The following is an 83,009-nucleotide window of genomic DNA, read 5'->3' on the forward strand; positions in this document are numbered from 1 at the left end:
ACCACCGACCCTCCCGAGAACACGGGGGGCGGCCGCGGGCCCGGCTTGGAGGGCGGCCGACGCGAACCCGCGCCCCCGGCGGCAAAGTGGCGGGCGAATCCAACAGTCCGCCCAACGGGCGAAGGGGCCCCTTCGTCATCGGAGCCTTCCACGCGTCGCGTCCGTACGACCGGCGGCCCCGGGCCGAGGCCGGGCGGGAACGGCGAACGACCGGCCGGTCCCGGAACAAGGCAGGTCAACGCCGAATAGAGCGTGCGGCGGCGAGCGGCGCGGCGGGCGTGGCCTCCGTCGGGGCGGCGTTGGCCGGCGTCGCTCCCCGCCACGGCACCGAGGCTCCCCGCACTGCGGCCCGTAACCCTCCGAGCGTCCGGGCAGGTCAAAGGTGTGACAGGCGGGCTTACCCGCGAGTAGGGAATTCCGGCCCGCTGGAATCGGCGGATTATCCGAGGCGTCTAGACAATATCTAGACGGAAGATGGCATATTTGATGCTCTGCCGGAACAGGCCCGACGGCGTGCCTGATGACCGGCGAACACGGGGATGCCACGCGAAGCCGCAGTTTTGGGGGAACCGCCGGGGTGCAGTCGCGACGAGTGCAGCGGCGACTCATGGCGTGTACCGGGCGCGGGAGCGGCATTTCGCCCGATCACGGTGATCCACAGATTGCATCTACGCCGTTACCAGGTGGAGTTCAGACGTATGGATAGCGCGAATCAGCGTAAAACGTCCGTGTACTCACCCTGCCGCCTGCGGATGCTCGGCCCCCTGGCCGCATGGCGCGACGGACGGAGCGTCGACCTCGGACCTCCTCTGCAGCGCGCGGCCCTGTGCGTGCTCGCCGCGCAGACGGGACAGGTCGTGACCAAGGAGGCCCTGATCGGCGGGCTCTGGGGGGAACGCCCGCCGAACACCGCCGAGCAGAGCGTCTACACCTACATCGCCGGACTGCGGCGGATCCTGGAACCCAAAAGCAGCCGGCGGGGCTCCTACTCGGTCCTGCTGTCCCGGTCGGGCGGCTACGTCCTGGCCCACGGGCCGATCGAGGTGGACGTCGAGGACTTCGAGCGCCATCTGGCCGAGGCCCGCCGGCTGGACGTCGACGGCGACCCGCGCGGCTGCCTCCGGGCACTGGACGCCGCCGTGGGGTCCTGGTCGGGCCCCGCCCTGTGCGGCGTCCCGGGGCCGTTCGCCGAGGCGGAGCGGGCCCGCCTCGAGGAGTTGCGCTTGTCGGCTCGGGAGGACCGCGCCGACGTGCTGCTCCACCTGAATCTGCACCAGGAGGCGGCGTCCGCCCTGACCGAACTGGTCGGCGAGGCCCCCCTGCGGGAGCGCGCCCGCGCCCTGCTCATGCTCGCGCTCTACCGGTGCGGCAGACAGGCCGACGCCCTGCACACGTACATGGACGTCAAACGGCTCCTGGCGGAGCGGCTCGGGGTCGATCCCGGCAGGACGCTGCGGGAACGGTACGAGCTGATACTGCGGGCCGATCCCTCGCTCACGCCGACGGGCGAGAGGGCGGCCGGTCCCGATGCCCGGTCTCCGCGCACTCCGCGCCAGTTGCCCCGCGCGGTGAACTGCTTCGTCGGCCGGGCCGAGGAGATGGTCCGCCTGCGATCGCTGCTCGCCCCCTGGGACGGCGCGCCCCCGCAGGCGGTGGTCGCCATCACCGGCGCCCCCGGAGCGGGAAAGTCCGCCCTGGCGGTCCACGCCGCCCACGCCGCCGTCCACGCGTTCCCGGACGGGCAGCTCTATGTGAATCTCCTGGGAGCGACCCCGGGCGTGGAGTGGCTCAAGCCGATCGATGTGCTCGGCAGGCTCCTGCGCGCCCTGGGACTGCCCGGCGAGGCCGTGCCCGCCGATGCGGACGAGGCCGCCGCCATGCTGCGCGACCGGTTGGAGGGCCGCAGGACCCTCATCCTGCTCGACGACGCGGCGGGGCCCGAGCAGGTACGCCCTCTCCTGGGCCTGCCGGCCGGCACCAGCGTGCTGATCACGAGCCGGGAGTCGTTCGCCGTGATCGACGACTGCGTCCAGTTCGTCCTCGGCAGCATGCTGCGGTCGGAGGCCGTCACCGTACTCGCGAAGCTCGTGGGGGCCGAGCGGATCGCGGCCGACCCGGCGGCGGGCCGGCTGGCGGACCTGTGCGGCGGGCTGCCGCTGGCTCTCCGCCTGGCCGCCGCACGGCTTCTGGACCGGCCGCAGTGGACGCCCACGGAGCTGGTCGACCGGCTGGAGGACCGGCGGCGCACACTGCACGAACTGGAGGCGGGCCAGACCGCCGTGCGTTCCAGCCTCGAGCTCAGCTACGAGAGCCTCGCCCGCGGCGCATCCGCCCTCGACCGGTCGGCGGCCCGAGTCCTGTGCCATCTCGGCCTTCTCCATGTGGCGGATGTGACGGCGCACGTCGTGGCCGCCCTCGTGGACGAGCCCGCCGACGCCGCGGAGCGCGCGCTCGACCGCCTCGTACGCGCGCACCTGCTGGAGCCCGCGAGCACCGGCCGGTTCCGCATGCACGACCTCGTACGCCTCTACACGATCGAGCTTGCGGACACCCGCCTCGCGCCCGAGGCCCGCGCGGGCGCCCTCCTGCGAGCGCTCGGGTTCTACGGCGCGACGGCACGGCGGGCCAGCTCCGTGCTGGATCCGCACCGCGTGCAGCTCCCCTGGCCCGCCGTGCCGCAACGCCCCCTCGCACTCACCTCTCCCGCCGAGGCCAGGAACTGGCTGGAGGACGAGCTGGCGAACGTGGTGGCGGCCGCCTCGCAGGCGCTGGTGAGCGAGGACGAAGAGATCGCACGCATGGGAGTTCGCGTGGGGTTCGCCCTGTACTGGCAGCTGTCGAGGGGCGCGCACCGCCGCGAGCACCTCCGCCTGAGCAGGCAGGCGCTGGCTGTGGGCGAGCGGGCCGGCGACCTGGAGTTGATGTCCCTGGCACACGGTCAGCTCGCCACCGCCCTGCTTCAAATCGGCCGGGCCGCCGACGCGATGCCGCACCAGCGGGCCGAGCTGGAACTCAGACGTGAGCTGAAGGACCGGTTCGGCGAGATGCGGGCGCTGGGCAACCTGGCCGCCACTCACGTGACTCTCAAGCAGTACGCGCGGGCGCGCGAGTGCACCGAGACACAGCGGACGATCGCCAGGGAGATCGGTTCCGACGTCGGTGAGCGTCATTCGCTGCTGATCGGGGGAAGGGCCTGCGAAGGGCTGGGTGACGTCGCCGAGGCCATCAGCCTGATGAGCGAAGGGCTCGCGCTCGCCCAGGCCGCGGAGGATCGCTACCAGGAGAGCGCGGCTCTGGTGATGCTCGCCAAGCTGCACCTGGACCGCGACGACGCACTCACGGCGAAAACCCACCTGGAGCGCGGCCTGCGATGCGCGATCGAGATCGGCCACCGGGCCTACGAGTGCCGGTCCCTCACCCTGCTCGCCAGAGCCCACCGCCTCCTCGGTGATCCGGAGCAGGCCCTGGCCTGTGCCCGGAGGGCGCTGCCGATCGCACAGTCGTACGGGGACGAGGAACTCCGTGAGGTGGAGGCGGAGCTGCGGGCCATCCAGCCGGTTTTCCCCTGTGCGGACTCCGCCCGGCCCTTTCCGGCTCACCTCACGTTGGTCCGCTGACGCCACGCCACGAAAGGAGGGACACCCATGGCCAGCGAGGGATCCGGTGCGAGGCAGGCCGGTATCCGCCTCCGGGTCCTCGGACCGGTGACCGCGTCGCTCGACGACCGGCAGCTGAACCTGGGACCTCCGCTGCAGCGGGCCACCCTGTGCGTGCTCGCCGCCAGGGCCGGGCAGATCGTTTCGAAGGAACAACTCATCGACGACCTGTGGGGTGGCGCCGCCCCGAAGACGGCCGAGCAGAGCGTCTACACCTACGTGGCCGGGCTGAGGCGCCTACTCGAACCGGATCGAGGCAGGCGTGGGCCGTTCAGGCTGCTCACCCACTCCGCGAGCGGATACAGCCTGGCACGGTCCGCGTGCCGCACGGACGCCGAGGAGTTCGAGCAGCGCGTCGCCGAGGCTCGCCGCTTCCAGGCCAAGGAGGACCTCGGCGCTTGGCTGCGCGAGCTGGAGGCCGCGCTGGGACTGTGGGCGGGCACCGCCCTGGGCGGCCTTCCCGGCCCTTTCTGCGAGACGGAACGGGCCCGGCTGGAGGGCATGCGCCTCACCGTGCGGGAGGACCAGGCCGACGCGCTGCTGCGGCTGGGCCGGCGCCAGGAGTCGCTCGAGGTGCTCGTCGGGCTGACCACGGAGGCTCCACTGCGGGAGCGGGCCAGGGAACTGCAGATGCTCGCGCTCTACCGCTGCGGACGGCAGGCAGAGGCACTGGAGGTCTTCCACGACGCCAGGCGTCTGCTCGCCGAACGGCTCGGCGTCGATCCGGGCGAGTCCCTGCGGCGGGCGTACGAGCTCATCCTGCGCGCGGACCCCTCTCTCGGGGTGTCGCCGTCCCCCGCGACCGCCGCCGCTCCCGCGGAGGTCGTCCGGCCGCGTCAGCTCCCGCGCGATCCGCAGGTCTTCGTGGGGCGGACGGACACGGTGGTGCGCCTGCGCGCGCTGCTCGCGCCCTGGGACGGAAGCGAGCCGCAGGCGGTGGTGGCCGTCACCGGCACGGCGGGAGCGGGGAAGTCGACCCTCGCCGTACGCGCCGCCCACATGGTGAGCGATCACTATCCGGACGGCCAGCTGTACCTGAACATGTTGGGGGCGACGCCCGGAGTCGGGCGGCTCAACCCCCTCGACCTGCTCGGGAGGCTGCTGCGGAGCCTGGGGGTGCGCCCGGAGGCGGTCCCGTCCGATCAGGACGAGGCCACGGCGATGCTCAGGGACCGCCTGGCGGGCCGGCGCACGCTGATCGTGCTCGACGACGCGGCCGGCCCGGAACAGGTCCGCCCTCTGCTGGGTCTGCCGGCCGGGAACGCCCTGCTCGTGACGAGCCGGGAGTCGTTCGCGGCGGCCGACGACTGCGTCCAGCTCGTCCTCGGCAGGATGCAGCGGTCGGAGTCGGTCGCCATGCTCGCGAAACTGATCGGCGCCGAGCGGGTCGCCGCCGATCCGGCCGCCGCCGCCGAACTGGCCGGCCTGTGCGGGGGGCTGCCCCTCGCCCTGCGCCTCGCGGCGGCGCGTCTGGCGGAGAACCGCCACACGCCCCTGGCCGAGCTGAACGCCCGGCTGCGCGACGAACGGCGGGCGCTGCACGAGCTGGAGTCGGGCGACCTCGCGGTCCGGGCGAGCCTGCAGCTCAGTTACGACCTGCTCGCGACCAGCCCGCACGATCTCGACCGCACGGCGGCCGCGGCCCTGTGCCATCTGGGCGTCCTGCGCACGCCGGACGCGACCCCCGAGGTCGTGGCGGCCCTCCTCGACGTGCCGCTGGCCGCGGCGGACAGAGCGGTGGCCCGGCTGGTGCGCGCCCATCTGGCCGAGCCCGACGACCACGCGCGTTTCCGTCTGCACGACCTGGTCCGGCTGTTCGCGATGGAACTGGCCGAGCGGCACCTTGGCCCAGAGGCCCGCGACGAGGCGCTCGACCGCGTTCTCGGCCTGTACGGGTCGAGCGTCCGTCTGGCCATGCGGCTGCTCGACCCGCACCGGGTGCACCCGCCGCACGAGTTCGCCGAGCGCGAGCCGTTCACCCTGACGGACGGCGACGGCGCGTCCGTGTGGCTGGAGCGGGAACGCCCGAACCTCCTCGCCACGGCCGCGCAGGGAATGGTCTCGCCGGACCCGTCGCTCGCGCGCTCCGGTGCCTACCTCTGCTTCTCCTTCCACTGGCCGCTCACGTTCATGAGCCACCACGCCGACCTGCTGATCCTCAACGGCCGGGCACTCGAGGTGGGCGAGCGGCTGGCGGACCAGGAGATCTCGGCTCTCGCGCACGGATACATCGCCATGAGCCTGGGGAATGCGGGGCGCTACGACGAAGCCCTCGTCCACCAGCGTGCCGAGGTGGAGCTACGGCGCACGGTCGGCGACCCCTTCTCGCGGATGAGGGCCCTGGGCAACCTCTCCGTCGTGCTCAACTCGTTGCACCGGTACGAGGAAGCCCTGCCGTCGGCGCGCGAGCAGTTGCGGCTCGCCAGGGAGATCGGGACGGAGGTGGGCGAGCGTCACGCTCTCATGGTCGTCGGCGCCGCCCAGCTCGGCCTGGGGGACGTGGCGGCCGCGAGGGCCGCGTACGCCGAGATGGGAGCCCTCGCGAGAGAGGCCGGAGACGCCATGCACGAAGGAGAGGCGCTCATAGGCATGGCCAAGGTGCACATGCACCGCGGCGACCCCTGGTCCGCCGCGATCCTTCTCGAGAAGGTCCTCCTGTCGGTCCGCGAGAGCCGTCATCGCGCCATGGAGGTGAGGTGCCTCGGCCACCTGGGCCGCGCCGCACGGCTCATGGGCAGATACGGAAAGGCTCGCGCGTACCTGCTGGAGACCCTGGACGTCGCGGAGAAGTACGGCGCGGGTTACTGGGTGGGCTTCGCGCGCGAGGAGCTGGCCCTGCTCGACCGCGGGCACGCCGCCGCGGGCGACTGACCGCAGCGGCCGGCCGGTGGGAGTGGCCGGCCGGCGCGGAAGTGGCTAGCCGGCGCGGAGGGCGAGGAACAGGTCGACCCGGTCGGCCATGGACGACAGGTCCTTGCCCGTCAGCTCCTCGACCCTTCTGATCCGGTAGCGCACCGTGTTGACGTGGACGTGCAGCCGTTCGGCGCAGGCGTTCCACGACCCGGTGCAGTCGAGGAAGGCGCCGAGCGTGCGCACCAGCTCGGCGCCGTGCCGCCGGTCGTAGTCGAACAGCGGTCCCAGCAGCCGCCCGGCGAACGAGGAGCGCACGTCGCCGGGCACGGTCGCCAGCAGCAGCGCGTGCGTGTAGATCTCGTCGCTGGTGACCACTCCCCCGCCGCGCGCCTCGGCCATCCGCCGGGCGTGGCCGGCCTCGTCCACGCCGCCCCGGATGGCCTGCGGCCCGGTCAGCGCGCCGCTCACCCCGGCCGAGACCCGGATTCCCGGCAGCCCTGCGGCGAGCACCGCCGTACGGGCGCGCAGCAGCGCCGCGAGCGCGTCGCGGTCGCCCCAGAGGGTGCCGTCGCGCAGCGGGACCAGCGCCACGGACGCGTCGGCGCCCGCCGCGGCCACCACCCGGCGGTCCAGCAGCTCCTCCGTCACCTGCCCGCCCAGCAGGGCGGGGTCGGGACCGTCCGTCGCCCCGGGCCTGCTCGCCGTGACGGTCACCACGGCGTACGGCTCGGCCGGGTCGATGCCGCAGGTCCGCAGCCGGGCCGACAACTCGGCGAGGTCGCCGCCCGCGCAGGCCAGCGCGATGAGCTGCTCGGCCAGCCGGCGCTCCACCCGGCGGCCCTCCTCCGCCCGGGTCCGCTCCATGGCGACGCACGCCGCCAGCTCGTAGCCGATCTCCGCGTCGACCTCGCCCCGGCAGACCAGGGCCCAGCCGGCGGCCCGGTGCGAACGGTCCACGGCGAACAGCGTGAACGGCCCGCCGCGGTCCACGACGACGGGCAGGCGGACGGCGGCGAGGTAGTCGCGCGCCAGCCGTACGGCCCGCTCCTCGGGCAGGGCGCCCGCGACGACCGTGCCGCAGGCGGAGACGACGGCGGCCGTGACGCCGAGCTCGGCCTCGACCAGGGCGAACAGCTCGCCGAGCCCGGCCCCTTCGGCCACGGCCGCGACGATCCTGCGGTGCCGCCCGAGCGCGCCCCGCAGGTCGCCCGCCTGGGCGGCGGCGGCGCGCCTGGCGACGAGCTCGGTGACCGCCCCGAACGACACCTCGACCGGCACCTCGAACAGCGGCAGCCCGTGCGCGCGGCAGGCGTCCACCAGGTCGTCCGGCACCATGCCGAGCCGCGCGTCGCCGGCGCCGAGCGCGGCCACGCCTGCCTCGGCCAGGGCCTGCACGAACCGGGCGGAGTCGGCGGGCGACTGGCGCCACATCAGGCCGGTCAGCACCAGCTCGCCGCCCGACAGGTACCGCCGGGGATCGGGCAGGTCGGTGATGAGCACGCCCTCGATCTCGCGGTCCAGCCGCTCGTCGCCCGTGAGCAGGGCGAGCCGCAGTTCCGGGGAGGCGAGCAGATCTTGCAACAGCACGACAGAAGCGTATTTGGAGATATATACAAGCATCGACCCCGGCCGTCGCCGGGTTTCATGGCCGCGCCGATAGGCCCCGCCCGTGCCCGGTTGCTGTACTACGACGGTGGAGCGGCGCACGACGACTGAGACGGCGGCGGGGAGCGGGCGGCTTTCGGGCCTCGGCGAGAGCGCGCGGCGCCCCGACGGCACGCTGAAGGTGACCGGGGAGTTCGCCTACTCCTCGGACCTGTGGCTGGAGGGCATGCTCTGGGGCGCCACGCTGCGCAGCCCGCACCCGTCCGCGTGGATCCGCTCGATCGACACCGGCCCCGCGCTCGCGATGCCCGGCGTCTTCGCCGTGCTGACCCACGAGGACGTGCCCGGCGAGAAGTTCTACGGACTGGACATCCGCGACCAGCCGGTGCTCGCCGTCGACCAGGTCCGCCACCAGGGCGAGCCCGTGGCGATCGTGGCCGCCGACCATCCGGAGACCGCCCGCCGCGCCGCCGCCGCGATCGTCGTGGACTACGAGGAGCGCGAAGCGGTGACCGACCCGCGCCGGGCCGCCTTCGACCCCTCCTGCCCCGCCGTCCATCCGCGGGGGAACCTCGTACGGCACCAGCCGGTCAGGGTGGGGAGCACCTTCGAGGCCGACGTGGTCGTCACCGGCGAGTACGAGGTCGGCATGCAGGACCAGGCGTTCCTCGGGCCCGAGTCGGGCCTCGCCGTGCCCGCCGAGGACGGCGGGGTGGACCTGTTCGTCGCCACCCAGTGGCTGCACGTCGACCAGGACCAGGTGGCGCCGTGCCTGGGCCTGCCGAAGGACAAGGTGCGGCTGACGCTCGCCGGGGTCGGCGGCGCCTTCGGCGCCAGGGAGGACCTGTCGATGCAGGTCCACGCCTCGATGCTGGCGCTGCGGACGGGCCGCCCGGTCAAGATGGTGTACGGCCGCGAGGAGTCGTTCTTCGGCCACGTCCACCGGCATCCCGCCCGGATGCGCTACGAGCACGGCGCGACGGCCGACGGGCGGCTCGTCTACGTGAAGGCCGAGATCCTGCTCGACGGCGGCGCCTACTGCTCCTCCACCCCCGCCGTGGTCGGCAACGCCGCGTCGCTGGGCGTCGGGCCGTACGAGGTGGGCAACGTGTGGATCGACGCGTACGGCGTCTACACCAACAACCCGCCCTGCGGGGCGATGCGCGGGTTCGGGGCGGTGCAGGCCTGCTACGCCTACGAGTCCCAGATGGACCGCCTGGCCGCGGCCTGCGGGCTGTCGCCGGTCGAGATCCGCGTCCGCAACGCGGTGTCACAGGGGTCGCGCCTGGCCACCGGGCAGGTGATCGACACCCCCGCGCCGCTGGCGGACATGCTCGCGGAACTGGCCGCGATGCCGCTGCCGCCGCCCGCCTCCCCGGACCTGCGGGCGCTGCCGGGCGGCGTCGCGCAGACGACGCACGGCGAGGGCGTGCGGCGCGGCGTGGGCTACGGCGTCGGCATCAAGAACATCTGCTTCTCCGAGGGCTTCGACGACTACTCGACGGCACGGGTGCGCGTCGAGCTCGCCGGGGACGAACCGCACGTGCTCGTCCACACCGCCGCCGCCGAGGTGGGCCAGGGGCTCGTGACCGTCCAGGCCCAGATCGCGCGTACGGAGCTCGGGATCGGCAGGGTCACGGTCGCCCCGGCCGACACCGCGGTCGGCTCCGCCGGGTCCTCCTCGGCGTCCCGCCAGTCGTACGTCACCGGCGGGGCGGTCAAGACGGCGTGCGAGGCGGTGCGGGCGCGGCTCGACGCGCTGCGGGCGGCCCATCCGGACCTGTCCCTGGAGGAGGTGCTCGAGCGGTTCGGGCCGGTCGAGGAGACACGGGAGTACCGCCACCGGCCCACGTTCCCGATGGACCCCGTCACGGGCCAGGGCGACTCCCACACGCAGCTCGCGTTGTGCGTGCACCGGGCGGTCGTCGACGTCGACGCCGACCTGGGCCTGGTCAAGGTGGTCGAGCTGGCCGCCGTGCAGGACGTCGGGAAGATCCTCAACCCCCTGGCCCTGGAGGGGCAGATCCACGGCGGCTCCGCGCAGGGCCTGGGCCTGGCGCTGATGGAGGAGATCCAGGTCAGGGACGGCCGGGTGCTCAACCCCTCGTTCACCGACTACCTGATCCCCACCATCCTCGACATGCCGCCGATGCGGCTGTCCATCCTGGAGAACCCCGACCCCCACGCGCCGTACGGCCTGCGGGGCGCGGGCGAGCCGCCCACGCTCTCGTCGACCCCCGCGGTGGCCGCGGCGGTCAGGGCCGCGACCGGGCTGGATCTCCCCCGGGTCCCGATCCGGCCCGAGGACATCGCGCTGGCGCCCGCTCCCGCGGCCGGCGCTCAGTCGGCGATGTAGCCGATGGAGGTCACCTCGTAGCCGCGGCTCTTCGAGCCGCGGACGTGCATGAACATGGCGCCGCCCTCGTAGGAGTAGGCGCATCCGTAGCCCTTGGGCTCCGGGTTGCAGCCCTGGAAGAAGTACTTGACGCCCTTCGGGTCGTGCTTCGTCCGGAACAGCGTCTTGACCGCCGTGGCCGAGGCGATCTCCAGGCCGCGGTTGCGGTCGCCCTTGCGCCAGGCCTCGAACAGGTGCTTTGCCGCGGCGGACGGCGTGACAAGGTGGCGGGACTCGTACACCTTCGTGACCTTCGCTCCGGACACGACCATCAGGAGGCCGTCGAGCCCGCCCGGTACGCGCACGCTGGTGTGGACGAACCGGCAGGAGTTGCCCGAGCAGCCCGCGAACTCGTCCGGAGCCCGGTAGGGGTAGGAGAAGAGCGTGGAGACCGCGCCGGCGGTGGCGACCCGGGAGGCCGCGTGGCGATCGCCGCGCAGCCAGGCGCGGAACAGCTTCTTGGCGACCGTCGCCGGTGCGGGCTCGGCCCTCACGACGGACTGGGCGCCGGACTGTGTGGTGGCCTGCGCGGTGGCCTGGGCGGTGGCCTGAGCCGGGGCCTGGGCCGCGTGCGCGAGCGCCGGACCCGCGGCGAGCAGGGAGGCGGGGAGCAGGAACGCGGCGGTCACGGCCGTGGCGGCCGCGCCTCGCAACGATGGTGCTGACACACGCCGTACGTTAGAGGAATCCCCTTGCACCCGGATTGCCCCCGGCTTGCACGCCGGCCTCCGGTCCGGCCGGTCTCCCGGCACCGGACCGGCTCCCCGCGCCGCCCCGGGGGAAACCGCTCCCCCGGGGACGAACTCACTGGAACTGCTCGATCGTGGGCTGGCCGCCGCCGGGCTGCGTCCCACCCTGCTGAGTCCCACCCTGCTGCGTCCCGCCGGGCTGGGTCCCGCCCTGCTGCGTGCCGTCCGGCTGGGTGCCCCCTTGCTGCGTCCCGCCGGGCTGCGTCCCGCCCTGCTGGGTGCCGTCCGGCTGGGTGCCACCGCCACCGGGCTGCCCGGCGTCGGCGGCGGAGGGCGAGGCGGCCGGGTTCGGCTGCTGTCCCGCGGGGGCGGAGCCGGTCAGCAGGGCCATGATCGCGTCGGCCTGCGCCTTGTCGAAGCCCGCGATGCCGAGGCTGTCCTGGGTGATCTCCTGGGCGACCCGCGGGGCGGCCACCACCTTCTCCCCCACCACGACGGCGAGTTGCTGCTTGACCGTCTCGCGGGTGAGCGCGGCGATCTGCTCCTGGCTGGAGGGGGACAGCACGAGCCGGATCGAATAGGTGCCGTCGCTCTCCGGCACCTCCTCGATCTTCTGCACCGTGGTGACCGTGACCCCCGGATCGAGCTGGTAGCAGGAAGTGCCCTTGTCGTCGGGGATCGCGTCCGTCCCCGTGCACGGCGCCGGTCCCACCCCGGTGACCGGAGCGAAGTGCACCGGCGTCAGCAGGGTGCGTACGGATGTCTGCTTGAGCGGCGGGGCGTCCGGGTTGCGGGTCATGATCACGGCGACGGCGCCGAGGACGCCGGACATGACGACCACCAGCACGAGGGCGACGACGAGGGCGATCGTGGTCCCCCTGGCCGCCCTCGGCTCCGAGGGGCCGGCGGGGGCGGGCGGCCCGTCGCCCGGACCGTCCGCTCCGCCCTCGGCCGGGCCGCCGGGCACCGCGGGCAGGTCGGGCGGGACCGGCTCCACCGGCTCGTCGAGCGGGGCGAGCGGGGCGCCGGGAACCTCACCGGGTACGGTCACGCCCAGCGGGTCGTCGAACCGGCCCGCGCCACCGGGCTCGCCCGGCACACCGCCGGGCCCCAGCAGCGGGTCACGGAGCGGGTCACCGGGCACGCCGAGGGGGTCGACAGGCTCGTGGGGCGCAGGAGGCACGCCGAGCGGGTCGCCGAGCGGGTCGTCGAACCGGCCCGCGCCACCGGGCCCGGGCAGCGGGTCACGGAGCGGGTCGTCGAACCGGCCCGCGGCACTGGGCTCGCCCGGCACACCGCCGGGCCCGGGCAGCGGGTCACGGAGGGGGTCGCCGGGCACGCGGACCGGCCCGGTCAGCGTGTCGTCCCGCCCCCCACCGCCGGCGGCGGGCAGAACGGACGTCTCTCCCTCGGCCCCGGGGCCAGCGAACCAGTCGTACTCGCCGGGCGCGCCGCCGCGGCCCTCGGAGCCGACCGGCTTCGGCATGGGCGCCGTCTCGGCTCCCGATGTCAGGCCGCCGGGCCACGGACCGGGCTCCTCGTTCCCCGGCACGGGCGCGTTGTGCATTCCCACCTCGATCCCTTACACCGCTCGCAGAGCCTACCGAGGTCTGCCAACCGCGGGTAACCGGGCGACCATGGAACGCTCAACCCGCTCTCTTGCTGACAATTTGTCATGAATACCCGCCAAATGGTTGCCCGTTGCCCGATGCCATGCGGAAGGCCGAGAGCAGACAGTGAAGACATGAAGGTGGGAGTTCCCCGAGAGATCAAGACGCACGAATACCGGGTCGCGCTCACACCCGCGGGGGTCAACGAGTTCGTCCGCAAGGGTCACCGGGTCCTCGTCGAGAAGGGCGCGGGACAGGGGTCGGCGATCCCCGACGAGGACTTCGCCGCCGCCGGGGCCGTCATCCTCGGCACGGCGGACGAGGTGTGGGGCGAGGGCGACCTGATCCTGAAGGTCAAGGAACCGGTGCCGGACGAGTATCACCGGATGCGCAAGGGCCAGGTGCTGTTCACCTATCTCCACCTGGCCGCTTCGGAGCCGTGCACCCGGGCCATGCTGGAGTCGGGCGTGACGGGCATCGCGTACGAGACCGTGCAGAAACCCGACCGCACGCTGCCGCTGCTCGCTCCCATGTCGGAGGTCGCCGGACGGCTGGCGCCGCAGGTGGGCGCCTACCATCTCATGCGCCAGGGCGGCGGCCGCGGAGTGCTGATGAGCGGCGTCCCCGGCACCTACCCGGCCAAGGTGGCGGTGATCGGCGCGGGTGTGTCGGGCATGAACGCCGCCGCGGTCGCCATGGGCATGCGGGCCCAGGTGCTGCTGCTGGACCGCGACGTCGACCGGCTGCGCCACGCCGACCTCGTCTACCGGGGAGGCTGCCAGACCGTGGCGTCCAACGCGTACGAGATCGAGCGGGCGGTGGTGGACGCGGACATGGTGATCGGCGCGGTGCTCGTGCCGGGCGCCAAGGCGCCGACCCTGGTGAGCAACGACCTCGTCTCCCGGATGAAGCCGGGGTCGGTGCTCGTGGACATCTCCATCGACCAGGGCGGCTGCTTCGAGGACTCACGGCCGACCACGCACGCCGACCCGGTCTACCGCGTGCACGGGTCGGTGTTCTACTGCGTGGCCAACATGCCGGGGGCGGTGCCGCACACCTCGACGTACGCGCTGACCAACGTCACCCTGCCGTACGCGCTGGCGATCGCGGACATGGGCTGGCGCGAGGCGCTGACCGCCGACCCCGCGCTCGCCCTCGGTCTGAGCACCCACCAGGGGCATCTCACGAGCCGCCCGGTGGCCGAGGCCCACGGGCTGGAAGCCGTGCCCGTGGACCGCGTGCTGGTTTCCTGACGTCCGCCGGGAAACCTCAGTTGGACGGCGCCGTGCTCGCCATCGGCTCCTGCGGGTTGCCCGACGCCGACGGCTCCGGCGGGAGCGGCTGCTCCGAGGTGGTGCCGATGCCGCCCGTGCAGGACGCGCCGTACTCGGGGGTGGTGGTCGGGTTCTGCTTGTACTTCTTCACGAACTGCGTCAGCCGGGGGTCGTCCGCGGAGTTCAGCGTGACCTGGTGGTTCCAGGAGCTGGCCACGATCTTGGTGGGCAGGCCCGGGTAGGGGCTCAGCAGCATGTAGTCCGCGGAGGCGATGGTCTTCAGCTTGTCCACCTCGGCCTTGGGCAGGTCGGGGCTGTAGGTGATCCACACCGCGCCGTGCTCAAGGGAGTGGACACCATGCTCGTTGTGGATCGGCTTGTCGTAGATGCCGCAGTTCTGCCAGTAGTAGTTGTGCGGGCCGCCGACGGGCGGGTTCTCCTTGTAGGAGACCTTGGTCCACGAGTGGTCGGAACCCTTGTACGTGTAGGTCTTCACCGCGTCGAGCGACTTGGCCGAGCGGTCCTTGACCACCCACACCGCGACGAGGGCGACAAGGACGACGATCACGAGGCCGCCTATACCCCACATGAGAAGCGCGGCGCGCCGCTCCTTGCGCTTCTGCTCGGCGCGCATGCGAGCGAGGTGCTCACGCCTCGCCTGCGTCTTCTCCTTGGTCATCGCTCCTCCATCCGCAGATCACTTACACCCCCGCTGCGTATGGAGAATAGTGGCTAAAGGTATCGCTTCGGGCAGGGCGCGGGCGGCGGCGAGTAGCCTGTTGGCGATGAGCACTGACATCGACGCTCCTGTGGAGACCGCTCGCCCGGCCCGGCGCTCCCTTTCCGCCCTCGGACTGGTCGCCGTCCTCCTCGCGGTGGCGGCGCTCGTGGTGTTCTTCACCAGGTCCGGGACGCCGGGGGACGCCTCCCCCGAGGCCGGTTTCGCCAGGGACATGGGAGTCCACCACGCCCAGGCGGTGGAGATGTCCTTCGTCCTCAGGGACAAGACCTCCGACGAGCCGCTGCGCAGCCTGGCGTACGACATCATCACGACGCAGAGCACGCAGCGTGGAATTTTCATGGGCTGGCTCCAGCAGTGGGGCCTGGACCAGAGCTCCGGCCGTCCCGCGATGGCCTGGATGTCCGGGCACGGGCACGGCGGGCCGGCCTCCTCCGCCACCACGCCGGCCGCGGCGATGCCCGGCATGGCGACGGAGGAGGAGATGAACCGGCTCCGCCAGGCCACGGGCAGGGACGCCGAGGTGCTCTTCCTCCAGCTCATGATCCGCCATCACCAGGGCGGCGTGGAGATGGCCGAGGGCCTGCTCAAGTTGTCGGACCGCGACGAGGTGCGCGCGCTCGCCCAGCACATCGTGGACGGCCAGAACGCCGAGATCCGCATGATGAAGGACCTGCTGGCCAAGCGGGGAGCCCAGCCGCTCCCCGCACCGTAGCGACCCCCGCTCACGGCCCGTCCGGCCGGGGCACGGGCCGGGAGGTCCGGGCGGGCGCGACCGGGGCCGTCCGCGCCACGGCCCGCGTGATTGCGGTGTCTACGTCGCCGGTCGCGGGTCCTGCGCACGCTCGTGGTTCCGGGCGCGCTCGCGCAGCGCCGTGACCGGGCCCATCCGGACGGCGTGGTCGAGCACGCCGTGGTCGTACGCGGTCTCCGCATGCAGTGCCAGATCGACACCGGACATCTCGTCCTCCTCGCTCACCCGGAAACCCATCAGCCGGTGGATCAGCCTGCCGATCGCATAGGTGACCGCGAAGGCGTACACCGCGACCACCACGATCGCCACGGCCTGCTTGCCCAGCTGGGCGAGCCCGCCCCCGTACAGCAGGCCCCGCGGGCCGTCGGCGCCGGTGAGCGACCGGGTGGCCAGCAGCCCGATCAGCAGGGTGCCGACGATGCCGCCGACCAGATGGACCCCGACCACGTCCAGAGAGTCGTCGTAGCCGTGCCGGAACTTCCAGCCGACCGCCTGCGAACAGATCATCCCGGCGGCCAGACCGATCACCAGGGCGCCCAGCACGTCGACGGAGCCGCACGACGGCGTGATCGCGACCAGTCCGGCCACGATGCCCGAGGCGACCCCGAACGTGGTGGGACGGCCGTCGCGGCGCCGCTCCACCAGCAGCCAGCCCAGCAGTCCGGTGCAGCCCGCGGCCAGGGTGTTGAGGAAGACGGCGGCGGCGGTGCCGTCGGCCGCGAGCGCCGAACCCGCGTTGAAGCCGAACCACCCGAACCACAGCAGCCCCGCGCCGAGCAGCACCAGGGGCAGGTTGTGCGGTCGCATGGCCTCGGCCTTGAACCCGATGCGGGGCCCGAGCACCAGCGCCATGGCCAGCCCGGAGGCGCCCGAGGCGATCTCCACGACCAGGCCGCCCGCGTAGTCGAGGGTGCCCATGCCGTGGATCCAGCCTCCGGGACCCCACACCCAGTGCGCGATGGGGGCGTAGACCACGAGCGCCCATACAGGGACGAAGACCATCCAGGCGGAGAAGTTCGCGCGGTCGGCGATGGCACCGCTGATCAGCGCGGCGGTGATGACGGCGAAGGTGAGCTGGAAGGTGGCGAACAGAAGCGTCGGCACCTGCCCGGTGACCGATCTCGTGGTGATGCCGTGCAGCCCGAGATGGTCGAGGCCGCCGATCAGTCCCAGGCCGCCGAGGTCGTCGCCGAACACCAGGCTGTAGCCGGCGGCGAGCCACGCGATGGTGACCAGGGCGATCGAGACGAAGCTCATCATGATCATGTTGAGCACGCTCTTCGTCCGGACCATGCCGCCGTAGAAGAAGGCCAGGCCCGGCGTCATCAGCAGGACGAGCGCGGTACAGGCCAGGAGCCATGCGGTCGCACCGCTGTCCGTGTTCACCGGCATGTCATCGCCTCGCACTTCTCCACACCTGTGGTGATCGCACCCGGGAGCATCACGAGACTCGCCAATGGCCGTTTCACGGCGTATTCGCGCGAGTTACCGCTGTGTTTCGTATTGCTCACCTCTCGGCGAGCCGTTCAGTCCGCTCGCCGGCGCCCCCGGTGAGAGGGGCGCCCGGCGGCAGCGCATGACGGGGATGCGAACGTGAAGACGAGAACCCTCGTAAGGGTGGGAGCGGTCAGGCGCGCAGTTCCTCGGCCAGCGCCGCGGCGAACGCGTCCACGTCGGCCTCGGTGGTGTCGAAGGCGCACATCCACCGCACCTCGACCATGCCCCCGCCGACCTGCTCGTTCCAGTTGTAGAACCGGAACCGCTTGCGCAGCCGGTCGGCCACGTCGGCCGGCAGGACCGCGAAGACCGCGTTGGCCTCGACCGGGCGCGGCACGCTCACCCCGGGCAGGCCGCGTACGGCGTCCGCGAGCCGCCGGGCCATGGCGTTGGCCTGGCGGGCGTTGCGCAGCCACAGGTCGCCCCCGAGCAGCGCCTCGAACTGCACCGAGACGAAGCGCATCTTCGAGGCGAGCTGCATGCTCGTCTTGCGCAGGTACGGCAGGCCCCGCGACGCCGCCGGATTCAGCACGACGACGGCCTCGCCCAGCAGCAGGCCGATCTTGGTGCCGCCGAAGGACAGGACGTCGACCCCCGCGTCCGTGGTCAGGGCGCGCAGCGGCACGTCGAGCGCGGCGGCGGCGTTGGTGATCCGCGACCCGTCGAGGTGGACGAACATCCCCAGCTCGTGGGCGTGGTCGCAGATCGCCCTGATCTCGGCCGGCGTGTACAGCGTGCCCAGCTCGGTCGCGTTGGAGATCGACACCACCCGCGGCTGCGCGCGGTGCACGTCGCCGAAGCCCCAGGCCTGCCGGTCGATCAGGTCCGGCGTGAGCTTGCCGTCCGGGGTGGCGACCGGCAGCAGCTTCAGGCCGCCGGTGACCTCGGGGGCGCCGCCCTCGTCGGTGTTGATGTGCGCGGTCTCGGGGCAGACCACGGCCTCCCAGCGCGCGCACATCGAGCGCAGCGACACGACGTTCGCCGCCGTGCCGTTGAACACGGGGAAGATCTCGGCCTGCTCGCCGAAGTGCCCGCGGAAGACGCCGCGGACCGCCTCGGTGTAGGCGTCGTCGCCGTAGGAGACCTGGTGGCCCCCGTTGGCGAGGGCGATCGCCTCCAGGATCTCGGGGTGCACCCCCGCGTAGTTGTCGCTGGCGAACGTCCGGCTCGCCGGGTCATGCCGCCGTACGGCATCGGTTGTCACGAGATGTCTCCCCAGTCGCGGTTCGGACCCGCGGCCGGCTCTCCAGAGCCGGCCGCGGGTCCGGATCAGCAGCGTAGATCAGGGGGTGAGGTCGATCCTGCGGCCGTTGACCGCCGCCGGCTCCTCATCCCACAGGCCCGCGACCGCCGCCGCCAGGTCCTTCACATCGGTGAAGGTCCGGTACGGCTTGTCCGGGTTCGCGGCCCTCATCTCATCGTGCACCAGTGCGTTGACCACCAGGACCACCGCGGCGGCGGAGGTGTCCTTCAGCGCGTCGGCCAGCGACAGCGTCCACGCCTCGGCGGCGGCCTTGGCGGCGGCGTACGCCGCGCCGCCCTGGGTCGGCTTCTGGGCGGCCCGGGCCGACACGATCGCGAACCGGCCGTTGCCGCTCGCCCGCAGCAGCGGCTCGAACTCCAGCGACACGTTCTGCAGGGTCCTGATCAGCAGGTCGTGCAGCAGGTCCCAGTCGTCCAGCGAGGTGTCGGCGAAGGTCTTCGACCCGCGCCAGCCGCCGACCAGGTGGACGACGCCGTCCACCCGGCCGTGCTCGGCCCGCAGCCGCTCGGCCAGGCCGCGTACGGCGTCCCGGTCGAGCAGGTCGACGGCCAGGCAGCCCTCGGCACCGGACTTGTCCACGCCGATGACCGTGTCGCCGAGCTCGGCGAACTTCCCGGCGACGGCCCGGCCTGCCGGGCCGCCCGCTCCCGTGACCACGATCACCCTGCTCATCGCACGCTCCTCCAGATCTCGCCCACGCCGTCCGTGCTCACGCCCGGATGCCTCGGGTCGACTCCACCACGTCGGTGAGCTTACGGCGCAGGGCCTCGTAGAACATGCTCAGGGGGAACTCGTCGGGCAGGACGGCGTCGACCATGGCCTTCTGCTCCGTGGGCAGCGCCTGGACGCCCTGCTTCCACACCGAGGCCGGGTCGGGCTCGACGTACGCCGCGACCAGCTCGTGCGCGGCGAGCCAGTGCGCGCGCTTGGACCGGTCGATGCCGTCGCGGTAGAGCTTCTCCACCTCGCCGCGCAGGTCGGCGACGCCGTCGGCGACCCGCGACCAGTCGATGGTGAGCCGGTTGTCGGTCCACCGCACGATGCCCTGCCGGTGCAGGTAGGCGAACAGCAGCTGGCCGCCGAGCCCGTCGTAGTTGCGCACCCGGTCACCGGTGATCGGGAAGCGGAACAGCCGGTCGAACAGGATGGCGTACTGGACGTACCGCGCGTGCGGCACGCCCGCCGCCTCCAGCTTCACGGCCTCGCCGTACGCCGTGAGGTCGCAGCGCAGCTCCTCCAGGCTGTAGAGCCAGTACGGCATGCGCTGCTTGATCATGAACGGGTCGAACGGCAGGTCGCCGTGGCTGTGCGTGCGGTCGTGGACGAGGTCCCACAGCACGAACGTGTCCTGGGCGAGGTCCTGGGACGCCAGCAGCCGGGCGGCGTCCGGCGGAAGCTCCAGCTTCAGCGTGGCCGCGGCGGCCTCGCTGACCCGGCGGAACCGGGCCGCCTCGCGGTCGCAGAAGATGCCGCCCCAGGTGAACTTCGGCGGGGTCTGGCGCACGACCACGGTCTCGGGGAACAGCACGGCCGAGTTGGTGTCGTAGCCGGAGGTGAAGTCGACGAACGTGATCGGCACGAACATGGGGTTGTCGTAGCCGCCCGCCTCCAGCTCGGCGAGCCACTGGGGCCACACCACCCGGATCCAGACCGCCTCGACGTTGCGGTTGGGATTGCCGTTCTGCGTGTACATCGGGAAGACGACCAGGTGCTCCAGGCCGTCGACCCGCTGGGCGTCGGGATGGAAGACGTTCAGCGAGTCGAGGAAGTCGGGCTTGCCGAGCCCGGCCGCCACCCACGCGCGGAAGTCCTTCATGACCGCGTCGAGGTACTCGGCGTCGTGCGGGAAGTGCGGCGCGAGCCGGGCAATGCCGTCGACGATCTCACTGATGCACGCCACGGCCTCGTCGTGGTCGCCGGTGACGGAGCCGTCCTTGGCCTGGAGCGGGCGCAGCCGCTCCACGGCGGCCTTCAGCCGGGCGAACTCCTCCGCCACCTCGGGACGGGACGTCTGTGCGGCGCCGGACGCCTCGGGCACGCGGGCGGCCCAGGTGACCAGGTTGCCCCACAGCTTCTCGTGGTCGTAGTCGCGGATCGAGTCGTCGCCGAACAGGTCGGAGTCGGCCAGGACGACCACGCGCCCCCTGCCGTGCCGTACGGCGGCCACCAGCGGGGCGGACGCGGGGTCGGCGGACGCGGAGGTCTCGAACAGCACGCTCGACCCGGCCGGCACGCCGAGCGTGCCCGCGCGGTAGAAGCAGGCCCGGCGCACCTCCGCCAGCAGGTCCTGGGCCACGCCGCCCTGCCCGGGCACGGCCTGCGCCGAGGGGACGCCGAGGACCCAGGTGGCCACCGTGTTGTGGCAGTGCCCGGGGTCCTGCACGGTCGTGTGCTCCACCGTGACCCCGAACCGGGCGAGCAGGCCGGCCAGGTTGCTGCCGTACTTCTCCTGCTCGTGCTCGGCCAGCACGATCAGCCCGCCGCCGTCGGCGACGTACGCCTCGATGGCGTCGATCTCCTCGGCGGTGAAGACGGGGCTGCCGACCCCGGTGGTGCGCTCCCAGCGCCCGGCCGAGGGGTGGGCGACCACGAAGACGTCACACCCGGCCAGCACGTCCGGGGTGACCGGGCCCTCGGTGTGGGCGCGCACCGTGTGACCGAGCCGCCGCAGCGCGCCGGCGGCCTCCGCGTAGCTGTTGTCGTCGGGATGGGCGGGATTCATGGCCTCGGCGACCTCTCGCCGGATCGTCCACGCCTCGCTGTGCGCCTCGTCGAACAGGACCGCCGGGAACGCCTTCATGAAAAATCTCCCGTAGTGTGAGCCATCTTCCGGAAAATATACACATACCTCGCCATGTGGCGATAAGTCGCCCTAGCGGATGAGGAGACATCACCCGAGCGGCGGACGAGCTCCCGCGGGTCGCCCACCTACCGTCACCGGCCGTAGGAGACAGACCCGAACAAGGGGAGATCGATGTTCAAACTGTCCGACTCGGTGGCCTTCCGGCGCAGCGTCACCGGAGTTTTGCTGTTCGTCGCGCCGCTGCTGCAGTTCGTCGCGCTGCTGGTCGACCCCGGCACCTGGGGCGACGACCGCGAGATGGTCAGCTACGGCGACAACCCGGCCCTGGCCCAGCTGGAGTCCGCGCTCTACCACTGGAGCTGGCTGCTCGTCCCGATCGCGGCCTTCGGCCTGCTCCACCTGGTGCGCAAGAAGTCCGTCGTCCTCGGGCACATCGCCGGAGGCATGACGATCGTCGGCTACATCAGCGTCTCGGCGCTGCTCCTGATGGACCCCGTGGAGTGGTGGTTCGGGCAGCACTACCCGGTCGAGCAGGGCCAGAAGATGTTCGACCAGGTGTTCGAACTGCCCGGCGTGATCTTCGGCTTCACGCTGCCGTGGATCTACTTCGGCATGGTCGGACTGCCGCTGCTCCTGCTGGCCGTGTCCCGCACCGGCTTCGTCCACTGGTGGGTTCCGGCCGTCGTCGCCGCCGGCTACCTCGGCGCGGCCGCCGTGCCCTACAGCCCGGCCACGATCCCGTTCTGGGGCGCCCCCGTCATCGCCATGGGCTACCTCGGCCTCAAGGTGCTCAGGATGACCGACGCCCAGTGGGCGTCGTACTACCCGAGCGCCGACCCCGGCGTCACCACGCCCGACTCGTACGCGAACACGACCGCCTGAGCGCGGTCGCGCAGGTTCAGCTTCATGAGCACACGGGCGACGTGGGTCTTGACCGTGGCCTCGCCGACGAAGAGCTCCTTGGCGATCTCGGCGTTGGTGAGGCCCCGGGCGAGCATCCGCAGCACCTCGAGCTCGCGCGGGGTGAGCTCGGCGAGCTGCGGCGGCCGCACCGGCTCGTGCCGGCCGGCGAAGGAGGCGATCACCCGCGTGGTCACGGCGGGGTCGAGCAGGCCGTCACCCGCGGCGACGACCCTGATCGCCTCCACGAGCTGCTCGGGCGGCGACACCTTCAGCAGGAAGCCGCTGGTCCCCGCGCGCAGCGCGGCGTACAGGTTCTCGTCGGTGTCGAACGTCGTCAGCATGACGACCTTGGGCGGATGCGGCGCGTCGAGGAGCTGCCGGGCCGCGGTGAGGCCGTCCATGCGCGGCATCGAGATGTCCATCAGCACCACGTCGGGCTGGACCCTGCGGGCCAGGGCGACCGCCTCCACGCCGTCGGCGGCCTCGCCCACGATCTCCATGCCGGGCTCGCTCTCGACCACCATGCGCAGACCGGCCCGGATCATCGCCTGGTCGTCCGCGAGGACGATGCGGATCGTCAATTCGTGGCCTCGCTCATCGGCACTCCCTGGGAGATCGGCAGCGTCGCGCGGACGCGGAAGCCGCCCTCCGGCAGCGGCCCCGCGTCGAGGGTGCCGCCGAACAGCTCGGCCCGCTCACGCATGCCGATGAGCCCGTTGCCGGTGGACAGCGCCGGTCCTGCGCCCCCGCCATTATCGGCGACCTCGAGCTCCAGGTGATCACGGCGGTAGGCGAGCCGGATCCGCACATCGGCCTCCCCGGCGTACTTCACCGCGTTGGTGAGGGCCTCCTGCACGATCCGGTAGGCCGACAGGTCGAGACCCGGCGCGAGGTGAACGGGCTCGCCCTCCGTCTCCAGCGTGACGCGAAGCCCCGAGGACCCGACGGTGGAGATGAGGTTGGGCACCATGTCGAGGCCCGGCTGGGGCAGCGCCTCGTCCTGCGGCATCCGCAGCGCGCCGAGCATGATCCGCAGCTCCTCGACCGCCTCCCGGCCCGCCTGCTCGATGCCGGACAGGATCGCGGTCTCCGACGAGTGCTCGCCCTCCTGCGCCGTGCCCATCCGGCGGCGCAGCGCGCCGGCCTGCATGACCATCATGCTGACGCTGTGGGCCACCACGTCGTGCAGTTCCCTGGCGATCCGGCTCCGCTCAGCCGCGACGGCCTCGACGGCCCGGCGTTCCCGCTCGATCTCCAGCCGCGCCGCCCGCTCGCTCATCCGGTGCGCGCGCAGCAGGTAGCCGCGCAGCGCCAGGCCCGTGGCGTACGCCGAGCCGAACATCACCGTCAGGTAGATGACCTCCTCGAACGGCAGGAACCGGTGGTCGACGGCCCCCGAGTCGAAGATCAGGATGCCCGCGAGCGCCCAGGCGCCGCCGTGCTTCAGGGGCAGGTGGGCGCCGATCGTGTGGAAGACGATGAGCAGCGCGGCGAGCTGCCAGACCGGGCACTGCTCGTTGCCCTGCCGGTGCCAGAGGTACTGCGCGAGGATCATCAGGATGAACACCGCCACCGGCGCCCTGCGGCGGTACCAGACCAGGACTCCGGTGGCCAGCGCCTGCCCGACCCACCACAGCTCGGGGTTCTGGGCCGCGCCGTACTCGGTGGCGACCGTGAACGCCTCGAGGGTGCCCAGCGCCATGATGGCCAGGCCGATCAGGAGGTCGACGCGGGGAACCGAACGGAGGGGGGACAAGCGCATGACGCGCAGAGTAACCCCTATCCGGCATAGCGCGCAGCAGGGAACAGACGTCCCGCAATTGGCCTGCAAGTCATCGTCAAGTGACCGCGCGATCATCAGCCTGTATCAAGTGGGTGTCGGTCACGATACTCATCTTGTCGAGCACTGTCCGCGCTGAGACGCTTGAAGCGATCCGAACACGCCTAGGAGACGCAGATGCCCCGCCTGCACTCCCTCATCGCGGGGCTGGGCGCGTTCGCCGCGTTCGCGGCCCCCATGCTCCACCCGCACCCCAGCGGTTCCACCGACCGCGTCACCCCGGGCGCCGTACGCGTGGAGTCCTCCTCGCACGTCCGCATCACGCTGCTGGACGACCGCGGCGTGATCAAGCAGATGGTCCGCGACTACGACGTCGACCTCGCCAAGGGCAGCGGCTTCACGGTCACGCCCGACGGGGTGGTCGTCACCGCGACCCAGGTCGTGCAGGCCGCCGACGACCCCCGGGTGTACGCCGCCAACCGGGTCTTCGCCGAGTACTTCAAGGTGAAGATCCCGGCCGACTTCAAGCGGCACTCGCTGGACGACCCCGACCTCGACCGGCGGCTCAAGGCGTGCTACCCGCCGCAGCAGACCGACTCGACCTGCCTCGCGGACGTCACGACGAACGTCACCGTGCACCCCTACCTCGACCCGCCGCCGCCCGGGGGCCTGCCCGCGCAGATCCTGACCACCGGCGCGGGTCCCGCGGCCCCGGCGGTGCTCAAGGTCACCAAGGGCGGCGAGAAGCAGACGCTGCCCACGGTCCCGCTGGGCACCGCGATCGGCGGCGCGGTCGAGTCGCTCGACGTGATGACGCTGACCGGCAGGCCCTCGGCGAAGCTGGGGCCCAAGCTCGACACCGCGCACCTCGACCCCCCGGGCAGCCGGACCTTCAAGGAGCGCGACAAGGTCCGCAAGCTGCTCGACGACGGCGCGTCCGGCGCGGCCCTCATCGACGACGGCAAGAGCGAGGTGATCGGGTTCATCTCCGGCGGCGGCGACCAGCCCATGACCATCACCCCCGCCGACGAGATCCGCAGTGCGCTGGTCGCCGCCGGCGTCACCCCGCGCCGCGGCCCGGTCGACGTCGTGTACGAGAACGCGCTCGCCTCCTACCACAACAAGCTCTACACCGGCGCGATCCCCGCGCTGCAGCAGGTGCTCAACCTGCGGCCCGACCACGTGGTCGCGGCCGGCCACCTGCGGGACTCCCGGGCCAAGGCCGGCACGGCCGTGGACGCCGGCAGCCGGCCGGTGGCCCGCCCCGCGCGCGCGGAGCAGCCCAAGTCCTCGTCGGTGCCGCCGTACGTGTGGGTGGCCGGGGGCGTGGTGGTCCTCGCCCTGCTGGCGGGCGGCGTCGTGCTGCTGCGCCGCAGGAGCGCGGCGGGACCGCGGGACGGCGAGGGCACCCCGGCCGGCGACGCCTACCTCGGCGGCGTCCAGGCGGACCCGGGCGCGGCCGAGGCCGGGGCGAACCACTCCGGGGAGACCTCCTGGCCGCCGTACGCCGTGACGCGGGTGTTCGGGGCCGAGGCCGCCCGGTCTCCGGAGGTCATGCGGCCGGCTCCGGCGCCGCCGGGTCCCGGGCCCGCGGATCCGTCCCCGCCGGGCGGGCAGTCGTACCCCGCGGATCTGTCGCCCCCGCACGGGCACTCGTATCCGGGCGACCCCGCACCGCCGCGCGGGCCCTCGTACCCGCCGAACCCGTCGTCGCCTCCGCAGGGACAGGCACAGCTGAAGTTCTGCACGCAGTGCGGCATGCGTCTGGGCCAGGGACACCGTTTCTGCGGCTTCTGCGGGAATCCAGTCGATTCGTGAGCGATGTGCTCATAACCAATAGAACGTTCAAGGGGGATGCCGCATGACAGAGGGGCCCGTGATGCCGCCGCTCGTCGGGCGGCGGCTCGGCGACTACACCATCGAGGCGGTCGTCGGGCGGGGCGGCATGGCGACGGTCTACCGGGCGCGCGACCAGCGGCTCGGCCGGGCCGTGGCGCTGAAGGTGCTCGCGCCGCAGCTCGCGCACGACGACCGCTTCCGCGACCGGTTCGTGCGCGAGTCGCGGATGGTGGCGAGCATCGACCACCCCAACATCATCCCGGTGTACGAGGCCGGCGAGCGCGACGAGCTGCTGTTCATCGCCATGCGCTACGTCGAGGGCAGCGACATGCGCAAGCTCGTGCAGTCGGAGGGCCCGCTGCCCGCCGGGCGGGCCAACCTGCTGTTCGCGCAGATCGCCTCCGCCCTGGACTCGGCGCACGCGCACGGCCTGGTGCACCGCGACGTCAAGCCGGCCAACATCCTGGTCACCCAGTCCGACCACATCTACCTGACCGACTTCGGGCTGACCAAGAGCTCCGCGGCCGAGGCCGGGCTGACCAGCCACGGCCACTTCATGGGCACCCCGCGCTACGTCGCCCCCGAGCAGATCCGGGGCCTGCCGGTCGACGGCCGCAGCGACCTGTACGCCTTCGCCTGCGTGGTGTACGAGGCGCTCGCCGGGCAGCCGCCGTTCCAGCGGGACACCGAACTCGCGCTGCTCTACGCCCACGTCTCCCACGAACCGCCGCCGCTCACGCCGTACCGGCCGGACCTGCCGCACGCGGTGAACGCGGTCCTGCTGCGGGCGCTGGCCAAGGCGCCGGACGACCGGTTCCCGACCGGCCAGGCGTTCGTGTCGGCCCTGCGCGACGCGATCAGCGGCGGCGTGGGCGACCCGGCGGGGCCGGTCTCCCCGTCCTATCCCCCGGGCCCCCAGGCGTCCTCCGGGCCTACCGTGATCCCGGCACCCCCCGTGTCCGCCGGGTCCTACCCGCAAGGCTCCTACCCGCGGGAGCCCCATACGCAGGGGTCCTATCCGCAGGAACCCCATGCGCAGGGGTCCTATCCGCGGGCCGCGCCCTCCTCGTTCCCGCCCGGCACCCGGCCGCCCGTCTCCCCCGCCCCGGGCTCGGTGCCGCCGCAGTCGGTGCCCTCGGCGTCCCGCCCGCCCGTGAGCCACCCGCCGGGCGCCGGGACCTCCGGTCACGGGCAGGCCCAGGGGCACGGCTCGTACCCTCCCGAGTCGCCGCGCACGCAGGCGACGGTCGCGTCGGCCGCCTCGCGGGGCCGCCGGCGTGGACTGCCGCTCGGGCCGCTGATCGGCGGTCTGGCGGTCCTGGTGTCCATCGCCGTCGCCGCCGCGCTGCTGCTCACCCGTGGCGGCGACACCGCCGCCACGTGGAACACCTATCCCGGCAGCACCGCGGCGCCGTTCACCATGGCCTACCCCGCGAGCTGGGGCGAGGCCAGGACCAACGCCGACCAGTGGATGATCGCCTCACCCGCCGTCGGCGAGTTCGACGCGTTGTTCGCGGTGCCGGGCAACACCGACTGGTCGAAGGTGAACCCCATCATCACGGCCCACCCGGACCGGGCGACGGGGGTGTTCGCCCAGGTCAGCAACACTCTGAGCACCTCGGACTCGCCGTTGGAGCTGCAGGAGAGCCTGGGCCCCGCGCTCCCCGGCGTGACCACCTACTACGGCGTGCCGGCTCCCACGACCGTCGGGGCCAAGCCGGCGTTCCGGATCGAGGGCGTGCTCAGCGACCCCCAGCAGACCGGGCGCCTGGACTTCTCCGCCTACGTCGTCCGTCAGGGCGACGCCGGCACGACCGTCCTGATCACGTTCTTCTGCCCGGCCGGCCGGTGCGACCGCGCGCTCATCGACCACATGGTGAACACGATCACCTTCAAGTAGCCCGGCGGGCCCGCCAGTCCCGCGCGCCGTCGAGGACGGCCCGGTGGACCGCACGGGCGATCCGCGCGCCCCACAGCGAGCGCGGGCCGCCGAACGCCTCCGCCGGGCCCTCCTCCCGTACGGCGACGCAGACGGCGTCCGACGCGGTCCCCGTACAGGGAAAGCCCGCCTCCAGCAGCGCCTGCGTCTTCGCCTCGGTCACCGTCATCACGGCGTTGACCAGCGCAGGGTCGGAGAACGCGACGGGCACGGCCACCAGGATGTTGATCGTCCCCGGGCGCGGCACGCCCGCCCCCGCGTCGCCCCCGCCGACCGCCTCCCGCGCGGGTTCGGGGACGTACGGCACGCCGGGGTCGGGCACGCCCTCGGGCGAGGCCGCCCAGGTCGGCACGCCGAGTCCCACCGTGGCGACGGCCTCCGCTCCCCCGTCCGCCGCGGCGGCGTAGCGCTCCACCAGCGCCGCCGTCATCATGCCGACCCCGGGACCGCCGGGGCCGAGCGCGTCCATGTGCTCCACCGGATCCATGCGTGCGTAACCGGCCGCCACCTGCGCGTTCAGCACCCACTCGCGGCGGCCGACGCCGCCGCCCAGCATCGCGGAGGAGATCATCCGCCAGCCGGGCCCGAACCGCCACAGCAGCGCGCCGAGCCGCAGGCCGTCCTCCTCGCGGTAGGTCAGGGACGGCCGCGGCAGGCCCGTCACGCTCCCTCCGCGGGGGCCATCCGGGAGGCCGGCGGCCGGACCAGGTGGACGAGCGGGCGGCCGTCGGCGCCCGGCTCCACCCGCACGCTGGCGCCGAAGTGCTCGGTCAGCAGGGGCTCGGCCAGCACCCGCTCGGGTGGCCCGGCCGCGACCGCGCGACCGGCGGCGAGCAGCACGAGCGCGTCGGCGTACTGCCCGGCGAGGCTGAGGTCGTGCAGCGTCGTGACGACGGTGAGGCCGTCGGCCAGGCGCAGCCGGTCGACGAGTTCGAGCACCTGCTGCTGATGGCCGAGGTCGAGCGCCGTCGTCGGCTCGTCCAGCAGGAGCACCGGCGCCTGCTGCGCCAGCGCCCGGGCGAGCACGACCCGCTGCCGTTCGCCCCCGGACAGGTGCCCGAGCGGCCGGGACGCGAAGCCGTCCAGGTCGAGCCGTTCCAGCACCGACCGCGTCACCTCGCGGTCCCGCGGGCTCTCGCTGCCGAGGTAGGGGATGTACGGCGTGCGGCCCAGCAGCGCGTAGTCGTACACCTTCATGTCGGGCGGCAGCGCGGGACTCTGCGGGGCGTAGGCGATCAGCCGGGCCCGCCGGCGCGGGCGCAGGTCGTCCACGGCCGTCCCGTCGACGAGCACCTCGCCCTCTCTCGGGACCAGCCCGGCGACGGCCCGCAGCAGCGTGGACTTGCCCGCGCCGTTCGGCCCGATGACCGCCAGCCACCGGCCGCGCTCGGCCGACAGCGTGACGTCCGTGAGCACCCGCCGTCCGCCGAGCGTGACGCCCACGCCGCGCGCCTCGATCGCCGGGTGCCCGTCGCCGCTCACGTCTCCACCCGCCGGGTCACGCGCAGCACGGTGACGAAGAAGGGCGCGCCGACGAACGCCGTCACCACCCCGATCGGCAGCTCGGCCGGCGCGAGCACGGTGCGCGCGATCGTGTCGGCCAGCACGAGGAACGCCGCGCCGCCGAGGAACGACAGCGGCAGCACGATCCGGTACGACCAGCCGGCGAGCCGCCTGACCACGTGCGGCACGACGATCCCGACGAACGCGATCAGCCCGCTGACCGCGACCGCGGCCGCGGTGGCGAGCGAGGCGGCCAGCACCACGGCGAATCGCACACGCGCCGCGTGCAGGCCGAGGCTGACGGCCTCCTCGTCGCCGACCGACAGCACGTCGAGCAGCCGCCCGTGCAGCAGCATGACGACGGTCGACACCACGGCGTACGGCGCGATCATGCGGACCTGGTCCCAGCCGCCGCCGACGTCGCCGAGGATCCAGGCGTAGATCCGCTGCAGCTCCTCCACCTTGAGCTGCTGCACGAAGGTCTGGATCGCGGTGAGGAACGAGGTGACCGCGACCCCGGCGAGCACGAGCGTCGCGGTGCCGCCGCCCCGGCCCGCCGTGTGGCCCAGCGCGTACGCGAGGAACACCCCGCCGACGGCCCCGGCGAAGGCGGCGACCGGCACCGCGGTGACCCCGGCGTCGCCGCCCAGGAAGACCACGACGAGCGTGACCGTGAGACCGGCCCCGGCCGCCGCGCCGAGCAGGTACGGATCGGCCAGCGGGTTGCGGAACACCCCTTGGTAGCCCGCCCCGGCGGTGGCGAGCAGCCCGCCCACGACGGCGGCGAGCAGCACCCGCGGCACCCGGAGCTGGAACAGCAGGTTCTCCTCGACCGGCGCGAGCCCCGAGTGCAGGGACACCAGCGGCAGCCGGTCGAGCAGCGCGAGCGCGATGCCGCGGGGCGAGATGCCCGCCGCGCCCGCCACCAGGCCGACGGCGAGGCTGGCCGCCAGCACGACGGACGCGACGAGCAGCGCCCGCCCGCGCCGGGCCGGGATCACGGCGTCACCACGCATTCACCGGCCACGCGTTCACACCGCCACGAGCTCAGTTCGCCGCCTTCTGGACGGCGTCGCCGACGGCCTGGGCGAGATCGGCGACCCGCGGCCCCCAGCGGGAGGCGATGTCGTCGTCCAGCTCGACCACGCGGCCCTTCTTCACCGCGGACAGACCGGACCAGCCGGGCCGCTTGGCCAGCGTGGCGGCGTTCTGGCCGCAGCACTTGGTGTCGCCCAGGAAGATCAGGTCGGGGTCGGCCTTGGCGATGAACTCCGCCGACAGCTTGGGGTATCCGCCCGCCGCGTCGGGCGCCTCGTCGGCGATGTTCTTCAGCCCGAACAGGTTGTAGACCTGCCCGATGAAGGTGCTGGACGTCGCCGCGTAGGGCGTGCTGTCCAACTCGTGGTAATAGGTCAGGCTCTTGCCCTTCGGCGCCGCCGCCGCGAGGGCGTCGATCTTCTGCTTGACGCCGTCGGCCACCTCCTCGGCCTTGGCCGTGTTGCCGGTGGCCGCGCCGAGGTCCCTGATCTGGTCGTAGGTCTCGTCCAGCTTGGTCGCGGCGGGTTCGAGCAGCACCGGCACGCCGACCTTCCCCAGACCGGCCACGACGCCTTCGAGGTCGTTGGCGAGCACGACGAGGTCGGGCTTGGCGGCCACGATCGCCTCGACGTTGGGCTTGAACCCCGACAACGAGGTCTTCGGCGCCTCCGGCGGGTAGTTCGACTGGTCGTCCACCGCCGACACCTGCGCGCCCGCGCCGATCGCGAACAGGATCTCGGTGGCCGTGGGCGACAGCGACACGATGTGCTCGGGGCGCTTGGCGATGGTCACCGCGCCGTTTCCGGCCTGCACGGTGACGGGGAAGGCGCCCTGTCCCGTGCCGTTCGAGGCGGCGGTGTCCGAGACTGCGGGGGTGGGGGGCGCGGACGTGGCGGCGCCGTCGGTCTGGCCGCAGCCGGCCAGTCCGAGCACGCCCAGCACCACACCCGCGACGGCCGTGCGTACGGGCCTCACGAGGGTCCTCCATCAGGGGGAATGCCGGGAATCGAGAGACCCGCTGGAAGCGACGGATCACCCTTTTCCACGAGGGTCGATGGCGTCGGCGCGCAGCGCAGGCGACCTGGCTCGTCCCCGGGGGCGGGGAACCACAGTTGCGGGACAGCGCCGGATTCTCACCGGACTTCGCTGCGCGGCGCGCGTCGGACGCAACGGTACCAATCCCCTTGCCGGCGTCCACCCCCGCCCCGCTCTCGCCGGGCCGTGCCCAGGCCCCCGTGCCGCCCCCGGTGGCGGCGGCCGCTCGTCAGGACGGCGACGGCCGCAGGCCGCACCAGGCGTCGGCGCAGGTGAGGACGTGATAGGTGGGGGTTGTCCTGCCGTCGCGCGTGCCGTACCACACGACGCGCGGGCGCCGGTCGGGACCGATGGCGACGTCCGCCTCGCCCACGTGGGACGTGGGGACCAGGCGGGTGACGCCTCTCCCCACGCAGTCGTCGTCGCGGCAGAACAGGACGGCTACCGGTGGGCCGGCCGCGTCGTACCCGGCCAGAACGGGCCGGCCGGCCGGATCCAGGGCCAGGCCGGGGGCGCTCAGCGCGACCAGCTCGGAGGCCGGCACCGTCCGCGGGGTCCCGGAGCAGGACGGATCGCGGCAGAGCAGGATCGTCGTGTCCCCGGTGCCACCACCGTTGTGGACGATCACCGGTCTGCCGTCCGGCCTGACGGCGACCTGGAGCCGCAGGTCGTCGAAGGACCTCCGGGGGTCGTACCGTGGCGAGGACCTGTCGGGCATGTCGAACGCGCGCATGGCCGGATGCCCGCACGCCACGGTGTCGCAGATCGCGATGGTGACCTTCCGGGTGATCGGGTCCGCGTACGCGATCACCGGGCGCCTGTCCGGAGACGCCGCTACGGCGAGGGCGCGGGGCTTTCGGTCTCCGACGAAGTCCGCGACGGTGAGGTCTCCCACCGTGATCGTCCGGGGGTGGACGCAGGCGAGGTCCGGGCACCGCGTGAGCGTCACGCGTGCGGGAGCCGGGTATCGGTCCGCGGAGACGGGCGCGATCGAGGCGACGGCGATGCCGTCTCGCGTCGCGACCGCCGTGGCGTTCACCGGGGCCACGTCCAGCCGGAACGCGTCGCCGGGCGCTGTCCGCAACGGCGGGCCGGGACGCCACGTGCAGCCGCCGGGCCGGCAGGAGAACAGCTGGAGCTTCCGCCGTCCGGCCTCATCGGGCCCTCTCACCCAGCCCGCGAACACCACCGAGCCGTCGGGGGTGACCGCCGCCCCGGCCTGCCCCTCGAAGGAGGCGTCCAGGATGACGGTGGTCTGCGTGCCGCAGGTGCCGTCGCCGCAGAACGTCACCTCCTGGAACCCCCGGTCGCGGATGACGATCGGAACCCCGCGAGGGCCGAAGACGATCCGGACCGGTCCCGGGCCGTTCTCGCGGAGATCCCAGCCGAGGTCCTCGCCCGCGATCTCGTTGTCGGTCACGCCGGCGAGCGGACCGGCCACCGCGTAGCCGCCGTACAGCAGGCCGGGCAGAAGCACCAGCCCGACCGGCCACCAGCGCGTACGCCACCCGCCGCGCGCGCCGCCGGGCGCGGTCGCGGAGCATCCGCGCCCGCCCTTGTCTCCCCGGATCACCAGGGCTCCCCAGCGCGCCTCGTTCTTCTTATGAAGCCGCGCGTAGCAGCAGCCGAGCACCGCGGCCTGGAACGGCACCAGCAGGACGCCCGCCGTCATCCGCAGGGCGTCACCGAACTGCACACCGGCCGGGACGGGGAGGGCCGCGCAGAGGAGGTGCAGACCGAGCTGCGCCAGGCCCGGAACGACGGCGAAGGCCACCACGATCGTCCGGATCGTCCACCAGTAGTCGTAGGCCGCCAGGTGATACGCCGCCGTCAGCGGGGGAATCCGTTCGGGCAGCGCCGTCCAGGCGAGTACGGCCGGGAGCGCCAGGAGGACGAGCAGCACGCCCAGGATCACCGCCGCGACGATCGATCCCGTCGCATGGGCCACCACGGCCGTGACGCCGGCCTGCACGGCGAGAATCACCACGAGATTGACGGTGAGCAGCAGCACGGCGTGCGGGCGCCGGAGAACGGCCAGAACGGCACGCCCCGCCGACAGGGGGCGGCCCTCGATGTGGCCCACCACGAGGTGGCTGCCCGCGGCCAGGCAGGCGAAGCCCGCCACGACGGTCGTCAGCACGAGCCCGACGACGATCCATAGGACGGCCGGTGAGGGCACGAGGAGCACAGGAGCTCCGTTGACGAAGGAGACCCGGTGGCCCAGGGCCACCAGCACGGCCACCAGCGCCACGAACGGCGGGACGAGGACCAGGGCGCACACCGCCAGCAGATGCCGGTAGAGACGGACGGCCGTGCCGTACATAATGCGCAGGCCGCGAAAGCCTCTCAACTGGTCGAACGCGTCATCCGGCCAGGCGGCGGGCGATCCCGCCTCGCTCACCGGCGTGCCGAGGCTCATGTCCCTCCTCCGTGTGTCCGGGCGCTTCGTTCAGGACTTCAGGCAGTACGGGTCGGCGCAGGTGAGGACGTGATAAGCGGGCGTCCCCCCGCGATCGGGCGTGCCGTACCAGACGATGCGCGGGCGGCGGTCGGGGCCGATGACGAGGTCGAGGGGACCGAACGCGTTCGCGGGAATGAGGGGGGTGAGCCGGCGGCGGGCGCAGCCGGTGTCCTCGCACGCCAGGACGGTCACCCAGAGGTTCTCCGTGTCGTAGCCGGCCAGGATCGGACGGCCGGCGGCGTCAAGGGCCAGGCCGGGGGCGCTCCTGGTGGCGATCTCGGACACGGTCACGGACCGCGGGGCCCCGGAACACTCCCGGTCGGGACAGAAAAGGATCTTCGAGACCTCGCGCTCCGGGTCATTCTCGACGATCACCGGCCTGCCGTCCGGCCCGATCGCCATCTGGATCCGCAGTGAACCGGTGAGCCACCCCCACAGGACCGGCTCGGGCGACTCGGACGCCGTGAAGGCATGGCTCCGCGGATGCGGGCACGCGGGAGAGTCGCAGCTCACCACGGTCGTCCTCCGCGAGACCCGGTCGACGAAGGCGATCACCGGGCGCCCGTCCGGGGACACGGCGACGGCGACCGTGCGGTTGTCCACGCTGACGGCGGCCCTGTCGCGGAGGCGGCCGACAGTGACGGTCCGCGGAGCGGTGCACGCGGCGTCCCGGCAGAGCGTGAGCTCGACGCGCGCGAAAACGCCGCCGGAGCCGGGCTCCGGGGCGATCGACGCGATGGCGACGCCGTCCGGTGTCGCGGCCGCCGCGACGTTCACGTGCAGCCACCCTTTCCGCGCCAGCCTCAACGGACTTCCGGGCCGTCGCGCACAGCCGCCGGGGCGGCAGGAGAACAGGTGGAGCTCGACGTCGTCGCTCGGCGACGGCTCGTACACCCATCCGGGGATCAGCACCGAGTCGTCGGGCATGGAGGTGGCGACGGACTGCCCGTCCAGGTAGGCCCCCAGGGGGACGGCGGCCTGCCGCGCGCAGGCGCCGTCGCCGCAGAAGGCCGGCTTCGGCATGCCGCGGTCGGTGATGACGACCGGTCGGCCGCCGGAGCCGGTGACGATCTGGGCGCCGATCGGCTGGTCCGGGTACCGCTCCTTCGCGATGAGCTCGTTGTCGACCACCTCGGCCCGCCCGAGCGGGTTGGCGGCGGCGAACACCCCGTACAGCAGGCCGGGGAGCAGCGCGGCCACGACAGGCCAGGACCCGGTCCGCCGCCTGGCGGGTTCGCCGGTCGTCGTGGGCTCCGGCGTGTCCCACTTCCTGAGGTAGGCGTAGCAGCATCCCAGCGTGGCCGCCTGAAACGGTGCGAGCAGGACTCCCGCCGTCACCCGTACGGCGTCGGCGATCGCCACGCCGGTGGGAACCGGGAGCAGGAAGCGCAGGCCGTACAGGGCCGCCTGGGCCAGACCGGGGATGACGAGGCACGCCAGCGCCACCCTCCAGGCCGTCCCCGTGTAGTCGCGGGCGGCCAGGCGGAACGCCGTTCTCAGCGGAGGAAGGCGCCCCGAAGACACGGTCAGCGCGGTCAGGGCGAGCAGGGCGGGCAGCGTGAAGAGGCCGGCCACCGCGACCAGGACCAGCGCCAGAACGATCGACTCCAGCAGCTCCGCCACGACGACGACCAGGACGAGCAGCGCTCCGGCCACCAGCGTCAGCTCGGCGGCGAGCAGCAGGAAGGCGTGCGGACGGCGCAGGACGGCCAGGACGGCACGCGCCGGCGACGACGGGCGACCGTCGATGTGATCGACGACGAGGCGGCTGCCCGCGGCCGAACAGGCGAGTCCGGCGGCGATCATGATGAGCAGCACCCCGGCGTACGCCCACAGGACGCCCGGCGACGAGGTCAGGAGCAGCGGGGTCCCGTTGACGATGACGATCCGATCGTCCAGGGCCACGACCACGGCCGCCGTCGCCACGAGGGCCGGGACGATCGTCATGGCGCACACGGCCAGCAGCGGCCGGTAGAGGCGGCCGGCGGTGCCGTACACGATCTCGAGGTTGCGTCCGCCCCACACCTCGGCGAGCGTCTCCTGCGACCACCCCTCCGATCGGGCCGCGGGGCTGGTGGACGATTCGATACTCATTTCCCCCCCCCTCGTGGCCGCGGGCCGGTCGTGTGAAGCCGGGCCGCGGGCAGATCGGCGCCCCGGCCCCCGTTCCTCATGGGGCGCAGTGCGGGTCGGCGCAGGTGAGCAGGTGGTACGCGTTGTCGCCGGCCGGATCGGCCGTGCCGTACCACAGAATGCGCGGCCGTTGGTCGGAGCCGATGGCGAGGTCGAACTGCCCGACCCCGCCGGCGGGCAGCAGAGGGGAGGCGGAGCGGCGGGCGCAGTCCTGGTCCCGGCACGCGACCAGGTCGATCACCATGGCGCCCTTCCGGCGGTACCCGGCCAGCAGAGGGAGGCCTTGGGCGTCCAGGGCGAGGCCGGGCGCGCTCACCGCCACGACCTCGGGCACGGGCACGAAACGAGGCGTGCCGGAACAGGCCGGATCGGAGCAGAGCAGGACCGTCGAGGTGTGACCGTCGCCGGGGTCGCTGTACACGACGACCGGCCGGCCGTCCGGCCGCACCGCCACCTGCGTGCGCAGGTTGCTGGTCAGCCAGGTGTACCTGGTCAGCGCGGGCAGGTCGAACGCGTGGATCGACGGGTGTGCGCACGCCGCGGACTCGCAGCTCGCCACGGTGAGCTTGTGGGTGCCCCTGTCGGTGTAGGCGACGACCGGCCTCCCGTCCGGGGAGGCGGCGACGGCCAGGACGCGGGCGTCCATGTCCTCCAGCGTCCAGCTGTCGACGATGTCGCCCACCGGGACGACGCGGCGCCGGGCACAGGCGACGTCGTCGCACAGCGCGAGCACGACGCGGGAGAGGGGCTTCTTGCCGCGGCCGGGAAGACGGGCGCTCCAGGCGATGGCGAGGCCGTGCGGTGTCGCCACGGCGGCGGCCCGCGCGTCCGACGTCTCCTCGGTGGCCAGCGGTTCGCCCGGCCGCCGGATGCAGCCGTCGGGCCGGCAGGAGAACATCACCAGCTCCATCCGGGAGGCGCCGATCTCATCTGTCCAGCCCGCGACGACCAGCGAGCCGTCGGGCGCGACCACCGTCGCCGGATGGGTGCGGAAGTGCTCGTCCAGCGTGACGCTGACATGGTCGCCACACGTGTCGTCACCGCAGAACACCGCCACCGGGCGGCGCTCGTCGCGGAAGACGACAGGTTTCCCGCCGGGGCCGAGCATGATCTCGGTGCGCGACGGGTAGTCCACGGCCTCTTCCTTGACGCCGATCTCGTTGTCGACCGTTCGGGCCCATGAGAGCGGCTCGGCCGCGTACCCGCCGTACAGCAGACCGGGCAGCAGGGCGACCAGCAGTACGGCCGGCCACGCGACGATCGGCCACCACCGCCGCCGCCCGACGCGCTCGTTTCCGCGGTCGTGGCCCTCCTCCCGGTCGAGGCCGTGGACAGTGGCCGGTTCCAACCGTTGCAGGCGGGCGTAGCAGCAGCCCACGGCGGCGGCCTGGAGCGGCGTCTGCAGGACGGTCGCGGCCAGTCGCGCCGCGTCGCGGAACAGCCCGTCGGTGGGGGCGGGAAGCAGCCCGCCCAGTGCGAACAGGCCCAGGTGGAGCAGGACGGGAACGGCGAGGTATCCCAGCGCCAGCGTCCAGACGGCCTCGCCGTAGCCACGGGAGATCAGCCGCCACGTCGTGCGCAGCGGAGGCACCCCGTCGGTCAGTGCGGCCCACGCGATCATCAGCGGCAGCGTGGTGACGCCGGCCGCCGTCACCACGATCACCGCCGGGACGACGGACTCCGCCGAGGCCGCGAGCGCCGCACCGATGGCCACCAGCACGGCGACGGCCGGCACGAACACGATGACGAGCATGGCGAACGCTCGCGGCCGGCGCAGGACGGCCGTCACCGCGAGCCGGGCCGACAACGGACGGCCGTCGATGTGGTCCAGCACGAGACGGGCGCCGCCGGCCAGGGCGGCGAGGCCTGACGCGATCGCGGTCACCGCGGACACGGCGAGGACCACGCCGAAGACCGGTGAGGGCTCGACGAACCGCGGGATTCCGCCGACGACCGCGACCCGGCCGCCCGCGGCGACCAGCACGGCCAACGGCGCCACAAGGCCCGGGACGAAAGTAATGGCGCATATCGTTAGCAGATGCCGATAAAGGCGGCCGGCCGTGCCGAAAATAACCGAAACGCTGCCACGGGTGGCCATTCGCGCAGAAGTATCCGCGGGCCGGCCTCCGGATCGCGTCGTCGCGCTCGCGAGCGGTTCGAGATCCATTCTCTCCTCGCGGGCGCCTGTATAGGACGAACGACCGGTCTACCTCCGGCGATGCTCGAACGGCGAAGTGCCGGAAACCAGGCCAGACTAATCCACCAATCGAGATCGCGCATCCCATAGATTTCTCGTGATATCGGAGAATTTCGACGGGCGGCCGAATTGCGCCTTCGCGGCGATCGCGCCTCCTGCCGATGCCTGGTCCCTGAACCGGGCCTGCCATTTACGACGCGAGAGGCCGGGTGTGCCGAGCACGGTGGGGAGGCCGGGCGCCGGACAGCACCTGGACGTTGCCGCCGTGGTGCTTGTGCTTGCCGCTCCACCCCTCGCCGGCGCCGTTCTGGCCGGGCCTCGGGCGCCCGCCCTTCGTCCGAACCCTCGGCGCGGTCCCGTCCCGGCCTGGTCACCGCGCCACGGGCACGGACGGCCGCCTTCCTCCCTTCCGTCACCTGGGCGTTCCCGGGGACGGTAGGGCTGGCCCTACCCCGGTGGTAGGGGGGCGCCCATGATCGGAAGTAGGGACCGCGTCGCTGTGCCGGCCGGGGCCGCGGCGGGACGCTTGACGTGCCCGGCGGGACCGGGACTCCGAGGCCGCAGAACCTCGCAGACCCGAGCCCCGAGAACCCCGAGAACCCCGAGAACCCCGAGCCTCGCAGACCCGGGCCCCGAAAACCCGAGCTCCACAGACCGCGCACCGGGGGAACCCCAGCCCCGGCCCCGCCGCCCGCAGGCTCACCAGTCCGCCGGCCGACACAGCGAAGGCGTCCCCCATGTCCCTGACCATGCTTCCCCCCGCTCCGGAAAGGGCCCCGGCCGCACCCGCGCCACGGGACCGCTTCATCGACGTCCTGCGCGTCTTCGGGATGGTCCTCGTGGTCGTCCAGCACTGGACGATGCCGGTCCTGTCGTACGCCCAGGGGCGGCTGACCACGGGAAACGCCCTGGCGGCGGTTCCGTATGTCACCTGGATCTCGCAGGTCATGCCGCTGGTCTTCTTCGCCGGGGGCGCGGCCAACGCGATCAGCTTCAGGTCCGCGGCCCGCCGGGGCGGGACGGCCCGGGAGTGGACGGCGCGGCGCGTGCGCCGCCTGGCCTGGCCGGTGGTGCCCCTCGCGGTCGTGTGGCTGCCGCTCCCCCACCTCCTGATCGCGCTCGGGGTGCCCGCGCAGCCGGTGGAGGTGGCCGCGCGAACGGTCGGCCAGCTGCTCTGGTTCCTGGCGGTCTACCTGCTGGCCGTGGTGGCCACGCCGCATCTGCTGCGGGTGCGGGCCGGGGTGGCCCTGCCGGTCCTGGCGGGCGGTGCGGTGCTTGCGGACGTGGTCCGGTTCTCCGGTCTGGAGGCCGCCGGGTATCTCAACGTCGCGTTCGTCTGGCTGGCGGTCCACCAGGTCGGGTTCCGGTACGCCGAGGGCGGCCTGGAGTGGCTGACGGGACGGCGGGCCGCCGGGCTCGCGGTGGCCGGGTTCGCGATGGTGGCGGCACTCGTGGTGACCGGGCCCTACCCCGCCAGCATGATCGGGATGCCCGGGATGATCTCGAACATGGCCCCGCCCAGCGTCTGCCTGCTGGCGCTGTTCGCCGGCCAGCTCGGCCTGGCGATGCTGCTGCGGCCCGCGCTGAACGCGCTGGCCGCCCGGCCGAGGGCCGAGGCGGTGCTCACCGCGCTCGCGCCGCGCATGATGACCGTCTATTTGTGGCACATGACCGCGCTGGTCACCGTCGCCGGTGTGGCGACCCTCGGGTTCGGGCTGGCGACCCCGCACGCCGGCTCGGCGGCCTGGTGGAGCGCCGTACCCCTGTGGCTGGCCGCCCTGGCGCTGGTCCTGGTCGCGCTGACCGCGCTGCTCGGCCGTTTCGAGGAGCCCGTGGGGGCCGCCGCCCACCGGCACGTGCCCGTGGCCGCCCCGCTCGTCGGCGGCGCGCTGCTCACCCTCACGATCACCGGCTTCGCGCCCGGCCCGGCGCCGTTGATCGCCTCCGCCGCCCTGGCCGCGGGGCTGGCCCTGGTCAGCCGGCCCGCAGCTGCCGCTCCACGTCGTCGATGACCTCCTGCAGGCGCAGGCCGTGGCGGGCGTCGAGCGGATGCCCGCCGCCGTCGCGCACCGTCCGCGCGAACTGCCCGACCACCTCCGGGAAGACGTCGCCGAGGTCGGAGCCGAGCAGCGAGGCGCTGCCGCGCCGGCCGTACACGTCGATCCGGCTGGGCGGGGTCTCGCCCTCGGCGGCCATGCACAGCGACGCCTCGCTGACCGCGCCGCCCTCGTGCTCCAGCAGCAGGCCGACCCAGCCGAGCGGATCGCCGTGCGCCCTCACCGCGACCACCCGGCCGAGCGCGGCGTCGAGCAGGTCGATCGTGTGCGGGCCCACGTCGAGCACCGCCCCGCGCTCCAGCCGCCAGGGGGTGGCGAAGGGGCCGCCGCGCAGGCTGCCGGAGATGTTGGCGGCGTGCCCGCCGAAGGGCTCGATGAGCCGGGCGCGGTCCAGGAACTCGACGGTGGCCGCCGAGTAGCGGAACGTGAAGATCATCTGGGAGGCCACCCCCGCCTCCTCGATCGCCCCGGCCAGGCGCCGGGCGCCGTCGAGGTCGGCCGCGAGCGGCTTCTCCAGCAGCAGCGCCCTGCCCGCCCGGGCCGCGAGCACACCCAGCTCGGCCTGCACGGCGGGCGGCACGCAGAAGGCGACCGCCTCGGACGCCGCGAACAGGTCCTCCAGCCGCTCGAAGGAGGGCGCGCCGTGGGCGTCCGCGAGCGCGCGCGCCGCCTCGGGCCTGCGCGCCCAGACCCCGGACAGCGTCGTGTGCGGCCCGGCCGCGAGGGCGGGCGCGTGGACCATCTCCGCCCACGGTCCCGCACCGACGAGTCCCACCCGCACCGGCTCCATAGGGCCCCCTCTCCGCGGGGACCCTACTGCAGGCCGCCGCCGCACGGTCAAGGGGGCCGCCGCGCGTGGATCCGGCCGTACGGGCAAGATGTAGCCCCTATGAACGTCATCCTGCTGAGGCACGGCGAGACCGAATGGAGCAGGGCCGGGCGGCACACGGGCCGCACCGACCTGCCGCTGACCCCGCACGGCGAACAGGAGGCGCGCGCCCTGTCCCGCCTGGTGGCGGGCCGGTCGTTCGCGCTGGTCCTCGTCAGTCCCGCGCAGCGGGCCCGCCGTACGGCCGAACTGGCCGGCGCCGGGCCGTACGAGGTGGACCCGGACCTGTGGGAGTGGGACTACGGCGGCTACGAGGGCGTCTCCACCGCCGACATCCGCAGGTCACGTCCCGGCTGGTACGTCTGGCGGGACGGGGTCGTCCCGGGAGACGAGGCGCACCCGGGTGAGACCGTCGAGCACGTGGGACAGCGGGCGGACAAGGTCCTCGCCCGGATCCGGTCGGCGGACGGCGACGTGCTGGTGGTGGCGCACGCGCACATGCTGCGCGTGCTGACGGCCCGCTGGCTCGGGCTGCCCGCCGACCACGGCAGGTACTTCCGCCTCGAGACCGGGACCTACTCCGTCCTCGGGCACGAGCACGGCGACGAGCCCGTCCTGCTGCGCTGGAACGCGCCTGCCTGAACGCACCCTCCGACGACCACGCGTAACGGTCACGCTCCGGCGATCACGCTGCGGCGATCGCCCTGTGACGGTCAAACCTGGGCGACCGGCTGGGGTTGCGGTCCTCGGCCGGTCAGCCACTCCAGGACCTTGCGGTGGCCGCGCCGGGCGTCCTCGAAGTGCCCCCACCGCCAGTACCTGGGCTGCTCCCGCACCCCGGTGACCCACGTCCGGTACGCCACCGGCCTGGGCCGCCCGTCCGCCGGGTCCACCGGCGAGGCGACGCCGTAGGTGCGGATCACCACACGGCCTCCGGGTGCGATCAGCACGTCGTCGGCCACCGGATAAAGAGTCATCTGGTCCAGCACGGGGTCCCCCTTGTGAGCTTTCCTGGGACTCACTGTGCCGCATCCGTGTTACGCCTCCCGCGTCGCGTTGTTACGCCCGTGAGAAGCGGATGAACACGGTTACACCAGAGGGCCGGTCATACCAGAAGGCCGGTCACACAAGGAGGCCGTCGAACTCGCCGTCCTTGACCCCGAGCACCAGGGCCCGTATCTCGTCGCGGGTGTAGATGAGCGCCGGCCCGTCGGGATAGCGGGAGTTGCGGACGGCCACGCTGCCGTCGGGGAGCTCGGCCAGCTCCACGCAGTTGCCGGTCGAGTTGCTGTGGGCGCTCTTCCGCCAGGTCACCCCGGCGATGTCGGTTGCGGGCATCCCGTTATATGTCTGCATTCATGTCTCTCTGAGAAGTTCGCCGAGGATCTCGGCAGTGCCGCCGGGCGTGGTGCTCTCCACGCACAGCTGCTCCATGGCCGTGAGGTAGGGATCGATGTCCTCACGTTTGTCCAGGTAGAGCGCACCCCAGAGCTGCTCGACGTAGACCACGTCCGAAAGGTCGGACTCCGGGAAGCGGAGGATGGTGAACGCGCCTCCCTCGGCCGCGTGCATCCCGTAGCGAAGGGGCATCACCTGAAGGGTGATGTTGGGCAGCGTGGACACCTCCAGCAGATGCTGGAGCTGTTCGCGCATCGTCGCACTCCCTCCGATGGGCCGCTTGAGCGCGGCCTCGTCGATGACGGCCCACAACCGGGGACCGTCCTTGCGCGTGAGCCGCTCCTGCCGCTGCATCCGCAGATGGACGCGCTGTTCGAGCTCGTCCTCGGGAGCGTCCGGATGACCGAGCCGGATCACCGACCGGGCGTACTCCGCCGTCTGCAGCAGGCCGGGCACGAACTGCACCTCGTAGGTGCGGATCACGCTGGCGGCCTCCTCCAGGCCGATGTAGGTGACGAACCAGTTCGGCAGCACCTCGCCGAACTTGTGCCACCACCCGGGCGTGTTCGCCTCGCGGACCATCTCCAGCAGGCCACGCCGCTCGTCGTCGTCGTGGACGCCGTACAGCGTGAGGAGGTCTTCGACGTCACGTGTCTTGAACCCGACCCGGCCGAGCTCCATCCGGCTGATCTTCGACTCCGAGGCACGGATGTGAAATCCGGCGACCTCACGGGTCAGTCCCCGTTGCTCGCGCAGCCGGCGAAGGCTCGCACCGAGCATGATGCGTCGAACGGTGGAACCGGATCCGGGCGGATCTATGGACACGTGCTATTCCTCCGCTTTGTGGACTGGTTCACAGTCTGTCAAAGATCGCCCCCTTCGTCCCAGTGGTGTTCGGGGGTAACCGTAGCGCTTGCACAACGCGCTTGCACGTGCATTCGCCCTTGCACATGCACAGGAGTGTCCCTCATCATGATCCCGTGCAGTCCACGAACCTGACTCGTGGCCAGAACCAGTGGTCGGCGCTCGACTGGTGGCCGCCTATCGGCTGGTGGCCGGAGCCCGCTCGCGATCTCCTCGCCCCCGGGTCGGCCACCGCCAGCGCCACCTTCGTCCTGCCGCCCCGCCCGGAGTCGGTCCACTCGGCGCGCAGCTTCGCCGCCGGGACGCTCGCGGGCTGGCAGTTGGCGGACCTGCTCGACGGGATGGAACTGGTCGTCTCCGAACTGGTCACCAACGCCCTGCGGCACGGCATGGTGCTCGCCGACAGCCGCGTGCGGGAGGCCATGCGGTTGTCGCTGATCCGGCGGGGCGGCCACGTGACCTGCGCCATCACCGATCCCGGATCGGCGGCGCCGGTGCTGCGGGACCCCAGCCCCTTCGAGCCGGGCGGCCTCGGGCTGCACATCGTGGAGTCGCTGAGCGTGCGCTGGGGCTGGTGCCCGCTCGTCCCGCAGGGCAAGGCGGTGTGGGCCGTACTGGCGGCCTGACCACCGGCCGGCGGCCGGACGGCGGGGCCACGCGCTTCGCCGGGGCCCTCCGCCGCCCGCGTGAAGCGATGGCCGCTCTCCCGCGAGGGGCACCGGAAAACCTAACCCGACCGCCACATCTGCCTGTCTGCGATCCCGGTCCGCCGGCCGAAGAGCGCTCCCGTGCAGCCCGGAATGCATGGGAGCGCCCTCCGGCCGGCGGCCCGGATTCCCCGGAACACGCCCCGAACCCGGGCGGGACAGGCGATGATGTGCTGATACCGGGCCGTGACGGCCCGGTGGCGTGCTCACTCCCCATCGATCGGCGGAGAGATGTCGTGATCCCGGGATTCGTGACTTTGCGCCCTTCGGCCGCCCGCGGACCCCGGCGAGACCCCGATCTGCACTACGGTGGCTTCCTTGGACTCCCGAGAGACCTACGATGGACGATCACCTAATCGGCTGGCTGACCGGTCTTGACGAAGACAGGCTGGCCCGCGTGCTGGCCAACCGCCCGGACGCGCTCGCCGCGCCGTGGCCCCGGCGCCTGGACGCCCTCGCGCAGCGGCTGACCGACACCTTCGCCGTCATGGAGGTCATGCGCGGCCTCCCCCTCCCCCCGCTCGAGCTCCTTCAGGCGTGCCTGGTCGTCGGCGGCCGTCCGACGGAGGACGAACTGGCCCGCTTCCTCGGAGTGAGCACCTCCGCGGTGATCCCCTGGCTCGACCACCTCTACGAGCACGCCGTCGCCTGGCCCGGCCGTGACGGCAGGATCACGGTCGCCGACGCCGTCGCCCGCTGGTGGACCGCGCCCTGCGGCCTGGGCGAGCCGCTCGGCGCGTACCTCGACTCCTGGAAGCTCAGCACCGACGCGCTGCGCCGGATGTGCCACGTGCTCGACCTGCCCTCCCACGGCGGCAGGCGGCAGGTGATCGCCCGGATCACCGCGCTGCTCGGCGACTGCGAGCGCCTGGGGACGCTTCTCGACGACGCCCCCGACGGCACGCTCGGCATGCTCGACGACTTCGCGTGGGACGGCCCGGTCCGCAGCGTGAACGGCAACCGGTTCATCACCCCGGGGACGCCGGAGAAGTGGGCCCTCGACCGCGGCCTGCTCTTCCGCACCCAGTGGGACCTGGCCGAGATGCCCCGCGAGGTCGCGCTGGCGCTGCGCGGCCCCGACTACCGCGGGCCGTTCACGCCCTACCCGCCCGACCTGGCCACGACCGCGGGCGACCCCGACGCCGCCGAGCACGCCATGTGCCTGGCCGCGCCGCACGTGCTCGACCGGGCCACGGCGCTGCTGGAGAACGTCGACAAGACGCCGCTGCCGCTGCTCAAGAACGGCGGGGTCGGAGTGCGGGAGATCAAGCGGCTGGCCAGGGAGACCGGCTGCACGGAGGACGAGACCCGGCTGCTGCTGGAGATCTGCGCGGTCGCCCGGCTGATCGCGGTCGACGAGGAGGCGGGCGGGCTGACCCCCGCCCGCCGGTACGACGCCTGGCGGCTGGAGGAGGCGCCCATGCGGCTGCGCGTCCTGCTGGCCGCCTGGTGGCGCATGGAGCGCTCGTCCCTGCGCCGGGTGGAGGGCCGCCACCCCGCCGCGCTCGGCGACGACCCGGCCGGCGAGACGATCGCCAGGATCCGGTGGGCGCTGTTCGCGGCGCTCGCCGAGATCCCGGAGGACAGGGGCTTCGCGACGCTGCGCGAGCTGGTGCAGCGGGTGCACTGGCGGGCCCCGCTGCTCGACCGGGAGCTGCTGGACGGCTGCGCGGCGGCCGTGCTGGAGGAGGCGCGCCTGCTCGGGCTCGTCGCCTGCGACGCGCTCACCGGCCTCGGCCGGGCGCTCGCGCCGCTGGCCGGCGTGGCCGGGGACGAGGGCCGCGAGTGCGTGCCCGAGGTCGAGCACGATCCCGCGCTGGCGAAGGCCGCCACGCACGCCATGGCGAGCGCGCGGCGCACGGCCCTGTTCGGCGCCGACCTCACCGCGGTGGTGACCGGCCCGCCGTCGGTCGAGCTCGCCGCGCTCCTGGACCGCGCCGCCGACCGCGAGTCGCAGGGCGCGGCCTCGGTGTGGCGGTTCAGCCCCGCGAGCGTACGGCGGGCCCTGGACGGCGGGGACACGGCCGACACGCTCATCGCCGACCTGTCGGAGGCCGGCGCGCTCCCCCAGCCGCTGACCTACCTGATCAGGGACGTGGCCCGGCGGCACGGCGAGGTCACGGTGTCGTCGGTGGGCTGCATCGTGCAGGGCTCGGACCCCGGGCTGCTCGCCGAGATCGCCGCGCACCGGAAACTGGCCAAGCTGGGCCTTCGGCTGCTGGCGCCGACCGTGCTCGCCGGAGCGGCGCCCGCCGAGACGACGCTGGCCGCCCTCAGGGAGGCGGGCTACGCCCCGGTGCCGGTGGACGACACGGGGGAGATCACCATCCGGCGCGAGCCGCAGGGCGGGCGGCTGATCCTCCTGCCCGGGGGGCGGGTCGCCGAGCTCGAACCTCCCGGCCCCCTGCTGGAGCCCCCGCCGGACCCGCGCGAGCACGCCCGGCGGCTGCTGGTCAGCGGCGGCCCGGTGGCCGCCGCGGCGCAGCCCCGCCAGACCTGGGCCGTCATCGGGCGCATGGCGACCAGGCTTCCCGCCGCCCAGCAGTCGCTGCTGGGCTTCGTCGTGGACCGCGACGTCCGCGCGATGATCACGCTGGCCGACGGGGTCACCGCCACGGTCAGCCACGGCGAACTGCGCAGCGGCGTGCTCGACGCGTGGTGCGAGGAGGCCGGCGACTACCTGGAGTTCCCGCTCAACGAGATCGCCTCGGTCACCGCCGACTGCTGACGCACCTTCAGCGGACGCCGCATCGGCGCAGGACGAGCAGGGCCAGGGCGCGGGTGACGTCGCGGACCTCCCGCAGCTCGACCTGCTCCCGCGGGGCATGGGCGAAGCGGACGTCGCCCGGCCCGTAGTGCAGGGTCGGCACGCCCGCCGCCGCGTACAGGCGCAGGTCGCTCCCGTACGGCGCGGCGGTGCGGCCCGGCGGCGTCCCGGTCACGTCGGCCACCGCCCGGGCCGCCTCCTCCGCCAGCGGGTGTCCCTCGGGCAGGCGGCCGCTGGCGAACTGCCCGCCCGGCCAGGTGACGCGTACGGGGTTGTCCCGCAGCCAGGGGTCGTCCAGTTCGGCGAGCGCGTTCTCCAGCGCGACGCGGGCGGCGGCCGGGTCCTCGCCGAGCCGGACGCCGAGCCGTCCCTCGGCCACCAGCAGGTCGGGCACCGTGCTCGCCCAGTCGCCCGCGCGCACGGTGCCGATCTCGATCGGGTACGGCAGCGGGTTGCCCTCGAAGAGAGGGCCGGGGGCGGCGTTGCGCTCGCGTTCGAGCCGCCGGACGGCCTGGAGGACGGGCACGAACGCCTCGACGGCGTTGACCCCTTCGTAGCGGGTGGCGCCGTGCGCGGCCCGGCCGGCGACCTCCAGGCGGAAGGTCAGCGCGCCGGCGTTGGCGGTGATCAGCTTCCCGCTCGTCGGCTCGGTGATCACGGCCGCCTCCCCCGTGTGGCCCCTGGCCAGGGTGGCGAACGCGCCGAGCCCGCCGTCCTCCTCGCTGACCACGCAGTGCACGGCCAGGGGACGCGCCAGCCGTACGCCGGCCGCGCGCAGCGCCCGCACGACGGCGAGGTTGGCGGCGAGACCGGCCTTCATGTCGCAGGCGCCCCGGCCGTGCAGGGTGGTCGCGGTGAGGCGGGCGCCGAACGGGTCCTGCCCCTCCCACTTGCCCGGGTCGCCGATCGGCACGACGTCGGCGTGCCCCTGCAGGATCAAGGCGGGCGTGCCCTCGCCCTCGGTGACGCCGACGACGCCGTATCCCTCGGCGCGCTCCGCCTCCATGCCGGGAAACCCCTCACGGGAGCGAAGATCGTCGAGGTCGAGCTTCCACATGTCGACGTCGAGGTCCCATTCGGTGAGCATGCGGGCGCACCGGTCCTGCAGGTCCGACTCGGCGTCGGTGCCGGTGACGCTCGGCACCCGGACCAGGTCGGCCAGCAGGTTCACGGTCGCCGCCTCGTCGATGGCGTCCAGGACTCTCGCTTCGGCATCCATGCCGCAGACTGTACGACAGTTCCCCGGACCGGCGCGGAGCCCCGGATGCACGTGCATTCGCGTCGTACAGTGGATCTTTCACGAAGGGATCCGAGGATGGCGAGACTGACAGCCGGCTGGGTGGGCCGCCCGGGAATCTGGCGCGGTCTGCTCGCGTGGCTCGCGGTCGCGCCGTTCGCGCTGTGGGCCCTGCTGCGGCTGACGCCCGGCGACGTCCACTTCCGATGGGTGCAACTGGTCGCCTTCACGCCGTACGTCGCCCTCGCCTCGGTCGTCGCACCGCTGGTCGCGCTGCTCGTGCGGCGCCGGGCGGCGCTGGTCGCGGGCCTGGCGGTCACCGCGACGCTGGCGGCCTGCGTGCTGCCCCGCGCGCTGTCCGACCCGTTCCCGCACGACCCGGCCGCCGCGGGCGTGCGGGCGGCCGGCGCCACCGGCCCCGTCCTGCGGGTCCTGTCGGCCAACCTGCTCTACGGCTCCGTCCCGCCCGCCGCGCTGGTGGATCTGGTGCGGCGGCTGCGCCCCGACGTCCTCACACTGCAGGAGCTGACCCCGCAGGCCGCGGCGGGCCTGCGGGCGGCGGGCCTGACCACGCTCCTGCCGTACGCGGACGATCGGGCCCAGGAGGGCTCGGCCGGCTCGGGGCTCTTCACGCGGTTCCCCCTCCGGCCGGAGGAGCTCACGGCCTCCGACGCCCGCCGGCAGGCGGCGGGCATCGTCGAGGTGCCCGGCGCCGGACCCGTCGCCGTGGTGTCCGTGCACCCGTGCGCGCCCCGCTACGCGGTCCGGTTCGGATGCTGGTCGAGGTCGCTCGCCTCGCTGCCCGGTCCCGGCGAGCGCGTGCAGATCCTGTCCGGGGACTTCAACGCGACGCTCGACCACGCCAGGGTCCGGCGCCTGCTCGACGCGGGCTACCGGGACGCGGCCGACGCGACCGGCAACGGCCTGGCCGGCACCTGGCCGTACCGGCCGTGGGACTTCAGCGGCCTGCCGGTGCCGCCCGTCACGATCGACCACATCCTGGTGGACCCGCGCGTCGCCGTGCGGGCGTTCGGCGTCCACCGGCTGCCGGTGACCGACCACCGGGCGATCTTCGCCGAGCTGGTCCTGCCCGCGACGGGCACCTGATCACGATCGCGGCGCCCGTTCCGACGCCGGGAAGGCGAACCGCGGCTCCGCGCCGGACCACCACACGCCGATCGCGAACGCCGCGGTCGCCTCGAGGTGGACCGCGCGGGACAGCCCCCCGCAGGGCATCGGCGTGCATCCCATCGACGCGATCAGCGCGGCGGTCCGGTCGAGGCTCCCCCGGTCGTCGCCGCAGAACGGCACGGCGAGCGGAGCTCCGCCGAACACCGGCCGCGGCAGCGTCCAGATGCTCTCGTGGCACAGGTTGAACGCCTTGACCACATGGGCGCCGGGCGCGGCGTCCGCCATCAGCCGGGCGACCGAGGTCGTACCGCCCGTCGTCAGCGCCGGCCCGCCGGGACCCGGTGCGAGAGGGTTGGTGCAGTCGACGACGGTCCGCCCGGTGAGCACGGCGGCGAACTCCCCCGCCACCCCGGGCGCGACGTCCGCGGGCACCGCCGCGAGGACGAGGTCGCCGTGTGCCGCCGCGTCCGCGAGCGTGCCGTCCTTCGCGGCGCCGGCGCGCGCCGCGGCCCGGGCCGCCGCGGCGGGGTCGCGTCCGCCCACGAGCACGTCGTGCCCGGCGCGTGCCCACGCGCCGCCCAGCGACGTGGCCATCGCGCCGGTGCCGAGGATGCCGATCCGCATGATGTCTCCGTCCGAGGTGATCGCCGTGCCGGTCCCCGACGCTAGGCGAACCGGCGCACACCATTCGGTGTCCTTCGGAGGCGGCAGGATGAGGCCATGGACACGCTCCCCGACGATCCGGCGTACACCTCCGACTGCCGGGCGCGACTCGCGTTCGAGGTGCTCGCGAACCGCTGGGACAGCGTCGTGGTCTACACGCTCGGCGAGGCCGGTCCGATGCGGCCACGGCGGCTGCTGGCCAGGATCGGCGGAATCGGCCCCAAGGTCCTCAACGAGGCGCTGCGGCGCCTGGAGTACAACGGCCTGGTCGAACGCCGGGCGTACGCCGAGGCGCCGCCGCGCGTCGACTACGCGCTGACGGAGGCGGGCGCCGCGCTGCTCGCCCCGATGCGCGCGATGGGCAGGTGGGCCGCGTCCTACGGGGACGCCGTGCTCGACGCCCAGGACCGGTTCACGGCGCGGGACCGCGGGCGGCGCCGCACCGGCGCGTGAGTTCTCGAAGCGGCCGGTTCAGACGGGTGGTCGCTTGAGCAAGGCGTCGACGCGGCGCGCCGGCGTCTCGCGGCAGTGATGGCCGGCCGCGTGACGCCTACGTCAGCGAGACGCGGGTGAAGCGGGTCTCGAAGCCCTTGCCCACGGGTGCGGCGCACATGACGCCCGCCAGGGCCGGCGCCTGCGGCGGGAAGTAGGCCAGGCGCAGCATGTGCTCCGGCTCCGCGCCGTTCACGCCGTAGCGGACCGTCACCGCGTCGCCGGTCCGTTCGAGGTCGAACGTCGCCGAGACGAGGCCGCCGGGCGCGGGCGTGACGGACCAGTCGGAGAAGCCCCGGGTGACGACGACGCTGAGCTGGTGGCCGCCGTCGACGAACTCGACCCCCGCCTTGATCCAGTTCTCCTCGTCGATCCGCAGCACGGCCCCGGCCTGGTCGTACTGCTCGGCGTAGCCGGCCTCGAACGTCACGGTCAGCCGGGCGTCCCCGGCGACCTGGCGGCCGAACATGTGCGCGGTGTCGTACGAGTAGCCGTAGTGCGTCGTCTGCCACAGGTCGGTCTGGGCGCCGGCGACGGCACGCAGCCCCTCTTCGCTCCGGGACCACTCCGCGGGCTCGTTGATCCACGTGAAGCCCTCGAACGCCATGCCGCCCCCTTGTCGTCGCTTTGACCGATCTTGCCATGAGAGCGGTTTCCGAGGCCCTCCGTCAAGGACGATCTACCTTGAATTTAGATCGATTTGTCCGCTTTACTCCCTCTTTCCCTATACTCGTGCATCGCATCACCTTTTGCCCCATAAATCCCATATCTCGCATCAGCGTCGCATCCCCTCTCCCAGGGGACGCGCGGCCCGCCTCCGGAGCTTCCCCGCCCTCTTCGAGGGCCGCTCCGCCGTGCCCGGGCGCGCACGGAGCCCGCCGAGCCGGGACTCCTCGACGACGCCAGGCCCTCTTCCCCCGAGGGCCGCCCCGCGAGTGAGACGAAAGGAAGCCCATGCAGAAGCGAGCCCGTCAGGCGATCACCATGGCGATGACCGCGACCACGCTCGTCGCAGGCGCGGCCACCGCCGCGCAGGCCTCGGTGATCCCGCAGGCTCCCTCCTCCGTGCCGCTCTCCCCGGTGGCCGCCGTCCGCCCGGCCCCGGCCGAGGCCGCCTCCCTGGACCTGCCCTCCCTGGTCGAGGCGTTCAACGCGACCCTCCGCACGGCGTACAAGGACATGAAGAAGGCCGCCTCCCTGCCCTCCGGCGTCTCCACCGCCACGTCCTTCTGGGACGCCCAGACCGCCTCCGGCAAGCCGATGCGGTACAGGACGGTCGCCAGCCCCTACTGGCCCCTGGGCACCAAGGTCCGGATCACCTACAAGGGGAAGAGCGCGATCGGCGTGGTCGAGGACTTCGGCCCGGCCGAGTGGGCCGTGGCCCAGCACGACATCCCCGCGATCGTCGACCTGTCGGAGAAGATGATGGCCGACCTGACGGGCGTCGCCTCCAACACCGTCCACGTACGGTTCCAGGTGCTGGAGTGGGGCAAGGGCGGCGTCTACCGCCGCTCGGGAACGGGCTATGACCTGGCCATGGGCCGCAAGTGAGCCCCCGCCGCCGGTGAACCTCCGATGACGGTGCCCGCGGCCGCTCCGCGTACACTGCGAGCGTGGCTGACCCGAAGTTCGAGATCCAGATGCTGCACGACCGCGTGATGGTCAAGGTCGAGCGGGAGCTTGAGGAACGGCGCAGCAGCGCGGGCATCGTCATCCCGGCCACGGTCAAGATGGCCAACCGGCTCGTCTGGGGCGAGGTCTCCGGCGCCGGCGCCAACGTCAGATCGGTGAAGCCCGGCGACAAGGTCCTGTTCAACCCCGAGGACCAGTACGAGGTGGAGGTCCAGGGCCAGCTCTACCTGGTGCTGCGCGAGCGCGACCTCCACGCCGTGGCGACGCAGCAGACCGACCACGGCACCGGCCTCTACCTCTGACCCCGCCTCTGTGACCCACTGACCTCCCGACCTCGCGGCGAAGGTGGACCATGACCCTCCAGGACGACCTCGTCGAGCTGCGCCGCGCGCTGCACCGGGAGCCGGAGATCGGCCTCGACCTGCCCCGCACGCAGGAGAAGGTGCTCGCGGCGCTCGCCGGCCTGCCCCTGGAGATCACCACCGGTGAGCGCCTGTCGTCGGTGACGGCCGTGCTGCGCGGCGGCCGCCCCGGTCCCGCCGTGCTGCTGCGCGCCGACATGGACGCGCTGCCGGTGCAGGAGAAGACCGGCCTGACCTACCGGTCGCGCTTCGACGGCCGCATGCACGCCTGCGGCCACGACCTGCACACGGCCATGCTGGTGGGAGCCGCGCGCCTGCTCAGTGAGCGGCGCGCCGACCTCGCCGGCGACGTGGTGCTGATGTTCCAGCCCGGCGAGGAGGGTCAGGAGGGCGCCCGCCTGATGATCGAGGAAGGCGTGCTCGACGCGGCGGGGGCCAGGCCCGTCGCCGCGTACGGGATGCACGTCTTCTCCACGACGATCCCGCGCGGGCTGTTCCTGACCAAGGGCGGGCCCGTGCTGGCCGCGGCCGACACGCTGACCGTGACCGTGCGCGGCAGAGGCGGCCACGGGTCCTCCCCGCACCGCGCCCTCGACCCGATCCCCGCGGCCTGCGAGGTCGTGACGGCCCTGCAGACCCACGTCACCCGCGGCTACGACGTGTTCGACCCGGTCGTGGTGACCGTCGGCAGCTTCCACGCCGGCACCACCGACAACGTGATCCCGGACGAGGCCGTCTTCGAGGCCACCGTGCGCACGTTCTCGGCCGGCTCGCGCGACCGCGTCAGGGAGGGCCTGGTCCGGCTCGCCCGCGGCATCGGGGAGGCGCACGGCCTGTCCGTCGACTGCTCCTTCGGCATCGGCTATCCGGTCACCGTCAACGACGACGCCGAGGCGGAGTTCGCCGCCCGGACCGTGCGCGAGGCCCTCGGCGAGGACCGCTACTTCCCGCTGCCCACTCCGGCGACCGGCTCGGAGGACTTCTCGTACGTGCTGGAGCAGGTGCCGGGGGCGTTCCTCGTGGTCGGCGCCTGCCCGCCCGATCGCGATCTCGCCACGGCCCCGGCCAACCACTCGGCCGAGGCGGAGTTCGACGACGCCATCCTGTCCGACGGCGCGGCGCTGCTGAGCGAACTGGCCATCCGCAGGCTGGCCCGCGTCTGACGGTCAGCTCAGCAGCTCGCGGGCTTCCTGGATCAGATCGACGCCGAGGGTCAGCCGGACCGACACCCAGACGATGGCCCCGGCGCAGAGCAGGGTGAGCGCGCTCGCGACGATGCGGACGAACCAGTTCTGCCGCTTGAGCCAGTCCGTCGCCGCCCTGACCTTGTCCTTGGCGAACTCCAGGAGCCGGGACGCCCAGGCGAACTCGGTGGCCAGCACGGCGAGCCCGGCGAAGACCACCAGCCAGCCCGGCCCCGGGAAGGGCACCATGATCAGGCCGGTGACGACGAGGGCGGCGCCGATCACCCCGATGACGATCCGCAGCGTCAGCCGGCCCGCCGGGGTCGCGCGGATCCGGTCGAGCCATCCCGGCGGATCGGAGGCCCCCCGTTCACCGCCCATACGACTGTCCTCAGCCGTCGCCACACGGCTCACCCCCATTCGCTGCCCACACTAGCCAGCCGATGACCGCGGCGGCGATCGCCGCGTTCACGCGCCGGCCAGGCAGGCGGCGGTCTGCTCGGCGATCTCCAGCTCCTCGTCGGTGGGCACCACCAGCACCGTCACCTCGGCGCCCTCCGGGGAGATCACCCGGGCCTGCGCCGACTCGGCGTCGTTGCGCCCCGGGTCGATCTCGATGCCCAGCCGGGTGAGCCCGGTCGCCGCCAGCGCGCGGACCCGGGGACTGTTCTGCCCCACGCCGCCGGTGAAGACGAGGGCGTCCACGTGGCCGAGCGCGGCGTAGTAGGCGCCGATGTAGGTGCGCACGCGGTAGCCGTACACGTCGAGGGCGAGCCGGGCGTCCTCGTCCCCCGCGTCGGCCAGCCGCCAGACCTCGCGCATGTCGTTGGCCCCGCACATGCCCAGCAGGCCGCTCTCCTTGTTCAGCGCCGCGTCGACGCCGGCGAGGTCCATGCCCGCGACCCGCCCGAGGTAGGCGCCCAGTGCCGGGTCGACGTCCCCGGAACGGGTGCCCATCACCAGCCCGGCGAGCGGTGTGATGCCCATCGAGGTGTCCACGCTGCGCCCGGCCCGCACCGCCGTCGCGCTCGCGCCGTTGCCGAGGTGCAGCACGATCGAGTTCACCTCGTCGTACGGCCGGCCCAGCAGCGCGGCCGCCCGGCGGGAGACGTACGCCGTGGAGGTGCCGTGGAAGCCGTAGCGGCGCACGCCGAGCTTCCGGGTCCACTCGCGGGGGACGGCGTAGGTGTGCGCGTGCGGCGGGATCGTGCCGTGGAAGGCTGTGTCGAAGACGGCGACGTGCGGCAGGGCGGGGAAGGCCCGCCGGGCCACCCGGATGCCCTCCAGGTTGGCCGGGTTGTGCAGCGGCGCCAGGGGCGCCATCTCCTCGATGGCCCGCTCGACCGCGTCGTCGATCAGCACGGGCGTGACGAACCGGCTGCCGCCGTGGACGACCCGGTGCCCCACGGCGGTCACGGCGTCGAGCGGCGGCCCGTGCTCGGCGAAGGCCGCCAGCACCGCCTTCAGCCCCTCCTCGTGGTCGGCCACCCGGCGCTCACTGCGTACGCCGTCGTGGGTGAGCACGCTCTCGTCCTCGCCGATGCGCTCGATCAGCCCGCCGGCCACCGCCCGGCGCGTCCCCATGTCGATGAGGCGGTACTTGATCGACGACGACCCCGTGTTGAGGACGAGGACCTGCCCGCTCACTGTTCCCCCTGCCGCGCCTGCGCGCTCACTGTGCTCTCCATCGCGCCCGCGCGCTCACTGTGCTCTCCATCGCGCCCGCGCGCTCACTCTGCTTCTCATCGCGCCCGCGCGCTCACTCTGCTTCTCATCGCGCCTGCGCGCTCACTCTGCTTCTCATCGCGCCTGCGCGCTCACTGTGTCTCCCCGTGCGCCTGCGCCTGGATGGCCGTGATCGCGACGGTGTTGACGATGTCGCCCACGGTCGCGCCGCGGGACAGGTCGTTGACCGGCTTGCGCAGGCCCTGCAGGACCGGCCCGATCGCGACCGCGCCCGCACTGCGCTGCACGGCCTTGTAGAGGTTGTTTCCCGTGTTGAGATCGGGCACCACGAACACCGTCGCCCGCCCGGCCACCGGGCTGCCGGGCAGCTTGGTCCGCGCCACGCTCGGCTCGGCCGCCGCGTCGTACTGGATGGGGCCCTCGACCGGCAGGTCCGGCCGCAGCTCGCGGACCCGCGCGGTGGCCTCGCGGACCTTGTCCACCTCGGGCCCCGCGCCGGACTCGCCGGTCGAGTACGACAGCATGGCCACGCGCGGCTCCACCCCGAACCTGGCGGCCGTGGCGGCCGACGAGATCGCGATGTCGGCGAGCTGGGCGGCCGTCGGGTCGGGCACGACGGCGCAGTCGCCGTAGACGAGGACGCGGTCGGCCAGGCACATGAAGAAGACGCTGGACACGACGCCGACGCCCGGCGAGGTCTTGATGACCTCGAACGACGGCCTGATCGTGTGGGCGGTGGTGTGGGCCGCCCCGGACACCATGCCGTCGGCCAGCCCGAGATGGACCATCATCGTGCCGAAGTAGGAGACGTCGGTGACGATGTCGCGGGCCTGCCCGGCGGTCACGCCCTTGTGCGCGCGCAGCCGGGCGTACTCCTCGGCGAACAGCTCGCGCAGCTCCGGGTCGAACGGGCTGACCACGCGGGCGCCGTCGACGGCCAGGCCCATCGTGGCCGCCGCCAGCCGGATCTCCCGCTCGTCGCCCAGCAGGGTCAGCTCGGCGACACCCCGGCGCAGCAGGCTGTCGGCCGCGCGCAGGATGCGCGGCTCGGCGCCCTCCGGCAGCACGATGTGCCTGCGGTCGGCGCGGGCGCGGTCCAGCAGGTCGTACTCGAACATGAGCGGCGTGATCGCGGCGGCCTTGGTGACCCGCAGGCTGCGCAGCAGCGCCCCGGCGTCGACGTGCTCGGCGAAGACCCCGAGCGCGGTGTCGATCTTGCCCTTGGCGTCCGGGCTGAACCGGCCCTCGGCCCTCGACAGCTTGGTCGCGGTCTCGAACGTGCCGCCGCCGGTCGTGACGATCGGCAGCCGGATGTCCATGCCCTTGAGCAGGCGGACGACCGCGTCGGGCAGCTCCAGCCCGCCGTTGAGGATGATCGCCGACAGGGCCGGGAACGTGGGGGCCTTGTGCGCGGCCAGCAGCCCCGGCACCAGCGCGGCGGCCCGGTCGGCGGGGACGACGACCGCCAGGCCCTCGGTGAGTCGCTCCAGGATGTTCGGCAGCGACATCGCCCCGATCATCAGCCCGCCCGTCTCCCGGCCGAGCTGGTCGGCGTCGCCCATGAACAGCTCCCCGTCGCAGGCGGCCATCAGGTCGCTGACCGTCGGCGCGGACAGCCGCCGCACCTCCGGCAGGACGTACGCGGGGACGCGGGCGGCGACCTCGTCCACCAGGCCGGGGGCGACCCGGGTCACGACCGTGGCCAGCTCGGTGGCGTGCCGCTCGGCCAGTTCCTTGCGCGACATCTCGACGGCGGCGGCGATCTCGTCGGGGGTGCGGTCGAGGCCGGTCACCACGTTCATCACCGGCGTGCCGAGGTTGGCGGCGAGCTCGGCGTTGAACACGAACTCGGTGGGCGCGCCGACGTCGGTGTAGTCGGTGCCGATCACCACGACCGCGTCGCACCGCCCGGCCAGCGCCCGGTAGCGGGCCAGGATCTCCCCGGCCGCACGCTCCTCGTCGGCGTGCACCTCCTCGTAGGTGACGCCCGTGCACATGGCGTAGGGCAGGCCGATCCCGAAACGGTCGCGCGCGGTGTTGACGAGGCTGTCCTCGCGGCCGGCCCGGACGACCGGCCGGAACACGCCCACCGTGCCCACCTGGCGGGTCAGCAGCTCGATCATGCCCAGGGCGATCGTGCCCTTGTTGCTCCTCGCGTCGCCGGCCGCGACGTAAACTCCGATCGCCATCGCGCAGTCACCCCTGTCCAGGCGCGGCCCGACGGCCCGCCCCAGAAAGGCTACGCGAAGGGCCCCACGGACATACCAGTCGAACGTCACATTCGTAGGGCCTTTTCCCACGAGTCATGTGCTCTCACAGGCCAGGTGGGAAGCCCGCCGCGATCCGGCGGCGAGAACCCCGGGTCGCCGTGGAGGTGAGGCGAGCCGTCAACCTCGGCGGTCCGGGGCAGACGAGTCGAGTTCGTCCGCTCGCCGGAGGTCCTTGGGACGGCCCAGGGCGCGACGCATCCGGATGAGGTCGTCCCGGGAGACGTAGCGGACCTCCAGGCCACCCGGGCCGACCGCGGTGACCGCCCGGTCGAGGATCTCCCGGACTCGGAGATCGCCCCAAGGAAGCGCCGGGGTGCAGCAGTCACCGCCGGCTCCGGGCGAGGTGAACCGCACTTTGGGGCGGAGCAGGGCATCCGGATGAGCCGGCAGGAAAGTGCCCGTTTCGTCGGCGAGCCGGGCGCCGACGGAGACGAAGGCGGCGGCCAGGGCCGGGGCGTGGGCCGGCTCGCCGTCCCAGAGCAGGTCCAGATCGCCGGTCAGTTCGGCGGACCCGTGCATGATGCCGGCGACCTGCCCGATCACCACGGCTCGGGCGCCGTTGCGATGAAGGGCTTCGAGCAGAGGGAACGGATCGAACCCGAGGGCGCCGTCCGTGCCGATCGTGCCGACGTCGTCGTCGGCGTCCTCGTGGCCCAGGCCGGTGCCCGCCCGGTTCGAGGCGAGTTCACGCGTGCGCCGGGCGGCGGCGCGCAGTCGTTCCAGCGGTTCGTCGATCATCCGGTTCATGCAACACCCGGCCGCGCTCGGGGCGCACGCGGTTTTCTCCGAGTGTGGTGGGGTGGATACCGGACGGGCCGTACGGATGTGCCGCGCGCGCGGCTCATCCGTACGGCCCGTTGCCGTGCTATCTCACGAGGCGGTGCAGGTCACCGCCGACGGGACGGCGTTGGTCCCGTTCCAGCTCGCCTGGAAGCCGAACGTGGTGGACGCCCCGGCGCCGACCGAGCCGTTGTAGCTCACGTTCGTGACCGTGACGTTCGCCCCGGACTGGCTGACCGTGCCGTTCCAGAGCTGGCTGATCGTCTGGCCGTTGGCGAAGGCCCACTTGACGCTCCAGCCGCTGATCGAGGCGCTGCCGGTGTTCTTCACCGTGACCTCGCCCTGGAAGCCGCCCGGCCACTGGTTGGCCACCTTGTAGGTCGCCGAGCACGCCTTGCCGCCACCACTCGACGGGCTCGCCGAAGGCGAGGCGGACGGGCTGGCGGACGGCGACGCCGACGGAGAAGCCGACGGGGACGCGGACGGGGAGGCCGACGGCGACACGGACGGGGAGGCCGACGGCGACACGGACGGGGACGCCGACGGCGAGGGGGACGGCGAGGTTCCGCCGTTGCGGTCGCCGTAGATTATGCCCCGGCCGTTGGTGCCGAGGTAGACCCGGCCGTAGATCCGCGGGTCGCCGGTCAGGGCCTCGCCCGCGTTGCCGTACTGGTGCTGGTCGTCGTTGATGCGCACCCAGCTCGCGCCGGTGTCGTCGGACCGGAACAGGCCCTGCACGCCGTCCACGGTGCCCATGAGGTAGAGGGCCTGGTACGTCTTGCCGGGGGCCGCCTTGCCGAAACCGATGTTGATCGAGCTGCTGACGTTCGACAGCTTGGTGAACGAGGCGCCCGAATTGGTGGAGTGCCACAGGCCGCCCTCGCCGGCCAGCCAGACGTCGCCCTCCTTGCCGGGCAGCGCCTTGAAGTGCACACCGGTCGTCGGCAGCCCGGCCGCGGCGGTGGCGGCGAAGCTCGCGCCGCCGTTGGTGCTCACGTAGAACTTGCCGCCGGAGAAGGCGTAGAACTTCTGCGCGTTCACGCGGTCGGACTCGACGATCGCGCCGGCCGGAACGCCGCTGGAGGCGGTCCAGCTGTTGCCGTAGCCGACCGAGTAGACGACCTGGATACCGGGGTCGCCCGGCGCCCACACGAAGCGGCTGCCGTCGGCCGCCGCGGCGACCGTGCCGCCGCTGTTGATCCCGCCCGGCTCGGTGCCCTGGAACCAGTTGGCCCCGCCGTCGGTCGAGAACGCGACGTGGCTGTCGTTCGGCCGGTCGGCGTCGGTGAAGTTGCCGGCCCGCACCATCACGCTCGGGTTGGTCTCGGCGTAGTCGAGCGAGGTCGTGGAGGTGAAGACGGGCTGGGTGAACATCATGGACGGCACGGCGTCGAGGTTGGTGTGCCGGAAGCCGCCGATGTCACCGAGCGCGCTGACCAGCGGGGCGCCGCTCGGCGGGCTGATCAGGTCGAGGACGGCGGTCTCCTCCAGGCCCTTCACCATCGGCTTGATCGTGAACTGGCCGCCCGAGTCCCACTTGGTCAGGTCGGTGGTGCCGTAGATCGTCGCGCCGGTGCCGTACATCATGCGGTCGGAGTCGAACGGGTCGATCTCCACCGACTCGTTCATCCAGCCCAGCTTGGGCGTGACCTCCGGCGGCTGGGGGTTGGTCCCGAAGGTCAGCCACGGCGCGGCGGAGATGTCCATCTTGTAGCGGAAGCTGCGGTTCGGGTAGGACGTCCAGTCCCAGATGCGGGTCCAGGTCGCGCCGCTGTCGGTGCTCCTGAAGAAGATCGCGTCGGGCCACCAGGAGACCTGGGTGGCGACCATGATGGTCTTCGGGTTCTGCCGGTCGATGGTCAGGCCGCTGTAGCCGAAGTAGTCGTCGCCGCTGCTGGACGGGATCGGGCTGATCTGGGTCCAGGTGCCGGTGGCGGTGGCGTAACGCCACACGTCGCCCTTGCCGCCGTCGTACGGGCCGCCGGTGTCGCTGGTGGCGATGTAGAGGTAGCCGTTGGCCGTGTCGAGCACGCCCTTGTGGGCGATGTAGCCGGTGGGCTGCCCGGCGACCCGCTCCCACGAGGTGCCGCCGTTGGTGGTGCGGTAGACGGTGTTGCTCTTGTCGGCCACGCCCACGTAGATCGTCTGGGTCGCGCTGCCCGACGTGCCGGTCCGCTTGTCGAAGGTCACCCAGACGACGCCCTGGTTGTCACCGTTGTAGGCGTCCCCGGGGCTGGCGACGTAGTTGCCGACGTTGGGGAAGTTGGTCACCTTCGACCAGGTCGCGCCGGAGTCGGTGCTCCGCCACAGGCCGTTGCCGCTGGGCGCGCCGAAGTAGAGGACGCTGTTCTTGTTCGGGTCCACGGCGAGGCGCTCGCCCATGCCGCGGCCCGGCATGTTGCCGCCCAGCTTGAACGGCAGCGGGGTCACCTGCCAGGTGTCGCCCTTGTTCGACGAGCGCAGGATCGCGCCGTTGTTGGGGTCCCAGCTGTTGGTGTACATGCCGACGGCGGCGTACACCTTGTTGGCGTCCACCGGGTCGGCGGCGATGCTGGCCACACCGTTGTAGCCCCAGTTGGACCAGCCGGCCCAGTCGAGCAGCGGCGTCCAGGTCTGGGAGGACTGGTTCCACCGGTAGGCGCCGCCGATGTCGGTACGGGCGTAGATCAGGTCCTTCTGGGCCTGGCTGAACACGATGCCGGGGACGAAGCCGCCCCCGGCGATCTGCACGTTCTTGAACGTGTACGGGTCGGCGGCGACGGCCGACACCGGGGACATTCTGATCACGGCCGTGACCAGGGCCACGGCGGCGACCACGAGCATGGATGCGAATCTTCGCATGGACGGTTTCCCTCCGAGCACGGACAACCGGCCATGCACGACCAGGCGGGGACCCTGACCGTCCTTCTCCCACGTGCATGGAAAATCTGGAAGGAAGATTCACACACCGGCGGAAGCGCCGTCAATAGTTTGGCGTCCAGACAAATCTCAACCGGTTTCATCCAGTCCGGAGCATCCGGATTCGTGGAACATAATTCTGGACATGACTACAGCTCTCGTGCTCGGCGGCGGAGGAGTCGCCGGCATCGCCTGGGAGGCGGGCATCGTCACCGGCCTGCGCCGCCTCGGCGTGGACCTGGGGACGGCGGACCGGATCATCGGCACCTCGGCCGGCTCGGTCGTCGGCACGCTCGTGGCCACGGGCGCCGACCTGGAGGAGGCCGTCGCCCACCAGGCGAAGGTGGACACCGGCCCGCCCCCGGCCGTCGACATGAACGAGGTCATGCAGGCGTTCGCCGTCATGTTCGACCCGAACCTCGACCGGCGGGAGGCCCGGCGCAGGGTCGGCCGGATGGCCCTGGCGGCGAAGGTGGACCACGCGGCGGAGCGGCTCGCCGCGGTCGGCGAGCGGCTGCCCGTGAAGGAGTGGCCCGAGCGCGAGCTGCTCATCACCAGCGTCGACGCGGCCACCGGCGAGTTCGTCGTGTGGGACCGGTCCTCGGGTGCGCCGCTCGTGCTCGCCGTCGCGTCGAGCTGCGCCGTGCCGATGGTCTTCCCGCCCGTGGAGATCAACGGGCGCAGATACGTGGACGGCGGGGTCCGCTCGGCGACCAACGCCGACCTCGCGGCCGGCGCCCGCGCCCTCGTGGTGCTCGAACCGCTCGGCAACCTGACCCCCCGGGCCGTGCTCGACGCCGAAATGGCGAAGGCCGGCGCGACCGCCTCGTACGTCGTCCACCCCGACACGGCGTCGGTCGCGGTGTTCGGCGAGAACGTCCTCGACCCCGGCCTGTGGGGACCGGCTTTCAAGGCGGGCCTCGACCAGGCCGCCGCCCTCGCCGAGCCGGTCGCCGCCGTCTGGTCCTGACCACGCGGACATCAGCGGGCGGACATCACCGGGCGGACATCAGCGGGCGGCCGGCGCGGGAACTCCTCGCGCCGGCCGCCCGAGGCCGTCATGCTGAGTCCGGTCTACCCGACGTCGGAAACCGCCTTGCTGACCGCGTTGGGGCCGTCGTACTGCCGGTCCGGAATGCGTTCCAGCGCGTCGATGACCTTGTCGTCCGCGCCGTGGTCGCGGGCCGTCTGGATCAGGTCCGACTTGCCGGCCGGGTAGTCGACGCCCTTCAGGTGCTTCTGCAGCTGGATCGGGTTCGGTGCGTCGGCCATGACGTGCCTCCCTCCGTCGATGTCCTCCTGCTCCTCCTCGCCTACCCGGTTCCTCCCGCACCACTCGGGGCTCCGCTCCGCGCCCCCGGCCGGACTTTGCGCGTTCCTCACCTGGGCTTTTGTCACGATTGGGTATACGGGTACCGCAGCGGTGAGACGGGGTGACGCGGGGGTAGCTGGCGTGGCGTGCCTGTTGCCCAATTGCTGGCCGCACAGGATCTGCGGCTCGACGTCAACGTCCTGGACTACGTGATCCTCGCCCTGTACTTCCTCGTGGTGCTGGGAATCGGCTTCGCCGCCAAGCGGGCCGTACGGACGAGTCTGGACTTCTTCCTCTCGGGCCGCGCACTCCCCGCCTGGATCACCGGCCTGGCCTTCATGTCCGCCAACCTCGGCGCCACCGAGATCCTCGGCATGGCCGCCAACGGCGCGCAGTACGGCGTGATGACCGTGCACTACTACTGGCTCGGCGCGGTCCCCGCCATGGTGTTCCTCGGCATCGTGATGATGCCCTTCTACTACCGGTCGAAGGTGCACAGCGTCCCAGAGTTCATGCGCCGCAGGTTCAACGGCGCGACCCAGCTGTTCAACGCCTCGACGTTCGCCCTCGCGCAGATCCTGATCTCCGGGATCAACCTGTACGCGCTGGCGCTCGTCATGGACGCGCTGCTCGGCTGGCCGCTGTGGCTGTCCATCCTCGTGTCGGCCGTGATCGTGCTCGCGTACATCACGCTCGGCGGACTGTCCTCGGCGATCTACAACGAGGTCATGCAGTTCTTCGTGATCGTCGCCGGGCTCGTGCCGATCGTCATCATCGGCCTGACCCGGGTCGGCGGTTTCTCCGGCCTCGGGGAGAAGGTCAAGCAGAGCGTGCTCGGCGAGGGAGGCCTGCACACCTGGGCGCACACCGCCGGCACCGACAACCCGCTCCAGGCCAACTGGATCGGCCTGGTCCTCGGGCTCGGTTTCGTGCTGTCCTTCGGCTACTGGACCACGAACTTCGCCGAGGTCCAGCGCGCGCTGTCGGCCCGCAACACCAACGCCGCCCGGCTGACCCCCATCGTCGCGGCCTACCCGAAGCTCGTCATCCCGATCGTGACCGTCATCCCCGGCCTCGTCGCGCTCGTGCTGTTCGGCGACCTCGGCAAGGACGGCGGGCCGACGTACAACGAGGCGATCCCGCTGCTGATGGACGAGTTCCTGCCGAACGGCGTGCTCGGCATCGCGGTGACCGGACTGCTCGCCTCGTTCATGGCCGGCATGGCCGCCAACATCAGCGGCTTCAACACGGTCTTCACCTACGACATCTGGAAGTCGCACATCAACGGCGATCACCCGGACGAGTGGTATGTGCGGCTCGGCCGGATCGCCACCATCGGCGGCGTCATCGGCGGCATCGGCGCGGCGTTCATCGCGGCCGGGTTCAGCAACATCATGAACTACCTCCAGAACATGCAATCACGCAACTCTTTTGCATAAGGTCTCCCAGGAGCGCCAGCACGAAGGGCAGGCAACCGCGAACCGGCATCTAGCAGGGCAATCACCCGGCGAGGCACGCCGACAGGGACACCGGGCATCTGATCGTCCAGGCCGTCACGAGCCAATTCGGCGAGGACTTTCACTACAGGGTCAAGGCGGCCCGCCACGGCGGGCCGCGCCGCCGCCCGCCACGCGGCCAGCGGGCCGGGCATGCGGCCTGGGGGCCGGTCCCGGCCCGCGCCGCAGCAGACGGCGGCACCCGCCAGACCGCAGGAGTACCCAAAGACTCCGTCACAAATGCGAGAGCAGAGAGCCGCTTCGCCTCATCAGCGAATAGCCCTCTGCTCTTTCACGAGGAGAATCGCGCTCGCGATATCCCTCCTAATGGCACTTGGGTTCTAGTAGATGGTCGCGGACTTTGCGGTAGCCAGTCCAGTCAGAGCGATTGTCGTGCCAGGCCCCCGCGTGCCCGTGCTGTGGGTCACGCCACCGTAGACCCAGGTACCCGACGCGGTGTAACTGCCCGTCCTGAAAGAGGAGCGATATGGCCAGCTCCCGGTGATCGTTCCAGGCGTTCCAAAGAATCCCTGATCCGCGTAGGGAGTCTGACCCGACTTCCAGCAAACGTCGCTGGACTGGCAGATGTTGTCATTGCTGATGGCGGGGCTTACAGGCGCTTCCACCTTCTTGATGCTGAGAACCCGACCTGTGGCGACGTCCATCGTGATGACCGTCTCCATGGCAGGCGACCCGGACGCCGAAGCGCTGGACGGTGCGGCGAGGGCCGCACACAAGCCCATTGCCACGACGGCGGGCAGGCGAAGGTGCTTGACTACGCGCGGAACACGCATCGATCCTCCCATTTGAGAGGGTTCTTGACATCAGAAGATCTATGCGCATTAACCCTAGTTGTCAAGAGATATGCGTTTCCCACCACCCGAATACCGGAAAAGTGTCACCCCGGTAGGATCCGGTGTAGTCGATGGAAGGCGGACGATTAGCAACGGATATAACGCTTCCCGTAGCCACGTCCACCGTGATATAGGTCTGACTGTGATCCCTCGGCAGGGCACGTACACCTGCCGAGGCACTGACCGGCGTGCCAACTATCGCGGACACGGCGATTGCCAGGAAGACGGTAATTCTTCTCTTGGCAGCTCCGGAGTTGACCACTGCTCTCCTCGCTTGTCGGTATCGATGACGACGTGACGCAAAGTGCGAGTAGCAGCGTAGCGAGAACCAGGGCACGAAGCTTGCGTATGCCGCTCCACCGCAGAGCTACAGCCCCGCTTTTCCTCCCGTCTCGCCGCTGATGTCGGCCCACTCCTCATCGGTGACCGGCGGCATGCCCAGCATCCCGGCCGCCGCGTTCACCCCGCTTCGCGTCAGCCGCCCGCGACTGTCGATCAGCCCTTGCGGGTGTGCCCGCTCCCGCGCCACGATCACGGCAAGGGTCTCCCGCGCCCGCACCACCGTGTCACGCATCGCTGCCAATTCCTCGCTCGTCAGCTCCGGCGCGTCATCGAAGCTGGGCATGCCGAAGAAGAACACCACGACCCCACACCTCCTGATATGCGGATCGCTTTCCGCCGCTCCGCCGCCGGCCGAACTCGCTTCGCTCGCCCTTCGGGTGCCCAAGGGCATTCCACCGGCCGCTCCGCTCACGCTTTGCTTGGGCCTCCCCCGGCCCCTGGGCGGCTGACCGTTCCAGCTCTGGCCCTGCGGGCGGCTCCCGGATGCTGAGGGTGTGGGAGCGGCAGGTCGTGGACGGGGGCACCACGACGGCCCTACAGGACAGGCCAGGCCGGACGATCAGGCACCGTCACGTCCGCCCAAGGGCACGGGGGAGGCAACCGGCACGGGACCGTGGCCGATCCCCGCACCGGGTTGTGCGCGCGGCGGCGCGGGATGAGCAGGACACCAACCTGTGCCCACCCGGATGGGTCACAGGACCCTTCACCGCGTCGCCGCGCAGCTTCAAGGGGAGCCGGTCAGCCGCCAGGACCACCCGGCGTGGCAGGCTCACCCGTCCCGGTCGGCGTGGCGTCGCCGATCACATCGAACGCACCCGCCCTGACCGCCTTAACGAACAGATCCCACGTGTGCTCGCTGGTCACCAGGAACGGGGAAGAGGTGACGATCCCGGCGTTCCACAGGTCGCCGATCGTGACCGTGATCTCCTCGTCCTCCCGCTGCGGAACGAACCGGCCCGCCTTCACCGCGCCGACGAAACGGGACCACCGGCCGAGACTGAGACGGACGAACCCGTGCGAGGCGTCGATCGGATCACGCACGTACACCACCTGTCCGCGCGCCTGATACTCCACCTCCAGGCCCTCATACACCCCTACGCCAGCAGGGCCGTTCACGGTCACGAGTCGTCCCCCCTCGCTGCCGAGGCATTCGCCCTCGCCCGGCTCCCGGCCCGGCCGACCCTCGCCACGGTCAACGCCTCCCGGCGCACCTGACGCACCCGGCCGCCGACCCGCCGTGCCGCCGTCTCCACCGCCGAGGCAGGACACGAGGTGTAGACGCGGCGCCCTTCCGGCGACATCTGTCCCGTCCACCATCGGAAGCGCCAGCCCTGCGAACCGTCCTCCACCCAGACGTTCACCCGCCCGGCCGCCGTCACCAGCGCCAGCCCGAACCCCGCACCGACCGTTGCCGAAATCCCGGCATGGCTCAGCTCCTCGCGTAACCGGCCCGCCAGCACCGCAGCAGGAGACGCCGGGGAGCCCTCAGCGGGAGCCGGGACGGCGGCAGGGGCGACCTTTGCGGACGTGTCCTCATTCACCGCTTGACCCCCACCCCGCCGAAGCACGGCACATCCGGGTCCAGCCGCGTGGATAGGACCAGCTCATCCGGCCGCCACCGCCGCACGTTCACCAGGCCCGGCGGCACCAGCTCCAGCCCATCGAAGAACCGCGCCACCTCATCGAAGGTTCGGGGCACCACCGGAGCGTTCGCCCGGTCATACGGCTTGGCCGCCGTCGCCAGCTCCGGGCGATGCTCGATATGCGAGACCACCAGGAACGACCCCGGAGCCATCGCATCCACCAGCGCCCGCACCGCCCCATAGGGGTCCTCATGGTCGGGAACGAAGTGCAGCACCGCCACCAGCAGCACCGCCACCGGCCGCGACAGGTCCAACAGGGAGCGCACCTCCGGATCGGTCAGGATGTCACCCGGCTTGCGCACATCCCCGAGAACGACCCTCGTCCGCTCGTCCGTCGCCAGCAGCGCCCGCGCATGCGACAGCACCACCGGATCGTTATCGACGTACACCACCCGAGCGGCGGCATTGGCGCGCTGGGCAACCTGATGAACGTTGTCCCGTGTCGGCAGGCCTGCCCCGATGTCGAGGAACTGACCGATCCCCGCCTCACCAGCGAGGAACCGCACCACCCGGCCGAGAAACGCGCGATTTCCCCGCGCGACCTCCCGCGTGACCGGGGCAGCCGCGATAACCCGTTCGGCCGCCTCCCGATCAGCGGCGAAGTTGTCCTTACCGCCGAGGTAGTAGTCATACATCCGCGCCACGTTCGGCGTACGGATGTCGATGCCGGCGATCCCCCCACCAGGTAGCGCCTGTGATGCCAGGTTTCGGCCGGTCGTCATTCTGCTCCCCCCTGTTGCCTCGGTCGTGACGCTTTTCGGTACGCCCCAATGTGCGGGACGTAGCGCCGCCACTCCACCCAGTCAGCAAGTGAAGAGTTCCGACAGAAACTCCCTGTCTCACAGGGAGTTATCGCGCTATCGTCGTGATCAGTAACCCCAGCCAGCAGAAGGATCGTCGATGACCAAGCAATCAGCAGGAGGCAAGGCCCGTAGCATCCGCCAAGAGCAACTTACGCTGACCGAATCCCTGAGACGGGATGGCAAAACGTGGCAAGAGATCGCGCACGTCGTCATGCACACATACGGTGTCAACGCTCGCGTCGCCTTCCGATTGGCGCACGGCTGGACACAATCCCAGGCAGCCGAGGAGTGGACACGCCTCTGGCCCACCGACCCCAAGACCTTCAAGAACTTCTCATATTGGGAGCAATGGCCGGGCAAGAGCGGCTATACGCCATCCCTTGACGTGCTTACGAAGCTCGCGCAACTCTATCAATGCCACGTCGCCGACCTGCTGATTGACTGCCAAGATTTCCGCAAACTTGACCCCGCACATAATTCCCAGGAATACCAGGATGCAATACCTCGTCTTCTTATTCCAGCACAGCATCACGGAAATTTACCTTCGAAAGGCGAAAATTCAATGGAAGCCGCAGATCTGATCAATTATGTACGGGACGCAGATATTCAGAATCTCGCGCGATCGGTAGCGGCATGGAGCAACAAATTCGAATCCGAAGAGACTCGCCGTTCCGTACTGTTAAAGCTTAGTGCCGGTCTATCGCTCGCGGCCGCCAATCCCATAATCACGCTGTTGGACGAGGGAACTTCTTCCAATCCTGCCGCAATCGACCTATCCGGGATCTGGCTCAGTACCTACACCTACTACAGCTCAGGACGAAGGCGCGAGTACAGCGAGAATCACTATGTAGTGATCAGGCATCACAACGACAACATGGACGGCCAAAGCCTCGCAAATAAGGCAGAGTCCGACCTGAGGCTCCGTTTAACAACGGCAGGGCTTGTTGTCACAGGAACGTGGACGGAGCGCACATCGCCCAACGGTTATTACAGGGGAGCAAGCTACCACGGCACGATCCAGATGCTTGCCAGTCCAACAGGAGACAGTATGAGCGGCAAATGGGTGGGCTTCAGCAAGAACTTTAGTATAAATAGCGGAAACTGGGAGCTACAGCTCGTAGATAAATCAACTTCCAAGCGCACGCAGCAGCAATATCACCTGAAAGTGTAGCGTCAAATCGGCCCCGTGATGACCGCGACGATCGTAGTCCCAGGCTCAAATATCCGCCGCTCCACTAAATCAAAAATGCCGTACATCATCTTCCCGACGTAGAGCCAGTCCAGGCATAGCCCATGTCGCTCTTCGAAGTCTTTGATGAACAACCAGAGTTCCGGCTTCGTCTTCGCGTATCCGCCGAAGTGATAATCTAGGTTGATTCGCCATCTGCCTTGTGGGCCACCGTAAGCGCCTTCTTGCAGATGCAGTACATCATTGTTCAGCCAGTCGGCTCCCTTGAGCACTGCAAACCCGATTGCTTCCTGCTTGCCACGAAGGCCAGCGGCGATACCTGCGAGCGTGCCACCCGTCCCACAGGGGCAGCAGATGAAATCAAAGTCTTGTGTTATCTCGTTGGGGATCTCGGCGCATCCCTGCAATGCAAGCTCGTTACTTCCGCCCTCGGGAATGAGATAGAAGTCCCCAAATCGCTCACGGAGAGACTCTATCACCTCGCTCTCATTTTTCCTTCGGTACGTCTGACGGTCCATGTAGTCCAAGAGCATTCCGTGTTCAACCGCATAGGCTAGCAGGGGGTTTAGGGGGAGATGCTTCTCGCCTCGAATGATCCCGACGGTTTGCAATCCAAAGAAGAAGCCTGCCGCAGCCGTCGCTCGGATGTGATTGGAGTAAGCACCACCGAACGTCAGTAGCTGTTTATAACCGCGCCGCCGGGCGGCTTGTATGTTGTACTTCAGCTTCCGCCATTTATTGCCGGAGATATCCGGATTGATAAGATCATCGCGCTTCAGTAATAGGCGCACTCCTCGCGCTTCAAGGCGAGAATCCATCAGCTCCTCTACCGGCGAAGGCAGCCGAAACAGCGAGCCGATATTCTCGGCCCCGTCCGGCCAATCAGTCGTGTCGCCGCTCATAATGGTCACAATAATGCGCGCTCCGGGTGCTGGGCAGCCCCGTCCCGTCTGTCTTCCACAGGGGAGTCGAGCCGGACGGGACGCTCGCTGTGTGCCGATCCGGTGCATCAGCGCAAAGGATCTCTCCGTAGCCCTGCACCCGCCGCCCGATTGTCCGGGGCGAGCGGAACCTGTCAAGCACGGCCGTGTACGCCGGACAACCGCCCACGCTGGAAGGTCACCGGCTGAGGGACGCATCAAGCCGTGCTTGACAGAACCCGCCCGCAGTCCCGGAGGGGGCAGCTAGCGGGAGCAGGGAGAAGACCGGCGCGAGCGCGGACACCGTGCCCGCCGTGGTGCCGCCGGCCCAACCGCTTCGCGGCCCCTTCGGGGTGCTTTCGCATTGCGCCGACCGCACCACTCCCGCACGCGCATTACCCCCGATCAGGCCGACTCTTTCCGCTCCTGTTCACGAGCGATCCGGCGCGCGGTGGCGATGCGTTGCCGGATCACCTCAGCCCAGAAATGCTCACCGTCCCGGTAGCCGCTCCCGGCATAGCGCCACTGGCCGACCGTCACCGTTTCCCGCTCACCGGGCGCAGGCAGGCCCCGGCGCTCCCGAGCACGCTCAGCCTGATGATCGGCCCGCACCTGACGTAGCGCGCCGAGCGTGGTCGAGTAGTGGCGGCTCTTGGTCGAGAAGTGGCCCCGGTATCCGAGCATGTGCGCCCACTGCCGCAGCGGGACCAGCCGATACTCCGGACGGTCCCCCAAGACGAAGCACGTGTAGATCATGCGCCGGGCATGCTCGGTCACATCGAGATAGGCAACGTCGCGCATCTGCCGAATGGGCCGGTCCACCGTCCCGGCTGACTCGGCCCCCTTGGTCGCGTACTTGGCGATGTAGGCCGCCACCCGCTGATCCGCGATCCCTTCCGGCGAGGTCGCGACGTAGATGGGGTCCACGTCGAGCTGCGTCCCCCACCGGCCGACGAACGACGGGTCATCCTTCGGCACGGGAACCGCCACTCCCGCCGCCGCTTCCCGTACGGCCGCCGTGAGAACGGGGACGGTCGCCCAGTCCGGCGGAGGAGCCGAAGGCCCGTCCGGTCCGTCGAGGCGGATCACGGCGTGGAAGTGGACCAGGCCCCGCGCCTGATACTCGGCCACCTTCGCGTACGACAGCCGTAGCCGCCGCCGAAGCTCGGCCCGCGAGACGCCCAGATGCCGGGCGAAGGTCGCCGGGAGTGCCTGCGTGAAGCGCCGCCACAGCTCACCGGCGTGCGCGTTCCACAGCACCGCGCCAACGTAGTCATAGCAGTCCACGCAGATCGGTTGCCCGACCTGGGGATCGTCCTCACCGTGCCGCACGCCGCAACCTTTCGGCCTGCCGTGCTCGCACACCGGATTGTCCCGCCGAGGACGGCACGGCAACACCGTCTCCCCCTTCACACGGCGCGCGTGCACCGCACCGAACGAGGGGGCCGTGAACGTGGCGAACACGCGGGGATGGGCACTCACGTCCTCGGGCACGCCCTTGCCGCCGCGCAGGCCAGACAGGATCAGGTGATAGGTGTCGTCCCGATAGACCTCCGAGCAGGCCGGGCACCGCGACGCGCGCCGGTTGCCACACGCCGTCAGCAGATACCCGGTCGGCTCGTCGGCCGTCCGGTAGACATCCAGCACCTCCAACCCTGAGTCGAAGGTGATCCGGCGACCTTGAAGCCGGATAGGTTGAGCACAGCCGCCCGTCGCCCGCACCATCTCTTGCCACCGGGCGAAGTCGGGCATGGCGGCGCGCCGGGCAGCGGCGAGGACATCGGGAGAGAAGCCGGGGAGGTCGCTCACGCGGCATCCCTCCCGCCCTCGGGCGAGGGTCCAGAGGTGACGGGAGACGACTCAAGGTCTATCTCCACGTCGAGGATGGCGGCGACGCGCCGCCATTTGTCGGGCGACCACTCGGGCAGTTGAGCGGCCTTTCGCCTGCCCCACTCCTGGGCAAGCTTGAGGTGTGGCACCAGTTCCTCGGGTACCAGCGAGGGCTCCTTTCGCCGAAGGGAGCCACCCCGCACGAGAAGGCGAAAGCACCAGCGCCGAGCATGCCGAAGACCCGACATGATGCGGTGATGGTGCTTTCAGCGAGAGATTATTTGGAGTGTTTGTTTTTTTATGCGCGACTTTTTATAGACCGGTTGGCGTGCCCATTTTTTGGCCTACCGCTGGGCCGGGTCCCTCCAGCGGAACGGCAACCATGAATTTTTTGTTTTGTGTGCCCGGTGTTTGATTCGCGCCTGTACGTGTCGCGTGCCGGTTTCTCGCTGTCCTGTCGTTCGTGGTCGGTGGCTTTGGACACCTCTAGATCTACCACGCTGAGAACGAGCAAGACCAGCTCAAGGTTCCCGAACGAGGACGTTCCGTCAGCGTCCGTAGGCGTCCAGGAGCGTCCGTTGACGTCCGTAGAAGTCCGCGAATTCAGGGCCAAAAGTTAGAGAGCCGTCACCGCAAGGTAAGGGCAACGGCTCTCACGTGAACCGAGGACGTCTCAGACGTCCTCGCGGCCGATCGGTTCGAGGAGATCGGGGTTGAACGGTGCGCGGCCTGTCCTGCCACTCGGATGGACGATCACCGCGACCAGGGCCTCCCGTACGTACATACGCTTGCGCGACAGAGGTAGACCACCCTCCTCTTCCGGCAGGTACCAGCGCTTACGAAGATCGTCCACGTCGATCTCCGACCGAGCCCGCTCGACTTTCGCGGCACCCTCATACTTGTTCTTCTCGGCACGCAATTCAGCCAGGTCCCTTTCGAGATCGGGAAGCAGTCGATAGAACAGTTCGGCCGATATCCTCTTGGGCTTTGCCATGAACGCCGCTATGTGCTCGTCGAGGGCGGCTTGCGCCTCTTCGAGTTCCGCTTGACGAGGCCACTCGGCCGATGGAACGCGCTTGCGCATCTGCGCCTCTTCGAGCTTCGCCAGCACCATTTCGGAGACGTACAGGTCAACGAGATCCCCGCGCCGTGACAGGCCACCACACCCGCCCGCGCTACGGGCCGGGCAGAGGTAGACGTGGTGACCGAGTTCCGGGCGTTGCGCGACCCGTAGTTTCGTGTTGCAGATCCCGCCGTTCTCGGTCGGACGTCCGCAGCGAAGAATCCCGGTGAGCAAGTACCGATGTTCGCGATAGTCGGGAGGCAGCACTTCACCGGCCGTGCCGTCCTTGCTGACGCTGCGTCCTTTGCGCGTGGCGAAGATCGCTTGCACGCTGACCCACTCGTCCGGCGTGAGAATGGCTTCCCACTTGCCGACCACAGGGTCACCGTTCTCGTCTCTGACCAGCTCGTCACCGAGCTTGCGCCACCCGCACAGCCGAGGGTTCGAGAGAGTGCCCTTGAGAACCCGCGTCTGCCATTCTCCCCCGCGTGGAGTCCGGACGCCCTTGCTCGACCACTCGTTGACGATGGAGCGCAGCGAGCGCCCCGCGATGAAGTCACGCGCCGCCTGCTGGAGTAGCGGAGCCTCCACCGGGTCGAGGGACACGCGATCAGCCTGCCAGCCGAAGGGCCGATGCCCGCCCACCGGGATACCTTCCTCAGCTCGCCGGCGATGCGCCCGCCGTACGCGGCGCTGCATCTTCCGCACCTCCATCTTGGAGATGACCGCACCGAACAGGCCCATGCTCTCGACGTCTTCGCTGTACAGGTTCTTGGTCTGCTTGGCGTCAGCGAACACAAACCCGTCGTTGTACGTGAACGCCTCTACGAAGCGCTCGTAGTCGCCAGGCCGACGAGTCAAGCGGTCATCGGCCACGACCACGACCCCGCGAACCGGCGTACCGTCATCGAGCTTGCCCGCCCGGAGCGCCTTCAACATGGCCTCGAAATCGTCGCGCACGACATCGGCTTTGGCAGCAGACTTGTCGTTGTCCGTGAACTCATGCACGACGGTCCAGCCATGCCGGGCAGCCGTCTCCCGGTTGACCTTGTGCTGGTCCCGTACGCCGTGCTCGTCTCTCTTCGTGTCCGCCGAGATACGGGCGTAGGACACGACGGGGATCGAGTCCGCGAGCCTGAGCATGTGATCTCCTGGGGGAAAGAAGAACGTCGTCTAGGACTGTTCTACCTGCAGTCGCTGTTCTCGTTCTTCAACGCGCCGCTGTTCGCGACGTTCATCATCGGCCTGTTCTGGAAGCGGATGACCCCGTGGGCCGGCTTCTGGGGCCTGCTGAGCGGCACGGTGTGCGCCTTCGGCTCGTACATGCTCTACAAGGCGGGCGTGTTCGACTTCGGCACCGAGCTGAACGCGAGCTTCTGGGGCGCGGGCATCGCCTTCGCGGTCGACGCGATCGTCTCGGTCGTGGTCACGCTCGTCACCACTCCCAAGCCGGAAACCGAGCTGCGCGGGCTCGTCTACGGCCTGAGCGACGCGTCCGTCGCCGACGACGCGCTGTCGGGCGACCACGCCTGGTACCGCTCCCCCATGATCCTCGGCGCCGGGGCGGTCGTCCTCGCCGCGGCGTTCTACCTGCCCTTCCTGTAGGAGGTTTCCATGGCCGCCCCGCAACGGCTCTTCGACATCCGCCGCGTGATCGGCGGTCTGTTCCTGGTCTACGGCCTGATCCTCACCGTCACCGGGCTGTTCGACAGCGCCCAGGAGGTGCAGAAGGCGGAGGGCATCCGCATAAACCTGTGGACGGGCATCGCGATGCTGGTCGTCGGCGCCGCGTTCCTGCTCTGGGAGCGCCTGCGCCCGTCCGACGCCCCCGCCCCCTCCGACGAGGAGGAATGACCCCTTTCCCGGCCGCGGTCACCGGCGCACCCCGGCCGGTTCCTGTCCGCCGACCTCGCCTAGCTCGACCAGGTCCGCGCGCTGGCCGCCCGCATCGCCGGCGAGCACTCCGCGTCGGGGGAACCGCTGACGGTGCTGGTCAACAACGTCGGGGCGATGTTCGCCGAGCGCGCCGACCTGGGCGGCGTCGAGGCGTCGTTCGTCGTCAACCACCTCTCGCCGTACCTGCCGACCGAACTGCTGCTGCCCACACTCACCGCCGGGGCGCCGAGCAGGATCGTGAACGTGACCTCGGGCGCGGTCGTCTCCGCCAAGCGGGTGTTCGACGCCGTCGAGCCGCCGGGCGGCTACTACGGCTTCCACTGGTACGGCCGCGCCAAGCTCGCCAACCTCGCCTACACGCTCGACCTGGCGAGGCGGCTGAACGGCACGGGCGTGTCGGTCTTCGCCGCCGACCCCGGAGGCGCCGCGACCGACATGACCGACGGCACCATGTCCGGCCCGAAGATCGTCTCTCCCGCCCTGCGGCTGCTGTGGCCGCTGGTGGGCCGCAAGTTCGCACGCTCCACCTCCGGTCCGGCGTCCGCGGCGGCCAGGCCCTCGATCATCGCCGCCACCGACGACGCGCTGACCGGCCGGACCGGCCTCGTCATCGGGCCCCGGCACACCCCGTCGCGCCGTTCCGTGCGGCGACCGACCCCCGCATCGCCGAGGCCGTACGCCTGCTCAGCGAGACGCACGCACCTGTGGGCGCATGACCACACGCGGTGCGTCCCCAGCCGCCCGACGGCCAGGCCTCCCGGGAACGCCCGCATATGATCGGACGACGAGCCCGTGAACCGAGACGAGCGACCCGGATTCTTCCCACATGACGAGCACACAGCTGCGCAAAGACGCCGCCCGCAACTGGGAGCGGATCGTCGCCATCGCCCGTGACCTGGTCGACCAGGGCACGCCATTGCAGCTCAACGACATCGCACGCCGGGCAGGTCTCGGCGTCGCCACGGTCTACCGGCACTTCGCCACCCCCGAGGCACTTCTGGAGACCGTCGCCGCTCGCTGTCTGGAAGCCCTGGTCGCGCATGGCGAGCGGGCTTTGGCCGACACCGACCCCCGGCGAGCGCTGGAGGGCGTCCTGTACCGCCTCGTCGAAGCACAGGTCACCGACGCCGCCCTGCCCCCGATCGCCGCGGCGGCCACGGACGCCCTGCCACGCACCACGGAACTCGAGCGGTCACTGGCGTCCACCGGCACCACGCTGCTCGAGCGGGCCCGCCAGGCCGGAGCCATCCGCGCCGACCTCACCGCCGCCGACCTCGTCCCGCTCATGTGCGGCATCGCCCACGCCGTCACCGTCCACGGCGGCGCCCCCCGCCGAACGGGCCGACACCGCCCGCCGTTACCTCGCCACCCTGCTCGAAGGCATGCGCCCCACCCCGGCCTGAGCGTCCCCACCGGCAGGCGCGAGGGCCGGAACCCGTGACATGCAGCCGTGCGGACGCGTGCTTGGTGCGTGCCCGCCGAGCGCGGACGGGTCAGCGCGGGGGCGCGCCCTGTTTGCGGCCGGTCCCGTGATCGGGGGCTCTGGAAGCCCCTTCCTTGGTGACCACGGCGGGCGGGACCAGCACCGCCGGGATCGAGACCGTCGTCCCGTTGGACACGACGGCCGTTCCGTACACGGTCCTGCCGCCCGCGACCTCGACCGCCAGCCTGGCGGCGGCGGACGCCTCGGCCGCGACGTCGGGGCGCACGGTCACCGTTCGCGTACCGGTGCCGCGCCGGCCGTCATAACCGATCAGCGGCACCCCGCCCATTCCCGCCTTCGCCATCTCCGCCGCGACGGCCTGCGCCGCCGCTCCGCTCGCGCAGCACACGCCCGCCACCTTCGCGGGCCCGCCGAGCGCGGCGACGGCCGCCACCACCTCTCGTACGGCCTCCTCCGGCCGTGCCACATCCCGCTCCCAGCCGATCGTCACCCGGCCGTCGAGCACGGCGTGCAGGCCCCTTTTCACCGCCGCGGCGTACGGATCCGAACCGGTCCCGTTGAGGACAAGCACCGGACCCGCCACCTTCATGGCACGGAGCAGGGCCAGCGCCTGCTCCCGCCCGACGCGTGCCGGGTCCGTCGCCACGTAGGCGTCCACGGGCCCGTTGGCCAGCCGGCCGTACGCGATGACCTTCGCCCCGGAGAGCTTGGCCCGGGCCACCCAGGGGGCGGCTGTCCGGGGATCCACCGCGCCGAGGACCAGCACCCGCACCCCGTCGGCCAGCATCCGGCCGATCTGCCGTCCCTGCCGGGCCCGATCGCCCCCGGCGTTCGCGTACTGGACGTGGCAGCGCGGGCAGAGCGAGGCCAGGGCCCGGGTGAACAGAGCCCGGTCAGGTCCCTCGCCTGGAAGCAGCAGGCCGACGGTGAAGCCCTCCCGCACCTCGCCGACCGCTCCGAGCTCCGCTCCCCGCTCCTGCCCGCCCGGGCCGCAGGCGGGAAGGGACATCAGGAGCAGCACGCAGACGCCCGCCAGTCGTCTCCCCACGGGGCACCCCCAGGTTCGTTGCGGAGCCACGTTTCGCAGAGCCGTCTTGTGGAGCGGTATCGCCTCACCAGTCACATACCCCGACATATGCCGCATAACTCTCAGAAGGTCAGCCCCAGGCTCAGTGTGGACGATCACCGGCACGGTGATCGGGAGGGATTACGCCCAGGGCCGAAGGCCGCCGATCCCCGATCCCCTCAGCCGCTAAGTTGTGAGAGACTCCACCATTGCGGGGCGGTAGCTCAGCCGGTCAGAGCATCGGACTCATAATCCGTGGGTCGTGGGTTCAAGTCCCACCCGCCCTACCACGTACGACCAGCCATCCGCGGTCTCACCGGCGGTTTCGTGGTCGATCACGCTTGTCCGGACATCCAGCCGACAGCCGCCGGGAGCAGCAGGGCCTCTTTTCCAGGTAGGCCCGGCTCCCACCCGCCATCGACGCGGAGACAAGCCAGGCCGGCCAGGCCCGCTTCCTCCTGCGGCGGGTCGACGGCGACTACGGAACCTCGTCCTTCTTCCACGGGCTGACGCCGAGCTCCCCTGTTGTGCCGAGGTCGAGCTCCGGCGTCACCATCACGGGAGGAGCACCGGCCTTGGCGGTGACCCTGACGTACGGCAGGTTCACGGGCGTGCCGGCAGTGACGGTGTTGCGCCACATCAGGCCGGCGGACGCGCTCTGGCCCGGCTGCAGGGTCACCGGCCGTGGCGGGTCGTCGAAGCCGGTGACGATGGAGCCGCCGCCGTGCAGGACCTCGACGCTGGTGACGGGCTTTCTGTCCTCGTCGAGGAGCTGGAGCTGCGGGTAGCCGTCGAGGCGGTAGTCGCGGGTCGAGCAGTTCTCCAGGCGGAGTCCCACGACGCGGAGCCCCAGGGCGGCGTCAGCGTTGCCTAATGAGATGCGAATGCCGGAGGGCGGGCAGGGACCTGCCGGGGCCGGCGCCTCGTCCGCCGGGACGCTCCTGACCTTGGCGATTCGAACGCCCACCGCAGTGGACTCCTGCGAAGGAAGGTTCCCCATGTCGACTGTGCGCTGCACAGTCTGACCGGGTTCGACCGCCGGAACCGTCTGTGTCGTACCTGCCAGCACCTCACCGGAATGTGACATGAATTCGAAGCCGATGGTGAACGTGAAGGGTTCGGTTTCGTGATTGGTGACTTGGAACTCGGCGGAGAACGGGAGGTCGCAGTTGCGGGACCGTCCGATCACGCCGGTTATCGTGACGCCGTCCTTCTCCAGCTCCTCGGAGCCCCCGGGAAGCATCGAAGTGCCGGACGTAGGTGGCGTGCCTGTGGACGGGACCCCGCATGAGGGGTCGCCGCGCCGGTCGGCCGAGCCGGACCCCTGGATGGGCTGCGAACCGTCGCGCCGTGCTGCGACCGTCTCCGATCCGCAGGCCGGGAGGAGCAGGACACCGGCGAGCACGACCGGAAGGCTGCGGGGAATGGTACGCATTCGAGCGTGACGCATAGCGATCTCAGGCTACAGCGAGGGGAAACAGGCCGCCGAGGCCCCTCACGGCGTCATGCTTTGTCCGCTGAGCACATGACTGCCCGTGGCAGAACCCGCGGGAGTCACCCCGGGGTCCTGATTAGGGTGTGAATCATGGGCGTCGACGTGGTGCTGATGAGGGTGGAGCAACGCGGAACCAGCCCGAAGCGCAGGACGCTCGCTCCCGTCGCCGTCGCACCGGACCCCGAGGAGGTCTTCGTGCGTCTCGTCGCCCGGGTACGCGGGCGCGGCACGCATCCGATGCTGGAACGCGTCGACCCGTACGGCAGCCTGATCCTTTCGCCGGCCGAGATGCCGCAGTTCCTCCGCCCGCGGTGACGACGGCCGGGAGTTCCCATGGGGCGACGAGTACCGCACGGGCCTGGCCAATCTGGTGGACTTGGGCATCGGCACCACCACGCCGGTCGGTTCGTTCCCCGAAGGTGCCAGCCCTTTCGGGGTGCTGGACATGGCGGGGCAACGCCGATGAGTGGACTTCCACCCTCTATGCCCCTTACCCGGGCGCCCCCATCGAGGTGCCGAGCAAGGAGCACTGGGCCTTCGACCCGCATGTCACCCGGGGCCGCGCATTCCGCCACGACCGGGACCTGGCCCGGTGCGCCCGCCGGCACGGCGCCTACGAGCAGGACCTCACGGCGATTGGCATGGGCTTTCGTCCGGCGGCATCAATCAAGTGAAGGACGGCCCAGGACCGCCTTCCGTGAGCGGTGTGTCTGCCGCCGGGGTCGGGTGACATCGGCCGCGATCTGGCCAAGTAGTGGAGCCCGATCCCCAGACCTGTGGTGAGCAGGACAAGCCCGAAGACGATCACGACGATGATCGCCGGCCATCGGAAGCCGCCCGGAAGGTGCAGTGCAAGGAACCACGAGCGGTTTACCTCCCCGGTGGAGAGCGTGATCGCGGGTACCACGCCCTGCGCCACCGGGGGCACCCAGCACAGCGTCAGGAGCGGCGGAGGGTCTCACGCGGTGCGCTCCGCCACGGTCGAGGGGGCGGCGGCCGAGGGGGTGAGGACCTTGCGGGTGACGCGTTCGGCGATGGCGGCGACCAGGGTCCGGGGGCGGCGGGGGGTCAGATGCGCGGTGAGGGCGTTGCCGATTCCGGGGGCGACGTAGCCGCGGTCTCGCTCCAGCGCGCGCAGCGCGGCGCGGACGACGGGTTCGGGGGTGGTCATGGAGCCGGTGACGGCCGCGTTGCGGGTGCCGATGGTGTCGAAGAAGGCGGTCTCGACCGGGCCGGGACACAGGGTGAGCACGCGGATGCCGCGCCGGCGGTACTCCTGTCGCAGGGCGAGGCCGAAGTTCAGCACGAAGGTCTTGGCCGCGCCGTAGACGGCGAAGTACGGGGAGGGCTGGAAGGCGGCGTTGGAGGCGACGTTGACGATCGCGCCGCGGCCACGCTCCAGCATGCCGGGCAGCACTTCGTGGGTGAGGTCGACGAGTGCGACGACGTTGACCATCAGCTGGTCGTGGTCGCGGGCTGTGGGGATCTCCTCGAAACGGCCACAGGTGCCGAATCCGGCGTTGTTGACCAGGAGGTCGACGTTCAGACCGCGGATGGTCAACTGGTCGGCGATGCGGCGGGCGGCGTCCGGCTCGGCGAGGTCCTGCACCAGCACGTGGGCGCGGACGCCGTGATCGGCGGTCAGGCGCTGGGCGAGGGCGGTGAGCCGGTCGCCGGATCGCGCCACCAGGATCACGTCGTGTCCCCGGGCGGCGAGCTGGGCGGCGAATTCCGCGCCGAGGCCGGACGACGCTCCGGTGATGAGGGCGGTGTTGTGCACGTGGATCTCCTTGATCGTGGCATCCGAGTCGATGGCAACTGAACTGAGTATGTGTCAGTAATGCTAGAAACTGCAACACAAGTGACGCAAATAGGAGTGCGACGGCATCATCCAAGTAGTGTGTTACTGGTAAGCGGCCGGACAGGAGGCGTGATGGGTGGGACGGCAGCACGACCGTTGCGGGCGGACGCGGAACGCAGCGTCCGCGTGATCCTGGAGGCGGCAGAGCGGCTGCTCGCCGAAGAGCCGGGCGCCTCGATGGAGCAGATCGCCGCAGCCGCGGGAGTGGCCCGCACGACCATTCACCGGCGGTTTGCCAGTCGGCAGGCGCTGATCGAGGCACTGGCCTCGTCCGCGGCCCGCCAGCTCGCCCAGGCGGTCGACGACGGCCGGCCGGAGACCGCGCCGCCGCTGGTGGCGATGCACAGGATCACCGCCAACGTGCTCGAGGTGAAGAGCGCCTGGGCGTTCGCGTTGGGGCTGCCGGCAGACCCCGGCAGCGAGGCCGCCGTCCTCCACGAGGACATCGCCCGCAGTTGCACCGCCGTGCTGAGGCGGGCCCAAGCCGACAAGCTCATCGACGAAGCCGCCGACCTCGACTGGGTGCGCCGGGTCTACTACGCGCTCATCGGGGAATCCCTGCACGGCAACGCGGACGGCGCCGACCCGGACGCCCTCGCCGCCCGTATCGTCGACACCCTGCTGCACGGCGCCGGCCCACGCGCCTGAGCCGAGAGCTGCGGCACCGGACGTTCCCGTCCGGCTCGGCGACGAGGTGGCCGAGCGCGGCTGCGGCAGGGTTCGCTTGGGGCAGCGGTCTCGCTCCTCGTCAGGAAACCCCTACGGCGCCATCCGCGGGCACGGGCTTGGCGAGGAAGGCCGTCGTGCCGTCGGACGACTCCGTGCGGTAGCCCTGGGCGTGGTAGAGGCGGATGTTGTGCCGGCTCCGGGCACCGGTGGACAGCGCGATCCGGCGGCATCCGGCGTCGGCCGCGGCCTCGGCCTCGCGCAGTAGCCAGCGCCCCACACCCTGGCCGCGCAGGTCGGGGACGACGCCGAGGCGACCCACGTGCCAGTCGTCGTCCACGCGGCGTGCGCGCACCATGCCCAGGAGCCGGCCGTCCCGCCACAGGCCGATGGCCTGCCATGTGGCCAGCCATGCGCGCACCTGCTCCAGCGACTCCTCCAGAGCGGAGATGGCCAGGGTGTCGTTGGCCTGCGCCTCCTCCACCCAGCAGCAACGCTGGAGCACCAGAACCTCCGCAGCGTCGTCCGGGGTCAGCGCTCTCACGTACGACCCCGGCACCGGCACCTCCCCCGGACCCGAGCGGGCCCGCTCGCGCATCGGCCGCAGAGCGTGGGCGAGGCGGACGAGCTCGTCCAGCACCCCGATGGCGGCCTGCACACGGCCGGCGTCCGGACGGATGCGCCCGCAGTCCACCGCGTCGGCGATGCGCAGGGCGACCGTGGCACCCAGCGGCACCAGCCGCAGCGTGCTCACCACCTGCTTGGCATGCTGCACCGACCGGGTGCCCGCCGAGGTGTTGCCGTAGCTGACGAACCCCATCGGCTTCCACGCCCATTCCCGGCCCAGGTAGTCGAGGGCGTTCTTGAACGCCGCCGGCATGCCGTAGTTGTACTCGGGAGTGACCGCGATGAAGCCGTCCGCCGCGTCCACCATCGCGCTCCACCGCTTGGTGTGCTCATGCCGGTAGACGCCGGAGGCCGGCTCGTCCTCCTCGTCGAGGAACGGCAGCGCGAGGTCGCCGAGGGACACCGGCAGCAGTTCCACACCCAGTTCCGCGGCCCGCGGCGCGATCGCGCCGATCAGCCACTGGCCCACCACCGGGCCGAGAGCGCCGGGACGAGTGCTACACACGAGGACAAGGACCCGCACAGGTTTCGTTGACATGGAAACAAACGTAGCTGGTAACTTGTTTACATGTCAAAGACCTGGACCAACGAGACGGTGCGCTGGCTCGACGCGGACGAGGAACGCGCCTGGCGCGCCCTGCGCCGCATGATGATCACGATCCAGTCGCGCACCGCGCACGACCTGGCCGCGATCGGCCTGTCCGACCCCGACTACGAGGTGCTCAGCACGCTCTCCGAGCGCCCGGGCCACGCCAGCACGCTGCGCGAGCAGGCCGCCAAGATGGGCTGGTCACGCAGCCGCCTGTCGCGGCACGCCAGCCGCATGGAGACCCGCGGTCTCGTGCGACGTGAGCCCGACCCGGAAGACGGCCGGGGCTGTTATCTCGTCCTCACCGAGCACGGCCTGGAAACGCTCGAGGACGCCGCCCCGGTCCACCTGGAATCGGTGCGCCGCCACGTCATCGACCGGCTCTCGCCCGCAGACCTGTCCGCCCTGGAAAGCATCGCCCGCAAATTGGAAGAACCCGCATGAGCAACATCGGAAACCGGGGCCGCACCAGTGGACCCCCGGCGTCGAGCCATGGGGACACGGCCGCGTGACGCGGGGTGCACGGCCGGACCGCGAGGGGCGAAGCGACCTGTTCGAGCATCAGCGCGACCGGTTCCGGCGGGATGGGGGGTGATCCGCGTCGTAGCGTCCGCGCGCTGCTTGCCGACCGCGTGATCACCGACAGGACCATCGGCGCGCGAAGCGGACCGGTCGTCGGGGCGGGATTCGCCGGAGCGGTAGGGGCTGTGGAAGACGCCGATCGGCCGGTAGGGTCGTCCGCGTGGATCTTGACGACATCGCCGCCCGGCTCGGGGTATCCGTCGAGAACGTCGACCGTGTGCACGGGCTCGCGGGCGACCTGCCGTCGGCTCCGCTGCCCGCCAAGGCCGACGCGCCCGCGATCCTCGCCCGGCTCGCGGTGCGGCCGGACGATGCCGCCGAGATCATGGCGGGCTGGCCCGACCCCGGCTCTCCACTGTGGACTGCGGAGCTGCGCTGGCTGCTCGACCGCTCGATCGCCCTGGTCC

The 83,009-nt window shown here is 71.5% G+C and carries 68 protein-coding genes, 1 tRNA gene, 1 pseudogene and 1 riboswitch; of the genes and pseudogenes, 29 read left to right on the top strand and 41 right to left on the bottom strand.

The features are described 5' to 3' along the window. Positions 1–728 precede the first annotated feature (728 nt). Together AAH991_RS11770 and AAH991_RS11775 are read left to right on the top strand one after the other, a co-directional pair. Positions 729–3,617: an AfsR/SARP family transcriptional regulator gene (locus AAH991_RS11770; protein WP_346225805.1), complete on the top strand. Its 2,889-nt coding sequence runs from the start codon at positions 729–731 to the stop codon at positions 3,615–3,617. Positions 3,618–3,644: 27 nt separating this feature from the next. Next, complete coding sequence (locus tag AAH991_RS11775) at positions 3,645–6,527, top strand: AfsR/SARP family transcriptional regulator (protein ID WP_346225806.1); 2,883 nt, start codon at positions 3,645–3,647, stop codon at positions 6,525–6,527. Positions 6,528–6,572: 45 nt separating this feature from the next. On the opposite strand, the gene AAH991_RS11780 is transcribed toward AAH991_RS11775, so the two are convergent. After that, positions 6,573–8,096: a PucR family transcriptional regulator gene (locus AAH991_RS11780; protein WP_346225807.1), complete on the bottom strand. Its 1,524-nt coding sequence runs from the start codon at positions 8,094–8,096 to the stop codon at positions 6,573–6,575. Between the two features lie 106 nt (positions 8,097–8,202). Here AAH991_RS11780 and AAH991_RS11785 point away from each other — a divergent pair, with 106 nt between their 5' ends. After that, the gene (locus AAH991_RS11785; RefSeq protein WP_346225808.1) at positions 8,203–10,470 is read left to right on the top strand and encodes a molybdopterin cofactor-binding domain-containing protein; all 2,268 of its coding nucleotides are present in this window, start codon (positions 8,203–8,205) and stop codon (positions 10,468–10,470) included. Here AAH991_RS11785 and AAH991_RS11790 read toward each other — a convergent pair. Beyond that, entirely contained in the window at positions 10,455–11,177 is a 723-nt protein-coding gene (locus AAH991_RS11790; protein WP_346225809.1) for a hypothetical protein, read from the bottom strand. The genes AAH991_RS11785 and AAH991_RS11790 overlap by 16 nt on opposite strands. A 136-nt stretch (positions 11,178–11,313) precedes the next feature. Beyond that, positions 11,314–12,765: a SecDF P1 head subdomain-containing protein gene (locus AAH991_RS11795; RefSeq protein ID WP_428833978.1), complete on the bottom strand. Its 1,452-nt coding sequence runs from the start codon at positions 12,763–12,765 to the stop codon at positions 11,314–11,316. Between the two features lie 177 nt (positions 12,766–12,942). Between AAH991_RS11795 and ald the strand changes: the two genes are divergently transcribed. After that, a complete protein-coding gene (gene ald, locus AAH991_RS11800; protein WP_346225811.1) occupies positions 12,943–14,061 on the top strand; it encodes an alanine dehydrogenase in 1,119 nt (372 codons plus the stop codon). 16 nt (positions 14,062–14,077) lie between these two features. Here ald and AAH991_RS11805 read toward each other — a convergent pair whose 3' ends face one another. Beyond that, the gene (locus AAH991_RS11805) at positions 14,078–14,761 is read right to left on the bottom strand and encodes a thioredoxin-like domain-containing protein (protein WP_346225812.1); all 684 of its coding nucleotides are present in this window, start codon (positions 14,759–14,761) and stop codon (positions 14,078–14,080) included. 106 nt (positions 14,762–14,867) lie between these two features. On the opposite strand from AAH991_RS11805, the gene AAH991_RS11810 reads away from it, so the two are divergent. After that, positions 14,868–15,536, top strand: coding sequence for a DUF305 domain-containing protein (locus AAH991_RS11810; RefSeq protein ID WP_346225813.1), 669 nt, complete (start codon positions 14,868–14,870; stop codon positions 15,534–15,536). Between the two features lie 99 nt (positions 15,537–15,635). Here AAH991_RS11810 and AAH991_RS11815 read toward each other — a convergent pair whose 3' ends face one another. From AAH991_RS11815 to AAH991_RS11830, 4 genes are all read right to left on the bottom strand, one after another. Further along, on the bottom strand, positions 15,636–16,967 hold the full coding sequence (locus AAH991_RS11815) for an ammonium transporter (protein WP_346225814.1): 1,332 nt from the start codon (positions 16,965–16,967) through the stop codon (positions 15,636–15,638). A gap of 235 nt (positions 16,968–17,202) precedes the next feature. Next, complete coding sequence (locus tag AAH991_RS11820) at positions 17,203–18,276, bottom strand: threonine aldolase family protein (RefSeq protein WP_346225815.1); 1,074 nt, start codon at positions 18,274–18,276, stop codon at positions 17,203–17,205. Between the two features lie 78 nt (positions 18,277–18,354). Next, positions 18,355–19,008: an SDR family NAD(P)-dependent oxidoreductase gene (locus AAH991_RS11825; RefSeq protein WP_346225816.1), complete on the bottom strand. Its 654-nt coding sequence runs from the start codon at positions 19,006–19,008 to the stop codon at positions 18,355–18,357. 37 nt (positions 19,009–19,045) lie between these two features. Continuing rightward, entirely contained in the window at positions 19,046–21,136 is a 2,091-nt protein-coding gene (locus tag AAH991_RS11830) for a DUF6421 family protein (protein WP_346225817.1), read from the bottom strand. A 174-nt stretch (positions 21,137–21,310) separates the two neighbouring features. Here AAH991_RS11830 and AAH991_RS11835 point away from each other — a divergent pair, with 174 nt between their 5' ends. Next, the gene (locus AAH991_RS11835) at positions 21,311–22,021 is read left to right on the top strand and encodes a hypothetical protein (protein WP_346225818.1); all 711 of its coding nucleotides are present in this window, start codon (positions 21,311–21,313) and stop codon (positions 22,019–22,021) included. Here the strand turns inward: AAH991_RS11835 and AAH991_RS11840 are convergent. Next, on the bottom strand, positions 21,961–22,623 hold the full coding sequence (locus AAH991_RS11840; protein ID WP_169978923.1) for a response regulator: 663 nt from the start codon (positions 22,621–22,623) through the stop codon (positions 21,961–21,963). The two genes, AAH991_RS11835 and AAH991_RS11840, sit on opposite strands and share 61 nt — an antisense overlap. Then, entirely contained in the window at positions 22,620–23,804 is a 1,185-nt protein-coding gene (locus AAH991_RS11845; protein ID WP_346225819.1) for a sensor histidine kinase, read from the bottom strand. Before AAH991_RS11845 ends, AAH991_RS11840 begins: the two co-directional genes overlap by 4 nt. A gap of 195 nt (positions 23,805–23,999) precedes the next feature. On the opposite strand from AAH991_RS11845, the gene AAH991_RS11850 reads away from it, so the two are divergent. Both AAH991_RS11850 and AAH991_RS11855 read left to right on the top strand, forming a co-directional pair. Continuing rightward, complete coding sequence (locus AAH991_RS11850) at positions 24,000–25,640, top strand: zinc ribbon domain-containing protein (protein WP_346225820.1); 1,641 nt, start codon at positions 24,000–24,002, stop codon at positions 25,638–25,640. 43 nt (positions 25,641–25,683) lie between these two features. Further along, positions 25,684–27,561 (top strand): serine/threonine-protein kinase, encoded by a 1,878-nt coding sequence (locus AAH991_RS11855; RefSeq protein WP_346225821.1) that lies wholly within the window; start codon positions 25,684–25,686, stop codon positions 27,559–27,561. On the opposite strand, the gene AAH991_RS11860 is transcribed toward AAH991_RS11855, so the two are convergent. The 7 genes from AAH991_RS11860 to AAH991_RS11890 all read right to left on the bottom strand — a co-directional run bounded on the left by AAH991_RS11860 (position 27,554) and on the right by AAH991_RS11890 (position 37,769). Beyond that, complete coding sequence (locus AAH991_RS11860) at positions 27,554–28,264, bottom strand: adenosylcobinamide amidohydrolase (protein WP_428833976.1); 711 nt, start codon at positions 28,262–28,264, stop codon at positions 27,554–27,556. The genes AAH991_RS11855 and AAH991_RS11860 overlap by 8 nt on opposite strands. After that, complete coding sequence (locus tag AAH991_RS11865) at positions 28,261–29,082, bottom strand: ABC transporter ATP-binding protein (protein WP_346225822.1); 822 nt, start codon at positions 29,080–29,082, stop codon at positions 28,261–28,263. Before AAH991_RS11865 ends, AAH991_RS11860 begins: the two co-directional genes overlap by 4 nt. Further along, the gene (locus AAH991_RS11870) at positions 29,079–30,119 is read right to left on the bottom strand and encodes a FecCD family ABC transporter permease (protein WP_346225823.1); all 1,041 of its coding nucleotides are present in this window, start codon (positions 30,117–30,119) and stop codon (positions 29,079–29,081) included. The genes AAH991_RS11865 and AAH991_RS11870 overlap by 4 nt, the downstream gene beginning before the upstream one ends. A gap of 31 nt (positions 30,120–30,150) precedes the next feature. Continuing rightward, positions 30,151–31,116 carry an ABC transporter substrate-binding protein gene (locus AAH991_RS11875; protein ID WP_346225824.1) on the bottom strand — a complete coding sequence of 322 codons (966 nt, stop codon included), beginning with the start codon at positions 31,114–31,116 and terminating at the stop codon, positions 30,151–30,153. 105 nt (positions 31,117–31,221) lie between these two features. Next, positions 31,222–31,282: riboswitch (cobalamin riboswitch) on the bottom strand. A gap of 123 nt (positions 31,283–31,405) precedes the next feature. Further along, the gene (locus tag AAH991_RS11880) at positions 31,406–33,595 is read right to left on the bottom strand and encodes a hypothetical protein (protein ID WP_346225825.1); all 2,190 of its coding nucleotides are present in this window, start codon (positions 33,593–33,595) and stop codon (positions 31,406–31,408) included. Between the two features lie 30 nt (positions 33,596–33,625). Further along, the gene (locus tag AAH991_RS11885; protein WP_346225826.1) at positions 33,626–35,731 is read right to left on the bottom strand and encodes a hypothetical protein; all 2,106 of its coding nucleotides are present in this window, start codon (positions 35,729–35,731) and stop codon (positions 33,626–33,628) included. Positions 35,732–35,807: 76 nt separating this feature from the next. Beyond that, positions 35,808–37,769, bottom strand: coding sequence for a hypothetical protein (locus tag AAH991_RS11890; protein WP_346225827.1), 1,962 nt, complete (start codon positions 37,767–37,769; stop codon positions 35,808–35,810). Between the two features lie 935 nt (positions 37,770–38,704). Here AAH991_RS11890 and AAH991_RS11895 point away from each other — a divergent pair. Further along, a complete protein-coding gene (locus AAH991_RS11895) occupies positions 38,705–39,979 on the top strand; it encodes an acyltransferase family protein (RefSeq protein ID WP_346225828.1) in 1,275 nt (424 codons plus the stop codon). On the opposite strand, the gene AAH991_RS11900 is transcribed toward AAH991_RS11895, so the two are convergent. Next, on the bottom strand, positions 39,942–40,799 hold the full coding sequence (locus tag AAH991_RS11900; protein ID WP_346225829.1) for a Gfo/Idh/MocA family protein: 858 nt from the start codon (positions 40,797–40,799) through the stop codon (positions 39,942–39,944). The two genes, AAH991_RS11895 and AAH991_RS11900, sit on opposite strands and share 38 nt — an antisense overlap. Positions 40,800–40,913: 114 nt before the next feature. On the opposite strand from AAH991_RS11900, the gene AAH991_RS11905 reads away from it, so the two are divergent. Next, the gene (locus AAH991_RS11905; RefSeq protein WP_346225830.1) at positions 40,914–41,495 is read left to right on the top strand and encodes a histidine phosphatase family protein; all 582 of its coding nucleotides are present in this window, start codon (positions 40,914–40,916) and stop codon (positions 41,493–41,495) included. 71 nt (positions 41,496–41,566) lie between these two features. On the opposite strand, the gene AAH991_RS11910 is transcribed toward AAH991_RS11905, so the two are convergent. The 3 genes from AAH991_RS11910 to AAH991_RS11920 all read right to left on the bottom strand — a co-directional run bounded on the left by AAH991_RS11910 (position 41,567) and on the right by AAH991_RS11920 (position 43,076). Then, on the bottom strand, positions 41,567–41,842 hold the full coding sequence (locus AAH991_RS11910; RefSeq protein ID WP_346225831.1) for a hypothetical protein: 276 nt from the start codon (positions 41,840–41,842) through the stop codon (positions 41,567–41,569). A gap of 133 nt (positions 41,843–41,975) precedes the next feature. Then, entirely contained in the window at positions 41,976–42,209 is a 234-nt protein-coding gene (locus AAH991_RS11915) for a DUF397 domain-containing protein (protein ID WP_346225832.1), read from the bottom strand. Next, the gene (locus AAH991_RS11920) at positions 42,210–43,076 is read right to left on the bottom strand and encodes a Sco1979 family transcriptional regulator (RefSeq protein ID WP_507185144.1); all 867 of its coding nucleotides are present in this window, start codon (positions 43,074–43,076) and stop codon (positions 42,210–42,212) included. It lies immediately after the preceding gene. A 155-nt stretch (positions 43,077–43,231) separates the two neighbouring features. On the opposite strand from AAH991_RS11920, the gene AAH991_RS11925 reads away from it, so the two are divergent. After that, positions 43,232–43,741 carry an ATP-binding protein gene (locus tag AAH991_RS11925; protein WP_346225834.1) on the top strand — a complete coding sequence of 170 codons (510 nt, stop codon included), beginning with the start codon at positions 43,232–43,234 and terminating at the stop codon, positions 43,739–43,741. A 421-nt stretch (positions 43,742–44,162) separates the two neighbouring features. Further along, positions 44,163–46,550, top strand: a complete 2,388-nt coding sequence (locus AAH991_RS11930; RefSeq protein WP_346225835.1) for a helicase-associated domain-containing protein — start codon at positions 44,163–44,165, stop codon at positions 46,548–46,550. A 7-nt stretch (positions 46,551–46,557) separates the two neighbouring features. Here the strand turns inward: AAH991_RS11930 and AAH991_RS11935 are convergent, their stop codons facing one another. Then, a complete protein-coding gene (locus AAH991_RS11935) occupies positions 46,558–47,808 on the bottom strand; it encodes an ArgE/DapE family deacylase (RefSeq protein ID WP_346225836.1) in 1,251 nt (416 codons plus the stop codon). A 96-nt stretch (positions 47,809–47,904) separates the two neighbouring features. Here AAH991_RS11935 and AAH991_RS11940 point away from each other — a divergent pair, with 96 nt between their 5' ends. Next, positions 47,905–48,933, top strand: coding sequence for an endonuclease/exonuclease/phosphatase family protein (locus AAH991_RS11940; protein WP_346225837.1), 1,029 nt, complete (start codon positions 47,905–47,907; stop codon positions 48,931–48,933). On the opposite strand, the gene AAH991_RS11945 is transcribed toward AAH991_RS11940, so the two are convergent. Next, entirely contained in the window at positions 48,934–49,581 is a 648-nt protein-coding gene (locus AAH991_RS11945) for an NADPH-dependent F420 reductase (RefSeq protein ID WP_346225838.1), read from the bottom strand. A 96-nt stretch (positions 49,582–49,677) separates the two neighbouring features. Between AAH991_RS11945 and AAH991_RS11950 the strand changes: the two genes are divergently transcribed. Then, positions 49,678–50,073 carry a winged helix-turn-helix transcriptional regulator gene (locus AAH991_RS11950; RefSeq protein WP_346225839.1) on the top strand — a complete coding sequence of 132 codons (396 nt, stop codon included), beginning with the start codon at positions 49,678–49,680 and terminating at the stop codon, positions 50,071–50,073. 97 nt (positions 50,074–50,170) lie between these two features. Here the strand turns inward: AAH991_RS11950 and AAH991_RS11955 are convergent, their stop codons facing one another. Continuing rightward, entirely contained in the window at positions 50,171–50,719 is a 549-nt protein-coding gene (locus tag AAH991_RS11955; protein WP_346225840.1) for a DUF1349 domain-containing protein, read from the bottom strand. Between the two features lie 347 nt (positions 50,720–51,066). On the opposite strand from AAH991_RS11955, the gene AAH991_RS11960 reads away from it, so the two are divergent. The 3 genes from AAH991_RS11960 to AAH991_RS11970 all read left to right on the top strand — a co-directional run bounded on the left by AAH991_RS11960 (position 51,067) and on the right by AAH991_RS11970 (position 53,269). Further along, on the top strand, positions 51,067–51,663 hold the full coding sequence (locus AAH991_RS11960; protein ID WP_346225841.1) for an RlpA-like double-psi beta-barrel domain-containing protein: 597 nt from the start codon (positions 51,067–51,069) through the stop codon (positions 51,661–51,663). 62 nt (positions 51,664–51,725) lie between these two features. Beyond that, the gene (locus AAH991_RS11965; protein ID WP_346225842.1) at positions 51,726–52,046 is read left to right on the top strand and encodes a GroES family chaperonin; all 321 of its coding nucleotides are present in this window, start codon (positions 51,726–51,728) and stop codon (positions 52,044–52,046) included. A gap of 50 nt (positions 52,047–52,096) precedes the next feature. Then, positions 52,097–53,269 (top strand): M20 metallopeptidase family protein, encoded by a 1,173-nt coding sequence (locus tag AAH991_RS11970; protein WP_346225843.1) that lies wholly within the window; start codon positions 52,097–52,099, stop codon positions 53,267–53,269. Between the two features lie 3 nt (positions 53,270–53,272). On the opposite strand, the gene AAH991_RS11975 is transcribed toward AAH991_RS11970, so the two are convergent. The 5 genes from AAH991_RS11975 to AAH991_RS11995 form a co-directional block, all read right to left on the bottom strand. Next, a complete protein-coding gene (locus tag AAH991_RS11975) occupies positions 53,273–53,671 on the bottom strand; it encodes a TIGR02611 family protein (protein WP_346225844.1) in 399 nt (132 codons plus the stop codon). Between the two features lie 87 nt (positions 53,672–53,758). Further along, positions 53,759–54,937 carry an acetate/propionate family kinase gene (locus AAH991_RS11980; RefSeq protein WP_346225845.1) on the bottom strand — a complete coding sequence of 393 codons (1,179 nt, stop codon included), beginning with the start codon at positions 54,935–54,937 and terminating at the stop codon, positions 53,759–53,761. Positions 54,938–55,107: 170 nt separating this feature from the next. Then, positions 55,108–57,165: a phosphate acetyltransferase gene (gene pta / locus AAH991_RS11985; protein ID WP_346225846.1), complete on the bottom strand. Its 2,058-nt coding sequence runs from the start codon at positions 57,163–57,165 to the stop codon at positions 55,108–55,110. A 198-nt stretch (positions 57,166–57,363) separates the two neighbouring features. Then, positions 57,364–57,984: a hypothetical protein gene (locus tag AAH991_RS11990; protein WP_346225847.1), complete on the bottom strand. Its 621-nt coding sequence runs from the start codon at positions 57,982–57,984 to the stop codon at positions 57,364–57,366. A 132-nt stretch (positions 57,985–58,116) separates the two neighbouring features. After that, the gene (locus AAH991_RS11995) at positions 58,117–60,867 is read right to left on the bottom strand and encodes a cellulose binding domain-containing protein (RefSeq protein ID WP_346225848.1); all 2,751 of its coding nucleotides are present in this window, start codon (positions 60,865–60,867) and stop codon (positions 58,117–58,119) included. A gap of 202 nt (positions 60,868–61,069) precedes the next feature. On the opposite strand from AAH991_RS11995, the gene AAH991_RS12000 reads away from it, so the two are divergent. Beyond that, positions 61,070–61,894 carry a patatin-like phospholipase family protein gene (locus tag AAH991_RS12000; protein WP_346225849.1) on the top strand — a complete coding sequence of 275 codons (825 nt, stop codon included), beginning with the start codon at positions 61,070–61,072 and terminating at the stop codon, positions 61,892–61,894. A 104-nt stretch (positions 61,895–61,998) separates the two neighbouring features. Here the strand turns inward: AAH991_RS12000 and AAH991_RS12005 are convergent, their stop codons facing one another. Continuing rightward, positions 61,999–62,196, bottom strand: coding sequence for a DUF2795 domain-containing protein (locus AAH991_RS12005; RefSeq protein ID WP_346225850.1), 198 nt, complete (start codon positions 62,194–62,196; stop codon positions 61,999–62,001). 186 nt (positions 62,197–62,382) lie between these two features. On the opposite strand from AAH991_RS12005, the gene AAH991_RS12010 reads away from it, so the two are divergent. Then, positions 62,383–63,675 carry a sodium:solute symporter family protein gene (locus AAH991_RS12010; protein WP_346225851.1) on the top strand — a complete coding sequence of 431 codons (1,293 nt, stop codon included), beginning with the start codon at positions 62,383–62,385 and terminating at the stop codon, positions 63,673–63,675. Positions 63,676–64,953: 1,278 nt separating this feature from the next. Here AAH991_RS12010 and AAH991_RS12015 read toward each other — a convergent pair. From AAH991_RS12015 to AAH991_RS12030, 4 genes are all read right to left on the bottom strand, one after another. Beyond that, positions 64,954–65,229 (bottom strand): thioredoxin domain-containing protein, encoded by a 276-nt coding sequence (locus tag AAH991_RS12015; protein ID WP_346225852.1) that lies wholly within the window; start codon positions 65,227–65,229, stop codon positions 64,954–64,956. A 437-nt stretch (positions 65,230–65,666) separates the two neighbouring features. Then, entirely contained in the window at positions 65,667–65,969 is a 303-nt protein-coding gene (locus AAH991_RS12020) for a hypothetical protein (protein WP_346225853.1), read from the bottom strand. Between the two features lie 77 nt (positions 65,970–66,046). Continuing rightward, positions 66,047–66,469: a hypothetical protein gene (locus tag AAH991_RS12025; protein ID WP_346225854.1), complete on the bottom strand. Its 423-nt coding sequence runs from the start codon at positions 66,467–66,469 to the stop codon at positions 66,047–66,049. Further along, positions 66,466–67,293, bottom strand: a complete 828-nt coding sequence (locus tag AAH991_RS12030; RefSeq protein ID WP_346225855.1) for an SAM-dependent methyltransferase — start codon at positions 67,291–67,293, stop codon at positions 66,466–66,468. Before AAH991_RS12030 ends, AAH991_RS12025 begins: the two co-directional genes overlap by 4 nt. Positions 67,294–67,471: 178 nt before the next feature. Here AAH991_RS12030 and AAH991_RS12035 point away from each other — a divergent pair, with 178 nt between their 5' ends. After that, positions 67,472–68,545 (top strand): hypothetical protein, encoded by a 1,074-nt coding sequence (locus tag AAH991_RS12035; protein ID WP_346225856.1) that lies wholly within the window; start codon positions 67,472–67,474, stop codon positions 68,543–68,545. A 2-nt stretch (positions 68,546–68,547) separates the two neighbouring features. Here AAH991_RS12035 and AAH991_RS12040 read toward each other — a convergent pair whose 3' ends face one another. The 3 genes from AAH991_RS12040 to AAH991_RS12050 form a co-directional block, all read right to left on the bottom strand. Continuing rightward, positions 68,548–69,465 (bottom strand): 1-aminocyclopropane-1-carboxylate deaminase/D-cysteine desulfhydrase, encoded by a 918-nt coding sequence (locus AAH991_RS12040; RefSeq protein WP_346225857.1) that lies wholly within the window; start codon positions 69,463–69,465, stop codon positions 68,548–68,550. A 423-nt stretch (positions 69,466–69,888) separates the two neighbouring features. Further along, positions 69,889–71,235: a replication initiator gene (locus AAH991_RS12045; protein WP_346225858.1), complete on the bottom strand. Its 1,347-nt coding sequence runs from the start codon at positions 71,233–71,235 to the stop codon at positions 69,889–69,891. A gap of 751 nt (positions 71,236–71,986) precedes the next feature. Further along, positions 71,987–73,519, bottom strand: a complete 1,533-nt coding sequence (locus tag AAH991_RS12050) for a recombinase family protein (protein ID WP_346225859.1) — start codon at positions 73,517–73,519, stop codon at positions 71,987–71,989. On the opposite strand from AAH991_RS12050, the gene AAH991_RS12055 reads away from it, so the two are divergent. The 4 genes from AAH991_RS12055 to AAH991_RS12070 all read left to right on the top strand — a co-directional run bounded on the left by AAH991_RS12055 (position 73,520) and on the right by AAH991_RS12070 (position 75,713). Continuing rightward, a complete protein-coding gene (locus AAH991_RS12055) occupies positions 73,520–73,981 on the top strand; it encodes a hypothetical protein (protein ID WP_346225860.1) in 462 nt (153 codons plus the stop codon). It begins immediately after the preceding gene. Positions 73,982–73,990: 9 nt separating this feature from the next. Next, positions 73,991–74,230: a hypothetical protein gene (locus tag AAH991_RS12060; protein ID WP_346225861.1), complete on the top strand. Its 240-nt coding sequence runs from the start codon at positions 73,991–73,993 to the stop codon at positions 74,228–74,230. Positions 74,231–74,311: 81 nt separating this feature from the next. Then, positions 74,312–75,049, top strand: a complete 738-nt coding sequence (locus AAH991_RS12065) for an SDR family NAD(P)-dependent oxidoreductase (RefSeq protein WP_346225874.1) — start codon at positions 74,312–74,314, stop codon at positions 75,047–75,049. Positions 75,050–75,098: 49 nt separating this feature from the next. Further along, entirely contained in the window at positions 75,099–75,713 is a 615-nt protein-coding gene (locus AAH991_RS12070) for a TetR/AcrR family transcriptional regulator (protein ID WP_346225862.1), read from the top strand. A gap of 52 nt (positions 75,714–75,765) precedes the next feature. On the opposite strand, the gene AAH991_RS12075 is transcribed toward AAH991_RS12070, so the two are convergent. After that, complete coding sequence (locus AAH991_RS12075) at positions 75,766–76,764, bottom strand: substrate-binding domain-containing protein (protein ID WP_346225863.1); 999 nt, start codon at positions 76,762–76,764, stop codon at positions 75,766–75,768. A 231-nt stretch (positions 76,765–76,995) separates the two neighbouring features. Here AAH991_RS12075 and AAH991_RS12080 point away from each other — a divergent pair. Next, positions 76,996–77,072: transfer RNA gene (locus AAH991_RS12080), tRNA-Ile, on the top strand. A gap of 188 nt (positions 77,073–77,260) precedes the next feature. Here the strand turns inward: AAH991_RS12080 and AAH991_RS12085 are convergent. Continuing rightward, on the bottom strand, positions 77,261–77,749 hold the full coding sequence (locus tag AAH991_RS12085) for a DUF4232 domain-containing protein (RefSeq protein WP_346225864.1): 489 nt from the start codon (positions 77,747–77,749) through the stop codon (positions 77,261–77,263). A gap of 618 nt (positions 77,750–78,367) precedes the next feature. On the opposite strand from AAH991_RS12085, the gene AAH991_RS12090 reads away from it, so the two are divergent. Then, positions 78,368–78,592 (top strand): hypothetical protein, encoded by a 225-nt coding sequence (locus AAH991_RS12090; protein ID WP_346225865.1) that lies wholly within the window; start codon positions 78,368–78,370, stop codon positions 78,590–78,592. A gap of 643 nt (positions 78,593–79,235) precedes the next feature. Here the strand turns inward: AAH991_RS12090 and AAH991_RS12100 are convergent. Next, a complete protein-coding gene (locus tag AAH991_RS12100; protein ID WP_346225866.1) occupies positions 79,236–80,057 on the bottom strand; it encodes an SDR family NAD(P)-dependent oxidoreductase in 822 nt (273 codons plus the stop codon). 153 nt (positions 80,058–80,210) lie between these two features. Between AAH991_RS12100 and AAH991_RS12105 the strand changes: the two genes are divergently transcribed. After that, positions 80,211–80,786 (top strand): TetR/AcrR family transcriptional regulator, encoded by a 576-nt coding sequence (locus tag AAH991_RS12105; RefSeq protein WP_346225867.1) that lies wholly within the window; start codon positions 80,211–80,213, stop codon positions 80,784–80,786. Between the two features lie 100 nt (positions 80,787–80,886). On the opposite strand, the gene AAH991_RS12110 is transcribed toward AAH991_RS12105, so the two are convergent. Beyond that, a complete protein-coding gene (locus AAH991_RS12110; RefSeq protein ID WP_346225868.1) occupies positions 80,887–81,969 on the bottom strand; it encodes a GNAT family N-acetyltransferase in 1,083 nt (360 codons plus the stop codon). A 30-nt stretch (positions 81,970–81,999) separates the two neighbouring features. On the opposite strand from AAH991_RS12110, the gene AAH991_RS12115 reads away from it, so the two are divergent. Both AAH991_RS12115 and AAH991_RS12120 read left to right on the top strand, forming a co-directional pair. Beyond that, complete coding sequence (locus tag AAH991_RS12115; RefSeq protein ID WP_346225869.1) at positions 82,000–82,464, top strand: MarR family winged helix-turn-helix transcriptional regulator; 465 nt, start codon at positions 82,000–82,002, stop codon at positions 82,462–82,464. Between the two features lie 298 nt (positions 82,465–82,762). Then, a pseudogene (locus tag AAH991_RS12120) lies at positions 82,763–83,009 on the top strand (hypothetical protein); the annotation flags it as partial.

Source organism: Microbispora sp. ZYX-F-249, from assembly GCF_039649665.1.
In the GTDB taxonomy this organism is placed as follows: domain Bacteria; phylum Actinomycetota; class Actinomycetes; order Streptosporangiales; family Streptosporangiaceae; genus Microbispora; species Microbispora maris.

Coding starts and splice junctions, on each gene's coding strand:
- AAH991_RS11845 (WP_346225819.1), bottom strand. CDS start 23,804: ATGCGCTTGTCCCCCCTCCGTTCGGTTCCCCGCGTCGACCTCCTGATC.
- AAH991_RS11835 (WP_346225818.1), top strand. CDS start 21,311: ATGTTCAAACTGTCCGACTCGGTGGCCTTCCGGCGCAGCGTCACCGGA.
- AAH991_RS11945 (WP_346225838.1), bottom strand. CDS start 49,581: ATGCGGATCGGCATCCTCGGCACCGGCGCGATGGCCACGTCGCTGGGC.
- AAH991_RS11825 (WP_346225816.1), bottom strand. CDS start 19,008: ATGAGCAGGGTGATCGTGGTCACGGGAGCGGGCGGCCCGGCAGGCCGG.
- AAH991_RS11830 (WP_346225817.1), bottom strand. CDS start 21,136: ATGAAGGCGTTCCCGGCGGTCCTGTTCGACGAGGCGCACAGCGAGGCG.
- AAH991_RS12060 (WP_346225861.1), top strand. CDS start 73,991: ATGGCCGCCCCGCAACGGCTCTTCGACATCCGCCGCGTGATCGGCGGT.
- AAH991_RS11885 (WP_346225826.1), bottom strand. CDS start 35,731: ATGAGTATCGAATCGTCCACCAGCCCCGCGGCCCGATCGGAGGGGTGG.
- AAH991_RS11895 (WP_346225828.1), top strand. CDS start 38,705: ATGTCCCTGACCATGCTTCCCCCCGCTCCGGAAAGGGCCCCGGCCGCA.
- pta (WP_346225846.1), bottom strand. CDS start 57,165: ATGGCGATCGGAGTTTACGTCGCGGCCGGCGACGCGAGGAGCAACAAG.
- ald (WP_346225811.1), top strand. CDS start 12,943: ATGAAGGTGGGAGTTCCCCGAGAGATCAAGACGCACGAATACCGGGTC.
- AAH991_RS11905 (WP_346225830.1), top strand. CDS start 40,914: ATGAACGTCATCCTGCTGAGGCACGGCGAGACCGAATGGAGCAGGGCC.
- AAH991_RS11810 (WP_346225813.1), top strand. CDS start 14,868: ATGAGCACTGACATCGACGCTCCTGTGGAGACCGCTCGCCCGGCCCGG.
- AAH991_RS11970 (WP_346225843.1), top strand. CDS start 52,097: ATGACCCTCCAGGACGACCTCGTCGAGCTGCGCCGCGCGCTGCACCGG.
- AAH991_RS11775 (WP_346225806.1), top strand. CDS start 3,645: ATGGCCAGCGAGGGATCCGGTGCGAGGCAGGCCGGTATCCGCCTCCGG.
- AAH991_RS11870 (WP_346225823.1), bottom strand. CDS start 30,119: ATGCGTGGTGACGCCGTGATCCCGGCCCGGCGCGGGCGGGCGCTGCTC.
- AAH991_RS12070 (WP_346225862.1), top strand. CDS start 75,099: ATGACGAGCACACAGCTGCGCAAAGACGCCGCCCGCAACTGGGAGCGG.
- AAH991_RS12090 (WP_346225865.1), top strand. CDS start 78,368: ATGGGCGTCGACGTGGTGCTGATGAGGGTGGAGCAACGCGGAACCAGC.
- AAH991_RS12050 (WP_346225859.1), bottom strand. CDS start 73,519: ATGCTCAGGCTCGCGGACTCGATCCCCGTCGTGTCCTACGCCCGTATC.
- AAH991_RS11855 (WP_346225821.1), top strand. CDS start 25,684: ATGACAGAGGGGCCCGTGATGCCGCCGCTCGTCGGGCGGCGGCTCGGC.
- AAH991_RS11940 (WP_346225837.1), top strand. CDS start 47,905: ATGGCGAGACTGACAGCCGGCTGGGTGGGCCGCCCGGGAATCTGGCGC.
- AAH991_RS11850 (WP_346225820.1), top strand. CDS start 24,000: ATGCCCCGCCTGCACTCCCTCATCGCGGGGCTGGGCGCGTTCGCCGCG.
- AAH991_RS11975 (WP_346225844.1), bottom strand. CDS start 53,671: ATGGGCGGTGAACGGGGGGCCTCCGATCCGCCGGGATGGCTCGACCGG.
- AAH991_RS12030 (WP_346225855.1), bottom strand. CDS start 67,293: ATGACGACCGGCCGAAACCTGGCATCACAGGCGCTACCTGGTGGGGGG.
- AAH991_RS12105 (WP_346225867.1), top strand. CDS start 80,211: ATGGGTGGGACGGCAGCACGACCGTTGCGGGCGGACGCGGAACGCAGC.
- AAH991_RS12005 (WP_346225850.1), bottom strand. CDS start 62,196: ATGGCCGACGCACCGAACCCGATCCAGCTGCAGAAGCACCTGAAGGGC.
- AAH991_RS12045 (WP_346225858.1), bottom strand. CDS start 71,235: ATGCCCGACTTCGCCCGGTGGCAAGAGATGGTGCGGGCGACGGGCGGC.
- AAH991_RS12035 (WP_346225856.1), top strand. CDS start 67,472: ATGACCAAGCAATCAGCAGGAGGCAAGGCCCGTAGCATCCGCCAAGAG.
- AAH991_RS11795 (WP_428833978.1), bottom strand. CDS start 12,765: ATGCACAACGCGCCCGTGCCGGGGAACGAGGAGCCCGGTCCGTGGCCC.
- AAH991_RS11880 (WP_346225825.1), bottom strand. CDS start 33,595: ATGAGCCTCGGCACGCCGGTGAGCGAGGCGGGATCGCCCGCCGCCTGG.
- AAH991_RS11960 (WP_346225841.1), top strand. CDS start 51,067: ATGCAGAAGCGAGCCCGTCAGGCGATCACCATGGCGATGACCGCGACC.
- AAH991_RS12115 (WP_346225869.1), top strand. CDS start 82,000: ATGTCAAAGACCTGGACCAACGAGACGGTGCGCTGGCTCGACGCGGAC.
- AAH991_RS11990 (WP_346225847.1), bottom strand. CDS start 57,984: ATGATCGACGAACCGCTGGAACGACTGCGCGCCGCCGCCCGGCGCACG.
- AAH991_RS12040 (WP_346225857.1), bottom strand. CDS start 69,465: ATGAGCGGCGACACGACTGATTGGCCGGACGGGGCCGAGAATATCGGC.
- AAH991_RS11815 (WP_346225814.1), bottom strand. CDS start 16,967: ATGCCGGTGAACACGGACAGCGGTGCGACCGCATGGCTCCTGGCCTGT.
- AAH991_RS11955 (WP_346225840.1), bottom strand. CDS start 50,719: ATGGCGTTCGAGGGCTTCACGTGGATCAACGAGCCCGCGGAGTGGTCC.
- AAH991_RS12000 (WP_346225849.1), top strand. CDS start 61,070: ATGACTACAGCTCTCGTGCTCGGCGGCGGAGGAGTCGCCGGCATCGCC.
- AAH991_RS12110 (WP_346225868.1), bottom strand. CDS start 81,969: ATGTCAACGAAACCTGTGCGGGTCCTTGTCCTCGTGTGTAGCACTCGT.
- AAH991_RS11995 (WP_346225848.1), bottom strand. CDS start 60,867: ATGCGAAGATTCGCATCCATGCTCGTGGTCGCCGCCGTGGCCCTGGTC.
- AAH991_RS11950 (WP_346225839.1), top strand. CDS start 49,678: ATGGACACGCTCCCCGACGATCCGGCGTACACCTCCGACTGCCGGGCG.
- AAH991_RS11915 (WP_346225832.1), bottom strand. CDS start 42,209: ATGCAGACATATAACGGGATGCCCGCAACCGACATCGCCGGGGTGACC.
- AAH991_RS11805 (WP_346225812.1), bottom strand. CDS start 14,761: ATGACCAAGGAGAAGACGCAGGCGAGGCGTGAGCACCTCGCTCGCATG.
- AAH991_RS11935 (WP_346225836.1), bottom strand. CDS start 47,808: ATGGATGCCGAAGCGAGAGTCCTGGACGCCATCGACGAGGCGGCGACC.
- AAH991_RS11930 (WP_346225835.1), top strand. CDS start 44,163: ATGGACGATCACCTAATCGGCTGGCTGACCGGTCTTGACGAAGACAGG.